Below are 115,343 nucleotides of genomic sequence, written 5' to 3'. Positions count from 1 at the left end.
TAATTCCTCCATTTGTGTTAACTACTTGAAAATACGATTTTAATGAATGAAAAGTTTCAAGATCATCTGGTTTTTACAATATTAAATCGATGGAAGAAATGAGGAAGGAATTATTTTACCTAATCACGAACTATTCCTTATAAAATAGGAGCTAACGGAGGAATTAAATGATTTCGATAACACAGAGGACATTTGATCCACTAACTATATATACGGAAAAAATTAAAAAGGAAATGTATGCATCCGGTACAGCCACAGTGATGATGAAGGATAATAAAATAATCTATGAATACTATTCTGGTACTCATCATTTTGAGCCTGGAGCCAGAATGATTGACGAGTCTTCACAATTTAATGTTTACTCCACCAGGGTTACCTACATTGGATTAGCAGTAGCTATAGCCATTAATGAAGGATATTTTAGCCTTGAGGATAAATTAAGTGCCTATTTGGATCAATTTGATAAAGATATTCTGGGGGAAGCAACGATTCGGCATCTTTTAACTAGATGTACAGGAATAAAATTTGGTAAGGATAAGGCAGACAGAGTGTTTGACTTAGGAATGAATATTGAAGGGAAAAGACCGGACTTGTTAGCATATATTCTTAAAAAGACAACTGGAAAAACGGTTGCCGAAATTCTTAATGAGAAAGTATTTACCCCGTTAAAACTGAAAGAAACGGGGTGGATGTCAGAAGGAAAGGATACTTTAGTATGTGATATACATTCTCCGGATAGTTATCCGACGTTAAGATTAGGGGCAAATACAGGGGAAGAGAGAAATTTATTTGTAAGTGCCAGGGAGTTAGCTTTATGGGGGAACCTGCATCTAAATAACGGTTTAATCGAAGGAAAGCAAATTTTACCGAAAGAGGTATTTCAGCTTGCCACGACCATTCAAAGCCCCACTGCTTTACCTAAGCGCTTTCCGAAATTTGGTTTTCTTTGGTGGATAAAAGATCAAAATGTTTCATATGATTATGACGAATTAGGCGAAAAACTGCCAGCAGGCACCTATCAAATTTTCGGTGCTTCAGGCTGTTCCTGTACCGTGATTCCAGCATTAAATGCCGTTGCAGTAAGGATGTACAATAGCTTATACACGGAAGATAGTAATGTTTTTGACTATTTAGGGGACATACGAAAGTTCGGAAGTTTAGTAGTTTCATGTATGGAAGAATATTCAAAGCTACGTAATGGAGTGTGAATAAGATGAGAGACAATGTAAGAAAAGAAATAAAAAGCTGGGGAAAATCACTGCTGATTGCATTAGTGATTGTGTTTGTAATAAGAAGCTTCCTTATTTCTCCATATATTGTAAAAGGAGCATCAATGGAGCCAACACTGCATAATAATGAAAAAGTAATCGTGAACAAATGGAATTTTACAGGAAGGTTTGATAGAGGAGAAATTGTCATTATTAGAGGAAAAGAGAAAAACTATGTTAAAAGAATCATCGGACTTCCTGGTGATAAGATTGTCATCAAAAATGACAGATTGTATATTAATGGGGTTTTTTGCAAGGAGCCTTATCTCTCTGAAAATCGCAAATTGGCCAGACAAATGGGAAGTCGTTTAACAGGCGATTATGGTCCTATTACGGTGCCAAAAAATAAATACTTTGTGATGGGAGATAATAGACTCAGAAGTACGGATAGCCGCAATGGATTAGGTCTTATTCAAAAAGAGAGAATTGTTGGAAAAGGGGAGATTGTTTTTTATCCGGTATCTGATTTTAGAAGTGTTCAATAGTTTTGTTACATGACCGGATGAAATACGGATATTTTGCATAAAGGATGCAGAGGATTGTGCTAATTGTCATGATGACTTAACACAATCCTTTTTTCTTTCGTTTAAATATTGATAAAGTTAGACCCAAAATAGATTATATGAACGACTCATTACAATTATTTTTCAAAAATTTTAAATTTTTTAAAATGAAACCCTTTACATTTTGATTATTCTGATAAATAATATAGTCAAACGTAACCGGTTTCGAAGGAGTAAAGTATATGCTAACAATCTATGATATTGCTAAAAAGGCAGGTGTTTCAGCGGCAACCGTTTCGAAAGTACTAAATGGAAGATCCGATGTGGGGAAAACTACCGCCGAGACTGTTAAACGAATAATTGACGAATTGGGGTACCAGCCTAATTCCATTGCAAGGGGGCTCGCAACAAAGATATCCAAAACAGTAGGTGTCTTTTTTCAAGACCATCTAAACACTGGGTTCCGGCACCATTTTTTGCAAGATATTTTAGCGAGCTTTAAGGATGTGATTGGAGAAAATGGCTATGATCTTGTTTTTTTCGCAAACAATCACCCGGATAACCAGGCTGAAACATTCGAAGCACGTGCAAAAAATCGGAATGTAGATGGATTATTATTGCTTGGCGTTCCGAGGACAGACCCTAATCTTAGCGGAATTGTTCAAAGTGGCATACCATGTATGTCTATTGATTTAGATTTAATAGGTCCCTGTGCAAATTATCTATGCTCAGATAATATTGGCGGAGCAATGATGGCAGTGGATCATTTAGTTGAAATGGGACACAAAAAGATTGCTTTTATATCAGATGTATTTGTCACAAAACCTGGTTCCGATCGGTTAATCGGTTTTAAAAAAGCGATGGAAAAGCATCAACTGCCGATACTGTCCAAATGGATTCTTCCAGGGGATTTCTCTGAGAATGGCGGCTACCTTTCTACTAAACAATTATTAGAAAGCGACCATTTACCTACAGCAATTTTTTGTGCAGGGGACATGATGGCAATTGGTGCAATGGAAGCCATTCGCGAAAAGGGATTCATAGTAGGGAAGGATATTTCATTAATAGGTTTTGATGATATTACTCTTCTAAAATATGTAACTCCAAAATTAACAACAGTAAGGCAAAAGAAAGAAATAATGGGACAATTAGCAGCAAAGGAATTGTTTAAGCTTATGAGTGATTCTAATTACTCGTCTAGTCCGATTACGATTGAAACGGAATTAGTTATTCGTGATACTGTTGCCAATGTAAAAGATGAAAATTAAATTTACAAAAAAATATTAAGGAGGTGGTTTCGTTTTAAAGGAAGGACCCATAAGCACATTCATTGTATCCACCCTTGCTTTTTTAATATCTTCTCCGAAACCGCTTTCGCTATAAAATTATAGGAGGAACGAAAATGAAGATGAAAAGACTGGCATCACTTTTACTTATGAGCTTTTTGGCTCTCACCTTAGTGTTGGCAGGATGTACAGATAAGACTTCTACAAACTCTGGGGGTACAAAAAATACAGGTAACGCTGCTAAGAATCCTAAACCATTGGTTATTGGTTTATCACCAGCCGGCCAGTGGCAAGAAAACTTTAACCCATTTTCAAACACTGCAATGGGTGGAACAAACGGTTTGATTTTCCAGCCTCTTTATTATTTTGACCCTGTCAGTGGGAAGGAAAATCCAATGCTTGCAACAAAATACGAATGGACTAATGACAATAAAACGCTCGTTGCTACCCTTCGTGACAATGTAAAATGGTCAGACGGGGAAGCATTTACCGCTGACGATGTTGTGTTTACGTTTGATTTATTGAAAAAAGATCCAGCTGCTGATTCATCTGGTATTTGGAAAGAAATAACTTCCGTTGAAAAACAAGGGGATAATCAGGTTGCATTTAATTTTGATCAAGCAAATGTTCCTTTTCAATCCTATGTCTTAGGTGTAGATATTGTTCCGCAACATATTTGGAAAGACCTTGGTGATCCTTCCAAAGCGAAAATCACGAAAAATCTCGCAATTGGAACAGGTCCATACTTATTAGATTCGTTTACACCGCAACTATATAAAATGAAGGTAAATCCTAAATTTTACGGAGGCGAATATGAAGTTAAGGAGCTTCATTTCCCAGTATACAGTGGCAACGACAGTGAGCAATTAGCCTTAACGAAAGGGGAACTTGATTGGGCAGGTATTTTTATTCCTGATGCAGATAAGGTTTATGTCTCAACAGATAAGGAGCATAACAAATACTGGTTCCCGCCGAGCAACAACGTTACACTTTATCCAAATTTGACGAATCCTCTATTGAAAGACATCAATGTACGTAAAGCCATCAGTTTAGCGATTGACCGTAAGAAGCTTTCAGAGCAAGCAGCATCCGGTTACGATCCATTATCCAGCACCACGGCACTAATTCTCCCTAGAGACCAGGCTTGGGTCGATCCAAGTATTCCGAAAGATAAATTAGAGTTTGTTTTTGATAAAGATGCAGCCGCGAAAACATTAGAAGACGCAGGTTATAAAAAAGGCAAGGACGGAATTTTTGTTTCACCGGACGGAAAGAAATTGACCTTCACCTTACAAACCGTATCTGGTTGGACGGACTGGACTACCATGGCACAGTTAATTTCCCAAGGATTAAAGGATGTTGGGATTGATGTGAAAGTACAACAGCCTGAGTATGCTTCGTATGCGAAAAATGTTACTGGCGGAAATTATGATTTAGCCATTTCATGGACCAACTCCGGACCAGATCCATATAAGCAATATCAAGATATGTTGAACAGCCATGGAGGCTGGAACCTTGAAAAATGGAATGATCCACAGACAGATGCGGCTTTGAAGAAATTCCAAGGAACTACGGACAAAGCAGTACAGAAAGAAGCGATTAATTATCTTCAAAATGTCATGGTTAATCAAATGCCAACCATTCCATTAGTTAATGGCCCGGTTTGGTATGAATACAGGACCGCAAATTATACAGGTTGGCCAACAGAAGATGATCCATATGCGAACCCTGCCCCATTCAACTGGCCAGCACCTGCTATTACATTATCGAAATTAAAACCGAATACTAAATAAACAATGGCTCTTTTCCGAAATGCTAAGCTACAACCTTTTTTAGGCTCATAATGAATCAACTTGGTAAGAAAAGATGCCCAGAAACAAAGCCTACTTAAACAACGACGAAAAGCAACAAGATAAAATCGGCTTTTGGATTTTAAACAATTATTGCGAAACCGGCTTTAAGGAAAAGGGTCTTTGCCCTTTTCCTCTATTTCACTAATATCAGGGGGGTAAAAATGCGTTACGTTATCAATCGCCTCGGTTTTTTTATCCTGTCATTATGGGCTGCCATTACCATCAATTTTATATTGCCGCGCATGATGCCTGGGAGTCCTGCTGATGCCATGTTTGCAAAGTTCCAGGGCCAACTGACACCCGCCGCATTAGATGCCATGAAAAAAGCATATGGGATTGGACAATCTACTTTATGGCAGCAATACATCGATTATTTGCACGGTCTATTTACATTTAATTGGGGCCTTTCTTTTATGCAATACCCCACACCCGTCAGTGATATGATTCGTGGAAGCTTACCTTGGACCATTGGTCTAGTTGGTATTTCCACCTTGCTGTCCGTCTTTATTGGTACAGCACTGGGAGTGTATATTTCCTGGAAAAGAAGAGGGTTTTTAGATAATACTCTGCCTGTTGTTTCCATGATTTTTCAGGCAATGCCATATTTTTGGGTGGCATTATTATTCGTCTTTATTTTTGGTTTTAAGCTTAACTGGTTTCCGATGGCACATGGGTACGACCCTGCCATCACACCGGGATTCAATGGAACTTTTTTTACCAGTATTTTAAATCATGCATTCTTACCCGCTCTCACGTTACTAATTGGCTCACTTAGCGGGTGGATTATTGGAATGCGCAACAATATGATGTATACGCTTGGAGAAGATTACGTCACTTTTGCAGAGGCAAAAGGAGTAAAGACGTCACGTCTAATGTTTTCTTATGCGGCAAGGAATGCGATTTTACCGCAGCTAACCAGTTTTGCGATTGCAATTGGAAATGTTGTTAGCGGCTCTATCTTAACGGAACAGGTTTTTTCCTATCCAGGGATTGGAAATCAATTAACATCAGCCGTACAATCACAGGATTTTCCAATGATTCAAGCATCATTTCTATTAATTGCCGTCGCTGTACTTGTTGCTAACTTGATCGTGGATTTGTTGTACAGTAGGTTAGATCCGCGGATTCGTACTGGAGGGGAGTAGCGAACATGAAGGCTGAAATCACACCAACTTCGCAAATCAACACAAAACAGCAGAACTATTTACTAATGGTGCTAAGACCGTTGAAGCCTTTTTTTAGTAATGGAAAATCGGCAACTGGATTTATCATCTTTTTAATCTTTCTCATCATAGCTATCTTCGCTCCACTGATAGCACCATATTCACCAAGTGCCGCCATTTATGATCCGAATTTGCCGCCAACCGCTGATCATTGGTTCGGAACGACAAATACCGGTCAAGACATCTATTCGCAATTTATTTTCAGTGCGAGAAATACAATGGTTGTCGGATTTGGAGCCGGTATTCTCTCCACCATTATAGGCCTTATATTTGGGGTAATAGCGGGCTACCGTGGTGGTTTGACAGATGCCATCCTTAGCTTTATTATGAATCTCTTTTTGGTAATGCCGGGTCTTGCTTTACTAATTGTTATCGAGGCATATTTGAAGGCTTCTACTCCTTTTGTAAATGGTTTAATCATTGCATTTACGGGATGGGCATGGGGTGCAAGGGTTTTTCGTTCTCAAACAATGACACTGGCAAGGAGAGATTTCATTTCGGCAGCCAAAATGTCTGGAAAATCATCGCTGAGAATCATGATTACCGAAATCTGCCCCAACATGATGTCCCTTATTGCTGGGAATATTATGTTCGCTACCTTAGGCGCCATTCTTGCTGAAGCTGGCCTAGCATTTTTAGGGCTTGAAGATATTAACTCCACCAGCTGGGGGATTATGCTTTACTGGGCAAGCTCGAATGCAGCATTACTACGAGGTGCATGGTGGTGGTTTGTTCCTCCGGGGGTTGGAATCGCATTGGTGGGACTAAGTTTGGTACTAATGAATTTTGCTATCGATCAAATTACCAACCCTCGTTTAAAGACACAAAAAAGGAGGAAGAATCGTGGAAGAAAAGCAGCCAGTGCTTGAATTGCAAAATGTTTCGGTTGGGTATGATTCTCCAGCAGGGATGGTTCAGGCCGTTAATGATATTAATCTCAAAATCTACGAAAATACGATCGTTGGTTTGATAGGGGAATCCGGATCAGGGAAATCCACATTGGGAAATGCCATTATGCGACTGTTAAAGAATAACGCTGTCTTAACCTCCGGGACGATAAAGGTAATGGGAAAAGATATTTATGGTATGAACAAAAATGAATTACGGAAATTCCGCTGGAGCCAAATGTCGATGGTGTTTCAAAGTGCCATGAATGCTTTGAATCCGGTCTTAACCATTGAGGAGCAAATACTAGATGTTTTTCTAAGTCATGATAAAAGCATGTCCAAAACAGAAGCCAAAAAGAAAGCAATCGAATTAATGGATATTGTCAGTATTGATCCAAGATATTTAAAAAGCTATCCCCATGAGCTTTCAGGAGGGATGAGGCAGAGGGTAGTCATCGCCATTGCCATTGCTCTTGATCCGAAGCTCGTTATTATGGATGAGCCCACTACTGCATTAGATGTCGTAGTGCAACGTTCCATTCTGGATAAGATTAAAGAAATTCAAAGAGTTAAAAAGTATGCCATTTTATTTATCAGTCATGACTTTAGCTTGGTTTCTGAGCTTGCTTCAAGGGTTGCAATTATGTATGCAGGGCGTTTTATTGAAGTGACAGATTCGAAATCGCTAGTTCATTCTGAAAGACATCATCCATATACACAAGGTTTGCTTCGAGCGATTCCTCATCTAACGGAGGATGACGTGACGATAGAGGGCATACCAGGGAATCCGCCGAATTTGGTGGATCTTCCAAGCGGATGTGCTTATCATCCACGTTGTCCGTTTGCTTTTGATTTATGTAAGAAAGAACGTCCGGGAATCCGACATGTGGATGGCAGGGAGATTGAATGCCATCTATATGATACCGTTCAGGGAGGTGTGTAATTCTTGAACGAGCAATCAATTGTTTTAGTGAAAGTCGAAGATCTTGTTATTAAATTCCCGGTTCGCGGGGATCGGAAAAAGAAATACATTACTCCCGTTGATAACGTGAATTTGGAGATAAAAAAAGGCGAAGTGCTTGCTTTAGTAGGTGAGTCAGGCAGTGGTAAAACAACAATCGGCCGTGCGTTAGTCCGATTAGTAAAGCCAACCGAAGGAACTATTACGGTTCATGGTAAAAAGGTGAATGAAATAAGAGGAAAGGATTTAAAAGACTACCGGCAAGTGGCACAAATCATTTTTCAAGATCCATTCGGGTCATTAAATCCTGTAAAAACGATTGAGGGTCATTTGCGGTTTCCGTTAAAAAAGCATCAGGGATATAGGGGGAAAGCATTAGATGAAAAAGTGGCAGATTTGCTCCTTCAAGTTGGTTTAACACCAGTTCAGGAAATACGGAAAAAGCATCCCCATGAATTATCAGGCGGGCAGCGGCAACGTCTTGCGATTGCCCGGGCATTGGCTGTTAATCCGCAATTTATTGTAGCGGATGAGCCTACTTCCATGCTGGATGTATCCATCCGAGCTGGTATTCTGCAGCTTATGAATGATTTAAAGAGAGATTTAGGTTTGTCTTATTTATATATAACGCACGACTTAGCATCTGCACGCTATTTTGGCGACCGCATTATGGTTTTATATGGCGGAAAGGTCATGGAAATTGCAGATTCAAAGGAATTAATTAAAAATCCGTTAAACCCTTATACCAGGTTGCTTTTAGCAGCGACACCCGGCAGTGAGTCTCAAATTGATCTTACAGATATGACAAATGATCCTCCAGATTTATCAGAAGATAGAAGAGGCTGTCCATTTGTTCATCGCTGTCCATTAGCAACCGATGTCTGCAGAGAGACGATGCCAGCATTGGAAGAAGCCGCAGAGAATCATTTTGTTGCCTGCCATCATTTAGATAAAAGGGAGCAATGGAATTAGTGGAACCTGAATTTAAAATTAGTCTACACCATAAGTGTGAATAGGAAGGTGGAGAAAATGGAAATATTTCCTGATACTTTTACATGGGGGACCGCTACGGCTTCCTATCAAATTGAGGGTGGCGCACATGAGGAAGGGCGGGGAGAATCGATTTGGGATCGTTTTGCCCGTCAACCAGGAAAGGTTTACAAGCAGCAAAATGGTGAAATAGCCTGTGATCATTTTCACCGCTATCCGGAAGATGTTGAGTTGATGGCCGATCTCGGAATCAGCTCCTATCGCTTTTCTTTTGCATGGCCGCGGCTTTTTCCAGAGGAAGGCAAGTTTAATTCGGAAGGGCTTGCATTTTATACCCGGTTGCTGGATGAGCTGGATGCTAAGGGAATAACACCTGCTGCCACTATTTATCATTGGGATTTGCCAACATGGCTTCAGGATAAAGGCGGCTGGACCAATCGAGAAACCGTTGACCAATTTGTGACTTATGCGAAGACGCTGTTTGATGCATTTGGAAGCCGAATTCCATCATGGATTACTCATAATGAACCTTGGTGTGCCGCTTTTCTGGGTTATGCATTTGGTGTTCATGCTCCCGGGCATACCGATTGGAATGAAGCCTTGATCGCTTCCCATCATTTACTGTTGTCACATGGGAAAGTGGTGGAGTTATACCGTTCCATGGGATTGGCTGGGGAGATTGGGATTACGCTTAATTTATCACCAACTATTCCAGCTTCGGAAGCTGCAGAAGATGTTGCTGCGGCCGAGCGTTCGGACGGTTTTGCCAACAGATGGTTTCTCGATCCTATTTTTAAAGGAAGATATCCGGAAGACATGGTGACCCTTTATAAAAATAGATTTGGACCACTATCCTTTATGAAAGAAGGTGATCTGGATACCATATCCGCTCCAATCGATTTCCTGGGAATTAACTATTATTCTCACAATATCGTAGAGAATGATGAGAAAAATGATATTTTGGGAGCGGGAGTAATCAGTGAAACAGAAAATGTCACGGATATGGGGTGGGGTATCCATCCGGAATCCTTATACGATTTGTTAACGCGAATTAAGTCAGATTATACGGATATTCCGCTTTATATAACGGAAAATGGGGCGGCGTTTCCTGACGTATGGAAGGATGGAAAAATCGAAGATCACGCCCGTATCAAGTATCTCCATGATCATTTTGCAGCAGCACATCGTTTCATAGAAGAAGGCGGAAATTTACAAGGATACTATGTATGGTCGCTTATGGATAATTATGAGTGGTCCTTTGGCTACTCCAAGCGGTTCGGCATTATTTATGTGGACTATGAAACACTGGAGCGCACACCGAAGGAAAGCTATAAATGGTATCAAAAAGTGATCAAAGAGAATGGGATTGAATAGGGAGAAAAACTTACCATAATTAGTTCTTCACGATGGGGATGTATGACATTGTATGGTTAGGAATTTTAATGAGTGTCCTTCATTAGGGAAATGAAAGCCATGCGAGAGCAAGAAATTACGAAAAGTGTCCTTCATCGAGGATATGAAGGCCATGTGATATCAAGAAATTACGATGAGTGTCCTTCATTGGGTAAATGAAAGCCAAGCGACAGCAAGAAATTATCAATAGTGTCCTTCATCAAGGAAATAAAGGCCAAGTGCCAGCAAGAAATCACGATGAGTGTCCTTCATCAAGGATATGAAGGCCAAGTGACAGCAAGAAATTACGAAAAGTGTCCTTCATAAGGTAAATGAAGGCCAAGTGACAGCAAGAAATTACGAAAAGTGTCCTTCATAAGGTAAATGAAAGCCAAGTGACAACAAGAAATTACGATGAGTGTCCTTCATTGGGTAAATGAAGGCCAAGTGACAGCAAAAAATTACGAAAAGTGTCCATCATCGAGGTTATGAAAGCCAAGTGACAGCATGGAATCACGGACAGTGTCCTTCATCAAGATAATGAAAACCATTATACCACTATAAAAAGTATCAATTGTTATCACTGAAATTTTAAAAAAGGAGAAATGAACATGACCAAAATACCAGTTGCACTTCAAATGTATTCTCTTCGAAATGAAGGGGAAAGGGACTTCGTCGGAACGCTTGAAAAGGTAGCAAAGTTAGGTTTTGCTGGAGTAGAATTTGCAGGCTATGGCGGGATGGAAGCAACACAATTAAAAGAGGTATTGGATGATTTAGGACTTAAAGCTGCATCAAGCCATGTTCCGCTTGATGTATTAGAAAATCAGCTTTCAGACGTGATTCGTTACCAGCAAACAATAGAAAATTCTCACATAGTATGCCCATTTTTAATGCCAGACCAGCGTAATCAAGACGCTTATGCTCGGCTGATTCAAACGCTAAACCAAGTTGGGGAAGAATGCTACAAGGAGGGTATCACTTTCTCGTACCATAATCATGATTTTGAATTAGTAACACTTGCAAACGGGTTAAAACCTCTTGAATGGATTCTTAATGAAACAAATCCGGAGTGGGTTAAAGCAGAATTTGATGTGTATTGGCTGACAAAAGCAGGGGAAGAACCTACTGAATGGCTGAAACGTTATAAAGGAAGAACACCGCTTGTTCATCTAAAAGATATGACCAAAGATGAAGAACAATTTTTTGCTGAACTTGGAACTGGAGGAGTTGATATTGAAGCAATTTTAGCTCTTGGGGACGATTGTGATGTGGAATGGTGGATTGTCGAACAAGACGCCAGTAAGCGCTCGCCTCTTGAAAGTATTGAAATGAGCAGTCGTTATCTTAAACAAAAAGGGATTCTATAATATACGGTATAGCGAGGGGAAATCAGTATGGAAAAAATAAAAGTTGGTGTAATTGGCTGCGGTTCTATTGCTAAATATCGTCATTTACCAGAATATGCAGCCAATCCAAACGTTGAAATTGTAGCAGTTTGTGATGTTTTAGAAGAACGGGCAAAGGTTACAGCAGAAAAATATGGTGCTCAAGCTTTTACAGATTATAATCAATTATTAAACACTGTTGATACAGATGTCATCAGTGTTTGCCTCCCAAATTATTTGCATGCACCTGTTTCTATAGCAGCTTTACATGCAGGTAACCACGTCCTTTGTGAAAAACCCATGGCCACGTCACATGAAGAAGCTTTAGCGATGATTAAGGCTGCCAAAGAAAATAGCAAAATATTAATGATTGGCCATAATCAACGATTTGTTGCTTCTCATCAGAAAGTGAAGAAAATGCTTGAAAACGGAGAATTTGGGAAAGTTTATAGCTTTAGAACGACCTTTGGGCATGGCGGGCCGGAAGGTTGGAGCATTGACGGAAGGGAAAGCTGGTTTTTTGATAAAGAGAGGGCCTTTATTGGGGCACTAGGTGATCTAGGTGTTCATAAAGCAGATCTTATACGCTATCTTCTTGGGGAAGTGAAGGAAGTAGGGGCATTTGTGGAAACCAGTGCGAAGAAGGATACGGATGTGGATGACAATGCTGTATGTATATTGAAATTGGAGAATGGGACAATTGGTACATTAACTGCCAGTTGGTCATACGTTGCAGGAGGGGACAATTCGACAGTTATTTATACGGAAAATGCAGTAGTGCGTCTAGAAGATGACCCAACTCATTCTCTCATTATCCATTATAAAAATGGTGAAATCGCCCGATATCAGCTGGATAAAATTCAAACTAATGAAGAGGGCGGCCAGACAACATCGCATGTAATAGACCATTTCATTGATGCGATTCAGAATAATAAGACACCGCTTATTACTGGTGAAGAAGGCATGAAATCATTAGACGTTATTTTAGCAGCTCTTGAGTCCAATGAAAAAGGGAAGTTTGTAAAAATTTAAAGATAACCAGGAAAGGAACGATGCTGAAAACTAGCATCTTCCTTTTTTTATTAATGATTAGAATATCCACAACTTATAAGGTAAAACTATTGGTAAGTATTAAAAGATTAAAAGGAGTTTTAGGGTATGCTAATGAGCAATTCACAATTATCGGCGGCAGAAATGGGAAAGCTCTGGGCTTCCTATATGGGGAATTCAATGGGGAAATGTGTTCTAAGCTATTATCTAAAGCATGTGGATGATCAGGACATTAAAGCCATTTTGGAATTTGCTTTAAACTTAAGTACCACTTTTGCACAAAGAATTGAAGATATTTTTAATCAAGCCGAATTCCCAGTACCAATCGGATATACGGAAGATGATGTAAACTTAGAAGCACCTAGATTATTTCACGATCAGTTTTACCTTCATTACCTGGACTATTTAGGAAAAGCCGGCATGAGTATTTATAGTATAGCCATTCCATTAGTTACAAGAAAAGATATAAGGGATTTTTTTATCGATTGTCTTAGAGAAACAGTTATATTAATGTCAGGTGTGAATGAATTATTGAAAGCAAAAGGTGTAATCATGAATCCACCGCCTATCCCGACACCTAAGAAAGTCGAATATATTCAGAAACAGAGTTTTTTGAATGGTTATTTCGGGGATCTTAGAGCTCTTCATGGACTAGAAATAGCCCACCTTTATGGAAACCTTAATAATGATGTCACAAGTAAAGCTCTAATCATTGGTTTTGCTCAAGGTGCTCAGCTTGAAAAGGTTAGAAAGTATTTAGAACGAGGGAAGAAATTGAATCAAAAACATATTGAAATAATGACAAAGAAGCTTACTGATAATAACCTGCCTGCCCCATCACTTTTGGACCATTTGGTAACTACATCTACCATTACTCCATTTTCGGACAAGCTAAAAGTCGCTCATAAAATTGATATGTTTGCCATGAAAATAAGAGAATATGCGAACGGAGCTTCTTTAAATGGTAGGAGGGATCTGGGTGTAATGTATGCTAAATGTCAAATGGATGTTTCCTTATATGTGGAGGACGGAGCCAATATAATGATTGAGCATGAATGGTTTGAGCGCCCTCCAGAATCAGTGAATCGAAATCATTTGCATGGCAGTTAAATACTATTAAAATTGTTGCAGAAATGGTATCAAAAGGGGAATGTTTTCCCCTTTTGATCAATAGATAACCTCTTCAAGTGAAAGCCAAACTCTTTTATTTTTCTCATCCACTTTTATAGGGACTTGGTAAAAGTCTGAAAGTGTTTCCGAAGTTAGAACTTCTTCTTTTCTCCCTTCTTTAAAAACCTCTCCCTTATTTAGTAACAATACCTTTTTAAAGCATGGAAGAATTTCTTCCACATGATGAGTGACATAAATGATGGTAGGTGCGTCAGGGTGCTCCGTTATTTTTTCAATCATTTGTAATAAATGTTCACGAGCTAATAAATCAAGTCCAGTACATGGTTCGTCTAAAATAAGCAGTTTTGGATCTGCCATTAGCGCTCGTGCTATCAGAATCCGTTGCTTCTCTCCTTGAGAGAGAGTTTGATAGCTTTTATTTTTTAAATGCTCACAGCCGAGCATTGTTAATAATTCTGTTGCTTTTTCATCATCTTCAACATGAATCCGGTCATAAAGACCGATGCTAGCAAATTTGCCGCTTACGACAATGTCTCTAATATTTTCATTTTCATGCAATTGCTGCTGCAAAGAAGAGCTGACCCAGCCGATGGATTTGCGAAGCTCTCGAAGATTAACATGACCAAACTTGTTTCCTAATACGTGAATTTCTCCTTTGGTTGGCCAAATATACCCATTTATCATATTGAGCAGAGTTGTTTTTCCAGAACCATTAAGCCCTAATATACAACAATGCTCTTTCTCTTTGACCTGCCAAGAAATATTTTTAAGAATCCACTCGTTTCCTCTTTGCCATGAAACATTTCTAATATCGATGACCATCTGCGATTTCTCCTTAGATTAACTGATATTTCTGAAATATAAATCAATAATACCACTTTTGATTTTGTTGACAAGCTTTATACTTTTAAAAGAGTATAACTGTCCATCCTAGAAATACAAATTTATGAAATGTCCATTGGTGGTGCCTGACACCACTACTTGAAAGAATATTTCGAAAAACATATAATGAAAGGAAGAGGGACTTTAGAATTAGTAGATTAAAATACGTTGTGGAAGTGTTGGCATGGTAGATTATGACGGTAATAATGCTACGTTGGAAATGATTTATGATTTGTTAAAAAAAATTGGTACTGAACATAAATATATTTCGAAAGAAGATTATTCGGTAATAAAAAGTAAATGCAATGTTAGCAGTCAAGACCAGCTTATGGATCGCATTTTCTTTCAATTGGAAGAAATTCAGAATCAAATGGAGCGTCTAAACTGGTTAAATAGTCACTATCGAATCCTGCATAACTTTGCACAGATATGCAGTAAAACCTTAAGTGAAGAAATTCTTTTTAAGGAAGCATATCAAATGGTGTCACAGGTAATGCCGACTGATTCATTTTATATAGCTACTTATAATGAAGGTGATTCCCATATTCAAGTTCCATTTATGATAGACAAGGGAAAGGAGTACTCTCCTGTTACGATTGAACTTGGAGAAAATCATACTTCTCAGGCAATAATGACAAGGGAAATCATCCATCATAAAGAATCGAGAATGGAAGAGGAATATGATGTTTATTTAGGCGATGAGGAGGCCGGGTTGACTAACTCCTGCCTCTTTGTTCCCGTTTTAATTGATAATCAAGTAAAAGGTGTTATATCTGCTCAATGCTATGCTGAATTTGCCTATCGTAAAGAGCATGAAGAATTGCTGCAAATCATTGGAACACAAGTTTTCAGTTCGATTGACTCCGTTAGGTTATACGAACGTATTTATAAAATGTCGCTGCTCGATGATTTAACAGGTCTAAAAAATTATCGTGCTTTCCACGAAGATTTATTATCTTTAATAAGTGAAAGCAATCACACTATTCAACTTATCATGCTTGATTCCGATTCCTTAAAAAAAGTGAATGATCATTTTGGACATGATGTAGGCGACAAATATTTAAAAGTACTAGCAGATGGTATTAAAAGTATTTGTAATAAAACTATAGAAGGTTACCGTTACGCTGGTGATGAATTCATGATAATTGTAAAATCATCACAGGAAATTATGCCGTTGTTTGAGAAATTAAAGGAATATTATCTACTCCATCCCATTACAATTCGTGGAGAGCAAATATTCATATCCATAAGTACAGGTGTATCCGTTTATCCCAAACATGGTGTAACTGTTGATTCCTTAAAAAAATCGGTAGATACTGCCTTGTATAGTGCGAAAAAACAAGGCGGAAACCAAATTGTGTTTTCTGAATAAATGGTAAGTAATCGGCCTTTCTCTGAATACGAGGGAAGGGCTTTTTTTATACTTATTTAAAATTGTGAAAGAAGATTTTCTTTTACCAGAGATATAAAGACATAGAGAGGTAGAAATATTCATAAGGACATCTTCGGGAAGAAGGTCGTCCGAGATGTTTTTACAAATGGTTTAAAAAAGTCAATTAGGGAAAATCATATCAATTTCTTTTTACATTATGTTTTATTTTTTATCGGAAAATCATCTATAGAAGTATATTAATAAGGAATCCCCATAATATGATAAAAAGGAGGGGATTGTAAATGGCGGTCCATGTAGTGAAAGCTGGAGAAAATTTGTGGGGCATTGCTGAATTGTATGGTGTTTCTATGCAAACACTTATAAATGTGAATGGATTAACAACAACTTCTTTAGTACCTGGACTCGCTCTATATATTCCGGACAATTTATTGCCAATCCGCACCTATCGTATTAAGAAAGGAGATCAATTAAGACTTCTAAGTAAAACATTTAATACAGAGCTTTCCTACATACTTTCATTAAACCCCAACATTAATCCTAATCAGCTTTCAATCGGACAAATCATCCATATTCCGTCCCCTAATAAATTGGAAATAACTACACTCGGTTTTATTTTTCCTTCATCTATAACAACTATTACACCTATCCTTCAATCCCTTGCCGGACAGTTAACATATTTAGCGATTGTTGCCTATTCCTTTACTGAAAAAGGTCTTGCTTTTAATCAAATGGATGATACAGCCATTATCGAGCTATGTCATCAATTAAAGATAAGTCCATTATTAATGATTAGAAATTTTTTAAATGACCAATTTAGTGCGGATCTTGCGGGAGATGTGCTAGGAAATCCAACGTATCGACAAAATCTTGTGACAAGTATTGTGAATCTTACTAGAAATAAAGGCTTTAGCGGAGTCAGTATTGATATTGAGTTTATTCCGCCAGCACGCCGGAATGATTTTATTACCTTTCTGTCATCCTTAAAAAACGCACTAGGAAATCTCTTATTGCATGTGAATGTACATGCTAAAATAGCTGATTTACCAACTAATCGAATAGTAGGTGCCTATGATTATGCAAAAATAGGAAAAATAGCAGATTTTATGGCTGTCATGACCATTGATTATGGCTACCCAGGGGGTCCCCCTGATCCTATTTCCCCGATAGGGTGGGTAGAACAGGTTATTAAGTACGCAATATCACAAATGCATCCAGCAAAACTACAAATAGGGATGTCTTTATATGGTTATGATAAAACAGTTTCAAATAATCAAACGAGAGCATTATCTGTGCAAGCCTCGCAAAATCAAGCAATAACAACAGGAACAACTATACAATTTGATAATACTGCATACTCTCCATGGTATAGATATTGGAGGAATACAGCGGAACATATCGTATGGTTCGAAGATATTAGAAGTTATATAGCAAAGTATAGATTAATGGATCTTTACCAAATAGCAGGAACAACCTATTGGCAAGTTAGTCTCCCAGCCCCTCAAAATTGGGAATTTGTAAAGCGAAATATAAAAGTGATAAAAAGATAAGCGTAATTAAATACCCTTATGTAGTTATTCAAAATAAACTGCATAAGGGTATTAATTTTTGTATATGCCTTATAAATATGTCACAGAATTTTATAAATAATGATGCGAATATTTTTTAATCTTTATATGTTTCTATCTCTCTATAGTTTGATTAAAAAATTCCCTCCTCCACCTCTATTAGACAATCCAAGAATAAGACTTTATATGAATGGCCATATGTTTTTGAATAATGTGTATAAAAGGAAAGCATTATATTTGAAACGGTAATATAAAAATGTTTCAATATTTTTAACAAAAATAGATTGGAATTTTTGCCTAATGGTTATAAATAAGGATGATTCATTCTAAGCATGTAGAAAGGAATGGCAGGATGAAAAAATATACAATTACAATCATCTCCATCATTTCTATTTTCTCTGCTCTGCTATTTCTTTTCGGCTTTGGCTGGGTGCTAAAGGATCAATTAGCAGTGGGGCAGGGAAAACAAACGGTTAAAAGGCAGATGACCCCATCAGAAATGACAACTAAGTCAAAAAATAGGCTGCAAATTGCTGCTCTTGGGGATTCTTTAACAAGAGGAACGGGGGATCCTGAGGGAAAGGGGTATATTGGTTACCTAACAGACAGCTTAAAAAAGAAAACAAAAAAATCGATCCTGCTAACAAATAGTGCGATAAAAGGCCAAACATCTTCACAATTAATCACTCAACTAAAAGGACCGGAAATTAAGCGTCAGCTGCAGGCGGCTGATATTATTCTTTTAACCATTGGCGGGAATGATCTCTTTCAAGGTGGAAATGTAATCAATCATCTTGACCCCGCTTATATGAAAAAAGAAGAGAAACCGTATCTTGCAAATTTAAAACAAATATATACTGCCATTCGTTCTATCAATCCGGATGCGACCGTCTTCCATGTAGGCTTATACAATCCTTTTATCGATTTAGAAAAGTCTAAGCTTACATCATCCATTGTCCGCAAGTGGAATTATGATTCCGCGGGTCTTGCTGCAAATTATAAAAAGATTATTTATGTTCCAACCTTTGATCTATTTGAATTACATGTTAACGATTATTTATTCAGTGATAAGTTTCATCCGAATGCTGCCGGTTATAAATTAATCGGGGAACGTGTTGCTTCACTGATAAAGTTTAGCGAGGGGGGAACAAAATGAAGGAAGTTCCGGCACTCGAAGTAAAGGATTTACGGAAAACGATTCGAAAAAAGGAAATCATAAAGGGCTTATCGTTTACCTTATACCGTGGAGAAGTTTTCGGTTTTCTTGGACCAAATGGAGCCGGGAAAACAACAACAATCCGAATGCTTGTCGGATTAATTAAACCAACTTCAGGAACGATTTTAATATCAGGCAAAAATGTTCAAACAGATTTTAAAGAAGCGATGAAAAACCTCGGGTGTATTGTAGAGAACCCGGAACTTTACCCATATTTATCAGGTTGGGAAAATCTTGAATATTTTGCTCGGATGGATCCCTCCATTACACCGAATCGGCTTCATGAAGTGGCGGATTTGGTAGGATTAACCGATCGTATTCATGATCGGGTTGGAACTTATTCGCTAGGGATGAGGCAAAGGCTTGGGATAGCCCAAGCATTATTGGGAAATCCTCACCTGCTTATTTTAGATGAACCAACAAATGGACTAGACCCCGCGGGAATTAGGGAAATGAGGGAATTTATTCGCTTTCTTGCCAAAAATGAGGGATTAAGTGTGCTTGTATCTTCCCATTTATTAAGTGAAATTCAGCTCCTATGTGACAGAGTAGCCATTGTGTTAGATGGTGAAATTATTCGTACCGATACCGTTGAGTCGTTGCTTGCGGAACAGGAACGGGTAATATGGAAAGTGGAGCCATTCCAAGCAGCTAAAAAGCTTTTACAAGAGGAAACAGATGTGAAAGAAGGAGAAGATCATACCTTAATTACTCCTTTTATAGAGGAGAAAGTTGCAGATTGGAACAAAAAACTTGTGAGTGCTGGCATTAAAGTGAAAGAGATGCAGGCGAAGCTTCCGGCTCTTGAAGATCTATTCCTCGAATTAACGGGGGGAAAGCATCATGATTAATCTTGTTTATAATGAACAGTTAAAGATTTTTCGCAAAAAACGTTTATTTGTCATTATTTTAATCATCGCCATTCTCGTTCCAATTATTACGTATGCCCAATATAAACAGGACAAAACAGCAGAAAAGAAACTGGGAACGAGGGATTGGCGTGTTCAGCTCCAACAAGAAATTGTGGATATACAAAATCGCTTGAGTTCGAGCCAACTCCCGGAGGATTTTGCCCAATATTTAAAAATTAAACTGACACAGGAACAATATTATCTGAATCATAATATTAATCCGAATTCCCCAGGAGCACCAACATTCATGAGAATTTTTGCAGAAAATGCAATTGATCTTCTGCTGCCTTTATTAGTCATGGTCGTGGCTGCGGACCTTGTTTCCTCTGAGGCAAGCGGAGGAACGATTAAATTATTGCTGACTCGGCCGGTAAAACGATGGAAAGTATTATTAAGCAAATATCTCGCTTTGTTGCTTGCTATATCCTTTATTGTTTTATGTGTAGCAATCCTTTCCTATGCCATTTCCGGAATTGTGTTTGGATATAAAGGGTGGAATATGCCGATGCTGACGGGGTTTGTAACAAAGGGAGAAGATTTAGTCACAACCCATGTTCATCTGATAGCACAATGGGAATACATATTAATGGAATTCGGTCTTGTTTGGTTTGTTTGTGTGGTCGTGGGCACCCTTACTTTTATGCTGTCCGTTCTAGTTCGTTCAACAGCTGCGGTCATGGGCATTATGCTCGCTGCCTTAATTGCCGGTGCGATTCTGGTCAACATGGTTTCTTCGTGGCAAAGTGCAAAATATTTATTCATGGTAAATTTGCAGTTAACGGATTACGTGAATGGAACGAAACCGCCGATTGAGGGAATGACAATGGGATTTTCCATTACCGTTCTTCTTGTCTGGATGGTAGCAGCTTTAATTGTGTCATTCGTCGTGTTTAATCGAAGGGATGTATATTAAAAGAGGAAGGAGTATGTACTCTTTCCTCTTTCTTTATTAAGCAGAAACAATATGTTCTTTTATTTCTATAATCGGTTCCTCAAGTTTTGCATTTCTGAAGACAGATCTTATTTTTATTGGGAGAACTTTTACAATTTGTTCTCCTTCCTCCATTGAAATTGCTTTTCCCATTACTAAATCTAATTCAAAAATACAGCTAGGATCCTCGTCCTCTTTTTGAGGGGGATTTAAAAAGACACCGCCATTAACTGACCACGCAGATGTGTGCAGCAGCATGGAATGTATCATATTTTGTTCTTTTTCCGTAAATACTTCATTCGTCTTAACGTTAATATAAATGGATGTTATTATGTGATTCTCCACCTTTTCGTTTTAAATTGTCTTCACCATGAAAGAATCGAATTTTGTAAACATAATAATCAACCTCCTTTTGTACATAAATGATTCGACAAATTTTGTATAATTCCTTCCATTTTAGGGAAAATTATTTAATTTTATGTACCGCTGTTTTACTTAATTTACTTATGAGTGGTGAAGGAGTAAGCTGAAAAGGTGAATAAGCGAAGAAAAAATACCATTTTCGTTATGAAAACATTCATTGCAAAAGATAGGAGTTACAATCATGGAGATTACCATAACAGATGAAGCGGTAGTAAAAATAAAGGAAAAGACAGAAGGAAAGAAAGGCTATTTAAAATTGAAGTATAATACGGATGGATGCGGATGCGCTGTAAACGGTGTAATCGAATTATGGTTCGTTTCGGAAATAGAGGATGGTGATATTGCGATTGAAACCAATGAATGGTCCGTGTATATAGAAAAGGCAAAAACAGTATATTTTGACGAGAAAATGAAAATTCACTTTTCTAAAGATGTCAATAGTTTTCAATTAATAAGCCCGCAGCAAATATTAAATGGGTTCATGAACTTTGTAATAAGGTAACGAATTTCACTTTTGGAAGTTAAAAAAACAGGGTGGGCAATAGTAGTACCATTTCCTAATAATCTTTTTTATGGATAAAAATGAATAAACAAAATAATTAATATTTATTCCGAAAATATGCTATAATACTTTCGCTCGTCAAATAAATACAGTTATTTTTTTACCTGTATAGCTAAAAGAGGAGATAACTATGATTACGACAGAAGTAAAAGCACTTCTTAAAGATAAAATGGCGATTCTTTCGCAAGCCGATAAAACAGATATTTGTCTAGTTGGTCCCATTAAGTTGCCTGTTCAACTAGATGACCAGGTTGTCCATTTTAACTGGTATACTTGGTTAGTATTAGATGGCATTTCCTCTGATAAGGAAGCCATTTTAAATGCTTTGCCATCTTTGAATCTAGCATCCTTACAGCAATCCTCCGTTTTAGTATACGGGGATTTCGAACATGATGAACATGCTTTAATTAGAATGCATAGCATTTGCCATACAGGTGATATTTTTGGAAGCAAACGCTGTGATTGTGGATATCAATTACGTCAATCGATGAGAATGATTGTAGAAAATAAATCCGGAGCAATTTTCTATCTTGCTAACCATGAAGGAAGAGGGATTGGCTTATTTTCAAAATCGTTCGCCTATCTGCTTCAACAGGAAGGCTTAGATACAGTGGAAGCAAATCAAGCGTTGGGATTTGCCGATGATATACGCAGTTACGAAGATCCTATCAGGGTTTTACAACATTTACGCTCGAAGCCTGTTACGTTGATAACCAATAATCCGAAGAAACTAACTGCACTTAAGCAACATGGATTATCGGCAGAAGATCACGTTCCGCTATGGGGAGATGTATCTGATTTTAATAAACGGTATCTTGAAACGAAGGTAAATAAATCAGGACATATTCCAGCAAAAAAATTAAGCGGCACAAGTATTTAAAGTTTAAAGTGTTCCATCCGTATACTTAGGATTGGAGCACTTTTTTATATTTTATCGGAATTAGGATAATGAACTGAGAGCAGGTAATTCCGTCTGTATGGGGTATTACTTTGAAAAATAGTAGAATGCCGTGAAATTGGATAGGAACGGCCCGAATATAGATAAGTGCACGAAATGTCCGCACAAAAATAATGATCACTTTATCCGTAAAAATATCCCCTTAGAAAAAAATATAAAAAAACACTTGAAAAACATATAGAAGGCATGTATAATAAAAAAGTCGACAAGAGGTTGTCGAAAAATAATTGAAACCTTTTGCGGGTGTAGTTTAGTGGTAAAACTACAGCCTTCCAAGCTGTTGTCGTGGGTTCGATTCCCATCACCCGCTCCATACATAACATTAGAACCAACGCAGTATTTCGTTTTCCAGAAGAACGGGATATTGCGTTTTTATATTTTAAACTTAAGTGTAAGAAAATGAAATCTAGAATCGAGGTGATGATAATGGACTTTACAAAGTTTAAAAAGGAACTTATTCAATATAGTAAATCGATTGGAATCGACAAAATTGGCTTTACAACTGCAGATCCTTTTACTGAAATGAAAAACAGGCTGATTAAACAACAGGAGCTGCAATACCAATCAGGATTTGAGGAGAAGGACATTGAAAAAAGAACGAATCCTTCCCTGATTTTCGATAAACCTCAATCCATCATTTCGATTGCGCTCGCTTACCCTTCAAAAATGAAGGATGCACCTAAAGGAAAAGCGGGAGAAAGACGGGGAATTTTTGCAAAAGCTTCCTGGGGAGAAGACTATCACCACATTTTAAGAAGGAAACTTACTGAACTAGAAGCTTTCATCATGGATTATTATCCTGAAGCAAGATGCAAATCCATGGTGGATACTGGGGAACTAGTAGACCGAGCCGTTGCCCAGCGAGCCGGTATTGGTTGGAGCGGGAAAAACTGTTCCATTATCACACCGGAATTTGGATCTTATGTATATTTAGGTGAAATGATTACCAATATTCCTTTTGAACCGGACGCACCAATGGAAGATCAGTGCGGAACCTGCACGAAATGCCTAGATGCATGTCCAACAGGAGCTTTAGTACAAGGCGGACAATTGAATGCTCAGCGCTGTATTGCTTTTTTAACACAGACAAAGGGTTTTCTTGCAGAAGAATTTCGCGTAAAACTAGGAAATCGTTTATATGGCTGTGATACATGTCAAAGTGTATGCCCGAAAAACAAGGGGATAGATTTTCATTTCCATGAAGAAATGGAGCCTGATCCGAATCTAGCAAAGCCGGAATTAACCCCACTTCTATCTATCAGTAACCGCGAATTCAATGAAAGCTTTGGAAAAATGTCCGGATCCTGGAGAGGTAAAAAGCCAATTCAGCGAAATGCATTAGTAGCACTTGCTCATTTTAAAGAAACGTCTGCTGTACCAGAAATTATTACAGTATTAAAAAATGACCCTAGACCGGTATTGCGCGGAACAGCTGCATGGGCTTTAGGAAAAATCGGCGGAGAAGAGGCGAAGAATGCACTTCTCACAGCGAAAGAAAAAGAATCAGATGAAGAGGTATTAAAAGAAGTAGAGAAAGGCCTATCGAAATTGGGATAGGCCTTTTTTTAATGATTAGATTTCAAATGGTCTTTAGAAAGCATCAAAAGACCAACAAGAGGAAGAATCCGAGCGCCAATGGCCTTTATAAGTGTTCCAAAGACCAACACGAGGAAAAATCCGAGCCCAAATAGCCTTTAGAAGGTTGGTCGCTTATAAAAGTTTGTTTTGTTTTCCCTTATACTTTCATATGTTTGTATTGAGGCTGTTTTCGAATAGATTGTTAAAATCCAAAAGCCGATATTAACCTGTTGCTTTACGTCATTTGTTTTATAAATCCTAAGTAAACTGGTTTTCGGGGCCTCTTTTCATAAACTAAGGTGGGCAACCAAGTTTAAGAAAAGAGGCCTAGAAGGAGGGAGTTTTCATGAAATCTCAGCTTCAAAAACAATTAGAATCACGTTTAGAGCAATTAGTGAATAAACTTGGCGACGATGAAAAAATAAATAGAAAAAAAGACCTGATGGCAAAGCGCAATGCAGAAATTGTAAAAGTGCAGGCAAGAGCAAAGGTTAAGAATAAAATAGAAGAAGATAATCAAACATTCCTTCATTACCAGATACACTTAAAATATTTAATCAAACAGAAAGAGAAAATGTATATTGAGGAAGAAATCGAAAATCGCAAAGCAACCTTTTATCAAGAACAATTATACAATGATCAAGAAATCGTCCCCGAATTTCATGTTCCAAATGACCAACCGCCATCTTTAATAAATGATGCAAATGACGATCGAAAAAGTTACAACTATGACCGTTTAAAAGCAGTTCAGTATGCGGAAAGATGGTGGAATAGCTACAATCCGAAATATCGAAAATTTACCGATGATTGCACTAATTTTATCTCTCAATGCTTGCATGAAGGCGGAGCACCGATGAGAGGCTACCCTAATAGGGGGCAGGGCTGGTGGATGCAAAATAATAATTACAGTTATAGCTGGGCAACTGCTCACTCTTTAATGCAGTATTTAAGTACTTCAAAAACTGGTTTACGTGCAAAACAGGTTAGCTCCCCGCAAGAATTAAATTTAGGCGACGTCATTTGCCTTGATTTTCAAGGAGATGGCCGTTTTGATCATAATACCATCGTAACGGGGAAGGATGCTTATGGAATGCCGCTTGTTAACGCCCACACGTATAACAGCCGTAATCGGTATTGGGCATATGAAGATTCTTCCGCTTATACCCCAAATATTAAATATAAATTTTTTACGATTGTGGATAACTAATGGTGAATAGAGAGCATGAAAAGTACAAAAGTAAATATGCTATAATGGGAAAGGGAAATAAAGCTGTTTTCGTATAGATTGTTAAAATCCAAAAGCCGATTTTAACTTGTTGCATTTCGTATATATTTAAAATCCTAAGTTTGACCCAGTTTCAGGGCATCTTTACTTTAAAAGATATTCATTTTTACCTTAAATTGGGTGGATTCTACGAAAGCAACAAAGTTTTAGAAAAGAGCCTTAAATAAAGATAGAGGTGACCATTCTTGGCAATTCATGTCGTATTATATCAACCAGAAATTCCAGCAAACACCGGCAATATTGCACGCACATGTGCTGCAACCGATACAAAGCTGCATTTAATCCGCCCGCTTGGATTTTCAACCGATGATAAAATGTTAAAAAGAGCAGGGCTAGATTATTGGCATGCGGTAAATATAACTTATTATGACTCTTTAGATGAATTTTTCTCCAAAAACCAAAATGGTGAATTTTATTATATCGAAACATACGGAGAAAAACCTCATTCATCCTTTGATTTTAGCGATGTGGATAAAGAGCATTACTTTATGTTTGGAAAAGAAACGACAGGACTTCCGAAAGATTTAATGGAAAAAAATAAAGATCATTTTTTAAGAATACCAATGAATGATAATGTCCGCTCCCTGAACCTTTCCAATACAGCAGCGATTCTAGTATACGAAGCATTAAGACAACAAGGCTATCCGAACTTAAAATAAAAAAAATCTTCCGACGGGAAGATTTTTTTTATTCGGGAAATTATTTATTCACACCTGGCTTATCTTCATATCCTGCAGTAAAGATGGCAGCTAGAAATGCAACGCAGCCAAGCAAAATGATTAGTGTTTTCATGAATATGTACGCCTCCTTTGCCCCATGTACATGTACTTTCTGTTATTATAGCCCAATTTAAATAAAATGTGAATGCTCTTTCATTTCAATTCTAACAATTGTTTGACAATCTTTCCTGTAACGTTATCACTATATTTCCATAATATATATATCATTATTCTTGTCTGATTCATTCATGTTCACTTCGCTAAAAGCATAAAGTATATAAATCGTCTCTTAACAAGTGACAAGGGGAGGTCTATATGGATATTTTAAAACGACTTTCACATTACCGTGAAGAGGAAGAGAAGTTATATTGGGAAGGGACATTTGCTGATTATTTGGAGTTGTTGAAGGAAAGACCATGGATTGCTCAGTCGGCTCATTCCCGTGTTTACAATATGATAAATGATGCTGGGGTTGGAGAAGTAAATGGAAAGAAAAAATATGAGTTTTTCAGCCGTCAATTATTCGGTTTAGAGGAAGCATTAGAAAAACTAGTTGAAGAATATTTTCATCCCGCAGCAAGACGTTTAGATGTGCGAAAGCGGGTTTTGCTATTAATGGGGCCGGTCAGCGGTGGTAAATCCACATTAGTAACGATGTTGAAAAGAGGTCTTGAAGCCTATTCGCGTACAGATAAAGGGGCAGTATATGCCATTAAAGGCTGCCCAATGCATGAGGATCCACTGCATTTAATTCCAAGTCATTTAAGACAGGACTTCTATGAAGAATACGGAATTAGGGTAGAAGGAAATCTATCTCCGCTTAATTTGATGAGGCTTGAACAGGAATATGGTGGACGAATCGAAGATGTTATGATTCAACGTATCTTCTTCTCCGAGGATCGCCGTGTTGGAATTGGAACATTCAGCCCATCAGATCCTAAATCTCAAGATATTGCGGATTTAACAGGAAGTATAGATTTTTCCACTATTGCAGAATATGGTTCCGAATCTGATCCGCGCGCCTACCGCTTTGATGGGGAATTAAATAAAGCAAACCGCGGTTTAATGGAATTTCAAGAGATGCTAAAATGTGATGAGAAGTTTTTATGGCATCTATTATCCTTAACACAAGAGGGCAATTTTAAAGCGGGAAGATTTGCTTTAATCAGTGCAGACGAATTAATCGTTGCCCACACAAATGAAACGGAATATCGCTCCTTTATCGCCAATAAGAAAAATGAAGCTTTACATTCTCGGATAATCGTTATGCCTGTTCCGTATAATTTAAAAGTTTCCCAAGAAGAAAAAATTTACGAAAAGATGATTAATGAAAGTGATGTGGCAGATGTTCATATTGCTCCACATACGTTAAAAGTGGCTGCGATGTTTACAATCCTAACTCGTTTAAAAGAGCCAAAGCGCGGCGACATTGATCTTTTAAAGAAAATGAGATTATATGATGGTGAAAATGTCGAAGGATTTAACTCAGCAGATGTAGAGGAGCTGAAAAAAGAATATCCGGAAGAAGGAATGAGCGGCATTGATCCGCGTTATGTCATTAACAGGATTTCCTCCACGATTATTCGCAAGGAAATACAATCCATCAATGCGCTTGATGTTCTCCGCTCTTTAAAAGAAGGTTTGGATCAGCATCCATCTATTACCTCTGAATTGAAGGAGAAATATTTAAACTATATCTCACTAGCGCGCAAGGAATATGATGAATTAGCGAAGAAGGAAGTGCAAAAAGCCTTTGTGTACTCTTATGAAGAATCGGCCAAAACACTTATGGATAATTATTTAGACAATGTCGAGGCATATTGCAATAAAGTAAAACTTCGTGATCCATTAACAGGAGAAGAAATTAATCCGGATGAAAAATTAATGAGATCCATTGAAGAGCAAATTGGCATCTCCGAAAATGCGAAAAAAGCATTCAGGGAAGAAATATTAATCAGAATTTCTGCCTATGCAAGAAAAGGAAAACGGTTTGACTATAATTCACATGACCGTCTTCGTGAAGCAATCCAGAAGAAGCTATTTGCTGACTTAAAAGACGTTGTAAAAATTACTACATCCACCAAAACACCGGATGAAACTCAGTTGAAGAAAATTAATGAAGTAGTAGCCCGTCTCATTGATGAACATGGCTATAATTCTACTTCTGCTAATGATCTGCTTCGTTATGTGGGAAGTTTGTTAAATAGATAATTAGAAAAGCGAAAAGCGCCTTGTTCATTCACTAGTCGATAGGGGCCGGAGCTAGACAGCATAAAAAAGGTAGGAGTTATTCCTACCTTTATCTTTTCTTTAAAAAATAAGCTTGTCCAACATTAGGCACGAGTACATTTCTCGCAATTATTTGTAAATAAATATAAATTTCTGCATAGGATAGAGTATCAATATTTATCTTTTTGGTGATTTTGGTAACCAGAATATTGTATGTCAAAAACGATTCGTTTGTGACACTTTTTTTGAAAAAATTTTATAGGAGGGGAGTATTTCAAATGTCTGAATCAGAACATCAACAATTTGTGATTTCAAGTGAAGATTGGTCCCTCCATCGAAAAGGGCATGATGATCAAAAACGTCATCAGGAAAAGGTCCAGGAAGCAATTCGCAATAATTTGCCTGATCTCATAACAGAAGAAAGCATCATCATGTCAGATGGCCGTGATGTGGTCAAGATTCCAATTCGTTCATTAGATGAATATAAAATACGTTATAACTATGACAAAAACAAACATGTCGGCCAGGGGGACGGCGACAGCAAAGTGGGAGATGTAGTAGCCCGTGATGGTAATCCGCAAAAAGGGCCAGGAAAAGGCCAAGGTGCCGGGGATCAGCCAGGAGAGGATTACTATGAGGCAGAAGTATCCCTAATGGAATTAGAGGAGGCTTTATTTAAACAGCTGGAGCTTCCGAATCTGCAAAGAAAAGAACAAGATTTTAACACCGTTGAAGATATCGAATTTAATGATATTCGAAAGACAGGTCTGATGGGAAATATTGACAAGAAAAGAACAATGATGTCCGCTTTTAAACGGAACGCCATCAACGGGAAACCGAGCTTTCACCCAATTGTTCCGGAGGACTTAAAGTTCCGGACGTGGAATGAAATTGAAAAGCCAGAATCCAAAGCTGTGGTTCTTGCCATGATGGATACAAGCGGAAGTATGGGAGTCTGGGAAAAATATATCGCAAGAAGCTTTTTCTTCTGGATGACACGTTTCTTAAGAACAAAATACCAATCCGTTGACATTGAATTTATTGCCCATCATACAGAAGCTAAAGTTGTATCAGAGGAAGACTTCTTCTCAAAAGGAGAAAGCGGCGGAACGATTTGTTCATCTGCCTACCGAAAAGCACTTGGATTAATTGAAGAAAAATATGATCCAGCCAGATTCAATATTTACCCATTCCACTTTTCAGACGGTGATAACCTAACTTCCGATAACGCACGATGTGTCAAGCTGGTGGAAGAATTAATGAAGGTTTCAAATATGTTTGGATATGGTGAGGTCAATCAATACAACCGGCATTCCACTCTCATGTCAGCCTATAAAAACGTGAAAGATGAAAAATTTCGTTATTATATTTTAAAGCAAAAATCCGATGTCTTTTTTGCGATGAGAAGCTTTTTTCAGAAGGAAGAGGAAAAAGCATATAGTTAGTTGGGCGGGTTAAATTAAATAGTGAATTAATGATAGGGAATAAATAAATCGTTTTGATTTTGGAATAAAATGTTAATGTAATATGAATAATAAAATAATAGCAATGTCCTATGATGAGGAGAAGTAATTAAATTTAGCTTGAGTTAGGGTGGTTGAGAACCTAGCAAGAAGAAATTTATTGAATGGACCTCGAAGGAATAAGGTGAAATCTATCTAAGTGGTGGGCTGCATCTTATAGCAGATAGAGTATGTCAGTACTTGATAATGAATGGTGTAATATATTTATTATTACACAATTTAGGTAGCAACACGGAAATGATCTCCGTCCTATTAATTAGGGCGGGGATTTATTTTTTCTAATAAAAATATTAAAGAGAAAACACGGTTGAATTACAACACCAATATAATAGGTTTATCATGATTGCAGATCAACAAGCCTTAACGGACAATGCAAGAAATCCCGAAAAAATTAGAGAGTGTTGAAGTATTGAAAAAGGGAAGGATAGTTGGGTCGGAGCAGAATGGAATGATTTACCTTTATAGGGGGACAAAAGACCAAGAGGAGGGAAAAACGAAGTCGAGATGTCCTTTATAAGGGTTCAAAAGACCAAGAGGAGGGAAAAACGAAGTCGAGTTGTCCTTTATAAGGGTTCAAAAGACCAAGAGGAAGGAAAAACGGAAGCGAGATGTCCTTTATAAAGGTTCAAAAGACCAAGAGGAAGGAAAAGCGGGAGCGAGATGTCCTTTATAAGGATTCAAAAGACCAAGAGGAAGGAAAAACGAAGCCGAAGTGTCCTTACAGGGGTACAATGACTTTCCTTTTTTCCGAATGATGATACTTAAAACGGTGAGAATATAGGTTTATAGTTTTTGGGCATATGCCGTTACACAACAATAAAAGTGTACATATTTTATAGATATTAACCCAAGAGGAGAGATGTCTTTCATGTATGCTTATGGAAACTACGATTTACCTCAATATCCGTCTATTTATTATCCATATGTGCAGCTAAATGAAAATGAACTCTACAGACAACAACAATTATCACAATTATTTCAGCTGCCGCAATGGACTCAACTTCAACGCAGAGTTAATCAGCTTGAAAGGCAAAATGATCAACAAGAAAGAGAAATTGACCAGCTTAGACGACGTTTACAGAGAGTAAACCAGCGACTTCGTACAGTCGAAAGAAGACTAAATATTCATATCACTCCTTTTGAAGGAGAATATTAAAAAAGTAGAAAACCGAGCGAATAGTAGCTCGGTTTTTAATAAAACTTCTCCAATCATTTATGTAAAAGGAAATGATCAGGGAAGTTTTTTTATTGCTTGCCTTAATTTATTTCCGCCTATTTTTTCTTAAATAAGCGCCATACTAATAGTATTCCTCCTCTTTAACCTCAACACTGAAGATTTAAATTCTAATATTATATAATTATTCCTATATTTGAATACTAATAAAATTTCACCATATTATAAAAAATACTTTTTAGAAAGTTATCTTTATTGTAAGATTAATTATGTTTTCTTATATTTAATTCTTAAATTAGAATACAAATTTTAGAAAGCGTTTACATCTATTACCTTTTATTAGAATAGCTTTACAATGCCACATAACGAACTTAGAAAGGACATGATAGGATGGCTGTACCGAAGGAAAAAGTAACTTATTCTACGCCAACAGAACAAGAAGCGCACAAATTAAAGCGAGGATTAAAATCCCGCCATTTAACAATGATCTCAATTGGTGGAGCTATTGGCACCGGTTTATTTCTTGGGAGCGGGGCTGCAATACATACTGCAGGTCCTGGGGGAGCACTCCTAGCTTATGCTCTAGTAGGTGCAATGGTGTTTTTTGTCATGACGAGCTTAGGAGAAATGGCAGCTTTTATGCCGACAAGTGGTGCATTCAGTACGTATGGAACAAAATTTATTGACCCAGCATTTGGATTTGCCTTAGGTTGGACCTACTGGTTTAACTGGGCTATGACTATTGCCGCTGAATTAACGGCATCCACTATGATTATGAAGTTTTGGTTTCCAAATAGTCCATCTCTATTATGGAGTTTATCGTTTTTACTGCTAATCTTTCTATTAAACTATTTATCTGTTAAAGGATATGGTGAAGGAGAATATTGGTTTTCGTTTATTAAAGTTTCAGCAGTTGTCATTTTTATCATTGTGGGTGTTTTGATGATATTTGGGATTATGGGCGGAGAAGTGATTGGTTTTAAAAATTTTACCGTTGATAAAGCCCCATTCCCAGGCGGATTCCTTGGTGTTTTTATTGTATTTATTGCCGCTGGTTTTTCCTTTCAAGGAACAGAAATTGTTGGAGTCGCGGCAGGCGAAAGTGAAGATCCAGCAAAAAATGTACCAAAAGCGATTAAGAGTGTTTTCTGGAGAATTCTCCTATTTTATATATTAGCTATTTTTGTAATCGGTCTCATTATTCCTTATACGAACTCTAACCTAGCAAGTGAAGATGTTATGGTGAGTCCGTTCACACTTGTATTCAAAAAAGCTGGCCTTGCTTTTGCAGCCTCTCTAATGAATGCCGTCATATTAACAGCCGTTTTATCAGCGGGGAATTCCAGTCTTTATGCTTCTACCAGAATGCTGTATTCCATGGCAAAAGAGGGACAGGCACCGCGTATTTTTGCAAAATTGAATAAACGGGGAGTCCCGGTGGCAGCCGTCATATTGACATGCATTGTTGGAATGCTTGCCTTTTTATCATCTATCTTCGGTGACGGAATTGTTTATTTATGGTTAATGAATTCAATCGGAATCACAGGCTTTATTTTCTGGCTCGGTATTTCCATTAGCCACTATCGATTCCGTAAAGCCTTTCTTGCTCAAGGGCATTCACTGGACAAGCTTCCTTACCGTGCAAAATGGTATCCATTCGGACCTATTTTTGCCATTATCATTGGACTAATTGTCATTTTAGCTCAAGACTACCAAGCTTTTCTTTCTGATAAAATTGACTGGGGCAGTGTAATAGCGGCCTATATGGGTATACCTCTATTTCTTTGCCTGTGGTTTGGCTTTAAATTTATAAAGAAAACGAAAGTCGTTCCTTTAGAAGAATGCGAGATTATTTTTGATTACGAAAAAAAATATGATTAGAGAAAAGATATAAAAACCATCAGTAAATAATGTTGAATAACAATTTACTTTTTTAATTAACTATCTGTTGAATTCCGCTTCAGGCAACCACCTTTCCGCGGGAGGCCCAGTGCTTAGGTTTATCTTTGAACACAGAGTCTTACGCTTCAATCAATATTAACAAAGAGCTTTAATCAAGGAAGCTATTCCCCCTGGAATAGCTTCCTTTTTTCTATTCATTAGATAAACTGCTAATGCATTTATAAATCAATTGTCATTGCAGATAAAATCGGCATTAAACATCCAAATAAACCGAAGAATGGCGAACCGTTTGTGATGACAACCATGGACGAACTATGCGAAGAGAAAAATAAGAAATTGGACCTGTGAATTTCATATTCCTATTATTATTTTGGAAAATTTGACCTATTCTCATAACTATTGTTATAAGGTATAGTATTAAACCATAAGTAATGAAATCTTACCAAAAGTTCGCCAGAAACCTAATAAAAGAATACTCCCCTATACTCATGAATCGGAGTGTGAGGTATGATAAGCCGGATTGAAAACTTTAGATTCAAAACAAGGACGATGCTGGAGTCTACTCATCATCTTTGGAAAGAATGGATCCGTAAACATCCGTGGATTTTGCGTATTTATGCTATTTTCTCTTGGGCTTGCTTGATTGTCTTCGTTCTCAGTTTAATTTTCATGAAAGACTCACGAAAAATATTCGTTCAGTTTTTTTGGTCGTTTTATGTGATTTTACAATTTTGGCTTTTATGTCGCAGTAAAACGTTGTCATGGAAACAGTATACATATTTCTTTCTTGCTGGAGCATGGCTGATCGTGCCGCTGAATTCCATTTTAGTAGGTTCGATTACCGCGCTTTTCGGCGGGAAGGCAACAGATGTATGGAGCCAAGCTATTTTAACACCCATTGCGGAGGAAGTGTTGAAATTGATCCCGCTTGGTGTCTATCTTTTTTTGTCACGCCGTGCTTCATCCTTAAGTTTATCAGACTATGCCCTTATTGGAGCTGCATCGGGAGCCGGTTTTCAATTTTTAGAGGAAACAACCCGACGTTTAATATCTGGAGATCATTATGGAGTTTCCTTTCTCTCTGGAAAAGTGCTTCATTGGGATTTGTTTACATTGTTTCCTGGGTATTTTGAGGAAAGTCTTTTGCCCGATAAAATGACCGCTGGGCATTCATTACTCACGGCAATGATTGCATTGGGAATCGGGTTTGCAGTGAGGTATCAAAATCGATTTAAGCGTTATACCTATATCTTTCCCATGTTCCTTATGGTTTGGTCTATTTTTGATCATGCCATTTGGAATGCTGACTATCACGTTCCGAAATGGCTAGATGGGATACATCATTTGTTCGGAGGCGGCTATGCCTCAAAACCACTATTTTTACTGATGCTCGTCGTTGCTTTACTTATCGATTATTGGCAATTAAACCAATTGAAGAATCATATTCCGAAACTTGAAGGCGAAAAAAACATTAATCCTGTAATGGAATTATGGAACTTGGCTAAATCTCTCATAAAGGATCGACAGCGGTTTGGTTCTTTGCTCTACTTCTACAGAGAACGAAGGGAACTTGGTTTTACATTCATACATGGGAGTGCTGAAGCGAAGAGTCGTTTGCCGGTGTTAATGGCCAATGTTCAAAAGTATCATCAAGCGTTAACACTAATTGCAGCAGCACTTTTGTTTGTCCTTGTCCTCGTCCAATGGGAAAATTCATATGGTGGTCCAGTAGCTTGTTTTGCCTGTCTGTTTGATAATCTACAAAATTGGTGGGATGGCTTGTCCGGATGGGAGAAGGGAATCATTATTGCCGGAGCATTTACCTTATCAGTGCCTTTTCTTGGAGTCTGGTCGGCTATCGGCGCTGTTTCAGCCGGGGTCGGATTTGCAGCCAGCGGGCATCAAACGGCAGATATGATACGGAATCCTAAAAAATTGCTTACGCCGGAATATGCAGCTGCAGCTGTCTTTACTATCGGGTTTAGTCGTTTACCATTTGGAAAAATTGCTGCAGCAAGAGTTTTGAAAACGACAAAAGGATTTACAAGACATGAATTTACGACTACTGGTGGTCTAACTTATCGTACCATTCATGGAAGTCAAGGTGAACTGCGGTCTGTTTTCGCAAAAATTGAAAAGCGTCATATTAAAAAAGGGACCGATACTAATAATGCGTCCAGAGAATATGTAAGAAATCTTGGGAAACAGACAGATGATGCCGGTCATGGAATAGGAAAAACCTTGGAGGTCTTGGAAGCATCAACTCAGGAAATATCTTCCCACAAAACCTGTCCATTAACAGAGGGAGGTTCAGACAATTTGAAACTATGATTGCAGATGAAGTGAAAGCAGGGAAAACTGTTTTTGTTCGTGTCGTACCCAAATACACTGTCGGTTCCACAAGACCATTTGAGGTTCTATATCAAATAAGGATCGATGGAGAAACGATCACGAGGATTTTTCCAAACCCTTAAATCAGAATGATTAGTTTTAGGAGACGATATAAGATAAACTAAATTTATACTGAAACGGGAGATGAAAGGAAATGGAGTCTAGTTATATATTAAAAATGGATCCGTCTGATCAGCAACAAAAAGAAAGTGACCAATCATTTATCGGTGGCCATCCTTGTATTCCTGCTTCTATGGAAATTCCAATTTGCCAACTATGCGGTGCAGAGCAAACCTTCTTTTTTCAAGTAGCATTTCCTGAAAGCCATAGATGGCATGATCTATCAATGGCAGTATTTTCATGCACTTCTTGTGCACATGAAGAATACCTTATCCCGGAAATGTTACAAGATTCCCTGCATGGTGTAGACATCCCAAAAGGCTTTTTGGAAACTTATCAGCGTAATTTTAAAATCATTATGTTTGAAACCAAAGACAGCATTTTGCGAAAGGATTACAAAGAAAAGGTCCAATTTAAACGCTGGAATCTTGCACCTGTTTCTGAAACTGCTATCAATGAAAATAGAATAGGCGGACAACCGAACTGGTTACTGGAAGATGAAACTCCAGCTTCTTACAATTCAACTGTCTCAATGTTTTTTTTAATGCAACTTATGGAGGAATTTAAATTCGATATCGTACCTGATGCTCCTCCGCAAACTGTAATTAGCTTAAGAGGGAAACCAGAGCCTTCGAAACATCGTTATTATGAACTTTTCCTTGCCAACCAGTTATATTTTTTTGGAACGAATAACCGTTCAGAACCGCTCGTTTATATTCTTACACAGGTATAAAGTCAAGTTCTATAAAATGGTAAAAATATATAAGCGTATATATGTAGATTACGAGCTGGTAAAAGCATCAATAACACTTCAAAATCCCAATATTACAGCCATCATCAATGAAATAGAAATTTTTAGACTGTATTGGAAAAAAGCAATCTGTTGCAAAAGCTGGTGATGGGAAAAGGGGTTAGGAAAGTGTAGGTGCTCGATTGTTCATTTAAACGTTATTAAATTATAATCGGGGTTATCAAATGTTAAAGTATGCAATAATTGAGGGCTGTTTTGCAATAGGGTTAATTTTATCCGGATGTGGACAGCATATTAGTCAATCCTCAGATAGTAAAAGCAAACTCTCGTAATAATAAATCCTCTTACTAGGCATATGAATATAAAAGTGATTTCATAATGATCACTTACGGGGCTCAGGTTTTTTTTAAGCTATTACTGGGGTCAATTTTGTTATGCTATTTTTTGGGTTTTTTACTTTATCTATTTTCATTGGAGTTTTAGTACATTTCTTCACAAGCAAAATTACTATCTTCTATTTTATTAGAATTAAATATTGGGAAAATCATTTTGCTTGAAAATATACAGATTAAAGATTGTTCCATAAATATGATATAATGTAATTAGATGGTAATCGCAAGGGGGGTGTCTATATGGATACAATATTAATTAATGTTGGAATGAGTATTCTGATTGGCATGATCTTTATCATTTGTGGATTAATCTTACTTTATAAGCCCCCAAAGGATATTAATGGACTATATGGCTATCGAACTAAACGGTCCATGAAAAACATGACTCTTTGGCAAGAAGGAAATAAATACAGTGCCAAGCTATTAATTAAATATGGTATTTCAATAATGTTTTTGGGGATTATTATAAGTTTTATTATTACAAAAGTTGAGTATGCTCTTCTTATAATCATTTGCCTGATGATATTAGCATCAATCATTTTGATACTAACTGTGGAAAAGAGACTAAAACAACTAGAGAACATATCTTAATTATAAACTCTCTCTTCATTATATTCACTTGAATTAAGAAATAAACTAACGGAAGAAATCAAAGAATATTTAGTATCAAAGAGTGACCGTGAATCTATAGAAGAACTCGCAGATATCTTGGAGATAATTCATTCCTTGGCAAAAATGCATAATAAATCTTTTGAAGATATTGAGAATGTAAGACGTAAGAAATTCATTGAACGTGGCGGTTTTGATAAGAGGTATTTTTTAGTAAGTACAACCACACCCTCATAAATTTAATCAAGTTGGTTCATGTAGTTTAAAAGAACTCTGTTTTCGTGAAAATTGTAGCTATTTAGATAAATGAGGTAAAATAGAATTACTGTTACTTTACTGAACTATCGGGAGTTTAATTGCCATTGTAGAAGTATTTTCAGAAATGGTGGAGTCTCTTCTCATTATCTATTATTTTTACATTTGGAGGCAAAAATAAATGGGTCATACATTAGGACTTCAGTTATTTGATAGCTTAAAGCCGGAGTTAACATCGTTCTGTTATAGAATGTTAGGATCGATCGATGACGCAGACGATGCCGTTCAAGAAACCTTTATTCGTGTCTGGGAAAATTGGAACTCATTCAGGCAGGAGTCCTCTTACAAAACGTGGGTTTATCGCATTGCATCAAACTTATGCCTGGACAAGCTAAGACAAGCGAAACGCCGCACTCGTCCCGTTGACTTTTCCGATGCCGCTACATCTATTATCGCACCCAGCGAAACGTTACCTGACTCATCCTGGGTCTGGCCAGCTCCCGCCGTTTCGGAAAATCCGGAAGATATCCTCATTCGCAAAGAAACGCTTCAACTATGTTTTATAACACTCTTGCAAACCTTGCCTCCACGTCAACGTGCTGTTCTCCTTTTGAAAGACGTATTCGAATGGTCCTCTAAGCAGATTGCAGAAACGTTAAGAATGTCGCCGGCAGCCGTTAACAGCGCCTTGCAAAGGGCTAGAGAGACGATGGATCGTTCGAAACATCGTTCTGAAGAATATAGCTTGATGGATCTCGAGCCTGATCAAGAATTGCTCTCACGGTATGTGGAAGCGTTTGAACAATTTGATATCCATGCACTGGTCGCCTTGTTTCATGAAGAAGGCCATATGTCTATGCCACCTTTCCCAATGTGGGTGTGCGGCAAGGACAATTTGTTCCAGTTTTTCACGCTTATGCGCTGGCATTGCGAAGGATCGCGTTTTTTGCCAACTACGGTGAATGGCGGTTATCCCGCTCTCGCTCAATATATTCCGAGCAACGACAAATCCTGCTTGGTCCCCTGGGGCATTCACGTCATTGTCATGAAAGACAAGAAGATCTTCCACATCCAAAATTTCATTAACGCAAAATTATTTTCCAGATTTGGGCTACCTGAACAATTAGACCGATGAATTTTGCAATCGAATTTCGTCTAAATAAATGAGAATAAAAAAACAATAATCGATTGAGATCATTGTAAAAGGAGGATTTTCATGGATAATAATCTGAATCAAACTTTCGAAATTGCAATTACGCGCGTATTCGATGCCCCTCGCGAACTCTTATTTAAAGTATGGACAGAGCCCGAGCATTTCGCGAAATGGTGGGGACCAAAGAGGTTCACCCTCGAAGTCGTTAAAATGGACGCTCGATCAGGTGGCGAGTTTTTAGGTATTCAAACGTCTCTTGACGGAAAAGAGGTTATGTGGGGAAAATTTGCATACCAAGAGGTTGTTGAACCTGATAAAGTGACTTATATCCGATCCTTTTCTGATGAGCAAGGCAATACGGTCCGAGCTCCTTTTAGCTTGAGCTGGCCTCTTGAAATTATGAATATCATAACGCTAGAAGATGACGAAGGTAAAACTGTTTTAAAATTGAAGGGTTTCCCTGTGAACGCTTCCGCTGAGGAACAAGAAAACTACAAACGTATGGCTCCAAAGCTTCAACAAGATCTTGAGGGTACTTTCGATCAACTTGCCAACTATCTTGTCTCCCTGAATTAGAATGCGATAAAAAACTTAATCACTTTGAATATTACGTTTCAGGTGAGAATTTTGTTCAATAAAATAGGAGCAGTCTAGGATTTTATTTTTATCGTCCATGGCTGCTGCTGTTTCGTTTTTCGCATTAGTCTAATACCTATTTTTTGGGTTTGACGGATTGTATATCGAAAAACTGCACGGATACACATGCAGTCTAATGGGTTTCCGCCATCACAATACCCGTCATGTCATTGAAACTCCATGATTCAAAAGCCTCCATATGAATACTTTTCCAAACCTTAGCGTATCCATTTATGAAGGTATTGCATAGCAGCTAATATTGGTATCGAAAATTTTTTTTAGAAAAATAGTTGACACCCTCGCTACTCGGTGTTACGATATACTTGTAATAAGCAATACTTAATAGCTTCAAGCTATTAAGTAAAAATTTACCTCGGTACTAAGTTATACTGAATATAAGTCATGCAAAATAGAGGTGGCTCTGAACATGGAAAAATAGCCGTAAATATAGGTATTAAACTATTTTTAAGAAAAATAGTTGACATCTCTCACTACTGAGTGATACAATGCACTTGTAATAAGTAATACTTAATAGCATGACTCCCCAAAAACTATCGAGTAAAAATTTTTACCTCGGTACTAAGTTATACTGAATATAAGTCAGACAGAATAGAGGTGATTCTGAACATGGAAAATTTAACTGAAATGCTGAAGGGTTCGCTGGAAGGCTGTGTACTGGAAATTATCAGCCGCCATGAAACATATGGCTACGAGATTACCCGCCGCCTGAACGAACTTGGGTTTACCGAAGTCGTGGAGGGGACGGTCTACACGATCCTCGTGCGATTAGAAAAGAAAAAACTGGTGAGCATACAAAAAAAACCGTCGGATATGGGGCCACCCCGCAAGTTTTACACACTTAATGAGGCTGGCCGCAAGGAGCTTGAATTGTTTTGGAAAAAATGGGATTTTGTATCGTCGAAAATCAATGTCTTAAAGTCAACCTAGCTTCATAAGATATTCTGTCCGATATTTTTGGAGTGTCTTATTCAGCTTTATAAAATAGGAGGAAAAATAACATGATGGAAATGTTCAAAAAAATGATTGGTGATAAAAAAGAATACAAGATGATGATGGCACGGGTAGAAGCTTTACCTGAGGACTACCAGTATGTATTTAAGAAAATTCAAAACTACATGTGGAAATTCACAGCGGGCAACGGAATGGATATGTTGCAAATACAGTATGAATTAATCGATTTATTCGAAGCCGGTGCAGCGGAAGGCAGAGAAGTGCTGGAAATCACTGGGGACGACGTAGCATCCTTTGCCGACGAATTAGTGGCAAACGCTAAAACCTATGTTGCCAAGTATCGTGAAGATTTGAATGAGAGTATCTTGAATCGCTTGGGAAAAAAATAAACTGATTAAATAATGCTGACTGAATAGCTGGTTACTAATATGAATTGCCACCTTTGTTATTCAGTTATATTTTTTACTCGGTAATAAGTGGTACAGATTACCAGTGATGCTAAGTAGAAGAGGATAGGCATTCTAGCTCCGAAAGGCGCTTATTATAAGGAGGAAAAAAGGATGAGCAATGCAGCGATTTCTGTAAAAGGATTAAAAAAATCTTTTAAAGACAAGGAAGTCTTAAAAGGGGTAAATTTTGAGGTGCAGCGTGGCGAAATTTTCGCTCTGCTGGGCTCAAATGGAGCGGGCAAGACGACAACGGTCAATATCCTCTCTACACTTATGAAGCCTGATGGCGGTGAAGTAGGTATTTGCGGGTTTGACGTCCAGCGTCAACCGGATCAGGTTCGCCAGAACATCAGCCTGACAGGGCAGTTCGCAGCTATAGACGGAATGCACACTGGGAGGGAAAACCTGATGATGATCGCCAAGTTGCGGGGAGTTTCTAATCCCGCACAAGTCGCCGACAATCTGCTTACAAGATTCAGTCTGACCGATGCGGCCAACCGCAGGGCGGACCAATATTCCGGCGGGATGAAGCGCCGGCTTGACATCGCCATGAGCCTGATCGGGACGCCAGCAATCATTTTTCTCGACGAACCGACGACAGGGCTTGACCCCGAAGCGCGGATTGAAGTCTGGGATACCGTTAAGGAGCTTGCCAACGGAGGCACGACCATCTTGTTGACAACCCAGTACCTGGAGGAAGCCGAACAACTGGCGGACCGCATCGCCATCCTGCATGGCGGAAAAATCATCACGACCGGTACCCTTACCGAACTCAAAGAGATGTTCCCGCCAGCGAAAGTGGAATACATTGAGAAGCAGCCGACTTTGGAGGAAATTTTCCTAGCGATCATCGGCAAAAAGGAGGAAATGTAAATGAAAAGCAAAACAGGTGTATTACTAGGTCGATTAATGCGCAACATCATGCGTAGCCCAGATACGATTATCACGGTGGCGATTACGCCGATTATGATGATGCTGCTGTTTGTCTTCGTGTTTGGCGGTGCCATAAAGACAGGGACAGATAACTATGTCAATTATTTATTGCCGGGAATCTTGCTGATGGCTATCGCATCCGGTGTTGCTTACACTTCCCTGCGGCTGTTTACGGATATAAAAAGCGGTTTGATGGCGCGTTTCATTACCATGCCCATTAAGCGCTCGTCGGTATTGTGGGCTCACGTCTTGACTTCACTTGTTTCCAATGCACTTACTATTGTGGTGGTTTTCCTGGTTGCACTCTTGATTGGCTTCCGTTCCAACGCTGATATTCTGCATTGGCTTGCAGTAGCTGGGATACTTGGGCTATTTACGCTGGCACTGACATGGCTGGCGGTCATTCCCGGATTGACAGCGAAGTCTATGGAAGGGGCGACAGCCTACTCGTACCCGCTGATTTTCCTGCCGTTTATCAGTTCGGCCTTTGTTCCCACCGAATCCATGCCTAAAATTGTCCGTGTGTTCGCTGAGAACCAGCCTGTAACTTCGATCGTGAATACGATTCGTGCTCTCTTGTATGATGGGTCTGTTGGCAACGGTATCTGGATCGCGCTTGCCTGGTGCGTCGGCATCATGATCATCGCTTACTTCTTTGCAAGTAAACAATTTAAACGCCAGTTAGGGTAAGTTCACCATTTAGGATTAGTCACATCAATAACGCCGCTGTGGTCATTTTATGTAGTATTTTAGATCTATATAAAAAAATTAGGGTGTTGATCAAACAGATCTGCACCCTAATTTATTATTTGGACTTATATAAGTAAAGGAGAAGTTTAGCTAAAGAAGGAATTTTTATGGTAATAAAGAATATAACAACAGTGGTTTGGTGCAAATTTTGTTTAAGTCCGCTAACTTTGATACTTCTTATTCAAACGGGTGCAGGCATTAAAGTTTCAGCTGCCAATACGGTGGCTTTTTCTTCTTCAGCTACCGGGAAGATTTGTTTAATAAATGATTAGAAAATTAGAAATAATAGAAAGGATGTTATTATTGGAAGTAAGACAAATGGCAACTGCATTCTTAATTCATCAAAACAATATGTTAATGATGAAGAAAGAAAAGAGTAAAATCTTCATTTTGAATTTTGGGGTGGTATTGGAGGTCATATGGAATCTACTGAACTTAATTCTCCAATGGAAGCAAGTTACAGAGAAATCGAAGAAGAGACAGGATTTAAAAAAGAAGAAATTAAGAACTTTAGGCTTAAATACATACTGCTTGAGAAAAATAGCGGAGAAATACGTCAACAATATGTCTACTTTGGAGAAACAGAGCATATTAACTTTACTCCTTCTGAAGAAGGAGAATTATTTTGGATTCCTAAGAATGAATTATTAGGCTTATATACCTCAAAAATTATCAAATTAACCCTTAAGCACTATTAGAGTAATAAAAGCATATGTAAGCAAAACCCCTTCCATTGGATTGAAGGGGTTATTATATTTTATTTTTTCTCGTTAATAACGAATAGAACATAAAATATAATAACCCCTTCCATTGGATTGAAGGGGTTATTATATTTTATTTTTTCTCGTTAATAACGAATAGAACACCTGTGAGAATTAAGATAGAGCCTATCCAAAACGTTACTCCTATGCTTTCTCCTAAAATAAGCCACCCAAGTAAGGCTCCAACTACGGGTTGAAAGAAGAAAAATAATCCTCCACTTGAGGCATTAAGCATTTGTAACCCACGATTCCAAAGTAAAAATCCACCTGCCGTTGAGACAATACCCAAATACAAGAGTCCACCCCAAATGGTTGGATGAGTCAGTTGTGAGATATTCATTTCATCGTGTAACCGCGGCAATACAAAAGGAGTCAGCACAATTAAAGCTACCAAGATAGAATAGGTGGTCACCACAATTTGTGAATAATTACTGGGCAAAAGCTTTACAAGTACAGACATGAGTGCCCATGTTAAAGCAGCAATAAGTAGGGAAATACCACCGAGTGAACTGGACATATTCACATCACTAATTCCAACAATCAGTATTACTCCAATTGTTGCTAAACCAACGGAGATTCCCTTTTTTAATGTCATCCGTTCTTTAAGGATGAAGCCGGCAAAAATCACCATAAATGCTGGTGTTGATGAAGTGATAATTGCTCCCATTTGTGCTGTGGAAAGCATAGTGCCAGTTTCCTGAGCAACAATTGAAATGGCATTGCCTATGATTCCAATTGCTATGATTATGATGACATAACGTTTTTCAATCCGCCATTTTTGTCTTGTTATCAAGCCGATCACGAGAAGTGTGACAATCGCCACTAAATAACGCAACCACACAAGTTCCAGCGGAGGTATGACAGCTACCACAACTTTAACAACAACGTACATACCGCCCCAAATGCTTGAAGCTAAAATTAAATATAATGAACCTAATAAGGTGTTTTTCATTTTTTGTACCCTCCGTTTTGAAATTAGGTCGACATTTGCCCCTAACGGAGAGATGTAGTCACGCCTTCACTCCACTAAGAGCAGAAGTGTGCTACTGGTACATCATTTTCAAATAACGGAGTCCAATACAATATTATCCCTCCTTGTACGTTTCATTTTTTAACTACAATTACATATATTTTATTATAGCAAATACGGTGTTATAAGGGTTTATTAATATATGATAGTAGATGGTAAAAAAGTAACGAGGAGTTTTAGTTAATAATCAAACTTTTATATAAAAGTATCATTCTTCTTTCAAAAAATAAAAGTTAATCTATACAACTGTATTTTAATCGCATGTCAGTCTATAAAAACGTCAAAGACGATAAATTTCGCTATTCTTTTATGCAATGAGAAGCTTTTCCTAGAAGGAAGAAGAGAAGGTGTAAAGCAAACTGCGTTTTGCATGTAATGTTATTGTTTCGCTTTTGTCCACGATTCACAAATAAATCTTGCGTCCGATGTTAACCATTGAATGGCTGCAGGCTTCTCAAAAAGTCTATTGTGTTCTAAAAATATTCGTTTCGCATATGGAAGACGCATTTCTCTTATGGACTGATTCACGAGATTTAATATATTTTTTTCCGCTTGTGTTAATTCGTTAGATCTGCCTGTCACTGCTTCTTCCTGCATGATTTTAAAAATTTGCTTTGCATTGTTGTTTAATAATTGATAATTCTTATATTCATTAAGATATTTCCATTCTTTTTGAATTAAGGAGCGAACCTTTGAATAATTGTTTTCATTCGAATAATGATTAATTAAATTTATGGTAGTTTCGATTCTCACTAACAGATCCCCTTTGTCCCGAATCATTTCATATAAGTAAATATACCTAAATTTTCAGGTGGTTGGAATAAGAAAAAAGAACTATAAAAAGGTGATAATCTGTAAAACTGAAAAAATCTAGCCGATGGCTAGATTTCCCAGGTAGAAAGTTTCCTATAAAAGGAGGGATTAATCTTTTATAAAGTTTATTCTAGCTGATAAATGTTAAGAACAGATAAAAATTATAAAACGAATTTATAAATAGTTGATGACATTTTTATTACTTGGACCATTCTTTTTCTTGTTTGAAGAAAGAATTCATCAGAAAGAGATTTTTAAGTAACAAATTTTCCCTTCTGCTAATTAGCCCCTTTTGTTTTAATAAGGAATACTGCATTATTCCTTTGCCTAATGCAATAAAGGAAAAGATGGTAAATGTTATAAAGATACAAGCGAATATTGGCACCCACGGACAGTTATTTATATCATTAAAGGTGTTGGATAAAAATGTCGGCCAGGCAATCGAAGTATTTTCAATCTTATAAAACGCTATATGTGTCCCAGGAATACCGCCAATTTGAGTTAATTTTTGGGCAACGAAAATATTGAAAAACCCTAATTGTCCAAGTAAAAATAACATGTTTCCCATATGCAGAATAAAATAGGAAAGCCATTGTGAAAAACAACCTGGTACATAATACCATCTCCACAGACCGAAAGTCCTTGTGCCAGATACAATGCCAGCATCGTAATATGCTGTTTGCTGTATTTCCTTTACTGATTTATGTACAAATTCAGCTGCTTTTCCAACCTCTAAAAGGATAATTACACTAATTGTCCAAATAGGTCGCTGCTGAGAAAAGATAAAAAATGGGATCGTTGTCAGTAATACAACGAAGAAAAATACGGGTATTCTAGAAAATAAATAATTCCATCCTTCTAGTATTCTTCTTAAAATTGGTATATGCGCTGATAATATTCCGAATGGAAGAGCCAACAGAATGGTAATAATAGATATTACCCCAATCTCAATGATGGTAGTCCTTGTTCCTAGAATTAATGCACTGTACATATCTCTTCCAGCTGCATCGGACCCCAGTAGATATCGTCCCGATGGTGGGTAAGGCGGGAGAATAAAGTCTAAATTTCCACCTTTGCCTAAAATATAAGATTTTGGGGCTAGTTGACTATCAATCTTTGGCAAATGCGGTCCAAAAATAAAAACAAAAGCAATAATGCTGCATCCTATAATACCAATCCATAATAGAGGAACTTTTCTCATGATTGCTCATCCTTTCGAATTGGAATAAGAAAATGTCTGATAATTTGATTAGCCCATTGAGCCAGCAACAGAATGACCATGAACCCCAAACTAAAGCCAATTACGGTTGGTGTTTCAATTGGAAGAATTGTATCGTTGGAGGCAATCATGTCTTTTACCTTAATCGCTTCCATAAGCCTTGTTCCCATTCCGCGATATAATGTCATATACTCCACTAAAACCATAGAAGATAGTAATGTTAAAATGATAGGCATAAAATGGATAAGAATTTTAGACCAGCAATTTCGTAAGACATGCTTCCAGAGAATGATCCATTCCGGTACTCCTTTTGCTTTAGCCGTAAGAATATAATCATGGCCATCTTCTTCTTTCAATGCTTGAGTAGTATAACTGGCTATTACGGCTGCCGGATACATGGATAAGAATATAATAGGTAAAAAGATATTATACCAATGGGCATACCCATATAGTTGAAGATGCGGAAAAATACGATTGATGGTCATGGAAAAAATTAATTCTATAATGATGATGACAAAGAAATCCGGAATAGATTGTCCTAACCAGGTTGTCCCTTCACCAAAGACTTTCCACAAACCGCCGTTACGACGATAATCAAATACCCCTTTTAAAATTCCAATTAGAAAACTGAAAATCAAAGCTGGAACTAAAATCGCAATACTTCTTATTCCGTAATGCATCAGTTCCCATTCAACCGGCTGTTGATCTATTGCCTTTCCTAAACTCTTATTTTCTTTTACTTCCGAAATAAAATGAGTGATATTATCCTTATAACCTGACCATGTAAAATGGTAGGACATCACATCTGTGACATCGACGCGTTTTACTTCAATTTCCCTTGGCAGTAAAATAATCAAAACTAGAACAACCATCATTACTATCCAAAGAAATAGACTGCTTGATAAACGAAGAAGTAATTTCATGAAGGACTCCTTTCTAAAACAAAGTGAGAGTTAAATTATATCACAAAATAGGGATAATTTTCATATTTTTTAGATAAAAGGTTCTATTCAATTATTTTTCGTAAGTATTTATTATGCAGATGCGACAATACAATTAGGCATAAAATTCCTCCTAAAAATGCTAAAGACATATCCCATTCGGAATCCCACACATCCCCTTGGGTGCCAAGAAAATCCTTAGCCGATCTTCCTAATATCTCAGCTCCCAGCCATTCCATGATTTCATATAAAGCTGAAAGTGCTAGTATAAAGGATAATGTGATAATAATGAGCCATTTTGATGGTCGAAGGCATGACTTTCGTATTAAAATTTCTCTAATGATAATTGCAAAAAAGCCTTTTGCAAAATGGCCAAATCGATCATATTCATTCCTTTGTGTATGAAATTTCTCTTTGAGCCAATTAAATAAAGGAACATCATCATACGTATAATGGCCACCAATAAACATTAGAATCATCAAAATTGTAACGATCAAATAAGAGAGAGTCGTAAAGCGAAATTTCCGATATGTTACAAGTAATAGTAATATGATAAGAACCGCTGGAGAAACCTCTAAAACCCAAGTTAAATAATCCGCTGCTTTTATGGAAGACCAAATAAAAACACAAATAATAATCAAAAGTAAAAGTAAATGAATCCATTTAGATTGTTTAGACATGAAGATATCCTCCTTTTTATGAAATAGTTTTTCCAATATAGTTGAAAAGATAAATAAGAAAAGCGCAAGCCGATAGACTGCTTACGCTAGACAAGATTAAACATGTTAAATTATTTAGATGTTGAAAAATTTTATACTTAACTATCCTTAAAAAAGTATGGATTTGAAAAATTTTAAAAATTATAATTGAATTCAAGATAATTGGAAATATTCTTTAATGGGAGTAAATCAATGAGAAAATTAATAATAGGTATGTGGCACAGTGTAAATGTGGAGGAATGGAATCAACTAAATATGGGGATGATCAACGGTTTGGAAGCATCTCAATATGAAAAAGAAGAGGATTGGAATAAATTAAGAGATTTTTGTAATGAAAATAATATAAGCTATGGCATTCATTCGCCTATTTATGGAAATAAAAAAATGAATTTACCGGAAATTACTTCTAGTGATGCAGAAAAAAGGAGAGAGGCGGAAAAGTGGATAGAAAGGGAAGTGGAATTAGCTTCGAAATTTGGTGCAGACTATATCCTGTTTCATTATCCTTTTCCATCCATTACACCAAGACAGGTTGATTATGAATATTGGCCAAGGAAAGTTGACTTTCCGACCCTTAAGTGGAATGAATTATCGAGAGAAGAGTTTCTGAATCTAAGTCATCATATATTTAAAAGATTAATGGATATCCAGGAAAAATATAAACAAAAAATTGTTCTGGAATACGATTTTTTTGGAGAATATGAAGAGGAATATCTTCAAATAATTGAAATGTATAAAGATATTCAAATCGTCATAGACACTCAAAGATTAGATGTACATAAACGTGCCTTTCCAGGGTTCGATCCCTATCCATTTTTGCGGAAAGCAGCACCATATGTCTATTTGGTTCATCATAGTACCACCCTTTACAGTGAACATTCTAAGCGACATGTTCCAGTAATACGAGAAAGTATAGATGATCCGCAATATGGGGATGCACATCAATACTTAGTTTATCTTTCGAAGTACAATCAAACATTTCATCTTCACTTCGAGCACAATCCGACTCTGGTAACAGAAGATCAATTGAAAGAATGCTATGAATTGGCTAGACAGGTGATGTTCCAAAGAAATAGTTAGGTTAAAGAAAAAAATCCCTCACTTCCGCATGTAAAAAGAGAGGGATTTTTATAATGTTGTATAAATAAGGATTATATTTGCGAATTTGATACAAGCGGATTCAATATTTTCGGATCATTTAGCAGTTCAGTAAGTGCTAATTGTAACGTTCCCTTCGTCATAGCTTTTTCTTTGAAGCTTAGATCATATTTCAACATATTTTTTACAATTTCAGATCGCAATCCTGTAAGAACTGTTTGACATCCCATCATAGAAATGCCATCAATAATCTGAATTAGCTTTTGAATAATTACCGATTCCATTTGTGCAACACCGGAAAGATCAATGATTAAGAATTGAATATGGGTGTCTCCGATGTGATCAATGACTTTATTCCCAATCGTTTCAATCCTTTTTGAATCGATAGCACCAATTAATGGAAGAATGCAAATCGCTTCTGTTATCGGGATAATAGGTACAGATAAATTTTCCACTATTTTCATTTGGGACGAAAGGAGTTCATCTTTGTATTTTGAATAGCTAATGAAGAAGTGGTTTAAAAATTGATCAACCATCGCATTAATATTTTTCTCCATCGAAAAAAAGTCCTCATGGTTAGTCTTATCAATCGTCATGTTTGTATAGTTAAATAGAAATTCCCAAAGTGTTCGGCGAATAGCTTGCACCCACTCTAATTTAAACGCTAAAGTTAAAGAATGCTTGGCCCACGCAATTCCTTCATTTTTGGCAAACTGAATTAATTCATGCTCTCGATTATCCACTATGAATAAGGTAAGCTTGTGAGCATTTTCTATTAGATTAATATTTCCGACTGCCTGTATTTCGGCTATTTTATCTTTAACATTGATGGCCTCACATAATAATTGCTCTTCGAAACTTTGTCTGTTTGTGATGAAAAAATCTCTAATCGAAGTATCTTTTGCACATTCAAGTTTCAATCTGGAAACGCTCCGCTTCGTTATTATATTTTGTATGGGTAAAGTAACTTTAAAGCTAGTCCCGATATTTTCCTCACTATCTACACTGATTTTTCCGCCATGTTGATATACAACAGAAAAAACTTGTGTCAGCCCCATTCCAGTTCCATTTTCCTTTGTAGAATAGAAAGGAGTGCCCAATAATGACAGTTTTTCTTTTGGTATTCCGATTCCAGTGTCACTTATAATAACTGTCGCTTCGTCTTGTGAAGCGAAGTGGGTTATTTTTATGGTGCCAGTTTCAGTAATCGATTCAATGGCATTTTTTATAAGATTGAAGAATACTTTTTTTAATTGATTCTTTCTCCCTGAAATAGGAATATCTGCATTTTGAAAATCGGTAATGATATTAATTTTATATACTTTATCCTGAAATAAGTTTAAGATCGTTTCCAGTTCAACGGCTAAATGAATAGGCTGAAATTCCTCATCTTCAAGATCCGGCTTGGAAACTTGTAATAAATTATTCAAAGTAATTAAGGCATTGTCTAATTCTGACTGTGCGATTTCTATGTATTCTTGTTTTGAATCTTGCTCTAAGAGCTGCAAAAAGCCCTTCACTGCAGTCAAGGGGTTCCGAACTTCATGTGCAATGCCTGCGGCAATTTGGCCAACAGATGCTAATTGACTTAAATGAGCTTCTTCATTTAAGCCATTTTGCCTAGGATGACTTTCCTTCATGCCATACCACTCCTAAAAAAGTATTACAATAGTTTTGAATTATGTAAAAGGTCTTTATTCGAGTAATTTTACTAAATTAAACCAATTTGGTAAATGGATTAGTGTAAAAATTATGAATAACATGACTTTGTTCCTGCAAGTAAAAAAGGAGACAAAATTTATAAATTGTCCCCATTTTATTGAAACATTTGAATAAAATACTTTGCATTTTTGGATAAATATCTATCTTTTTGCCAAATAATAGCTGCCTCAGTTGTGATTGTGGAATCACAGATTTCGAGCACTTTTATATGATCAGACGGAAAGGAAAGAAGAGCATCCCTTGGAATAATCGTTGCTCCGATTCCAGCGGAAACAAGGGATAAAATCATTGAAACATCCGGACATTCACAGACAATTTTCGGTTCAAATCCGTGCCGTCTGCATTCATTTACTACTAGTTCAAATTGCCCAGAACCTTGAATGCGATGGAGCAGCAGCAGCGGCAGATCTTTTAGATCCAACATACTGATTTCGTTTTTAGAAGGCTGTATGTTCATAAATTCGTTTGGAAGAACCGCTACATATGGATCCTTGGATAAGCGAATAAAAGAGAAATCGTTAAGGTCCATTGGAAGCCGAGTAATACCAACTTCTATTTCTCTATTTTTTAAAAGCTCACCAATGACAAAGGTGTCCCCTTCCCTAAGTTGTAGGGTGACTAATGGATATTTTTGGAGATATTCTTTCATTTTTTGGGGCAAGTGGGCAAAGCATGACTTTACGGATCCTATCGATAAGACTCCCCGAAGTCCCTCATTTGATTCACGTACCTCATCTATTGTTTCTTCTAATTGTTTTAGTAAATTTTGTGCGTGCTTATACAGTACCTCGCCAGGTTGTGTGAGCTCTAACTTTCTGCCATTTCTTGCGAATAGTGTAACCCCTAATTCTTCTTCCAAAAGCTTTAGCTGATGACTGAGCGGAGGTTGTGCCATGTGTAGTTTTTTTGCCGCACGGGTTATTTGTCCCTCTTGGACAATAGTGGAAAAATAGCGCAATTGCTTAATATCCATCTTATCTCCTCCCCAAATTATTTTTTGCATACTTTTTTTATATATAAAACAAATATTTTAAATATTTTAAATATAATTTAACATATGATACATTTCGGTTGTAAGGGTTTTCAAAAATGATTTTTTCAATTTAACCAACTTTTGAGGAGTGGAGGAATATGAATCGTTACGAAGAAGCAAAACAAAAATTGCGAGGATCGATAGCCCCAATAATAACCCCATTCAACGAAGATTTTTCGATTGATTATCCGACCTTTGAAAAACTGATTCACTGGCATATAGAAAGTGGAACACATGGGATTTCCGTTACTGGAACAACGGGGGAACCAAGCTCATTAACGGTAGAAGAGCGTGTAAAAGTCATGGAGACTGCGGCAAAAGCAATAAATGGCAGGGTTCCTTTCGTTCCCGGAACAGGCTCCACCAATCATCAAGAAACCTTATACCTCACGAAAAAGGCTCAGGAACTCGGGGCAGACGCGGCACTTGTCATCGTGCCATATTACAATAAACCTTCACAACATGCCTTATACAAACATTTCAAAGCAGTAGCTGACTCAGTGGATATCCCAATTATTGTGTATAACATTCCAGGAAGAACGGCAACCAATTTACATGTCGATACATTGGCAAGACTAGCGAAGGATTGTCCTAATATCATTGGTGTGAAGGAATCCAATAAAGACTTTGAACATGTGAATCGTGTATTGCTTAAATGCGGAAGAGATTTTCTGCTTTATTCCGGTATTGAATTGTTATGCTTTCCAATGCTTGCGATTGGTGGAGCTGGCCATATTAGTGCAACAGCTAACATTACACCAGACAAAGTAGCGGAAATTTATAACGCTTGGGCAGAAGGGGATGTGAAACGAGCTCAGGAACTCCATTATGAACTAATGGAATTAAATGACGTGCTTTTTAAAGATACGAATCCTGCTCCATTAAAGGCTGCATTAGGAATGATGGGGAAAATCAAACCGGTTTTGCGCTTGCCAATGGATTTACCATCAGATGACTTACAAAAAGAAATTCGTTCGGTTTTATCACACTATGTCGAATTACATGATGAGATCGCTTCAAAATAGCAGGAGGGTTTGGAATGGAGAAAATACAAGACGTAAAGCTCTATATCAATGGACAATTTGTGGACGCCCATTCAGGAAAGACATTTGAAAATCTTAATCCGTTTACGAATGAAGTGATAAACAGAGTTGCAGAAGGAGACAAGGAGGATATCGAAGCGGCGGTGGAAGCCGCATACACTGCGTTCAAAGGCGAATGGGGCAATATGAAAGTCAGCGAAAGGCTTAAATATATTCATAGAATTGCAGATTTAATTGATGAACATATCGAAGAAATCGCTCCACTGGAATCACTAGATACAGGGCTTCCCATTAGCCAAACGAAAAACATGGTAGCACGTTCCGCACAAAACTTTCGTTTTTATGCGGAGATGGTTGCGAGTCGTATGGTTGGTGAAGCATACCAAGTGGATGGGGAGTTTTTAAATTATACAATCCGAAAGCCTATTGGTGTTGCTGGATTAATTACTCCTTGGAATGCACCGTTTATGCTTGAAACATGGAAGATTGCCCCCGCTTTGGCAACGGGAAATACAGTTATATTAAAGCCAGGAGAATGGTCGCCGCTGACAGCGAACCGATTAGCGGAAATCATTGATAAGGCAGAGCTTCCAAAAGGTGTGTTCAATGTAGTACACGGATTTGGAGAAACAGCGGGAGCATCATTAGTTGCACATCCGGACGTCAAACTGATCTCTTTTACAGGAGAAACCACAACAGGGTCGGAAATTATTAAAAATGGCGCTGATTCCTTGAAACGTGTTTCGGCTGAATTAGGCGGAAAATCACCGATTATTGTTTTCGAGGACGCAGATTTTGAAAGAGCGCTTGATGCTAGTACATGGGGAATCTTCTCCTTTAATGGGGAAAGATGTACAGCAAACTCAAGACTATTTTTACATGAATCCATCTACGATAAATTCGTTTCTGCCTTAAAGGAACGCATTTCCAATATCGTCATTGGGGATCCGCTACATAAAGATACAGAGGTCGGCCCATTAATTCATGTCGAGCATTTTAACAATGTGAAACGATATTTGGAAATTGCAGTGCAAGAGGGTGCTGAAGTGTATTCCGGTGTAATACCGGAAGAATTTCATAAAGGAAATTTTGTTCCGCCGACATTGCTTTTAAATGTTGAAAATCATATGAGAGTGGCCCAAGAGGAAATCTTCGGACCGGTAATGACTGTTATGAAATTTAAAACAGAAGAGGAAGTCATCGAGCTTGCCAATGATGTAAAATACGGGCTTGCAGGCTATGTATGGACGAAGGATATCATGCGCGGACACAGGGTGGCTCAAGGAATCGACTCTGGAATGATATGGATTAATTCGCAAAATGTTCGGGACCTCCGCATTCCATTTGGCGGAACAAAAGCAAGCGGAATAGGGCGCGAAGGCGGACATTACGCTTTCGATTTTTATACTGAAGTACAGGTTATTCATGTCGCATTAACAGAACATCATATTCCGCAATTTGGGAAACCAAAGGCGTAAATTAGGGTGAACTACATCGTAGCGGTCTTAATAATAAAGGGGGATAAAATATGCCAGCTAAAACAGGAAAAGAATATATCGAACGGTTAAAGAAAGCAAATAACAATGTGTATATACATGGAGAGCGAGTAAGCGATGTAACAGAGCATCCGGCCTTCAAAAATGTAATTCAATCGATGGCTAAATTATATGATCTTCAATATGAAAAGCCAGAGAAAATGCTATATTCGTCTCCAACCACTGGCAATAAGGTTGGGATGACTTTCCTGCAGCCAAAAACGATTGATGATTTAATTGCACGAAGAGAAGCCATCACAGAATGGGCACGAACATCCGGCGGTTTAATGGGTCGTTCCCCGGATTATCTCAATGCCGAAGTAATGGCGATGGGTGTGTCCAATGAATTATTTGCTGAAGCAGACCCAATGTTCGCAGAAAATGCAAAAAAATATTATGAGTATGCCAGAGAGAATGATATTAGCTTAACTCATACATTAATCCATCCTCAGGTGAATCGAGCTAAAGCCCAGCATGAACAGAAGGATGCCAATGTGGCATTGCATCTTGTAGAGAAAAAGAAAGAGGGAATCATTGTCGACGGAATCCGTCTTCTTGCTACACAAGGAGGTATTACGGATGAAATTCTTGTCTTTCCATCCACGGTGAAAAAATCCGGTGAGTTAGATGATCCTTATTCCATCGCATTTGCGATTCCAAACAATACTCCAGGTTTAAAATTCATCAGCCGTGAATCGTTTGATTATGGCAAAAGTGAGTGGGATCATCCACTTTCCTCCAGATTTGAAGAGGGAGATGCAATTGTTTCGTTTGAAAATGTTTTTGTTCCGTGGGAAAGGGTATTTGTTTGCGGTAATTCATCCATCTGTAATCGCACGTTCAGGGAAACAAATGCCGTTGTTCATATGGCTCATCAAGTCCTGGCGAAAAATATTGTCAAAACGGAATTCCTGCTTGGTTTAGCATTAAGTGTAATGGATGCTATTGGAATTGATCAATTCCAGCATGTTCAGGATAAAGGTGCCGAAATAATGATGACCCTTGAAACGATGCGCAGCCACTTATACAGGGCAGAGCATAATGCCAAGCTGGACAAATGGGGGACGATGACACCGGATTATGTTGCTTTAGACACGGCAAGAAACTGGTATCCTCGTGTGTATCCTCGCCTTGTGGAAATTTTACGTGTTTTAGGTGCATCCGGATTAATGGGAATCCCAACCGAAGCAGACTTCCGAAATGAGGACATTGGTGCGATCATTCATCGTGGACTTCAGGGGAAAAATCTCGAAGGCTATGAACGCGTCCAACTGTTCCGATTAGCATGGGATATGACGATGAGCGCCTTTGGAAGCCGTCAAATGCATTATGAATATTATTTCTTCGGTGATCCAATTCGCATGGGGATGGCTTACTTTGATTCTTATGAGAAAGATTCCTATAAAGAGATCATTCGCGAGTTTTTAGGGAAGGTAAACACTAGTAAGCCTAGCTTTGTATGAGGAGGATTGGAGAAATGAATTTTAATATTATTCGTGCCGCCAGAGCCGTTTTCAATGTAACCAATTTAGAGGAGTCCCGAAGGTTTTATATAAATGCACTTGGTTTTGTCGAAACTGCCAGTGATGAAAATCATATTTATTTAAGAGGACTCGAGGAGCATTGCCACCATAGTCTTGTACTGCAAAAGGCGGAAGAACCGAGCGTAGAGGTTATAAGCTATAAGGTTCAATCGGAGGCAGATCTTGATGCATTATCCGCGTTTTTTTCCGAAAAGGGCTCTCAAACGAAATGGATGGAAATAGGTACGCAAAAAGCAATGGGGCGAACTCTGCGTGTTCAAGATATTTCTGGTTTGCCGCTTGAGTTTTTCGCAGAGATGGAGACGGTAGACAGATTGCTGCAGCGCTATGATTTATATAAGGGAGCTCGTGTCCAACGAATTGATCATTTTAACTGTGCTGTGGAAGATGTTGAGAAGGCATATCACTTCTATATCAATGAATTAGGATTTGCCTGCTCTGAATATACTACCTCCAATGATGAACAAATATGGGCTGCATGGCTTCACCGTAAACCAACCGTCCATGATGTTGCCTTTATGAACGGCGTTGGCCCGCGGTTGCATCATGTTGGTTTCTGGCTAAGCGATCCAATGAGTGTCATTAACACATGCGATGTTTTAGCTTCCCTCGGTTACGGTGCAAGCATTGAGCGAGGGCCTGGCCGCCATGGATTATCCAATGCCTTTTTCTTGTATTTACGTGACCCGGACGGTCATCGCATCGAACTGTATAACGGTGATTATTTAACAAGTGATCCAGATTTCAAGCCAATTCGCTGGGATTTGGATGATCCGATGCGCCAAACATTTTGGGGCCATGCCGCACCAGACTGTTGGTTCAATGAAGCTTCCGTTGTGTTGGATGTTCATACAGGAAAAAAAGTCGAAACGAAAGAGCCGAAATTAGAAAAGAAAAAGCCGACGATTATTATTTAATAAGGAGTGACTCTATGCCAAAGGTTACATTTAAATTTCAAGGCTCTCAGCTTTTCCATGATGGGGAAGTAAGGGAAAATACTCTCCATTATAATAGTGAAACCTATGAAATTGGCAAACTTCTATGGGATGCTCCAGTATCAGGAACCATTTATGGCACTTTACTAAATTATAAAGGAGCATTGGAGCAAATGGGGGATTCGGTTCACGATGCCCCCTATAACAAACCGCCGGAAGCTCCCATCCTTTATATAAAGCCTATCAATACCATTACAGGGTATGGGATGCCCATTCCGTTACCGCTAGATTCTAAGGAACTTGAAATAGGAGCTGCTTTGGGAATCGTCATTGGGCGTTCAGCGACACACGTCAGTGAATCAAAAGCATTAGAATATGTGGAAGGCTATACCATTGTGAACGACGTTACTATTCCGCATGAAAGTTTTTATCGTCCCGCAGTCAAACATAAAGCAAGAGACGGATTTTGTCCGGTTGGCCCATGGATTGTCGTTAAGGAAGGAATAAATCCCGATTCTCTTCGTATTAAAGTTTTTATCAACGATGAACTTAAACAAGAGAATACAACTGCAAATTTAATAAGATCTGTCTCAAAATTGATTGCAGAAGTGACGGAATTTATGACTCTGTCAAAAGGGGATGTCTTGCTGGTTGGTGTACCAGAGAATCCGCCGAAAGCCAAGGCTGGAGATCGCGTTCGCATTGAAATTGAAGGAATTGGAAGTTTGGAAAATGTAGTTGTGGATGAAAAGGAATTGGTCGCGGGGGTGAGATTATGAAAAGGGCTCGAGTCGTATACAGCGGGTCCATTCACCACGCTGTTGATCAAGACGGGCGCCTCCTACTCGACAATGGGAAAACCGTCCGGGAAGAGGAGGTTATGTGGCTACCGCCTGTTGAACCTAAAACCGTATTTGCTCTCGGTCTGAATTATGCCGATCATGCTTCTGAACTTTCTTTTCAGACACCGTCGGAACCGCTTGTTTTTCTGAAAGGACCAAACACCTTCATCGGGCATAATGGGCAAACAATAAGACCTGCAGATGCAACCTATATGCATTATGAATGTGAGCTTGCTGTAGTTATAGGAAAAATGGCGAAAAAGGTCAAGGCTGACAATGCCTATGAATACGTCAGCGGCTATACCATTGCAAATGACTATGCCATTCGGGATTATTTAGAGAACTATTACCGACCTAATTTAAGGGTGAAAAATCGCGATACCTGCACACCGATTGGTCCCTGGCTAGTAGATGCAGAAGATGTTGAGGACCCGATGAATTTAACGTTGAAAACGTATGTAAATGGAGAGCTGACACAAGAAGGCAATACAAAGGATATGATTTTTAGCATCCCAGTTTTAATCGAATATTTAAGCAGCTTCATGACATTAAACGCAGACGACATCATTTTAACGGGAACACCAAAAGGATCATTCGATACAGCTGTAGGGGCTGAAGTAATTACCGAAATCGAAGGAATTGGCCGCTTAGTGAACACTATTGTAGATTGAGTGTGGGGAGTGGGATAGGTCCCTCGTCCCTGCTTGTAGGTAGTTCAATAACCTGTCCATAATATGGGGTCAAAAGGCCAAAGTGGTAGGAAAAAGGAAGCGCCAAGTCCTTTATAATCCATAAATAGCCACTTTGCCCGGAATTTCGGAAAGGGAATTAAGAAATAGATAACCGCTAACAAAAAAATGATAGAAAAACCGGATAACTCTAGCGGATCTTGTAGCTAATTCCGCCAAAACGAGCGATAATTCCGCCAAAACAGGAAATAATTCCGCCAAACCAAAAAAGACAAACCTTGTCCCAGAAAGGAAGGGAATCATGCCGCATTTCATTCTTGAATATACCGACAATCTAAAACCAGATGCCAATATTCCGCTGCTGCTTGAAAAAATCAATAATGTTTTAATTTCCTATCAACCTATTTTTCCTATTGGAGGCATCCGGTCAAGAGCAATTGAATTGCAGGATTATAGAGTGGCGGATGGTAAGGAAAATGATGCATTTGTTCATGGAACGTTAAAAATTGGTGCCGGTAGATCCGAAGAGATCAAAAAACAAGTTTGTGATGCATTATTTGCTGTAATAAAAGATCATTTTCAAGATTTGTTTGAAAAGCGTTATCTTGCTCTATCTATGGAACTAATTGAATTCAGTGAAGCGGGAACCTATAAACATAATAATATTCATAATCGATTTAGGAGGTAACGGAACATGAGTGCATTAAAGGAGGCCCACATAATGGATGATCGTACATTTCGCAATGCGATGGGGAAATTTGCAACGGGGGTTACGATTATTACTACTTCAGTGAATAATCAAGTACATGGCATGACTGCAAATGCCTTTATGTCTGTTTCTCTTAACCCAAAGCTTGTTTTAATCTCGATTGGAGAAAAGGCAAATATGAATCAGCGAATTAAGGAATCTGGAAAATTTGGTATTAGTATACTCACAAAAGACCAGCAGGATATGTCCATGTACTTTGCAGGACAATTGAAGGAGCAGCGAATGATTGATTTTGATTGGATGCAGGATATCCCAGTAGTTCCAGGTTCAATCGCGAATATTACTTGCAATGTCCATGCAACACACCAAGCAGGCGATCACACTTTATATATTGGCGAGGTTTTAGACATTGTTGTTAAAGATGGCGATCCACTTACGTTTTTTGAAGGGAAATATAGAAATCTAGTTAATTTGTAAAGGCGTTTTGAAATCAAAAGTCTAAAGACTCTTTATAACATTGTAAATGGATGTATCGAAACTTATTACGAAAGAAGTGATTCGGACTATGAGGGATGAAGAGAAATATGAAAAAATAGCTCAAATGCCGGGCTTTCAACAACTTTTATCGAAAAAAAAGAAATTCATTCTTACATCTACTCTCACCATTTTTATTCTATTTATGGCCCTGCCCGTTTTGACTTCCTATTCAACTATTCTTAATCACTCTATTGTCGGTCCTATTACATGGGCTTGGTTTTGGGCCTTTATGCTATTCGTCATGACCTGGCTCTTCTGTGTCCTCTATACAAAAAAAGCGAATTCATTTGATCGATTAAGTGAAACAATTAAAGAGGGGGCAAATAAAGAATTGGCTGTCAAGGAGGCAAAGGTATGAACTATACAGTCATTAGTCTATTTCTGGTAATCGTTGTTGCTACCCTTGTTATTACCTATTTCGCAGCCAAATTAACCAAAAATACAAATCAATTTTATACAGCCGGAGGGGAATTGAAGGGCTGGCAAAATGGGGTTGCTATTTCCGGTGACTTTATGTCTGCCTCTTCTTTCCTTGGAATTGTAGGTGGAATTGCATTAACTGGATTTGACGGATTATATCTATTGCTAGGTGCATTACTTTCTTACCTGGTTGTTATGTATTTAGTGGCGGAACCTCTTAGAAACTTAGGAAAATACACGTTGGCAGATATGATTACGGCCCGTTTTAAAGCCAATAAAGTACGTGGATTTGCGGCACTTAATACTGTAACCATTTCTGTCTTTTACATGGTCGCTCAATTAGTCGGAGCAGGGGTTCTGATTAAAATGCTCATTGGGATACCTTATGTACCATCCCTAATTATCGTTGGAGTACTCATGACGGTCTACGTTCTGTTTGGAGGGATGACCGCAACAAGCTGGGTACAAATCACAAAAGCATTTTTATTATTAGGCGGTACATTCGTTCTTTTTATTCTTGTTTTAAGCAAATTTCATTTTAATATCATCGATATCTTTGAAAAAGTAAAAAGCGCTACTCCATTTGGAGAAAAATATTTAGAGCCGGGAATTAAAAATAAAAATGGTCTCGACGCCATATCTCTGAACTTTGGATTATTGCTTGGTACAGCAGGTTTGCCACATGTGTTGATACGCTTTTTCACGGTTAAAGATGCGAAGACAGCCCGAAAATCTGTGACTGTTGCTACATGGGTGATTAGCATATTTTATGTTATGGCTATTTTTCTGGGGTTTGGTGCGGCGGCACTAATTGGAACGGATAAAATCATTGCTGAAAATCCCGCCGGTAATATGGCTGCACCAGCATTGGCCCGAATTCTTGGAGGGGATTTCTTATTCGCCTTTATTGCTGCAGTTGCATTTGCGACCATCTTGGCAGTCGTTGCCGGAATTGTATTATCGGGTGCCTCCGCATTTGCACATGACTTTTATAATGGGATCTTGAAGCAAGGCAAAGCAAGTGAGAAGCAGCAATTGAAAGCTGCGCGGATTGCTTCCATTCTCGTACCTGTTATTGCGATTATTATCTCTTTATTTGTACAAAATTTAAATGTTGCCTTTCTTGGATCATTAGCGTTAACCCTTGCTGCCAGTGCTAATCTTCCTGTTATTCTACTAACTATTTACTGGAGAAGATTTAATACCGCAGGGGCGATAACAAGTATGATTGTGGGATTATTTTCAACGATTATTTTCGTTCTCTTAAGTCCAAATGTTTGGGATCCAAGCGGACATGCTATTTTCGTAGGAAAACCAATATTCCCACTTGCCTCACCAGGAATTGTTTCGATTCCTCTTGGATTTATAGGAGGATTCATAGGTACATTACTATCGAAAGAAAAGGATAGAAACTATGAAAAAATCCTTGTCCAATCGAATTTAGGTCAGGATGTTTAGTAAGAAGATTCTTTAGCAATCTTCTTTTTTTTTGGAAATAATTGAATCTTTCCGTTTTTTAAAAGGGATTTTTATTTCGAACGGCGAAGTATAGAGAAAGATAGTCATAAAAGGTTCAGGGGGAATGAGGATGTTAACCATTAAAAAAAGTGATATTGTGGAGGATTTTCATGGCACGAAGGTTCCCGATCCATATCGGTGGCTGGAAGATCCAACCTCACAAGATACGATAGATTGGGGAAAATGGATGTCGGAGCAAGCTGATGCCTATTTTGAACAAATCGGTACACGTGAAAAGGATAGAGAAAGATTAACAGAGCTATTTAATTATCCAAAATATTTCGTTCCGAAAAAAGTAAAGAACCGCCTTTTTTATCAAAAAAATGACGGTCTGCAAAATCAAGCTGTTTTATATATGAAGGAAGGCGAAAAGGAGTCTGTTCTTATTGATCCGAATACGCTAAGTGAAGATGGAACCGTTGCAATGACCAATTACTCCTTCAGCAAGGATGGACATTATATTGCATATGCAACTTCCACTCATGGAAGTGATTGGCAGGAGCTTCATGTAATTGATATTAATAGCGGTGAAAAACTGACTGATCATATCCAACATGTTAAATTTACTGGGATTTCTTGGGCACCTGACACTTCAGGTTTTTATTACAGTCGTTTCCCGGCGCCTGGTTCGGTAAGCAAGGAAGACGAGAGCAACTATAATAAAGTATATTTCCATAAACTAGGGACTGGTCAAAGTGAAGATCAATTAATCCACGAGCAGCCGGAAGAGAAGGAATTAATGTTCAGTGCATTTATAAGTGATGATGAACAATACTTATGCCTCCATGTGAATCTTGGAACAGCAACGGAAAATCGTTTTTACTTGAAAAAGTTAGATTCAAATGATGGTTTTACACGTTTATTAGATAAACAAGATGCGGAGTATTCGTACATCACGAATATCGGCACAACCTTTTATTTTAAAACAAATTTAAAAGCGCCAAATGGCAGAATTATCGCGGTTGATGTGGATAATCCCGATCCGGAAAATTGGACGGAAGTTTTACCGGAACAACAGGATGTAATCGATGTTGTCAAATATGTAAAAGATCGATTTGTGGTTGCAACCCTTCATGATGCCCATCATCAACTTCATGTTTATAAAATGGATGGGACGTATGAAAATGAAATAGCTAATCCAATGATTGGTTCATTAACAAACATAACAGGAAGCAGCGAAGATGATCAAATTTATTTTGGAATGACATCATTTTTAAGTCCAACAACCGTTTATCATTACAATGTTTCTGAAAATCAGCTGGAAACCTTTGCGGAATCCCAATTAGAAATGGACATATCCGCTTATGAAACAAAGCAAATTTTTTATACATCAAAAGACGGCACAAAAGTCCCTATGTTCCTGACTCACCATAAGGAAATCGAACTTAATAGGCAAAACCCTGTGATTTTATACGGTTACGGCGGATTCAATATTAGTATGACTCCATCTTTCAACCCAGCTGTTTTACGTTGGTTGGAAAAAGGCGGTGTCTATGCTGTTGCAAACCTCCGCGGAGGAACCGAGTATGGAGAAGAGTGGCATAAAGCAGGGATGTTGGAAAATAAACAAAATGTCTTTGATGATTTTATTGCGGCTGGTGAGTGGCTAATTAAGAGTGGTTATACAAGCAAGGAAAAACTTTCCATCATGGGTGGTTCAAATGGCGGACTCTTAGTAGCAGCATGTATGGTGCAAAGACCGGATCTGTTTGGCGCAGTGCTTTGCCGTGTACCAGTAATTGATATGCTTCGTTATCATAAGTTCACGATTGGCCGATACTGGATACCGGAGTATGGAAATGCTGAAAATCCGGAACATTTCCCATTTATGTATGCTTATTCTCCACTTCATAATGTGAAAGAAGGGCAAAAATATCCGCCTATATTAATTGCAACAGCGGAAAGTGATGACAGGGTAGTACCTGCCCATGCGAAAAAGTTTGCCGCTACATTGCTGGAGAAAGCAGATAAAGGATCTACCATTCTCCTACGTATCGAATCGAAGGCTGGTCATGGTTTAGGAAAGCCAACATCCAAACTAATTGATGAATGGGTAGACTTTTATGCGTTTTTAGATAAGGAATTACAATAATGGAAGAAAGCCTTGAGTACCGAATAAAGTACTCAAGGCTTTTTTATCGTATAAGAAGTTGTGCTTCACTTTGATTTAGTTGGTCATTGTCTAGTGCAAGCAGCATATCTGCTAGTGGATTCACCTTCTCCATGATTTACCTTGCTGTGTTTCCTTCATCTCGCAAGTGCTACGAAATCCGTATACCAATGGGCAAGGTCAATAAATAAAATATTCCCATTTGGAGAACCTTTACATAGAGAGCAATTATGATGCTGAAAAGAAATAAGGAGAGCTCAGGTGGGGAAAAGATGGGTACTATTTTGCGCATTTATGCAAGAGATATGAAGAATATTATAACAAACTGGGTTGCATTAGTGATTATGTTAGCCCTAATTGTCTTGCCATCCCTGTATGCATGGTTCAACATTAAAGCTTCTTGGAATCCTTATGGAAATACGAGAGGAATTGCCGTTGCAGTTTCCAATCTGGATCAAGGAACCGTTATGAAAGGGAAGCGCATTAATGTAGGCAATGAAGTCGTCCAATCCCTTCACCAAAACAAAAAATTAGGGTGGCAGTTTGTAAGCGAGGATGACGCGCTTGATGGGGTGAAACATGGGAAATACTATGCCAGCATTACAATACCAAAAGATTTTTCCGAGAAAATAACTTCTATTTTAAACGCAAATCCAAAGAAACCTGTCATTGTGTATACAGTAAATGAAAAAATCAATGCTGTTGCTCCGAAAATCACCTCTTCTGGTGCAAGTGGAGTCGTGGATCAAATTAGTAAAAACTTTGTAAAAACTGCCAGTGAAACCATCTTTTCCATATTCCGTGAAATTGGGATTGAATTGGAAAGAGATTTACCTGCAATTGAAAGAGTTAAAGAACTCATTTTTAAAATAGAAGCAGATATTCCGAAAATCAACAGATATGTCAATATAGCTTTAAATGATGCAACAAAAGCTCGCGATATCGTAAGGAATGCTCAGGGAAGTCTTCCGAAAGTGCAAGAAATAACGAAAAATGGAATGGAACTTACTAGCCAACTCTCCAATTTTTTATCTAAGGGTGAAGCTGTTTTAAACAAAATAGAACCTGCTACTAAGGAAAATTTGATTTTGCTTAGTGAAATAGCCAGTACATCTCAAGGAATAGTCTCACATATTCAGAATAATACAGCGTCAAAAGCTGAAATTGAAAAGGCCATCATGAGTTTACAATCCGGTGTGAACATAACCGATACTTTAAATAATACATTAAAACAATTGGATGGTATCAGCGGAAGACAGGAAATGATGCCAATTAGTCAGCAAATCGCAGCTGTAATGAATCAATTTCAACAAGAGATAAATCTTTTAAAGGTAGTCTCAAATGATATTGACAGAGGGCAACAAATCTCTAAAGATGTCATCGATCGTATAAACGGATTATCAAGTACTGCTTCTAATACATTGAATCGATTAGTAACAAATTATGATTCCATTATCGTCCCAAAAGTACAGCATTCCATAGACATTGCTAAGACAAGTGTAAATAATGCAGGTCAAATATTGAATCAAGCAAATAAAGATCTTCCAACTATAAAAAAGCTTTTAAATGATGCTTCCAAAGGAGCTGTAATGGGTATAAACGAAGTTACAAGGCTAAAAAGGGAACTCCCTGGAGCAGAAACACAAATTAAAAAAATTGCAAATCGAATACGTGATTTCGAAAAAAAGGAAAATATTCACGACATTATTCAATTATTGAAGCATGATGTTCAAAAGGAGAGTAATTTTTTTAAGGAACCAGTTTTATTAAAAGAAAGACAGCTGTATCATATTCCTAATTATGGATCTGCCATGTCCCCATTTTTTACGACATTATCTTTATGGGTTGGGGCAATGCTATTAATATCGCTCCTAACTGTAGATGTTGAAGACCTGCATATAAAAAGCTATCAAATATTTTTTGGGCGCTATTTGACATTTTTAACCTTAGGATTATTACAGTCTTTGCTAGTAACGATTGGAGATATTTACTTTCTGCATGCATTTGTTTTGGAAAAACTTTGGTTTATCCTTTTTGGGTTATGGAATAGTGCTGTTTTTATCACAATGGTATATACATTGGTTTCCGTATTTGGTAATATTGGAAAGTCAATTGGAATTGTATTATTAGTTTTACAAATTTCTGGGTCTGGTGGAACTTTTCCTATTCAAGTTACTCCAACCTTTTTTCAAAAATTAAATCCCTTTTTACCCTTTACCTATTCAATTAGCCTGATGAGAGAAGCGGTAGGAGGAATTTTATGGGATATTGTTCAGAAGGATATGTTGATTTTATGCCTTTTTGCGCTATTGTTCTTCCTCATAGGAATTTTTCTAAAACGGCCAATCAACCGAGTTAGCGATAATTTTGTAAAAAAAGCAAAAGAAAGTAAATTAATACACTGAGAAATTATCCTACAAAAATTTAATTTGAATTCGAGGAATAATATACCATGTTAAAAAATTCAAATGTAAATAATGATAAGGCTTCGAAAGATTAATTTTAACTAATCCCTTAATTAAAAAGATTTCCAATTTTTCTTTTTCTAACAAATTTATTGACGATTTAATTGTTAATAAATTATGCTAATTCTATATTAAAATAATTTTTACTATTGAGGGGAGCGAAATTATGGAGGCAACAGTGAATAATCAGCAGGATTCCAATAAATCGCGTAAAAAACACCCACCGGGTCTTTATTTGTTATTCTTAACTGAGATGTGGGAGCGCTTTAGTTATTATGGAATGCGGGCTATCCTAGTCCTTTATTTAACGAAATCGCTTGTTAACGGCGGTTTAGGAATGAATGAAAGTTTTGCCTTAGCACTTTATGGTTTCTTCACAGGAGCTGTATATTTAACACCTTTAATTGGTGGATGGTTATCAGACCGTTTCCTAGGTCAACGCTTGGCAATAACGCTTGGCGGTATTACAATGGCAATTGGAAACCTTGTTTTATTCGGCATCCATAGTGAAGCCGGTGTTTATTTAGGTCTAATTATTCTGATTATTGGGAACGGGTTTTTCAAGCCGAATATCTCTACCATTGTTGGGGAGTTATATGAAAAAGATGATCCAAGACGTGATCCTGCGTTTACAATCTTTTACATGGGGATTAATGTCGGTGCATTCTTTTCACCGCTTATTATTGGTATGATTACAGACAAGCTATTTGCAGTTCATAATAATGGTGTTATTGCCTACGGTTATAAGTATGGTTTCTTGGCGTCTGCAATCGGAATGGTCATCGGTCAAGTTTTATTTAATCTTTTAGGAAATCGTTACCTTGGTGACATTGGTAAAAAACCGGTTGGAAAACCGAAGGAAGCTGCTGGCGGAGAAAAAATAAAAGCGCCATTAACTAAAAAAGAAAAACAAAGAACAGCAGTGGTTGTTATTCTAACTGTATTTGTTATTTTCTTCTGGGCTGGATTTGAACAAGCTGGTGGGGCATTAACTGTTTACACAGATAAATTCGTAAACAGAAATGTATTCGGATTTGGAATTCCAACATCATGGTTCCAATCAGTGAATCCATTATTTATCGTTCTTTTGGCACCTGTTGTTTCTGCATTTTGGATTAAGCTTTCTCATTCAAAACGCGGGGATATGCCTGTACCAACAAAAATGGGACTTGGAATGATCTTGCTAGGTATTGGTTATCTTGTCCTATTATTAGCAATTATGCGTACCGGAAGCAATGAACATGATATTACAGTGAAAGCTAATTTATTGTTCATTGTTGTCACGTATCTATTCCATACAGTAGGGGAACTGTTCCTTTCACCAGTTGGTTTATCCACTGTAAGTAAGATCGCTCCTCTAAAATATGCATCATTATTGATGGGTGTTTGGTTAGCAAGCTCTGGTATTGCAAATATATTAGCAGGTCAATTAGGTAGCTTCACTGAATCATTAGGTTACTTTGAAGTATTTGGCTTAATTGGATGTGTTACGATCGTATTTGGTATTATTTTATTAGGATTTTCCAGAAAACTTGTGAAAATGATGGATTAAGCCGGAGATATATTCTCCGGTTTTTTTTTTAAGTAAAATGGGAAGTTGAATTTTCAGAATCAAATTGACAATTGTGGTTTTAGGTCGTATTCTATAATTAAATATGACGGTAAAATGTATAGACGGAAAAAATACGTCATATTAATGAGTGGGTAAGGAGGAAATATATGATTTTGCATGATATTGAATCTGCCGAAAGAAAATCCATCGAAGATCAGCAGCTTCATGATTTGCAAAAAACGATTGAAAGAGTGTATGAACGTGTTCCATTTTACCGAAATAAGCTTCAAGAAAGTAATGTAAATCCTGATAGCATTCAAACTTTGGATGATATTAAGAAATTGCCTTTCACGACGAAACGTGACCTAAGAGATCATTACCCATTCGGATTATTTGCTTCGGAACAAAAAGATCTTGTCCGTTTGCATGCCTCATCAGGAACTAGTGGAAAACCAACAGTAGTTGGATATACAAAGAAGGATATTAAGGACTGGGCAATCATTGTTGCAAGAGCGATCTCCATTGTCGGTGGCGGACCGGAAGATATTCTGCAAAATGCTTATGGATATGGTTTATTCACGGGCGGGCTGGGGCTTCATTTTGGCGGTGAAGAATTAGGGGTAACGGTTATACCAATATCTGGAGGAAATACAGAACGACAAATTTCCATCCTTGAGGATTTTAAACCTACTATACTTTGTTCTACACCATCCTATGCCTTAAATATAGGAGAAAAGATGCTGGAAATGGGAAAAGACCCGAGGTCAACCACTTTAAAGTACGGTATCTTCGGTGCAGAGCCATGGTCTGAAGAAATGAGAAAGAAATTAGAGGAACTTTTTGATATAAAAGCTTGTGATATATATGGTTTAAGCGAAGTGGTTGGACCCGGAGTCGCAATGGAATGCAGTGTCGGGCAGGACGGTTTACATATAGCAGAAGATCATTTTCTAGTTGAAGTCATAGACCCTATAACATTGGAACCCGTTCAGGAGGGAACAATTGGAGAGCTTGTTTTTACCAGCCTCAAAAAGGAAGCGCTTCCAATTATTCGATATCGAACAGGAGATATAGCATCCATCACCAAAGCCAAATGTATATGTGGAAGAACTACAACACGTATGTCGAGGGTGAAAGGGCGTATTGACGACATGATCATCGTGCGAGGCGTCAATGTTTTTCCATCCGAAATAGAGCACCATCTGATTCAAATGAAAGAATTAGCACCTCATTATCAATTACATCTTCATAGAACATCCTCCTTAGATGAAGTAGAGCTGCATGTTGAAATAACTGGAGAGCTTTATCAAAAAACATCACAGAATCTAAAACACCCAATACTGCAAGCATTAAAAGCCGAAATTCAAGAGAAAATGAAAACCTATTGTTATGTGACCATGAATGTTGTATTGCTGCCACCAAAATGCATTGCACGCTCAGAAGGAAAAGCAGTAAGAATTATCGATCATCGTAAAGAAATAGTAAAAAAATAACACCTTCATAGAGAAAACGGAGAATAGAAAGGGGATCAGATATGAGCACAGTCGATTTTTCTAAATTGACGGAGGAAGAGAAGCTGCAGCAATTTATGGAACGAATTGAAAATGGCGAAAAGATAGAAGCCGACGATTGGATGCCGGATGAATATCGAAAAGTATTAATTAAGCTTATATCTATGCATGGCATCAGTGAAATCATGGGGGCGCTCCCTGAAAAGGAATGGGTTCCAAAGGCACCATCATTACGAAAGAAATTAGGAATTATGGCGAAGGTACAAGATGAAATGGGGCATGGACAGCTCCTTCTCAGGGTTGTGGAGGACCTTCTTGAACCATTGGGAAAAAACAGGGAAGACATCATGGAGGATCTCTTAACTGGAGATTTAAAATTTCATAATGTGTTTCATATGGAAGCTCCAACCTGGGCAGATGCAGGTATTATCGCATGGCTTGTTGACGGAGCCGCAATTATGACACAAACCAATATGCTACAAGCATCATACGGTCCATATTCCCGTGCACTGCATCGTATTTGTGCAGAGGAAGTATTTCATGCCCAACATGGTGAATCCATTATCATGGCATTAGCGGAAGGGTCAGAACAGCAAAGAGCGATGCTGCAAGAGGCGATCAATCGCTGGTGGCAATCCTTACTGATGTTTTTTGGACCAGCAAGTGCTGAGACTACCGGTTCCTCTAAGCAGGATATCACGATCAAATATAAAATACGGACGAAAACAAATGAGCAGCTGCGCCAAGATTTCTTTACAAAATACGTACCACGAGTATTAGCGCTGGGATTTAAGATCCCGGACGATACGATGCATTTTGATGAAGAAAAGGGGAAATGGGTCTATCAGGAGCCGGATTGGTCTGAATTCAAAAAAATAATTGCAGGTCATGGCCCAAAATCACAATCAAGATTACAGCTAAGAAGAATGGCTTTTGAAAATAGCCGCTGGGTCCGTGAAGCCTTAGGAGCGAAGAGTGACGCAATGTAGGGAAAGGAAACTAGCGGACAGAGGAACCGTTATTGTATTGAAAATCAGTGTTTTTAACATGAATTTAAGCAAATAACGGAATGTATGTCCTCTAACTCCATAAAAGTGAAGTTTTTTAGCAAAATAGCGGAACCAGAGTCCGCATAAATGTACACAAGTTAGGCAATCGGACAGGAGAACCGTTATCTGTGACAAAATGGCTAAAATCACAAGTTAAGCGGACAGAGGATCCGTTATTGTATTGGAAATCAGTGTTTTTAACATGAATTTAAGCAAATAACGGAATGTATGTCCTCCAACTCCATAAAAGTGAGGTTTTTCAGCAAAATAGCGGAACCAGAGTCCGCATAAATGTACAAATCCCGATGGAAGGATGAGGTTTTTGCAGAACGAACAATTTTACCATGTGTTTGAAGTATTCAGTAAACGAAATCATAAATCAGATTTCCAGCATCAATTCAGTTTACTTGCTCCGAATCATGAAATGGCATTAGTAATGGCTCAGGAAAATTTCATGAGGCGGGAGCCTGTGGTAGATATATGGGTTGTGAAACGTTCTGATATTACAAAGCTACAACCTGAAGAAAAAAAGGCATTAGAACGGCTCGATAATAAAGAATACCGCCTTACAAAAGGATATGGATATTTGAAAAAGAAATGGCGGAAATACGAGCAGCAAGTGCTGGATGAGAAGGAAATTATGTCATGGGGAGGGCGTCAGAATGGACCAGGCGATTCAAAATAACGAATATAAAACTGCTTTGGTGGAACTTTTATACCAGCTGGCAGACGATGATTTTATCCTTGCTTTTCGTGGTTCAGAATGGCTTGGTTTGGCCCCTCATATTGAGGAGGATATCGCATATGCATCGATAAACCAAGCAACGATGGGGCATGCAGTGATGTACTATGAACTTCTTGAATCGTTGGGGGAAGGTGCAGCAGATGTGCTTGCCCACGAACGAAAAGCATCAGAACGAAAAAATGCTATATTACTAGAGTTAATGAACGGAACAGGCACCTACTTAGAAAATCCAAACTACGATTGGGCTTTCACAGTAGTCAGACATTATTTCTATGATATTTATAAAAAACTAAAACTGGAATCTCTAAAACAATCCTCCTATCTTCCGTTAGCTCAAGCAGCCACCAAAATAAAAATGGAACAATATTACCATGTTATGCATTGGAAGGTTTGGTTCAACCAGCTAATCTTGAGCGGAGGAGAAGCGAAAACACGAATGCAAGCTGCCATTCAAAAAGTTTGGGATGAATTTGCAGATGTCTTATCGTACGGGACTCATAGCCAAGATTTTTCAAAATATAAATTAATAGAGGAAGAAAGCCTCTTTAAGCAAAAATGGGAAGCTGAAATGAAACAAGTTTTTGAAAAGGTAGGCATTGATTATCCAGGATTTCCAACTGCCAAAAAAGGAGATGGACGCTCAGGAATGCATACCGAGGATTTGAATCAAGCATTATCCACCTTAAGTGAAGTATACAATCTCGATCCACAGGCAGCATGGTAGGAAAGGTGAGGGGAGAAGTGGAATCGTTTGAAGCATTACAATTCAACGTTCTGAAAAAATTGGAAGATGTAAAGGATCCTGAAATTCCCTTGGTAAGCGTAATCGATCTTGGGATGATTTCGGATGTGCAATTGGGAAGGGATGGAAGTGTGAAAATTAAAGCGCTTCCTACCTTTGTTGGTTGTCCCGCATTAGAAATTATTAAGAAAAATATTAAAGAAGCTATTCAAATGGTGGAGGGAGTAAAAGATGTTGAGGTGGAATTCGTGTATGACCCTCCTTGGACATCCGACAGAATTTCGGAAAAAGGAAAAGAAAACCTAAAACAATTTGGAATTGCTCCACCGCCAAAATTTATAGAAGAAAAGGAACTATGGGATGTAGAATGTCCGTATTGCGGTTCCCACTATACAACAATGGAGAATCTGTTCGGACCAACAGCATGCAGAAGCATTTTATACTGTAAAAGCTGCAAAAACCCATTTGAGGCTATGAAGCCGATTTCTAATTTAATGTAAATAAGAAGTCGGCGCTAGAGCTAGACAATTGAAACTAAAAAAAAAGAGAGGATGTATGCCCATGTATAAAATGATCGCTTTATTTAAAAAACCGGAGGACACTGAAAAATTTGACCGATATTATTTCGAAACTCATATCCCAATAACAGAAAAAATACCAGGACTTAGGAAAGTAGAAATTACAAAAATGTCGGGGTCAAGCCCATATTATTTAATGTGCGAAATGTATTACGACAGCAAAGAAGCTTTTAAAGAGGCATCAAAAACAGAGGAGTCAAAGGCATCAGGAAAGGATGTTATGGACTTTGCGGGCGATCTTGTGACATTCATGTTTGGTGAAGAAGTCAATGGCTGATTATAAGTACATACAAGTTGAGACGAAAGATCAGCTTGGCTTGGTCATGCTTAATCGTCCTAAGGTACTGAATGCGTTAAATCGCCAAATGGTTTCAGAGATTGTTCAAGCATTAGAAAGCTTCGAACAAAATGACCGTATTCGTGTAATGGTTGTTTACGGTAACGGCAGAGCGTTTGCGGCGGGAGCGGATATTGACGAAATGGCAGTCGATAATCCAGTTAGCCTTGAACTTCTAAACCAATTTACCGAATGGGATCGGCTTTCTTTATTGAAAAAGCCAGTTATTTGTGCAGTGCACGGATTTGCCTTAGGAGGCGGCTTTGAATTAGCATTAGCTTGCGATTTATTGTTTGCAGCGGAGGATACTAAATTTGGCTTTCCTGAGGTCAATTTAGCGGTTATGCCTGGAGCGGGTGGGACGCAAAGGCTCACAAAGTTAATTGGAAAAACGCTAGCCTTAGAATGGCTTTGGTCAGGAGAAATGAGAGAGGCAGGAGAAGCCAGCCGGTTAGGAATTGTAAACAAACTATTTCCTAAAGAAGTGCTAATAGAGGAAACAATTAAATATGCGCAGATGCTTTCTAAGAAGCCACCGCTTTCTCTGCGTCTCATAAAGGAATCGGTTTCAAAGGCAGTGGATTATTCCTTATATGAAGGAATGCAATTTGAAAGGAAAAATTTCTACTTACTATTTGCATCTGAGGATCAAAAAGAAGGTATGAATGCGTTTATCGAGAAGAGAAAGGCAAATTTTAAGGGCAGGTAAAGGTGGGGTATGGATGTTTGATACGATTCTTTATGAAGTAAAAGATCATGTGGCATGGATCACGATGAACCGTCCACAAAACTTAAACGCATTTAACAGCAAGATGAAAGAGGAAATAACGAAGTCTATTAAACTGGCAGCAAATGATAAAGAAGTAAGGGCTATCGTTATTACTGGTGCTGGGAGAGCATTTAGTTCCGGTCAGGACCTGCAGGATGTAGAAGTGGATACCGATTATGGTGAACTAATAAGAAAATACTATAATCCGATGATAAGGCAAATCGCTTCAACAGAAAAGCCGATTATTGCAGCTGTAAATGGAACAGCTGCCGGTGCGGGTATGAGCCTTGCTTTAGCTTGTGACTTTAGATTAGCTTCATCAAAAGCGAGTTTCATAGAAGCCTTTATCCATGTTGGCTTGGTTCCTGATTCCGGCAATTTTTATTACTTGCCAAGGATGGTGGGGCATGCAAAAGCAATGGAATTAGCCATCTTAGGGGAAAAAGTTTCAGCAGAAACGGCAAAAGAATATGGATTGGTTACCAAAGTAATTTCGATTGAAAATTGGGATGAAGAAGTAGAAGCATTTGCCCTAAAGCTAGCAAACATGCCAACGAAAACAATCGGGTTGATAAAGAGATATATGCATCAAAGTTGGGAATCCAATCTTTATGAAATGCTGGAAAAGGAAGCCTATGCCCAAAAAATCGCCGGGCAAACGCTTGATCATAAAGAAGGGATCGCAGCCTTCCTGGAAAAAAGAAAGCCTCATTTTCTAGGAGAATAAGGAGGTAAATCGGTTGATACAAAATATTTCCGTAATCGGCTCTGGTGTAATGGGAAGGGGAATAGCTTATACCGCTGCTATTAGTGGATTTTTCGTGCAGCTATTTGATGTAAATGAAGATGCACTTTCCCATGCCCAGGCAGAAATAGAAGGGATTTTTTCGAAAGGAATCGAGCGGAAGAAAATTACTCCTGACCAAATGACCATGGCAAAAAATAATCTATTATATGTGACAGACTTTAAAAAAGCTCTCGGGTCCGCCGATTTAATCATAGAAGCAGTTCCGGAAAAAATCGAAATTAAGAGACAGGTATTTGAAGAGATGGATGCAAATGCCCCGGAGACTTGTATTTTTGCATCCAATACTTCAACAATGAGTCCAACAGAATTAGGTTCTTTTACAAAGAGACCAAATAAAGTGATTGCCATGCATTTCTTTAATCCCGTTCATAAAATGCCTCTTGTGGAAATTATTAAAGGATTGGAAACAGATGAAGAGACGGCGAATCAAATCAAATCTACTGCTGAGCAAATGGGGAAGGAGACCGTGATCGTAAATGAATTCCCGGGTTTTGTGACAAGCAGAATAAGCGCCTTAGTTGGAAATGAGGCATTTTATATGCTACAGGAAGGAATTGGTTCACCACAGGATATTGATAAAGCGATTAAGCTTGGATTGAATTATCCAATGGGCCCATTTGAATTAGCTGATCTAGTCGGTCTCGATACAAGACTGAACAATCTTCAATATTTACACAAAACACTCGGTGAAAAGTATCGTCCAGCCCCGCTGCTTATTCAGTATGTGAAAGCAGGACGTCTTGGCAGAAAAACTGGCAAAGGGGTATACGATTACACCAATAGGAGTGATGGTTAATGGAAACGATCGTCATTGTAGATGCAGTACGTACTCCGATTGGAAGATACAAGGGCGCTTTAAAAAGCATCCGTCCAGATGATCTGGGTGCCATTGTCATTAAAGCATTGGTTGATAGAAATCCAGGACTTCCTATTCAAGAAATAGAAGAGGTCGTGTTTGGGAATGCGAATCAAGCTGGGGAAGATAATCGCAATGTGGCGAGAATGTCCGCATTACTAGCAGGCTTGCCGGTTGAAACTGCAGCAACCACGATTAATCGTCTTTGCGGATCCGGACTTGATGCGGTTAATTATGCAGCAAGAGCCATTGCCTTAGGAGACGGGGGAATTTTTATTGCAGGCGGTACGGAAAGTATGACAAGGGCACCTTTTGTCATGGGGAAGTCAGAATCCGAGTTCCCGCGAGGTAATACCGAGCTTTTTGATACAACGATTGGCTGGCGTTTTGTGAACCCGCGTATGAAGGAGATGTATGGGACAGATTCGATGCCGGAAACTGCGGAAAATGTCGCCAAAAGGTTTAATATTTCCCGGGAAGAACAAGATTTGTTTGCTTTTGAAAGTCAAATGAAGGCGAAAAAAGCTGTATCCGCAGGGGTGTTATCCCGAGAAATCGTCCCTGTAACTGTATCCGATAAAAGAGGGAATCAGATGGAAGTTTCTTTAGATGAACATCCTCGGCCGACAACAACACTGGAAGCATTAGCAAAACTAAAGCCGTTATTCGCAGGGGGAACCGTAACAGCAGGGAATTCTTCTGGTGTGAATGATGGAGCTTCTGCCCTTTTAATGATGAGTGAAAGAAAGGCAAAAGCTCTTGGCTTTAAACCGTTAGTAAAATTCCGGAATGGTGCAGTGGCAGGACTTGAGCCGGCTGTAATGGGGTTAGGGCCAATTTATGCAACAAGAAAATTGTTAAAAAGAGCAGGTGCTTCTATAAAGGACATTTCATTGGTGGAACTGAATGAGGCATTTGCTTCTCAGTCACTGGAATGTATAAAGCAAATGGAAGTAAATCCGGAGATTGTGAATGTAAATGGCGGTGCCATTGCTTTTGGGCATCCACTAGGTGCCAGTGGAGCAAGAATTTTAACAACATTAATTTATGAAATGAAACGAAGAAATGCAGAATTGGGACTTGCGACGATGTGTATCGGTGTTGGTCAAGGCATCGCAACGCTTGTTGAAAATATATAGCTAGACTCTGTCAAGCTACAAGTGAAATTGGCACTTTAAATTTCACCAGCACCTATCGGCTAGCGGATTTCTCCGTCTTCTCCCAACGATAAGTCAACATCAGTTGAAAATGGAAGTGCTATTTTCACTTGTTCGTGAACTACCTCACTGTGTTTCCTTTATCTCAGTCGAAAACTACGAAATCCGTACGCCGATAGGCAAGGCGCTTCTGCTTTTCTAATTTGCTGTTCATTGTCGAAAAGTTGTGAATTTGATAGAATACAAACACTAACAATTTTGAGACGAAAGCAAATATACAATAAAAAGGTAGTGAAAATATACATGAACAGCAGTTTAAACACAAGATCAATGATATTTACCCTGTATGGTGATTATATTCGGCATTATGGAAATGAAATTTGGATTGGCAGCTTGATCAGGTTATTAAAGGAATTTGGACATAATGAGCAATCTGTCAGGGCTGCCATTTCTAGAATGTACAAACAAGGCTGGGTAGATTCAAGAAAGGAAGGGAATAAAAGCTATTATTTTTTAACTTCACGCGGGATTGATCGGATGGATGAGGCGGCAAAACGTATTTTTAAGCTCAATCCGGAAAAATGGGATGGAAAATGGAGAATGCTGATTTATTCCATTCCCGAGGAAAAAAGAAATATACGTGATGAGCTCCGTAAGGAATTGCTGTGGAGCGGATTTGGTTCCATTGCAAACAGCAGCTTTATTTCCCCTAATGATTTAACGAAGCAAGTTTATATGTTAATAGATAAATATGATATTAAAGAGTATGTCCATTATTTTATAGCAGAATATAGCGGTCCACGGGAAAATCAGACACTTGTTAAAGAGTGCTGGGACTTAAACGACATTAATGAACACTATAAAACATTTATCGATTTTTATTGTAAAAAATTCTCCCAAGATAAAAAGAAAATCGCTAAGAATCAAATGACACAGGCGGAGTGTTTTGTGGAAAGAACAAAGCTTGTCCATGAATACAGAAAGTTTTTATTTATTGATCCGGGATTACCGGAGGAATTGCTTCCTAAAAAGTGGTTAGGAAACAAAGCTGCGGATCTATTTACTGAATATTATCGGGAACTTACAGAACCGGCATGTTACTTTTTTGAAGCTGTTTTTAAAGATGGTAATGAAATAAAAATGAATGAAGAATATGATATGTTTCATCATCCTCTTATTATAGAAGAATAGTAAAGGCGGTTTTCCGTCACTTGGTACAAATTTAATGCAAATTAGGCTACGGGGCATCTTTTCTTATAAAGTTCAAAGCAACAAGGTTAAGAAAAGAGCCATTGTAAAATGAACTTTCGGGGGCAGTCTCATGAATCAAGTAACAACAATTCTCGGTATTGAGAGACCAATTATACAAGGCGGAATGGGGAATATTAGCAATGCTAAACTTACTGCTGCAGTTTCTGAGGCAGGGGGCTTAGGAACCATTGGAACTGGCACAATGAATATAGCAGAAATTGAAAACATTATGGTAGAAACAAAGCATTTAACCAAAAAGCCCTTTGCCGTAAATATTCCCGTTTCCGTTCATCCGGAAGCAGCTAAAATAGTAGAACTTATTATAAAACATGATATTCCAGTAGTATCCTTATCGGCTGGCAACCCAGCACCATTTATTCCACTCTTTCATGATAAGCATGTTAAAGTGATGGTTGTCACAGCTAGTGTGAAACACGCCAAAAAGGCGGAAGAAGCCGGAGCGGATATCATTGTAGCGGAAGGCGTGGAGGCAGCTGGAATAAACTCTCCCTATGAAACAACAACGATGACCTTGATTCCGCAGATTGTTGATTCTGTAGATGTTCCTGTTGTTGCAGCAGGAGGAATTGCAGATGGCAGAGGGATGTTAGCTGCATTTGCGTTAGGAGCACAGGGGGTGCAAATGGGAACAAGATTTGTAGCTACGAAGGAAGCTCCTTTTTCAAAAGAATATAAAAAGAGAATAATAGATGCAACAGACCACAGTACCGTGGTAATAGGGAGATCTTTAGGAAGAGTAAGAAGGGTATTAGATGGGGAGTATGCTAAATCAATTTTATGGAAGGAAAAAAATGGTTTAACGATTGGGGAATATGAAGAACTAACAACGGAAGAATTTCATTGTAACGGAGCTTTAGATGGAAATGAACAAAAGGGATTTATGAATAGCGGTCAGATCGCTGGCTTAATTAGAACAATTCCAACCGTTAAAGATGTAATCGATTCGATGTTGAAGGAATACGAACAGCAGTTGAAGTATTTAACTAACCTAAATGTTCATAAGTAAAAAATATGATAATGGAATTTTTTAAATATTTTAAATTGAATTGACCGAATATAGCATAAAATGTTAATATAACGTTAATTAAACGTTAGCTTTTATTTCGTAATAGGAAAAGCGGAGGCGCCTTGTTCATCGGCGTACGGATTTAGTAGTCGCTCACCTCGAGATAAAGGAAACACAGTGAGGTTGTTTACGAACTGATGTTGACTTATCGTAGGAGGGAGACGGAGAAATCCGCTAGCCGATGGGCGCTGCAGCTAGACAGAGTCTGTACATGATAATAAAAGCTTTTTTAATGCAAACAATCATGAAGAAATGAAACCGTTTTCAGTGGGGGAGGAATGTAAAAAAACTAAGCTTTTATTACAGCTAGGTGTAGTCATTCTTTGTTTATAGGATGAAGGTACAAAAATTTCTAGTCAAATAGGTTTTACATGCAATTCTCATTCAAAAAAATATTTTTAAAGGGGTATTGGAATGATGAAATGGAAAAAAACCGCTGTTGTATTATTAAGTACCATTCTACTAGCTGCTTGTGGTTCCAAAACATCGACGCCTTCATCATCGGGGGGACAAGCAAATAAGGGAGAATCAAAGGAAAAAACATATACCATCGGGGTTACCCAGATTGTCGAACATCCATCACTAGACGCTGCATTTAAAGGTTTTAAAAAGGCAATAGAAGATGGTGGAATAAAAGCCGAATATAAAATACAAAACGCACAAGGCGATAATAGTGCGAATACCTCAATCGCAACAAATTTAGTTAACTCAAAAGTTGATCTCATCTTCGCAAACTCTACACCAAGTGCTCAAGCAGTAGCAAGTCAAACAAAAGATATTCCGATTGTCTTTACTTCTGTCACGGATCCAATAGGGGCAAAGCTTGTTTCTTCTATGGAGAAACCGGGCGGAAATATTACAGGAACAATCGATACCCACCCAGAAGCAATTCCAAATACCTTGAAATTTATGAAAGAAAAGCTAAATATTACGAAAGTTGGTATGGTTTATAATTCCGGTGAACAAAATTCACGTGCACAAGTAGATAACGTAAAGAAATTAGCCGGCGATATCGGCCTGACAATTAAGGAAGCTTCCGTCGCAACTTCTGCTGATGTTAAACAGGCTACCGAATCATTAGTAGGAAAAGTGGATGGATTATATATCATTTCTGATAATACCGTCGTGTCCGCTTTAGAATCGGTTATTTCTGTCGCCAATAAAAATAAGCTTCCAATGATGGCTGCCGAGTTTGATTCCGTTAGAAAAGGGGCTTTTGGGGCATACGGCTTTGAATATTATGATATTGGTTATGAAGCTGGACAAATGGCAGTCAAAATATTAAAGGGTGAAAGCAAGCCTTCAGATATTCCTGTTCAGGTTCCGCAAAACCTTAAGCTAGTCATAAATAAAAAGACAGCAAGCACCATCGGTATTGACATTAAAGATGATTGGAAAGCAGAAACTACTGAATAAATAGGAGATGGTTCAATGTTTGGAACGATCTTTGGATCACTTGAGCAAGGAATCATCTATGCGATTCTAGCACTTGGAGTTTATCTTTCCTTCCGGGTGCTGGATTTTCCTGATTTAACGGTTGATGGAAGCTTTGTAACCGGTGCAGCAGTTGCGGCAACGATGATTACCTTTGGGTATAATCCTATTTTAGCTACTGTTTTGGCCTTAGTTGCCGGTTTTGCTGCAGGATGTATTACCGGACTTCTGCACACAAAAGGAAAAATAAATCCACTCCTTTCAGGAATTTTAATGATGATTGCCCTTTATTCTATCAATTTACGTATTATGGGACTCACTACTGAAACCTCTGTAGGAAGACCCAATATTCCTTTATTAAATTCAGATTCCGTTTTTACAATATTCGGGAAAATATGGGCGCCGCTAGGCATTGATAATTGGCTAAATAATCTTCTTGGAAAAATAGGAGTGCACTATGTTCCATCCACATGGGGGACTCTCGTCCTAATGCTGATTGTAACCTATATAGTAAAAAAGTTTGCCGATTGGTTTTTGCAAACAGAGGTTGGCCTTGCAATAAGGGCTACAGGTGATAATCAGAGAATGATCAGGAGCTTTTCAGCTAATACAGATTGGTATATTGTACTTGGTCTTGGAATCTCCAATGCACTCGTAGCATTTTCGGGTGCTTTGATTGCCCAATATTCGATGTTTTCCGATGTCGGAATGGGAATCGGGATGATCATTGTTGGTCTTGCTTCTGTTATTATCGGCGAAGCAATTTTAGGTACGAAATCAATTATAAGAACGACATTGGCCGTTATTTCTGGTGCCATTATATATCGTATCATACTTGGCGTTGCGCTTAGATGGAATGTTTTGGATACAGGAGATATGAAGCTTATTACTGCAATCATCGTAATTCTGGCATTAATACTGCCGAAGGTTATCGAAGCACAGCGTGAAAAGAGAAGAAAATCGAGGCGTCATGTCCAAAGGTTGGCAGCTTCACAAGCAGATGTAAGGGAAGAGGGGGAGACAAGTGCTACAGCTCAATCAGATTAGCAAGCTATTCAATGAATCTACCCCAGATGAAAAGATTGCCTTAGACCAAATTAATTTAAGTTTAGAAAAAGGGGATTTTGTGACAGTAATCGGAAGTAACGGGGCGGGGAAATCTACTTTGATGAATATGATTTCAGGGGTCCTTACTCCCGATATTGGTACTGTCCATATTGATTCTGAGGATGTTACGAAATTACCGGAATATAGAAGAGCGAGATTAATCGGAAGAGTATTTCAAGATCCAATGGCAGGAACAGCCCCATCTATGACAATTGAAGAGAATTTGGCAATGGCATACTCAAGAAATCAAAAACGAAGACTGCGAAGAGGTGTGGACAAAAAGAGAAGAGATTTCTTTAAAGAATCCCTGGCAATTTTACATTTAAATCTTGAAAATCGGTTAAACGCTAAAGTAGGTTTATTATCCGGAGGTGAAAGGCAGGCTCTTTCATTATTAATGGCCACTTTTACACACCCATCTATTCTTTTATTAGATGAACATACTGCAGCGCTTGATCCTTCAAGAGCGAAGCTAATTACGGAGCTGACTAAAGAGCTTGTTGAAAAAGATAAACTGACGACTATAATGGTGACGCATAATATGCAGCAAGCATTAGATCTTGGCAATCGCTTAATTATGATGGATAAAGGTCAAATAATTCTAGAAGTGAATGAAGAAGAGAAAAGAAACCTTACGATAGATCAATTAATGGCAGAATTCCAGCGGATTCGAGGTGCGAAAATGACCAGTGACAGAGCTCTTTTGTCAGTAGATTAATAGACATAAGGTTTTAGCTGTTAATAAAGAGGTGATGTAATGAAGAAAGGAATGGAAATTGGTCAGACTGCTTCCGTTTCATTTGAAGTAACACCGGATATGTTTGCTCAATTCGAGGGGAATGTAGTCCATAAGGCATATTCAACTGTTTCCATGGTATATCATATGGAATGGGTGTCACGGCAAATCATTCTCCCTTATCTTGAAAACCATGAAGAAGGAATCGGAGGCGCAGTACAAGTAAAACACATTGCCCCGACAACAGAAGGAACGGTTGTGAACGTAAAGGCAACATTAACTGAAGTAATCGATAATGTAATCATTACTAAGACGGAAGCGTGGACAGAAAAAGGGTTAATTGGGAAAGGGGAGGTAAAACAAGTTATCCTGCCTAAAACTCAAATTCAGGAGAGACTAGAAGCTTCAATAATTTGAAATAGCGGTGGCAGAACATGAAATTGGCTATCTGGCCAATTTCTCCCCATCTAACTTCGGACATCTAACTCTCAATCTATAACCTCCAGAAAGGGGAGAATATGAATGGATTTATTTAATGAGATTAAAAGCCATGAACAAGTTGTATTTTGTAATGATGCAAGAACTGGATTAAAGGCAATTATCGCAATACATAACACAACACTTGGACCAGCAACTGGCGGATGCAGAATGTATCCTTATAAATCCTTTGAAGACGCACTAAATGATGCATTGCGGCTTTCAAAAGGAATGACCTATAAATGTGCAGCAGCGGATTTAGATTTTGGAGGAGGGAAAACCGTTATTATCGGTGACCCTGCAAAAGATAAAACACCAGAATTGTTCCGATCCCTTGGCCAATACATTGACTCCTTAAATGGGCGTTATTATACGGGAACGGATATGGGAACAACACCTGAAGATTTTGTTCATGCCATGAAGGAAACAAATTGTATTGTCGGGTTACCGGAAGAATACGGTGGCAGCGGTGATTCCTCCATTCCTACTGCACATGGTGTTATCTATGGTATTAAGGCTACAAATGAGGTGTTAGATGGTTCCCAATCCATTGGAAATAAAACATATGCAATCCAAGGTCTTGGAAAGGTTGGCTTTAAAGTGGCGGAACAATTATTAGCAGAAGGTGCCAACCTGTACGTTTCGGAAATTAATCAGCAGTCGATTGAGGCATTAATTAGACGAGGCAAAGAAATCGGGAATGAATCAATTAGGGTCGTTTCTGGAAGTGATATATATGGAGTAGAAGCAGATATCTTTGTTCCATGTGCGCTAGGCGGAATTATTCATGATGAAACGATTGAACGATTAAAAGTAAAAGCCATTGTCGGATCAGCCAATAACCAATTATTAGACGATCATCATGGTGATGTTTTATTAAAAAAAGGCATCCTTTATGCTCCTGACTATATTGTCAATGCTGGAGGGCTAATTCAAGTATCAGATGAATTATATGGACCAAATAAACAAAGAGTGATGAAAAAAACAAAAGCAATTTATACTTCATTGCTTGAAATATATCGTACTGCTGAAAATGAGCATATTTCTACTGTTCAATCTGCAAACCAATTTTGTGAGCAGCGTTTAGAAGCAAGAAAACACCGCAATAGTTTCTTTTCACATCATAAACGTCCGAAATGGGAAGTAAAGCACTAAGTCTTGTATGGTTAATCCTGCAAAAGAGAGGATGTGTGGGAAGTGAAGGAATTTCAAACAAAGCAATATTTAGATGAAAACGGAAGGATTTTAAATGGGGAATTAAAAGAGTTGATTACAGATGAACTAGCTCGCATCTTATATGAAAAAATGCTATTAGTAAGAACCTTTGACCGCAAAGCAATTAGCCTGCAAAGACAGGGAAGACTCGGAACATATGCCCCTTTCGAAGGGCAGGAAGCAGCTCAAGTTGGAAGTGCATTTGCCTTGCACGAGCAGGATTGGCTTTTCCCTACTTACCGAGACCATGCGGCAAGCATAACCTTTGGTCATTCTTTAACAACTATTTTTCTTTATTGGAATGGAAGGGTGGAGGGATGTGTGCCGCCTGATGGAAGAAGGATTTTTCCTCCTGCAGTGCCAATCGCAACACAGCTTTTACACGCCACCGGTGCGGCACTAGCAGAAAAGTGGAAACACACCGAAAATGCTGCAATTGTTTATTTTGGCGATGGGGCAACATCTGAAGGTGATTTCCATGAAGGCTTAAACTTTGCCAGTGTGTTTAAAGCACCAGTTGTGTTTTTTAATCAAAACAATCAATATGCTATATCTGTTCCTATTCACAAACAAATGAATTCGGAAACCATTGCCCAAAAGGCAGTAGCATACGGTATACCAGGTGTCCGAATTGATGGAAATGATGTTTTTTCCGTCTATTTTGAAACGAAAAAAGCATTGGATCGTGCAAGAAATGGGGAAGGACCAACCTTAATCGAGGCTGTCACCTGGAGATATGGTGCCCATACAACCGCAGATGATCCGACCAAATATCGTAACCAAGAGGAAAGCAAAGTAAAACGGGAAACGACAGACCCTATCCTTCGTTTAGAACGTTATCTAAAAAATGAAGGATTATGGGATGAAATCTGGTTAAATCAATTACAGAAAAGAATAGATGATAAAATTGAATCAGCAATCAAAGAAATGGAAGCGTTCCCAAAACCGGATGTAAAGGATTTATTCGATCACGTTTTTGCTGAGCCAACCTGGACCATTCAAAAGCAGAAGGATGAATATTACGAATACTTAAGAGGGGTGAGAAGGTGAGTATAGATGTCATGAAGACCCAAAAGCTCTCTTTAGTGCAGGCGGTTACAGATGGATTACAAACGATGATGCGTGAACGTAAGGAAATAATTGTTATGGGGGAGGATGTTGGCCGTAATGGCGGCGTTTTCCGTGCAACAGATGGACTGGTCGATGAGTTTGGAGAAGAACGAGTTATTGATACACCATTAAGTGAAGCAGGTATTATTGGTACAGCCATTGGACTTGCGATTAATGGTTTTTTGCCTGTCGCGGAAATTCAGTTTCTTGGTTTTATCTATCCGGCATTCGAACAAATCATGACACATGCAACGAGGATACGAATGAGGACGATGAGCAAATTTCATGTGCCACTGGTCATTCGTGCGCCATATGGAGCTGGGGTAAAGGCACCCGAAATACATTCAGACAGTATGGAAGCTCTGTTTACTCATATGCCAGGTATTAAAGTTGTTTGTCCTTCCAATCCATATGATGCTAAAGGTCTCCTTATTTCTAGTATCGAGGATCCGGATCCGGTGCTTTTCTTGGAATCTCTCCGTTCCTATCGAGCTTTTAAAGAAGAGGTGCCAACCGGCAAATATACGGTAGAAATAGGAAAGGCGAATCTTCTAATGGAAGGGGAAGACATTACGATTATTGCTTGGGGTGCAATGGTACCCGTTGCCATGAAGGCTGCTGAAAAAGCAAAGGATGAGGGAATTGGTTGTGATGTCATTGATTTACGTACCTTATATCCGTTAGATCATGAACAGATTAGCGAATCGGTGCAAAAAACAGGCAGAGTGGTAATTGTTCATGAAGCACATGTAACAAGCGGTTTAGGTGCAGAAATTATTTCCGTTATTCAGGAAACTTCGTTTTTATATTTAAGAGCTCCGATTGAAAGGGTTGCCGGCTTCGATGTACCCGTACCTTTTTATTCGTTAGAAAACCACTTTTTACCTAATGAAGGAAGGATTACAAGGGCAATTGAAAAGGTAATGCATTTCTAACTGGAAAGAAGGTGATGATGTTGGTAGAAGTAAAGCTGCATGACATAGGAGAAGGAATGACAGAGGGGGAAGTATTAACCTACTTCGTAAAAAAAGGGGATCGGGTAAAAAGTGATCAACCTCTTGTAGAAGTACAGACGGATAAAATGACGGCTGAGCTTCCTTCTCCTATATCAGGTATCGTTCGAGATATTTTAATAGAAGAAGGAACAAATGTAACAGTTGGGACAACATTATTAATCATTGATACGGAAGAAATACATTCAGATTCTTCACATAGACCGGAAAAACCGTTGCCAAAAAAAAGAATTATCGCGGCACCGCATACAAGAAGAATTGCCAGAGAGCTTGGCGTAGATATAGAACAAGTTGTAGGAAGCGGCCCTATCGGAAGGGTGACGGATGAGGATATTTATAAATTTGTCAGTAAAGCTGAAAATCCTGCACCTCCGCTAGTTGAAGAAATAGAGGAAGCACCGAAACAAATGAAAATATCACCTATAAATCCGGTGGAAATTCCGTTTAAAGGAAGAAGAAAGCAAATTGCTGCCAAAATGACGAAATCACTGTATACGATTCCACACGTTACACATTTCGAGGAAGTCGATGTGACCAACTTACTTTCTTTAAAAAATGAATTAAAGGATGATGGCACAAATATCTCAGTAGCTGCATTTTTTATCAAAGCAATATATTTGGCATTAAAGGATTATCCAATCTTTAATTCAATTTTGGATGAGGAAAAGGAAATTATCCAATTGAAACAGGAATATAACATTGGAGTTGCGGTAGATACAAAAGAAGGGCTAATTGTTCCGGTTATTCATCATGTTGAACAAAAATCGCTTAAAACCATCCACCAAGAAATGAAGGAATATATTCAAAAAGCGCAAGATAATAAACTTACAAGAGAAGACATTACTGGCGGAACGTTCACAATAAGTAATGTTGGCCCGCTTGGGGGAATTGGAGCAACACCAATCATCAATTATCCAGAATCCGCGTTAGTTGCATTTCATAAAACGAAAAAGCGACCAGCAGTAATAAACGATGAAATCGTTATCCGTTCCATTATGAATATATCTATGTCCTTTGATCATCGTGTGGCGGATGGAGCAACAGCTGTTGCGTTTACCAATCGGCTTGTGAGTTTATTAGAGAACCCTTCAAAAATGCTTTTAGAATTGAAGTAAAATAAAACGTTTAAGTTTTTTGTTAATTACTTTCAATTTAAAGGTAGAATCAGGTGAATCAAGAATATAAACGCATTGAAATTTACTGATGAAGTCACAAGAACACTTGCAAAACCTTGATGAAAGACATTATCCATGAAACACAACCAAATTTTGTTCTTCATCGCCCTGATGAAGGACATTCTTTTTGTTAAAGAACTGAGTAATGTCCTTCATAACCATGATGAAAGACATTATCCATGATACACAACCAAATTTTGTCCTTCATTGCCCGGATGAAGGACATTCTTTTTGTTAAAGAACTGAGTAGTGTCCTTCATAACCATGATGAAGGACATCATTTTTGTAAAAAAACAGAGTTTTGTCCTTCATAACATGGTATTTGTATATTAGAACATTAGCTAATTTCAGTACTAATATTAAATTAAAGCTTTACTGGATTTTTATGTTAATACCAAGGAGATACGTTATTAAATAACGAATCAGTTGGGTGGAAGGAGAGGATTGGATGATTAGCGAAATAATAGCGGAGGTAATGTACAAAAAGGGGGATAAAAAGTGGATTTATTGCTTTGGATTACTGTTGGCTTTGTCGCAATCGGATTTGTTGACCTAGCTTTTATAACTAGAAATATGAAAAATAAGTTCCATCAAAGTTTAGCTACCCGATCCATAGTTTGGAGGATAGTGGGGACTACAATTTGGGGGATAGTGAGTATCATTCTTATTGTGTGGTGGTTTCTTGACCACTTTGGATAACGGTTGGTTTCATCTTTATGAGGAAATGTAAACAATTGGTGCTTTACTATAAACAAATGGATTCCTGGATTGTCCCAATGACAGCTCGTAAACCTTCTGGTGACGGAAGTAATGAGGAAGAAAAGAGACGAAAATCAGACTTGAGAGGTTTAGTTCAAGGAACGATGTTGAAATGGTGAAATTTCAAAAAAAATGCTTAGGGCAAAATAGCCCCAACCATTTTTTCTTTTGAATATAAAACTACACTTCAAATTTCACTCACTCGTACACCAGCGGAGTCGCCTACGCTTTTTTATTGAGGAACAAACGCTAGCTGAAGGATAAATAAAACAGCAAATAAATATACAAGCACATGAACATCGCGCCATTTTCCTTTTACAATTTTTAAAATAGGATAAGAAATAAATCCAAGTGCAATACCCGTCGCAATGCTAGATGTTAATGGCATGGTTAATATAATTAAAAACGCAGGAAATGCTTCATCAATTTCTTTCCATTTAATATTGGCAACACTGCCTATCATTAAGCTTCCTACTATAATTAATGCAGGTGCAGTAATGGCTGATAATCCGGATACCGCACTTACTAGTGGACTAAAGAAGGAAGAAATAATAAAAAGTACCGCAACAATGGTTGTAGTTAATCCTGTACGGCCACCGGCAGCAACACCAGATGTCGATTCAATAAATGCGGTTGTTGGACTCGTTCCGAAAACAGCACCAATCGTTGTGCCGATAGAATCTGAAAGTAATGCCCGACGCGCACGCGGCAATTTTTTCCCTTTCATTAGACCAGCTTGTTCGGCAACCCCTACCATCGTTCCAGTTGTATCAAAAATCGTTACAAGCAAAAATGAAAAGACAACGGCATATAAGCTGTGGTGGATAACATCACCGAATGCAGATATTGGGTTATCAATCATAAAATGTGGAAGAGAAGGCTTTCCGACAACGCCTTTATCAAACTTTAATTTCCCAGTGAAAAATGCAATAATTCCAGTAATGATCATGCCAATAAATAAAGCACCAGGAATCTTTCTTGCAAATAAGATTAAAGTAATAGCAAGTCCTACTAATGAAAGGATCGTTAACGGATCATGCAAATCTCCAAGTTTAACTAAATTTTCTTTGTCCCCGATAATAATGCCTGTTTGCTTTAATCCAATAAATGCGATAAAAAGTCCAATACCAGCAGTTATTCCGTGTTTTAAGTTATCCGGAATAGCTTCAATAAGCTTTTGGCGGAAAGGAGTTAACGATAAGATAATAAAAATGATCCCAGCAACAAATACTGCAGAAAAAGCAGTGGTATAAGTTATATGTCCATGATTGCCGACAACGGAATAGGCGAAATACGCATTCATCCCCATCCCAGGAGCAATGGCAATCGGATAATTAGCACATAGCGCCATCCATAATGTCCCTATTACAGTGGCAATAATAGTCGCCATAAATACATCATTAAATGGCACACCCGCATCATGAAGAATAACAGGATTCACTACCACAATATATACCATTGTTAAAAATGTAGTAAAGCCTGCGAGAACTTCCGTTTTCACATTGGTGCCATTTTCTTGTAATTTAAACATAAAATACCTCCAAAACACGAACGATTAAAAAACACAATTTATATATTATTCGTTTTTAATTGAATAGGCAATAGTTTTTATAGTAGTTTTTCCTATTTTCATGAAAAAATGTTCCTTAAAGATGTTGCCATATTTTTAATTTCTAAAGTTAAGATGCGTGCAATTTGGATCATTCATGTTGCTGATTATAAAAGGTATTCCAAAACAAAAAAAAGGCCCGCATGTGCCTTTTTACATAAAAATATTAAGAATATAATATACAATCGCTGAAAATATGGCGGTAATTGGTAAAGTAATAATCCATGTAAAAACAATTCTTTGAGCAGTATCCCATTTAACCCCTCTTACGCGGTGTGCAGTACCTACTCCAAGAATCGAGGAGGAAATAACATGAGTGCTACTTACAGGAAGGTGAATAAATGTTGCACCAAAAATAATTAAGGCGGAACTTAAATCTGCAGCTACACCATTGATAGGTTTAATCTTCATTATTTTTCCGCCAACTGTTTTAATAATTTTATATCCGCCAATAGATGTTCCTAATCCCATTGCTGTCGCGCAGGCAATTTGGACCCACAAAGGGATACCGGTCCCTTTAATCATATGACTGGAAATTAATGCCAATGTGATAATACCCATTGATTTCTGCGCATCATTTGTCCCGTGGCTATATGATTGAATGGCAGCAGTTAAAATTTGAATTAAGCGGAATTTTTTATTAGTCTTTGCTAAATTTAAGTTTTTAAATGCTACTTTGAAAATACTATAAATGATAAATCCTATAACAAATGCAAGAATAGGTGAAATAATTAAGGCTTCAAGTATTTTAAGAAATCCTTTGTATTTAATAGCAGAAAAGCCTGCAGCTGCAATGGCTGCACCTGCTAAAGCACCTATAATGGCATGGGAGGAACTGCTGGGAATTCCAAAATACCATGTAATTAAGTTCCAAGCTATCGCAGCTATTAATGCAGCCAGTATGACGATGGCTCCATTATGGATGGTATATGGGTCCACAATATCCTTTGAAATGGTTTGAGCTACCCCTGTGAAAGTCAATGCTCCAAGAAAGTTCATACATGCCGCAAGTATAATAGCATGCCTTGGTTTTAAAGCCTTCGTTGAAACTGAAGTTGCGATCGCATTTGCAGTATCGTGAAAACCATTAATAAAATCGAAGCCAAGAGCAAAGATGACTGTTAACAAGGTTATAATAAAGACACTGTCCATTGCGTACGCTCCTTATGCGTTTTTCATAATGATGCTTTCAAGTATGTTTGCGACACTTTGGCAATCATCTGCAATCTCTTCCAAATTTTCATATACCTCTTTGTATTTAATTAAACGGATAGGATCCTTCTCTTTTTGAAAAAGCTCCTTAATAGATTCGCGTAAAATATCATCACATAAGGATTCATATTCCTTGATTTTGATGGCATGCGGACGCATATTAGGCAGTTTTTTGTTGAAAAGAAATTCAATCGCTTTTTCAATTTCTTTCGTACAATTCCGAATTGCTTCTACAAATTTATACATATATTCATCCGCATGAAGGATTACATATACTTCAAATATGTAGGCACAATGTTCAAGTCCGTCCAGGACATCATCCAGAACATTTGTAAGAATAAGCAAATCTTCTCTCTCTATTGGTGTAATGAATGCATCGTTCAGTTCCATAATCATTTCATGAACGTATGAATCCCCTTTTGTTTCATACTCTTTCATTTTTTGCGCAAATTCTTTCAAATCGCTCTCATCATTTAATTTGTAATCAGCGAAATAATTAGCACTTTCATGTAAATTTGCTGCAATGTTTTCCAAAAGAACGGCAAACTTATCCTTTTTATTTTTAAATACCATTACCTAACCTCCTGAAAGCTTGGTTTACCAAACGTATCTATTTTAGCTGATTTTTTAACAAGTTAAAAGAAAAAAGTGCGAGGATTAACTTTTAATATTTATTAGTTTTACTCAGGTAGGGGAAAAATACACTTATTAATTTAAGAGAAGCATAAGAGTTGACGTTATATTTTTTGAAGGTTAAAATTATCTCGAATTCAAGATAATTGGATTATCATGTGAATTTAATAAGCGAAACTTTTTCTTAAATTAAATTTACATCAGCAGGCATAATTAATATCCATTAATAAAATATTAATAATGTTGTATGTCTGCTAATAATTTTTTTTATAAAGGAGCTTTCAAATGACAAACGTAAAACTAGCCATTATTTACTATAGTTCTACAGGAACGAACTATCAACTTGCCAAATGGGCAGAGGAAGCAGCAAAAGAAGCTGGCGCTGAAGTAAAAGTATTAAAAGTAGAAGAACTTGCACCAGCTGCTGCAATTGAATCCAATCCTGCTTGGAAAAAACATTATGATGAAACACAAAATGTACCAGTTGCAACAGCAGCAGATATTGAATGGGCAGATGCTATTATTTTCAGCGCTCCAACTCGTTTCGGTAATATTCCTTCCCAAATGAAACAATTTTTAGATACATTAGGCGGATTTTGGGCACAAGGAAAAACAGTAAACAAAGTAGTTAGCGCTATGGCTTCAGCTGGAAATTCTAATGGTGGACAAGAGCAAACGATTCATGCCATTTACACTTCTATGATGCATTGGGGTACGATCATTGTTCCTCCTGGATACACTGATCAATCTATTTATGCAGCCGGTGGAAACCCTTATGGTACAACTGTAACACAAGGTCAAGACGGCAAAATGGTAGAAGACGTTCAAGGCGCTGTTAAACACCAGGCAAAGCGCACTGTTCAAGTGGCTGAATGGGTAAAGGCAGGACTACAATAATATAAGCTTTTCGTATGAAAAACTCGCATCTATTTTAGATGCGGGTTTTTTTTATTAGCTCTTTTTGATCTTAAAAGCTTAGGCATAAATTTATAAATGTTCTCGTAAACATAATATTGCAGGAAACTGTTTTTTCAGGATTTTAAAATAGGTCAAGCTAAGCCTTACTAGAATTTCTTAAAGGAGTGATGCTATTTGGCCGGAGCATTAGCTGGAATAAAAGTTTTGGATTTAACAAGGGTACTGGCAGGGCCGCTTTGTACGATGATATTGGGAGATTTAGGAGCAGAAGTAATAAAAATAGAGGCTCCAGGGGGCAGTGATGACACAAGAGATTGGGGACCTCCCTTTCAAAATGGAGTAAGTGCTTATTATTTATGTGCCAATCGGAATAAAAAAAGCCTTACTGTCAACTTAAAAACTGAAAAAGGGCTGGAAATAATTAAAAGGCTAGTTTTGCAAAGTGATGTAGTGATTCACAATTTTAAAACAGGGACAATGGAACGGCTAGGATTAGGGTATGAGACACTGTCGCAGCTAAACCCTAAACTAGTATTTTGTTCTATTACTGGATTTGGGGAAACAGGTCCTTATAAAAATTTAGCGGGATATGATTATATCATTCAAGCAATGTGTGGATTGATGAGTATTACTGGGTCCAGTGATTCCGGACCGCAAAAAGTAGGAATTGCCATCACAGATATTTTAACGGGCCTTTATGCATTAAGTGGTATTCAAGCCGCACTGCTCGAAAGGCAGAAATCAGGATCAGGCCAAAAGTTGGATATTTCCCTATTTGATTCTGGGATTAGTGCACTTGTGAATATTGCCAGTAATTATTTGATGACGGAAAAACTTCCTAGATTGCTAGGAAATTTGCATGCCAATATCGTACCCTATCAAACCTTTGATACAAAAGACGGAAAAATGGTAATAGCTGTCGGTAATGACAGGCAATTCGATAAGCTTTGCCATATTCTCGGCTTAGATCATCTGTGCAATGATTCTAAATTTATGACAAATGCTAGTAGAGTAGAAAATCAGGAAGCATTAATTCCTATTTTACAAAATAGATTGGTTGAACAACCGACTGATTATTGGTTGCAAAAATGCAATGAAAACAGCATACCATGTGGTCCTATCAATAATTTGAAAATGGTTTTTCAAGACCCTCAAGCTATAGCTAGAGACATGTTAATAAAGTTGAATCATCCGACTGCGGGTGAAGTGAAATTAGTAGGAAGCCCTATAAAATTGTCTAAAACACCGGTTCAGGTTACAGGGCATCCGCCATTACCTGGTGAACATACGAGGGAAATCTTACTATCTCTTGGTTATTCAGAACAAGAAATCACGCATTTGATAGAGGACAAAATTGTTTAGGAGAGTGATAGAAATGAATTTTGATTATACAGAGGAACAGGAATTGCTAAGAAAAACAGTAAGAAGTTTTGTTGATAAAGAAATCCAACCTTTTATCGGGGAATGGGATTCTAAAGGACATTTTGAACCTAGAATTATGGAAAGGTTAGCGGATCTTGGTTTAATGGGAGTTTGTATCCCAGAAAAGTACGGTGGAGCCGGAATGGATTATAATTCGTTAGCCATTGTTTGTGAAGAACTGGAAAGAGGAGACACTGCTTATCGGACTGCAGTTTCTGTACATACTGGTTTGAACAGTATGACACTGCTTCAATGGGGAACAGAGGAGCAAAAGCTGAAATACTTAGTTCCGCAGGCAAGGGGAGAAAAGGTTGGTGCGTTCGGTTTAACAGAGCCGGGTGCCGGGTCAGATGTAGCAGCTATTAATACGACAGCTGTAAAAGATGGTGAATTTTATATTTTAAATGGGCAAAAAACATGGATATCCTTATGTGATGTGGCAGATCATTTTATTGTTTTCGCTTATACGGATAAAAGCAAAAAACATCATGGAATATCCGCTTTTATTGTGGAAAGAACGATGGACGGATTTTCATCAAAAGCTATTAAAGGAAAGCATGGAATACGAGCGGGAAATACGGGTGAAATCTTTTTTGACCATATTAGGGTACCTAAGGAAAATCTATTAGGTCAAGAGGGAGAAGGCTTTAAAATTGCAATGGCAGCCCTTGACAATGGCAGATTTACCGTTGCTGCAGGAGCCTGCGGGCTCATCATGGCATCTTTGGAGGCATCTCTTAAATACTGCCATGAAAGAATGACATTTGGTCGTGAGATAGGGAGACATCAACTTGTTCAGCAGATGATTGCCAATATGGAGGCAGGTTTACAAATTAGCAGGCTTCTCGTATACAGAGCCGGTGAATTGAAGAACCAAGGAAAACGAAATACAAGGGAAACCTCTCTGGCAAAATGGCAATCCTGTGATTTTGCCAATAAGGCAGCAGACGATGCGGTGCAAATTCATGGTGCATACGGATATTCGGATGAATACCCTGTAGCGCGATTCTTAAGGAACTCTAAAGCACCGGTCATTTATGAAGGAACGCGTGAAATTCATACTATCATGCAAGCGGAATATGCACTTGGTTATAGAGTGGATAAACCCCTCAATAAAACACTTCCTTCATGGCCATTTGAGGAGTAATGATTTTGATCAGCATCCATTTTGGGGATTTATAAATAAAGGTGGTAGGTAGAAATGCAATTAGATGGCCAATATGAAAAAAGCATGTATATTAATGGTCTTTGGTGTAATGCAGAAAGCGGAAATCAGGAGCATGTTGTAAATCCTGCAAGCTTGAACAAAATTAAAGCTTTTTCTTACGGAGATGGAGCAGATGCCAAGAAAGCAGTAGAAGCAGCAAAAAAAGCATTTACGGATTGGGCAAATCTCTCTGCCAGAGAGCGCTCCAAATATTTGTATTCTGCTTATACATTAATGATGGAAAAGCAAGAAGAGCTTGCAAGAATTTTAACGACGGAACAGGGGAAGCCGCTTGCTGAGGCAAGAGGAGAAATTGCATCTGCTGCAAGCTACCTGCAATGGTACGCGGAAGAAGGAAATCGTGTGTATGGGGAAATTATTCCTTCATCGAATAAAGGAAAGAGGCTTTTTGTCGTTCCACAGCCAATAGGAGTTGTTGCTGCCATCACACCATGGAATTTTCCATCCTCGATGATTACCAGAAAGCTTGGGCCAGCACTTGCGGCAGGATGTACAGTTGTCTTGAAACCTGCGGAACAAACGCCTCTGTCAGCCATCGAGATTGTGAAGATCTTCGAAGAGGTCGGATTGCCAAAAGGTGTCTTGAATCTAGTAACAGGAGATCCAACCTCGATCGGTCAGGAATTCATGAGCAATCCTGATGTCCGTCTAATTACATTTACCGGATCCACAGAAGTAGGAAAATTGCTCATGAGGGGTAGCGCAGATACTGTGAAAAAACTGTCATTAGAATTGGGCGGTCATGCACCTATCCTTGTGTTTGATGATTCAGATCTTGAACAGGCGGTCAAGATGACCATCATGAGTAAATTTCGAAATTGCGGACAGACATGTATATGTGCCAATCGCATCTATGTGCAGCATTCCATTCAAGAGGAATTTACTGCAAAATTAATGGAACAACTTGAATCAATGAAAATCGGAGAAGGTTTGGATGAACAAGTAAATATTGGTCCATTAATTGATGAAAATGCTTTACTAAAGGTTAAACACCAATATGAAGACGCAATTTCAAAAGGGGCTAGTACAGCATTAGGTGGAAAGGTGTACAAGGAAAAGCTAAATGGGTACTTTTTCGAACCTACCGTTTTAACGAATGTCTCTAATCAAATGAAAGTGATGAATGAAGAAACGTTCGGACCGTTATTACCTATTCAAACCTTTGAAACAGAGGAAGAGGTAATTGAACTAGCGAATCATGACAGATATGGTCTTGCCGCATATTTATTTACAGAAAATCTAAACCGTGCCATTAGAGTAATGGAAAAACTTGAATATGGAATTGTAGGGATAAACGACGTATTCCCTGCAGTAGCAGAAGCCCCATTTGGGGGAATTAAACAGTCCGGTCAGGGTAAAGAAGGCGGTCGCGAGGGAATCATGGAATATTTGGAAATGAAATATGTTTCGATGGGATTGAAGCGGTAAAAATAGAATGGATGTATGGATCTGAAAAAATCGGCGAATTGGCCGATTTTTTTATGAAATTATTAACCCGGGATCTTATGTAAATTTATTATTTTATACATAGGTAAAAAATGCTGAAAGTGGGAGTGTCCTTTATAAAGCATCAAAAGACCAACTGGAGAAAGAATCCGGTTCTGAGTGGTCTTTATAAGGGATCAAAAGACCAATTGGAGGAAGAATCCGTTCCCGAATGGTCTTAATAAGGGATCATAAGACCAATTGGAGGAAGAATCCGTTCCCGAATGGTCTTTATAAGGAATCAAAAGACCAACTGGAGAAAGAATCCGGTTCCGAATGGTCTTTATAAGGAATCAAAAGACCAACTGGAGAAAGAATCCGTTCCCGAATGGTCTTTATAAGGGATCAAAAGACCAATTGGAGGAAGAATCCGGTTCCGAATGGTCTTTATAAAGCATCAAAAGGCCAATTGGAGGAAGAATCCGGTTCCAAATGGTCTTTATAATTCACCAAAAGACCACCTGAAGGAAGAATCAAAGACCAGCTTTTGCTAATAAATAACCTGCCCGAAACGCTCATTATTAGGTAATTTAAAGAAAAATACGTTAAATATTATCGTCATCAATCAATCACTTTTACAAGAATATCGGTGGCTCATCTAGAAACGGTGCAATACATTCCAGTTTTTTCCCGGTAAATGGATGGGTGAAAGTTAATTTCCGAGCATGGAGTGCCTGCCTTTTAAAAATTGGCTTCCCCCCATATAAAACATCGCCTGCGAGTGGATGCCCTATCGAACTTAGATGAACCCTTATTTGGTGGGTTCTTCCGGTATCGAGAGTACACTCAATCATCGATAGATTTTTAGCTGGAAAGGTTTTTACTAATTTATAATGAGTAACCGCGTTTTGGCCGGTTTTGGAGACTCGTCTTCTTGTTGGATGGTGACGGTCACGACCAATAGGTTGATCAATGACCCCGGAACGATTTTTGAGTATGCCTTGTACAAGTGCTAGGTAAGTACGCTTAATGTCTCTTTCATTTAACATCCGATCAAGTATTGCATGGGAAAATGCATGTTTTGCAAATAAAACTGCTCCTGTTGTATCCTTATCAAGCCGGTGAATATGGCGGACACGGCGCTGTTCGCCTTTTTGTTTTAAATGATAAGCTACTGCATTTGCTAATGTATGTGACTGACCGGGTTCATTCGGATGTGTCTCCATTCCAGCGGGTTTATTGACAACAAGAAGATGCTCATCCTCATACAATACGTCTATTTCAATTGCATCTGGAAGAACTCCGTAATCTTCTTCCTGAAACAAGGCAATTTGTAAAAAATCACCTGTTTGAAGAGGCCGTTCCCATCTAGCATTTTCTCCATTCACCCTAACACTTTTTTCCATTCGGAATTGATGAATCATTTTTTTAGGGGCTGCCCAAACCTGCCGAAAAAGTTGATCAACCGTAATCTTATCCCATTTTTCTGGTATTTTTAAATCAAACCAACTATCGCTTTTATCCATTTTCATTTTGAAAGTCCTTTCACATGGTCATAATTACCACGGTATTACTGATTTTTTCTATGGTATTCTTAACATAAATACACGAAAGAGAAGTATTTAAAAGGGTGGGTTACAATTGAAAGTTGTTTTTGCATCAACAAAAGAACAGGAAGATAAAATACAAGAACTAGCTGACTATATGTTTACATTTATTTTTCCTAATTATTATGATGATGATGAAATTGCTAATTTTAAAAAAATTAAAGTGTTGCATACATCTAAGCGTCACTTTGAATATTTTAGTACGTTAAAAGAAGCATATCAAGTTATAACATGCCTTCAAACCATCATCTCAATCTTGGAATATAAATTAAAACATCCGAAAGACACTGAATATGAAGAAATTTTTAATCACAATGTTTCTATTTTAGAAGATTATGATGTATTTTTTCCGTTTTATTATTGTCAATTTAATTCTACTGTTAAATCAAAGCTTTCCATGAGTATATATAGAAAAGCAGCAAATGAACTCTTGATTTAAAATCCGCCACACTAGGAGCGGGTTTTTTTATTTTAAAAACTTTACGATCAATCTCGACATTTTCTTTCATTGAATTAAAAAAATATTTTCATTAGTATAGAAAGTGTCTAGTAAAAACCCTAGAGGGGGATATAAATATGTGGGAAAAATCGTACTTAAAGTGGAAGCAATTTGAAAACTTGGATTCTGAATTGAGTATTCAGTTGCAAGAATTGGAAAAGAATGAAGTTCAATTAGAAGACGCCTTTTATAAAAATTTAGAATTTGGCACCGGAGGAATGCGTGGTGAATTAGGGCCGGGCACCAATCGGATGAATATTTATACGATTCGCAAGGCATCTGAAGGACTTGCACGATTCATAGAAGGCTTTGGAGAGGCAGCAAAGGGACGTGGAGTTGTCATTGCCTATGATTCCCGTCATAAATCTCCGGAGTTCGCCATGGAAGCAGCAAAAACCCTTGCTACACACGGAATTAATACATATGTTTTTGAAGAGCTTCGTCCGACTCCTGAACTGTCTTTTGCTGTCCGATATCTACATGCATTTTCAGGAATAGTGATTACGGCAAGCCATAATCCACCTGAATATAATGGCTATAAGGTGTATGGAGAGGATGGTGCTCAATTGCCGCCAGTAGCAGCGGATGAGGTCATTGCCAAAGTAAATGAGGTCGAAAATGAACTGGAAATAAAGGTTGAAACGGAAGCGGATTTAATATCCAGAGGTTTAATTACCATGATTGGAGATAAATTGGATCAAGCTTATTTAAGGCAATTATTCACTATTAGTGAAAATCCGGAGTTGGCAAAGGAATCAAACATTCGAATTGTGTTTACTCCATTACATGGTACGGCAGAAAAACCGGTGAAAAATGCCCTTCAAGCATTTGGTTATCAAAATGTATTTGTCGTCGCTGAACAAGAGAAGCCAGATCCTGAATTTTCAACGGTTGCCTCACCGAATCCTGAAGAAAAAGCAGCGTTTGAGCTTGCGATTGAATATGGAATAAAACAAGATGCGGATATTTTAATCGCCACTGATCCGGACGCAGATCGTTTAGGTGTTGCTGTGAAGGATAAAAATGGTGAATATGTACTGTTGACCGGAAATCAAACCGGTGCGATTTTATTGCATTATCTTTTATCTCAAAAAGCTGAAAAAGGAACTATCCCCGCAAATGGAAAGGTATTTAAAACCATTGTAACATCTGAAATTGGCAGAAAAATCGCAGAGTCTTATAATATCCCTACAGAAGACGTGTTAACTGGCTTTAAATTTATTGGGGAAAAAATTAAACAATATGAGGCAACTGGTGAGTATAAATTTTTATTTGGATATGAAGAATCCTATGGCTATTTAATTGGTGATTTCGCGCGTGATAAAGATGCTGTTCAAGCGGCAATTTTAGCATGTGAGGCTTGTGCCTATTATCAAAAACAAGGAAAAACTTTGTACGATGCACTGCTTGATATATATGAGCAGTTTGGCTATTACAAAGAGGACCTTCAATCATTGACGTTAAAAGGGAAAGAAGGAGCGGAGAAAATCAAACAGTTATTAGAGCATTTCCGCACAGAGCCTCCTGCCCACATAAATAATATGAAATTAACCATCATCGAGGATTATAAAATAAGTAAAAGAATTAATGATAAGCAAATTATTGAGGAAAATATTAATTTGCCTAAATCGGATGTTTTAAAATTCTATTTGGAGGATGGTTCTTGGATTTGTTTACGTCCTTCAGGAACCGAACCGAAAGTAAAATTCTATTTTAGTGTGTATACTGAAAGTTTAGAGGAAAGTAATGAAAAACTGCAAAGTCTTACAGAAGATTTTATGAAACACATCCATTCTCTCATCTAAATGTAAAAATTTCAAAAAAACGGCTCTCCAATTTGGAAAGCCGTTTTAAACTGTTACCTCATATATAAAAAAGACTCTTCGATAACAGGTTCAGCCTGTTTTCCCACTTCATTGGCATGATCAATGTACCTTAGAAGGGAATATAGATTTCGTTCTATTACGGAATAATCATGAGAAAAATGATAAGCGTGTAATAATCGTTCTATCCGCTTCGAAAGCATATCATCTTTCGTTCTCACCATTAATATGAGCAAATTATCCCATTGCGACCGGTGGGTATAATAAAGCGCACGATCATAATCAACACTGTTCATTTTATCCCCTCCTATTTAGTCCTTTCTAAAAAAGAACCTGCTATCCAACTTACATTAAATGGGGTTACCAACCCATCAAATGAAAGTACCATTTTAGGAGTTGTTTTTAGTGTATGCAAAAAGTTGAATTAGTGACGCAGTAAAAGTTGGGGATATTGGTTTAGAAAAAGGCATAATATAAAAAAGTGTTGAGAATTATGTATTTGAGTCATGAAAAAACCTAAGAGTAACAATGATTCGTGTGTAGGTCACATAAAAAGGAATTTTGGGAACATAAAAATAGACAAGGGTCCTAATCTGAATGAATTAAGTCACGAAAAAACAAAAGTGTAACAATCCTTCGAGTATAGATCACATAAAAAAGTATCTAAGTCTTTTGGTCCAACAAATTCGGGAACAGGTTATTTTAAACTAAATCGAAGAAGAAAAAATATCCTTCATCAAATACCGAATATGTTAAAATAATGAAAAAAGAAGTGAAAGGTGATTAATCCAATGTGATGTTTTTCCTCTAAAAAAGACAAAAGAACAGACTTAAGGAGGAATGGCATTGCGTTCAAAAGCCTTTCGATATTTATGGGTAGGACAGTCCTTTGCAAATGCAGGTGATGTTTTATATATAGTTGCATTAATTGCCGCTATTTATCAAGCAACCGGTTCAGCATTTCAAATGACGTTAGTCCCTTTTGTGATAACCTTTTCAAAATTTATCAGCAGCGTTGTCGCTCCAATACTTTTGGACCGATATACGTTAAAGCATTTATTGGCTACTTCACAAGCATTAAAAACTGTTTTAATGTTTGTTCTGTTCCTAGTCGTTTTAAAAAGTATTTCTTTTATTTGGATCATCTTTTTATTAGCAGCATTGATTGCATTTTTAGATGGATGGGCACTTCCTGCCTCTAATGCACTTGTTCCATCCATCGTAAAAAGAGAAGAATTAATGAAAACAAATGGATTTTTATCGACATTGGAACAATCGATACAATTTACTGGTTGGGCTGCTGGAGGAATAGTAACTGCAGTGATTCAGCCAACGGGAACTTTATTGATGACCGGAATATTTTATTTGGTAAGTACTATTTTCATGTATAGTATCCCTTTTTATCATGAAAAACATGTACAGAAGACAAGTGAGCGTAAGTTTTCAACCTATGCTGCACAACTTTCAGAAGGCTGGAAGGAAATATGGAAAAATAAAACACTCAGGCAAATTCAATGGATTAGCTGGATAGAAACGATTGCAGGTGTTGTATGGATAGCAGCCATTATGTACCTATTTGTTGACAAACAGCTGCATGCCAGTGAGGAATGGTGGGGATTTATTAACAGTGCTTTTATCGCAGGGCTTTTTATAGCGAGCGTAGTTTTGTTAAAGTTTCATGCCTTTTACCGCACACATCAAAGCAAAATTTTAGTCATATGTGGTTTCGGTACTGCCTGTGCTACCCTTGCATTTGGCATAAACGAAATTCCTATTTTAGCGCTTGTTCTATCCTTGCTATTTGGTGTGTTTGACCAGCAGAAAGCAGTGATATTACAGACCTTGGTTCAAACAAAAACTAATACGGATCGGTTGCCGAAAGTATATGCCACCCAGGGTGCTATTGCTGCTTTTTCATTTGGAATAGCATCATTGCTTTCAGGTACTGTCGTAGAGCTTGTTGGTGTGCGAAATATTTATATTATCGCTTCGATTCTTCTTTTTATAAGCATCGTACCGATTTATTTGTTAAGAAAGAATTTATAAAAAATAGCGAACTGATTGGCCGGAAACCAATCAGTTCGCTATTTTTTGTTTAGTTTTAGATTTTTACCTTACATCAACACTAAGGTTTAACAGAGCCTTTTATATAAGCCGAAAAATAAATAATCCCCGATGCGAAAAATAATGCCATATTAATCACCATCCAACTAAGCGAGACATCAATGGAAAGATTCATGCGCTTCGCACCAAAAAAATAAACAACTTCTGAAATAACGGCAATCAAAAAAGCAATTCCGAATGGAAGAAATTTTTTCGAACTGTTCTCATTAAATAATTTTATGGAATATCGGCAGCCGATGATAGTTCCAATGATAAGTATGATAAAAACAGCGATTAACAACCACATTTAAATCAACCTCCTTCTTAATAGTAGCATAAAAAATGTACAGATACTGTTAATAAAAAAGTAAATTGCATTACATTTGAAAAGGATTAAAAACAAAATGTACTACATGATTTTCCGCTTTTTCTCATACATTGTTGTATGAGTATGAAATATAACATGTGGAAAAGGGGGAGACGCGGTTGAATATTGAAGAGAAAAAGGACTTGGAGAAAGCGATATCGGAAATAACAGAGATTGCAAGTGGATTTGGTCTTGATTTCTATCCAATGCGCTATGAAATTTGTCCAGCAGATATTATCTACACATTTGGTGCTTATGGTATGCCGACACGCTTTTCCCATTGGAGTTTTGGTAAGCAGTTTTTCAAAATGAAGCTGCATTATGATCTGGGCCTCAGCAAAATTTACGAACTTGTCATTAATTCGGATCCATGCTATGCCTTTTTGCTTGATTCCAACTCATTAATTCAAAATAAACTGATTGTTGCCCATGTTCTCGCGCATTGTGATTTCTTTAAAAATAATGTTCGTTTTCAAAATACAAAACGAGATATGGTCGAAAGCATGGCTGCTACGGCTGAAAGAATTCGTGCTTATGAAATTAAATACGGAAAGAGGGAAGTAGAAAAGTTTATCGACGCGGTTTTATCGATTGAAGAACATATTGACCCTTCTTTAATGAGACCAAAACTTGCTTGGAGTATGGATGATGAGGATGAATGGGAGGAAGAGGAGCATAAAACTGTTACCCCATATGATGATTTATGGTCGATAGATGATCGCAATAAAAAACCAGTGGAGAAAAAGCAAAAAAAGAAATTTCCACCCCAACCAGAAAAGGATATTATGCTATTCATAGAACAGTATAGCCGTGAATTAACCGATTGGCAGCGGGATATTATGACGATGATCAGGGAGGAAATGCTGTATTTTTGGCCACAGCTGGAAACGAAAATCATGAACGAAGGCTGGGCATCCTACTGGCATCAACGGATTCTCCGTGAGATGGACTTGACAAGTGATGAATCAATAGAATTTGCAAAATTAAACGCAGGAGTGGTGGTTCCTTCAAAAACAGGAATCAATCCATATTACCTCGGAGTAAAAATATTTGAGGATATTGAAGAACGCTGGAATAATCCGACGGAGGAAATGATAAAACGGGGTGAAAAACCAAATTCCGGGCGGGAAAAGATGTTTGAAGTACGGGAGATAGAGTCCGATATATCTTTTTTAAGGAATTATTTAACAAAAGATCTAGTAATGAGAGAAGATATGTATTTATTCCAAAAGCAGGGTCGTGATTACAAGATTGTCGATAAAGAATGGAAACAGGTGCGGGATCAGCTTGTCGGCATGAGAGTAAATGGCGGATTTCCTTATATTACTGTTAATGACGGAGATTATATGAAAAACGGAGAACTTTACTTAAAGCATTGGTATGAGGGAATTGAATTGGATTTGAAGTACCTGGAAAAAGTATTGCCGTATTTACATCAGCTCTGGGGAAGACCTGTCCATTTAGAGTCAATGGTGGAGGGCAAGGAAATGTTGTTTACTTATGATGGGGGAAGTGTACAAAGAAAATATTTATAAATAATCTGGATTGCTGGATTTATTCAGCGATCTTTTTTTGCTTCGAGAATGAATATCGCTAAACCCTCACTATATTTCCTTTACCTCGCAAGGGAGAATGGATGACCATCTCCTTTCTCGGAGAATTATCCTTCCCTAGAAGAGAAAATAACCTAATCCATCTTGGATTAGGTCATTTCAATGGATAGAAATAATACGTTAACACTCCTACTAATATCCCTGTTACGGCTCCAAAAAACACTTCAATTGGTTTATGTCCTAACAGTTCTTTTAATTTCTCTCTGTACTCTGCTTTTTTTAAATTAGGATTTTTTAAAGTATCAATTAGTCTATTAAAATCAACTAATAATTTATTCAGAACTTCAGCATGAAAACCAGCATGTCTTCGAACCCCAGTAGCATCGTGCATTACGATTAGGGATACGACAAGAGCGATTGCAAATTCATTTGAATAAATACCAGAAGTTAATCCAATTGCAGTAGTCAAGGCGATAATGGTAGATGTATGAGAACTGGGCATTCCACCAGTACTGAACATTAATTTCCACTTCAATTCCTTTGTTGTTAATAAGTGAATGGGGATTTTTACAAATTGTGCAATTAGCATACCCAGAAGAGCAGCTAAGATGGGATAAGATAAAAACATTTTTCCTCCTAGTGTTTAAGAAAATATCGTATTCAAGGACTTATTGGTGATGGTTTTCCTTATGAAAAAAGATTCATAAACCTGATAAATCCTATATTTATAAAGTAGCAGTGTAGTACTAAGAATCCCTTATCGTTTCATTAAAGTTTCATTAAAAAGAGTTATTTCAAAATAATTAGTGCTAATATTTATGAAGCGAATTTCAGAATTAAACCGATAATTGGAAGTATAGGGAAATTAATTTATTTCTTCGGAATGTTATTCCGCTTATAAAATTTCCATCCACTAAAGTTTATTATGATACCAAAGAGAGGATTACTAGAATATCGAAATATCCTTTGAAAAAAATGCTTCTCTTTGCTTTTGATGGAATCACATCTTTTAGCGTTGCCCCGATGAGAACTGTCATTTAAATGATTATTTATTATAAAAGTGTGGCCTGATGGCATAAATAAGTTTTTTTAACAATTTCAGTGTCAAAGAAGTGAATTATGGTATCTCAGCGGAACACGCAATTTTTTGGATTACATTCAGTAATAATGAAAAACAAGGGAGACGCTACTAACGGGTTCCGTTTTGGGAGAGAAAATTGCTAATAGCAATATAAATTATATGCTTATTAGCATAGAGTTTGACGAGAAATTAGCAATATAAATAGCAAACAAAAAAGGCTCAGAATTTACTCTGGGCGTTTTTGGATGTAGAATTAACTATCTTCATTCAAATAAAGTCAAAGAGGGGCTTGTTACTTCTATCTACTTTATTTTGATGATGTCTAACCATTTGGTAGAAGAAAGCAAATCAATTGTGTGATTTTCTTTTGTGTATGAAACAGAAGTCCCTTCTCTTTCACCTTTTTTCCAACCATTTGCTTTAAGAGCAATTTCATAATCAAATGGTATTCCATTTTCTTCAGAAGCCCTCGACCAATCATAACTTTTTGATTTGTTACTTTCTTGAACTAATTCTGCTTTTTTAGGAATTGGGAAACCGTATAAATCTTCTGACGGCTCATAAAGTGACAATGCAGTGAAATAGTAACCAATACCAACTCCTATTAAAAGTACCATTATTGCAATTGTCCATCCAACTTTTTTCTTTATTACACTCACACCCTTTAATTTTTTTGTACTTCTTAGTAAGTTTAAAAAGTGCAATTTTTCTTAATTCTATAATAATTTTAACATAAATTTTCCATTTGCCTTTAAATAAAATTAGTTCGCTAATATCCAGAGAACTATCTTAGGTAAAGAATATCTTTTAAAGTAAATTGTTTTTCTACTAATCCTAATCGCTGAGCAGGAGTACGCTCTTCTCCGTCAAGGTCTTTAGTCGCTTCACAGAAGTTATAAAAGGTGCGAAGGATGGTCAGAGCATATTGTGCATACTTAGGATTGAAGTTGGCATAGATGTAGTTCTTCCCATCGCCTCTTGCCGTCACAAGCGGTCTTTCTAAAATGGACAGTCTTCTGCGGATTTGTTGCATAAAATTATTAGTCGCATAGTCGCTAACATTTAAAACGAGGTTTGCGATTTCCTCTGGTTCCAATGTTAATTTAACTTAAACGCTGATATAACAATAAAAAAGCAGACCAAATCGCAATGCGAATTAGTCTGCTAATTGATACTCTAATTATAATGTTTCTCTCCTTTATCGGAACCCGTTAAGACGCTACTCCCTGTTTTTTATTTATCGAGCAATTTTTCCTGCATTTGGGTCTACTTTAAATGAAGGCTTAAACCCATCGTATTTCACCTCCATCATCATCCCTGCTGACACATGATGTGGCAATGAAGCATCTAGTTTACAGGATTGTTTGTTTTAAATGTAACGATGTATTCATCGTCTGGTTTTAAATTAATAATATCCTTTATTACTGGTGGACCGGATAGAGGGACACCAATTTTGCTTTGTACCTGAAAGGAGTGACCGTGAAAGTGCATTGTGTGGTCAGATGCTTTGGATACTATTCTTAATTTTAACTATCACCAAGTCTCCCTTTTTCAGTAGGAATGGGATCTGTTTTAGGGAAAGACTTACCGTTAATCGTAAATGCCATACCGTTTTTATTCATACTATCCACAAGGTTCATTGTGTACTGATATTATATTTTTGAGTTAAAGGATGTAAAACAACCGATTCTGTATGTGTTGATTTGTTTAATTCAAAAGGAAAAAGGAAAATATGGGATTATTAAATGCACATTTTCTGCAAATTTGTCTGTTATTTTAATAATTCGGTAGGAGTTTTATTAAAACAAAGGAATTTAAGGAGGAATAATCATGCTAAAAAAAATCGTAATAGGAATTGCTTCGTTAATGCTAATCTTTGCGTTAGCAGCCTGTGGAAAAAGCAATGGCTCCGCAGACCATAAAAATATGGACATGGATTCTAAGTCGGTAAGTAGTATGAACATGGATCATATGGAGCACTCAAGTTCCGGTGAAGTTCCAAAAGGTTTAAAAATTGCTGAAAACCCCACATATAAAGTAGGAGATAAAGTGATTCTTAAAACAGATCATATGAAGGGAATGATGGATGCTGAAGCAACCATCTCAGGGGCTTTCGATACAACCGCTTATGTTGTGAACTACACGCCGACAACAGGTGGCCCGGAAGTAAAAAATCATAAATGGGTTATCCAGGAAGAAATAAAGGATGCAGGAGATCAAACATTAAAACCTGGTACAAAAGTTACATTGGAGGCAGATCACATGAAAGGAATGAAAGGGGCGAAAGGTGAAATCGTCTCTTCCAAAAAAACAACCGTATATATGGTTGATTATACGCCAACAACTGGTGGTCCTGTAGTGAAGAATCATAAATGGGTGACAGAAGAAGAAGCAATGGCTAAATAAAATAGTGAAACAGCTAATGCCTAATGCATTAGCTGTTTCTTTGTATATTTCACTTTCTTACCTCCAAAATTTCTTATTCCACTGTAGGACTCCATTTATAACCAACTCCCCAAACCGTTTTTAAGTGTTGATTTATGGGAAATCCAACTTTCCGTAGCTTATCTCGGAGATTACGAATATGGGAATCTATCGTTCTGTCTTCTGTCTCAGCATCAAATCCCCAAATGGTTGAAAGTAAATGATCTCTGGAAAAGACTTTATTTGGGTATTGTAAAAATAGGGATAGAAGCGAGATTTCCTTAGGTGTCATCAATAGTTTTTGGCCTTTATAAAAGACTTCAAAAGCATTCTTATCTACGGTCAATCCTTTAAAATGCAGAAGCTCTTCCGTATTATCTTTTGTCCTTCTCGTGACCGCCTCGATTCTTGCCAGTAATTCTGCTTCATTAAATGGCTTAGAAACATAATCGTCAGCACCCATCTTTAAGCCTTTGACGATTTCCTCCTTAGCGTTTCGTGCAGTTAACATAATAATAGGTACATCAGATAGTTCACGGATTTTTTGGCAGGTTGTCCAACCATCCATTTCAGGCATCATGATATCTAAAAGAACAACATCTGCTTTTTCCTTTTCCAAATAGGCTAATGCTTCCATTCCAGAATTCTTCTTAATACAGTAATAGCCATTTGGAGTTAGGTATAGGGACAAGAGATCGAGCATCCTTTGTTCATCATCAACCAATAATACGTTTTTCATCTGAATTCTCCTTTAACAAAATGGTAAAGCAAGTACCTTTTCCAACTTCACTTTCAACGGTTATTTGTCCTCCATGAGCTTCCACTAACTCTTTCACGATAGCCAGTCCAATACCAAACCCTCCAGTAGCCCTCGACCGAGATTTTTCTACCCTGTACAATCGGTCAAAGATATAAGGTAGGTCTTTTTTAAGAATTCCAATGCCTTCGTCACAAATAGATATATGGACTACTTTATTTTTTACAAAGGCATTGGTATAAGTAGTCGCAGGTTTATTCGAATATTTTAGAGCATTGTCTAGTAAATTCATTAATACCTGTTCAAAACGGGTAGGGTCAATTTCGATATAAATGGTCTCATCGCATTTCAGCGATAATTGAATTCCCTTGTTTTGATAGGCAGGTAAAATTTTCTCATATATAGATTCCAAAAAAGAGGATAGATGAACCTTTTCTTTTATGATCGTAAATGTGTTTTGATCAAGCTTCGCCAAATCAAATAATTCTTCTAAAAGATTGTTTATTCTCTCTGCTTCCTCATGAATAATCTCAAGATAATGAATTCGTTCTGCTTCGTCTAATCCCTTTCTTTTTGCAAGGTCGGCATAACCTTTGACATACGTAAGGGGGGTACGGAGTTCATGAGAAATACTAGCTAGAAATTCGTTCCGTTCTTTCTTTAAATAATTTAAGTCATCCGCCAAAGTTTGAATCGATCTTGAAAGTTCACCTAACTCATCTTTTGATGGCTCTGGCAATGTAACGGAAAAATCCCCTTTACTAATTTTCTTTGTGGCTTCTTTCATGGATAACAGTGGTTTTGTCAATGCTCTTGATAAAAAGAAGACCGTAAAAAGCATAAAAAATAAGATTAAAACGGAAGCAAATATAAAATGTTGGTTTAGTTGAGAAATTAATTTCTGAACGTCATCTGTATTTTTAAACATATAAACATACCCTTGATTTTCGTTTCCTGTATTAAATGCAGTGACAGTAGAAATATATTGTTCATTTTGCCAATCAGGCTGAATAATTTTTCCGTTCCGAGAAAGGTGTCCTATTGGTTGATGTAAGATATTACGGATACCTTTGTTTATTTTGCTTGAGGAAAGAATAATTTTTCCCTTTGTATTTGTAATGACTACTTCTGTATCTGTATGGGATTCCATCAGCCTGATATGATGGAGAGTGCCAGTATCATAGGAAATTTCCAAAACATCACGATGGCTATTTCCTCGCGCTTGAAGTGACTGTAATTCTTGGCTTACTCGTGAATGAATGACATGGTCGTGCAAATATAACATTGAAATAAATTCTATTAAAACTATGCAAACAAAAAACCATATTCCTAATTTTAATGAAATTTTCATGATATCACCCTTGTATCAAATACCTCTATTTTAAACTTTAAATATCGAGAAAGTATGCAGATTTATTTTCATATTTTATCTTGAAATTTAAAAAAGTAAAAAAATCACTACTATTTATTATCAAGGAACTTTTTGTAAAGAATGCTACTCATAAACAAAAAAGTGTCTGTAGTTCCATTAATGATATAAGTTATATTAGTGCATAGAATTTCTAGGTATAGGGGTATGGATTGGTTTAATTCTTTTAGGTGTAATTATGAAAAGGCGAAACCAGCATTCGCTCTTATTGTGTATCAGATGCTAAACGTTTGATGAAATCTATCCATCTAAATAGATCTAAAAGTGAAATTGGGTAAATTTTGTAGTAAAGCCCGATAATAAATGTAATGGGATAAAAAAAGAAAGCAACCAGGTTGCTTTTCACTTTTAAACATGTTGTTCTGTTGTTGATCTTAATTTCGCTAACTTTTTCTCTGCTTTTCGCTTTGTTAGATAACGTTGAAGGAAATAGGATCCTAGAACATAAATAACAGCAACAGCTTGTAAGGATAATCCTTCTACATTCGGGAAGACGCAGAACCAAACTCCCATCCAATCTGGGAACTCTACACCAATTGATGTCGTACTCATCCAACCAGCAAGTTGCATTTCCTGAACGGTTTCTCCGACCATTACGGCAAGAACCATCACTAAAAGGACACCGGTAAACACCAACATTTTCTTGTGTGGAAGTTTCTTTTGAAATAAAAATGTAAGGACACCCACAATCATTGTGAGGGATAAACCAATTAATGTCCCTTGAAGGATAATATCTGAACCCACTTTTAATCGAAGATTTTGAAGGAATAAAACAACTTCAAATCCTTCTCGATAAACGGAAGTTAATCCAACAATAAATAAAGACCAAAAAGCGCTTTTCGTTACAACATTGTCCTTACCAATGTATTGTTGTTTCTTACGGTTATGGAGACTAATCCATCCAGTCCAGTATATTTTATGGAAGAACCAATTAAGAATGACTAATAAAACTACCACTGCTAAAATTCCTGTAAATGCTTGAATATCTAATTGAGGTGCATTAACGGAGGAAAGGATAGCAACTACTATAAACCATGTGATAAGAGTAGCTACAAAAGAAACACCAGCTCCTAGTGAAATTGGCTTCCAATAGTTATCCTGTTTCTTGCGAATTAACCCTGAAATAATGGCAGCTAATACTAAAATTGCTTCTAATCCCTCTCGAAAAACTAAAATGGCAGTATTAATAACTGCTGCACCTGGTGTAATATGACTGGCTGTAGGATCGGGATTCCCTTTAAAATAAACTCCTTGCCAGACCAAAACACCTATTAAAACAACGATGGAAAGAGCGATTAGAATCGTTTTCATATTAAACACTCTTTTAAGCATGTTGGATTCCTCCTATGTATGTTCATGATAATGATAATCGTTATCAATTAATAACTTAATAATAGGGTCTTGTATGGTTATCGTCAATACTAAAAATGCGTTAAAAGTATGGTAAATAAATCAAAATGAGAAATAATAAAAAAGTAAATGCCTATTTTTTATTTTATCGCTTGACATAGGGTAGGGGGGTATTGTATGATGATGACATACCGCATACGATAGGGGGGTATAGTAAATAAAGAAAGGAGTTTTATGTATGGAACAAATAACTGAAGTTATTGATGGCAGGCTCGAACATTGCGACAGAAAAAGCCATCATTCTGATACCGTAAAAAAGAATTTAACCACTCGGTTAAACCGAATCGAAGGACAAATTAGAGGCATTAAAGGGTTAATTGAAAAAGACACTTATTGTGATGATGTCATTACCCAAATTGCCGCAACCCAATCGGCACTAAATAGTGTAGCAAAAATCCTTCTGGAAGGTCATTTAAAAGGTTGTGTAGTCGATCGACTTCAAGAAGGGGATATAGATGTTTTAGATGAGTTGTTATTAACAGTCCAAAAATTAATGAAAAAATAAAAAGGAGTGTTTTAAAATGAAAAAACTAACTTTAGAGGTATTGGGAATGTCATGTGGGCATTGTGTTAATTCAATCGAAGGAAGCGTTGGAGCTTTAAATGGAGTAGAGAAGGTAAAAGTACATTTATCAGAAGGACTAGTGGATATCGAATTCAATCCTGAGGCAGTAACTCTTGAACAAATTAAAGAAACCATTGATGATCAAGGGTATGAAGTAAAAGGAGAACGTGCTCATGTCTGATGAGCGCTTTCTTTTTCAAGTAAATATACCCCTGTTAGGTATGTAAAGGAGTGCTTTGTAATGAGTGAAAATAAAAAAGAAATCCATCTTCAAATTGCTGGTATGACTTGTGCTGCATGTGCCAATCGAATCGAAAAGGGTTTAGGTAAAGTAGAGGGCGTAGAATCCGCCAATGTTAATTTTACTTTAGAAAATGCGACAGTTAAATATAATCCTGAGATCACCAATATAGGAGAGTTTCAAGCTAAGGTTAAAAACCTAGGTTATGATGTTGTAACGGAAAAAAACGAGTTTGCCATTACAGGCATGACCTGTGCTGCATGTGCCACTCGTATCGAAAAAGGATTAAACAAATTAAATGGAATATCGAATGCAACGGTAAATCTTGCGCTTGAAAGTGCAACGGTAGAATTAAATCCTCTTGAAATTTCTACTCAAGATGTGATTAAAACCGTTGAGAAACTGGGCTACGGAGCCTTACTAAAAGATGAAAATAACAGCGAAAAGGCTGCTAATTATAAAGAAAAAGAAATAGCACGTCAAAAAGGAAAGCTTATCTTTTCTGCTATTTTATCTATTCCATTACTGTGGGCAATGGTGGGGCACTTTAGTTTTACATCTTTTATTTATGTTCCGATAGTCTTTATGAATCCCTGGGTTCAACTCGCATTATCAGCACCTGTTCAATTTATCATTGGTAAGCAGTTCTATGTAGGTGCTTATAAAGCTTTGAGGAATAAAAGTGCCAATATGGATGTACTAGTAGCTTTAGGAACATCAGCTGCCTTCTTTTACAGTTTATATCTAACTATTATGTCCATTGGGTCACATGGAACGGTTGAACTTTACTACGAAACTAGTTCGATTTTAATCACGTTAATTCTTCTTGGAAAATTGTTTGAGGCAAAAGCAAAAGGAAGATCCTCTGAAGCTATCAAAAAACTAATGGGTTTACAAGCAAAAACGGCTATCGTTGAGCGGAATGGAGTGGAACAAGAGGTTCCTCTAGAACAAGTAATGATAAACGATATCGTTTTTGTAAAACCAGGAGAAAAAGTACCCGTGGATGGTATTATCTTGGAAGGGAATTCAGCTATCGATGAATCGATGATTACAGGAGAAAGTGTACCCGTCGATAAAACAGTTGGTGACGCTGTTATTGGTTCGACCATTAATAAAAATGGGTTTTTAAAGATCAAAGCAACAAAAGTGGGGAAAGAAACGGCTCTTGCCCAAATCATTAAGATAGTAGAAGCGGCGCAAGGATCTAAAGCCCCTATTCAACGTCTTGCCGATCAAATTTCAGGTATATTTGTACCCATTGTCGTTGGGATTGCAGTCGTTACATTTTTAATCTGGTTTATTTGGGTTAATCCTGGTGATTTTCCATCCGCACTTGAAAAATTTATTGCGGTATTAGTTATTGCATGTCCTTGTGCATTGGGGCTAGCTACCCCAACTTCCATTATGGCAGGTTCAGGTAGAGCTGCAGAGATAGGTGTTTTATTTAAAGGTGGAGAACATCTGGAAAAAACACATCTAATCGACACTGTCATTTTAGATAAAACAGGTACTGTAACGAATGGAGAACCTGTATTAACAGATGTGGTTGTAAATGATGGATTTAATGAAACCTTCTTATTAGAGCTTGTGGGTTCTGCTGAAAAACAATCGGAACATCCCGTGGCTCAAGCTATTGTAAATGGTGTAAAAGATAAACAAATACCATTAACGGATGCAAGTGAATTTAACGCAATTCCAGGATACGGAATTCAAGCAACGGTTAAGGGTAATTCTATGTTGGTTGGGACGCAAAAATTGATGAAACAGCACAACATTGAGGTAGAATCAGCCCTTGAAACGATGAACCAATTAGAGTCAGATGGGAAAACCGTAATGCTGGTTGGTGTGAATGGGGCATATGCAGGAATGATTGCCGTTGCTGATACAGTGAAAGAAACATCAAAAGCTGCTATTCAGCGCTTAAAGAATATTGGTATCGAAGTTATTATGATGACAGGAGATAATCAAAGAACAGCAGCATCCATTGGCAGACAAGTGGGAATTGACCGAGTAATTGCAGAAGTTTTACCAAGCGGAAAAGCTGAAGAAGTGAAGAAATTACAGGAACAAGGAAGAAAAGTAGCGATGGTTGGGGATGGAATTAATGATGCACCAGCTTTAGTAACCGCAGATATTGGGATGGCAATTGGTACCGGTACAGATGTTGCAATGGAAGCAGCGGATATTACCTTGATCCGCGGAGATTTAAACAGCATTGCAGATGCCATTTTTATGAGCAAGAAAACGATTCGGAACATTAAGCAAAATTTATTCTGGGCTCTTGCTTACAATACAATTGGTATCCCTATTGCTGCAGCAGGTTTTCTGGCTCCTTGGCTTGCAGGTGCAGCAATGGCTTTTAGTTCCGTTTCTGTTGTATTGAATGCTTTACGATTGCAAAAGGTGAAGCTATAAGATATGGGCAACTGAGTGGCAAACCTTTACGCTAACTACCCTTTATGGTTTGTCATTTTTGTTGCTGTATAGAGTTCAATTATTTTCTTATAAAATGCATGGAAAGGGAGAGGCAATAAATGGGGAATGAACCAAATATGGTGACCATTGCTGTTAACGGTGGAATAGGGTTTGGAGCTAAATTAAATAGTAAACAATTAATCGCTCTTTCAAAATATATAGAAGAAGACCAGGAAATTGAATTAACAACATTCCAACAGCTATACCTACAAGTCCCTGAAGAAAAAGTGGAAATAGTTAAAGAGGAGTTTTATAATGTAGGACTTTCATGTTATCCCGTTGGTAAATTTGTGAAAAGTCTAAGGACTTGTAATTTCTGCAAAGGGGCAGAAATCGAAGGGATGCCTGTAGCAGAAGAATTAAACAGAAGAATTGCAGGAATCGAAGTGCCATTTACATTAAAAACAGCATATACCGGATGTCCTGTAGGATGTGGAGAGCCATTAGTGAATGATATTGGGATCATGAAACGTGGAGATTATTATGACCTTTATATTGGTGGGAAAGCCAAAGGATTAAAGGCTAAAACTGGAACATTATTTCGGTCACGTCTTAATCCTGAAGAGTTGTATAGATCAGTAGAAAGTTTAATAGAGATTTATCAAAAGAATGGAAAGAAGCGAGAAGATTTCACTAGATTTATTGACCGATTTGGTATTGAAACATTAGATAAATTAATAGGATGATTGGACCAAATATTTTTTTACAAAATAAGCCTTTTGAGGTGGAGGATGAATTTTGTTAATATTGGAGACTCAAAAGTGGTCTCTTTTTTTATTATTTTTTGACGATATGAACATATGCTCATATATTA

At 37.7% G+C, this 115,343-nt stretch carries 107 protein-coding genes, 1 tRNA gene and 2 pseudogenes; 88 read left to right on the top strand and 22 right to left on the bottom strand.

Translation table 11 applies throughout. The features are described from left to right. Positions 1 to 167 precede the first annotated feature (167 nt). From NSQ59_RS20070 to NSQ59_RS20015, 12 genes are all read left to right on the top strand, one after another. Entirely contained in the window at positions 168 to 1,208 is a 1,041-nt protein-coding gene (locus NSQ59_RS20070) for a serine hydrolase domain-containing protein (protein WP_055741034.1), read from the top strand. A 5-nt stretch (positions 1,209 to 1,213) separates the two neighbouring features. Next, complete coding sequence (lepB, locus tag NSQ59_RS20065) at positions 1,214 to 1,753, top strand: signal peptidase I (protein ID WP_055741033.1); 540 nt, start codon at positions 1,214 to 1,216, stop codon at positions 1,751 to 1,753. Between the two features lie 260 nt (positions 1,754 to 2,013). Then, the gene (locus tag NSQ59_RS20060; RefSeq protein WP_055741032.1) at positions 2,014 to 3,039 is read left to right on the top strand and encodes a LacI family DNA-binding transcriptional regulator; all 1,026 of its coding nucleotides are present in this window, start codon (positions 2,014 to 2,016) and stop codon (positions 3,037 to 3,039) included. 134 nt (positions 3,040 to 3,173) lie between these two features. Next, a complete protein-coding gene (locus NSQ59_RS20055; RefSeq protein ID WP_340832479.1) occupies positions 3,174 to 4,850 on the top strand; it encodes an ABC transporter substrate-binding protein in 1,677 nt (558 codons plus the stop codon). A 221-nt stretch (positions 4,851 to 5,071) separates the two neighbouring features. Next, positions 5,072 to 6,055, top strand: coding sequence for an ABC transporter permease (locus NSQ59_RS20050; RefSeq protein WP_055741030.1), 984 nt, complete (start codon positions 5,072 to 5,074; stop codon positions 6,053 to 6,055). Between the two features lie 5 nt (positions 6,056 to 6,060). Next, positions 6,061 to 7,002, top strand: coding sequence for an ABC transporter permease subunit (locus NSQ59_RS20045; protein WP_183102047.1), 942 nt, complete (start codon positions 6,061 to 6,063; stop codon positions 7,000 to 7,002). Next, a complete protein-coding gene (locus NSQ59_RS20040; RefSeq protein ID WP_200915601.1) occupies positions 6,977 to 7,963 on the top strand; it encodes an ABC transporter ATP-binding protein in 987 nt (328 codons plus the stop codon). The genes NSQ59_RS20045 and NSQ59_RS20040 overlap by 26 nt, the downstream gene beginning before the upstream one ends. 3 nt (positions 7,964 to 7,966) lie before the next feature. After that, positions 7,967 to 8,953, top strand: a complete 987-nt coding sequence (locus NSQ59_RS20035; protein WP_055741028.1) for an ABC transporter ATP-binding protein — start codon at positions 7,967 to 7,969, stop codon at positions 8,951 to 8,953. A gap of 57 nt (positions 8,954 to 9,010) precedes the next feature. Next, on the top strand, positions 9,011 to 10,345 hold the full coding sequence (locus tag NSQ59_RS20030) for a GH1 family beta-glucosidase (protein WP_055741027.1): 1,335 nt from the start codon (positions 9,011 to 9,013) through the stop codon (positions 10,343 to 10,345). A gap of 629 nt (positions 10,346 to 10,974) precedes the next feature. Beyond that, on the top strand, positions 10,975 to 11,733 hold the full coding sequence (locus NSQ59_RS20025) for a sugar phosphate isomerase/epimerase family protein (RefSeq protein WP_055741026.1): 759 nt from the start codon (positions 10,975 to 10,977) through the stop codon (positions 11,731 to 11,733). Between the two features lie 27 nt (positions 11,734 to 11,760). Beyond that, positions 11,761 to 12,783, top strand: a complete 1,023-nt coding sequence (locus NSQ59_RS20020; RefSeq protein WP_340832478.1) for a Gfo/Idh/MocA family protein — start codon at positions 11,761 to 11,763, stop codon at positions 12,781 to 12,783. A gap of 126 nt (positions 12,784 to 12,909) precedes the next feature. Further along, on the top strand, positions 12,910 to 13,911 hold the full coding sequence (locus NSQ59_RS20015) for a DUF3231 family protein (RefSeq protein WP_055741024.1): 1,002 nt from the start codon (positions 12,910 to 12,912) through the stop codon (positions 13,909 to 13,911). A 57-nt stretch (positions 13,912 to 13,968) separates the two neighbouring features. Here NSQ59_RS20015 and NSQ59_RS20010 read toward each other — a convergent pair whose 3' ends face one another. Continuing rightward, entirely contained in the window at positions 13,969 to 14,754 is a 786-nt protein-coding gene (locus NSQ59_RS20010) for an ABC transporter ATP-binding protein (protein ID WP_055741023.1), read from the bottom strand. A gap of 244 nt (positions 14,755 to 14,998) precedes the next feature. Here NSQ59_RS20010 and NSQ59_RS20005 point away from each other — a divergent pair, with 244 nt between their 5' ends. The 5 genes from NSQ59_RS20005 to NSQ59_RS19985 all read left to right on the top strand — a co-directional run bounded on the left by NSQ59_RS20005 (position 14,999) and on the right by NSQ59_RS19985 (position 20,812). After that, positions 14,999 to 16,186 (top strand): sensor domain-containing diguanylate cyclase, encoded by a 1,188-nt coding sequence (locus tag NSQ59_RS20005; RefSeq protein WP_055741022.1) that lies wholly within the window; start codon positions 14,999 to 15,001, stop codon positions 16,184 to 16,186. A 302-nt stretch (positions 16,187 to 16,488) separates the two neighbouring features. Then, positions 16,489 to 17,754 (top strand): glycosyl hydrolase family 18 protein, encoded by a 1,266-nt coding sequence (locus NSQ59_RS20000; RefSeq protein ID WP_340832477.1) that lies wholly within the window; start codon positions 16,489 to 16,491, stop codon positions 17,752 to 17,754. 370 nt (positions 17,755 to 18,124) lie between these two features. After that, a complete protein-coding gene (locus NSQ59_RS19995; RefSeq protein WP_055741020.1) occupies positions 18,125 to 18,928 on the top strand; it encodes an SGNH/GDSL hydrolase family protein in 804 nt (267 codons plus the stop codon). Then, positions 18,925 to 19,839: an ABC transporter ATP-binding protein gene (locus tag NSQ59_RS19990; RefSeq protein ID WP_055741019.1), complete on the top strand. Its 915-nt coding sequence runs from the start codon at positions 18,925 to 18,927 to the stop codon at positions 19,837 to 19,839. Before NSQ59_RS19995 ends, NSQ59_RS19990 begins: the two co-directional genes overlap by 4 nt. Then, the gene (locus NSQ59_RS19985; protein WP_055741018.1) at positions 19,832 to 20,812 is read left to right on the top strand and encodes an ABC transporter permease; all 981 of its coding nucleotides are present in this window, start codon (positions 19,832 to 19,834) and stop codon (positions 20,810 to 20,812) included. The genes NSQ59_RS19990 and NSQ59_RS19985 overlap by 8 nt, the downstream gene beginning before the upstream one ends. 36 nt (positions 20,813 to 20,848) lie before the next feature. Here NSQ59_RS19985 and NSQ59_RS19980 read toward each other — a convergent pair whose 3' ends face one another. Further along, the gene (locus NSQ59_RS19980) at positions 20,849 to 21,175 is read right to left on the bottom strand and encodes a hypothetical protein (RefSeq protein WP_055741017.1); all 327 of its coding nucleotides are present in this window, start codon (positions 21,173 to 21,175) and stop codon (positions 20,849 to 20,851) included. A 259-nt stretch (positions 21,176 to 21,434) separates the two neighbouring features. Between NSQ59_RS19980 and NSQ59_RS19975 the strand changes: the two genes are divergently transcribed. The 22 genes from NSQ59_RS19975 to NSQ59_RS19875 all read left to right on the top strand — a co-directional run bounded on the left by NSQ59_RS19975 (position 21,435) and on the right by NSQ59_RS19875 (position 43,292). Next, positions 21,435 to 21,755, top strand: a complete 321-nt coding sequence (locus NSQ59_RS19975; protein ID WP_055741016.1) for an iron-sulfur cluster biosynthesis family protein — start codon at positions 21,435 to 21,437, stop codon at positions 21,753 to 21,755. A 190-nt stretch (positions 21,756 to 21,945) separates the two neighbouring features. Further along, complete coding sequence (locus NSQ59_RS19970; protein ID WP_055741015.1) at positions 21,946 to 22,695, top strand: GTP cyclohydrolase II; 750 nt, start codon at positions 21,946 to 21,948, stop codon at positions 22,693 to 22,695. Positions 22,696 to 23,012: 317 nt separating this feature from the next. After that, positions 23,013 to 23,086, top strand: a tRNA-Gly gene (locus NSQ59_RS19965). Between the two features lie 113 nt (positions 23,087 to 23,199). Then, the gene (queG, locus tag NSQ59_RS19960) at positions 23,200 to 24,330 is read left to right on the top strand and encodes a tRNA epoxyqueuosine(34) reductase QueG (RefSeq protein ID WP_340832475.1); all 1,131 of its coding nucleotides are present in this window, start codon (positions 23,200 to 23,202) and stop codon (positions 24,328 to 24,330) included. A gap of 367 nt (positions 24,331 to 24,697) precedes the next feature. Beyond that, complete coding sequence (locus NSQ59_RS19955) at positions 24,698 to 25,558, top strand: amidase domain-containing protein (RefSeq protein ID WP_340832474.1); 861 nt, start codon at positions 24,698 to 24,700, stop codon at positions 25,556 to 25,558. Positions 25,559 to 25,821: 263 nt separating this feature from the next. Next, positions 25,822 to 26,295, top strand: coding sequence for a tRNA (uridine(34)/cytosine(34)/5-carboxymethylaminomethyluridine(34)-2'-O)-methyltransferase TrmL (gene trmL / locus NSQ59_RS19950; RefSeq protein WP_055741013.1), 474 nt, complete (start codon positions 25,822 to 25,824; stop codon positions 26,293 to 26,295). A 375-nt stretch (positions 26,296 to 26,670) separates the two neighbouring features. Further along, on the top strand, positions 26,671 to 28,566 hold the full coding sequence (locus NSQ59_RS19945; protein WP_055741012.1) for a PrkA family serine protein kinase: 1,896 nt from the start codon (positions 26,671 to 26,673) through the stop codon (positions 28,564 to 28,566). Between the two features lie 296 nt (positions 28,567 to 28,862). Then, the gene (yhbH, locus tag NSQ59_RS19940) at positions 28,863 to 30,029 is read left to right on the top strand and encodes a sporulation protein YhbH (protein WP_055741011.1); all 1,167 of its coding nucleotides are present in this window, start codon (positions 28,863 to 28,865) and stop codon (positions 30,027 to 30,029) included. A gap of 946 nt (positions 30,030 to 30,975) precedes the next feature. Further along, on the top strand, positions 30,976 to 31,263 hold the full coding sequence (locus NSQ59_RS19935) for a hypothetical protein (RefSeq protein WP_055741010.1): 288 nt from the start codon (positions 30,976 to 30,978) through the stop codon (positions 31,261 to 31,263). Positions 31,264 to 31,671: 408 nt separating this feature from the next. Further along, positions 31,672 to 33,162 (top strand): amino acid permease, encoded by a 1,491-nt coding sequence (locus NSQ59_RS19930; RefSeq protein ID WP_340832473.1) that lies wholly within the window; start codon positions 31,672 to 31,674, stop codon positions 33,160 to 33,162. A 528-nt stretch (positions 33,163 to 33,690) separates the two neighbouring features. Then, positions 33,691 to 35,514, top strand: a complete 1,824-nt coding sequence (locus tag NSQ59_RS19925) for a PrsW family glutamic-type intramembrane protease (RefSeq protein WP_340832472.1) — start codon at positions 33,691 to 33,693, stop codon at positions 35,512 to 35,514. Further along, a complete protein-coding gene (locus NSQ59_RS28000) occupies positions 35,442 to 35,657 on the top strand; it encodes a DNA/RNA non-specific endonuclease (RefSeq protein WP_445669245.1) in 216 nt (71 codons plus the stop codon). Before NSQ59_RS19925 ends, NSQ59_RS28000 begins: the two co-directional genes overlap by 73 nt. A gap of 71 nt (positions 35,658 to 35,728) precedes the next feature. Beyond that, the gene (locus tag NSQ59_RS19920) at positions 35,729 to 36,427 is read left to right on the top strand and encodes a hypothetical protein (protein ID WP_340832471.1); all 699 of its coding nucleotides are present in this window, start codon (positions 35,729 to 35,731) and stop codon (positions 36,425 to 36,427) included. Positions 36,428 to 37,077: 650 nt separating this feature from the next. After that, on the top strand, positions 37,078 to 37,428 hold the full coding sequence (locus NSQ59_RS19915; RefSeq protein WP_055741006.1) for an SdpI family protein: 351 nt from the start codon (positions 37,078 to 37,080) through the stop codon (positions 37,426 to 37,428). Positions 37,429 to 37,882: 454 nt separating this feature from the next. Next, positions 37,883 to 38,836: a sigma-70 family RNA polymerase sigma factor gene (locus NSQ59_RS19910; RefSeq protein ID WP_340832470.1), complete on the top strand. Its 954-nt coding sequence runs from the start codon at positions 37,883 to 37,885 to the stop codon at positions 38,834 to 38,836. Between the two features lie 81 nt (positions 38,837 to 38,917). Further along, on the top strand, positions 38,918 to 39,430 hold the full coding sequence (locus NSQ59_RS19905; protein WP_055741003.1) for an SRPBCC family protein: 513 nt from the start codon (positions 38,918 to 38,920) through the stop codon (positions 39,428 to 39,430). A gap of 687 nt (positions 39,431 to 40,117) precedes the next feature. Next, positions 40,118 to 40,438 carry a PadR family transcriptional regulator gene (locus NSQ59_RS19900; RefSeq protein ID WP_055741002.1) on the top strand — a complete coding sequence of 107 codons (321 nt, stop codon included), beginning with the start codon at positions 40,118 to 40,120 and terminating at the stop codon, positions 40,436 to 40,438. A 71-nt stretch (positions 40,439 to 40,509) separates the two neighbouring features. Next, positions 40,510 to 40,851: a DUF1048 domain-containing protein gene (locus NSQ59_RS19895; RefSeq protein WP_055741001.1), complete on the top strand. Its 342-nt coding sequence runs from the start codon at positions 40,510 to 40,512 to the stop codon at positions 40,849 to 40,851. Between the two features lie 171 nt (positions 40,852 to 41,022). After that, positions 41,023 to 41,784: an ABC transporter ATP-binding protein gene (locus NSQ59_RS19890; protein WP_055741000.1), complete on the top strand. Its 762-nt coding sequence runs from the start codon at positions 41,023 to 41,025 to the stop codon at positions 41,782 to 41,784. Beyond that, positions 41,785 to 42,534, top strand: coding sequence for an ABC transporter permease (locus NSQ59_RS19885; protein WP_055740999.1), 750 nt, complete (start codon positions 41,785 to 41,787; stop codon positions 42,532 to 42,534). 167 nt (positions 42,535 to 42,701) lie between these two features. Next, positions 42,702 to 42,866: a hypothetical protein gene (locus tag NSQ59_RS19880; protein ID WP_340832469.1), complete on the top strand. Its 165-nt coding sequence runs from the start codon at positions 42,702 to 42,704 to the stop codon at positions 42,864 to 42,866. A gap of 147 nt (positions 42,867 to 43,013) precedes the next feature. Continuing rightward, on the top strand, positions 43,014 to 43,292 hold the full coding sequence (locus NSQ59_RS19875; RefSeq protein ID WP_340832468.1) for an NUDIX hydrolase: 279 nt from the start codon (positions 43,014 to 43,016) through the stop codon (positions 43,290 to 43,292). A gap of 136 nt (positions 43,293 to 43,428) precedes the next feature. Here NSQ59_RS19875 and NSQ59_RS19870 read toward each other — a convergent pair whose 3' ends face one another. The 5 genes from NSQ59_RS19870 to NSQ59_RS19850 all read right to left on the bottom strand — a co-directional run bounded on the left by NSQ59_RS19870 (position 43,429) and on the right by NSQ59_RS19850 (position 48,038). Continuing rightward, on the bottom strand, positions 43,429 to 44,307 hold the full coding sequence (locus tag NSQ59_RS19870) for a DMT family transporter (protein WP_055740997.1): 879 nt from the start codon (positions 44,305 to 44,307) through the stop codon (positions 43,429 to 43,431). Between the two features lie 456 nt (positions 44,308 to 44,763). After that, positions 44,764 to 45,138, bottom strand: coding sequence for a hypothetical protein (locus NSQ59_RS19865; RefSeq protein WP_340832467.1), 375 nt, complete (start codon positions 45,136 to 45,138; stop codon positions 44,764 to 44,766). A gap of 259 nt (positions 45,139 to 45,397) precedes the next feature. Continuing rightward, positions 45,398 to 46,399, bottom strand: coding sequence for a hypothetical protein (locus tag NSQ59_RS19860; RefSeq protein WP_055740995.1), 1,002 nt, complete (start codon positions 46,397 to 46,399; stop codon positions 45,398 to 45,400). Beyond that, entirely contained in the window at positions 46,396 to 47,340 is a 945-nt protein-coding gene (locus tag NSQ59_RS19855) for an ABC transporter permease subunit (protein ID WP_055740994.1), read from the bottom strand. Before NSQ59_RS19855 ends, NSQ59_RS19860 begins: the two co-directional genes overlap by 4 nt. Before the next feature lie 83 nt (positions 47,341 to 47,423). Further along, positions 47,424 to 48,038 (bottom strand): DUF2238 domain-containing protein, encoded by a 615-nt coding sequence (locus NSQ59_RS19850; protein WP_340832466.1) that lies wholly within the window; start codon positions 48,036 to 48,038, stop codon positions 47,424 to 47,426. A 231-nt stretch (positions 48,039 to 48,269) separates the two neighbouring features. Between NSQ59_RS19850 and NSQ59_RS19845 the strand changes: the two genes are divergently transcribed. Next, complete coding sequence (locus NSQ59_RS19845) at positions 48,270 to 49,157, top strand: sugar phosphate isomerase/epimerase family protein (RefSeq protein ID WP_055740992.1); 888 nt, start codon at positions 48,270 to 48,272, stop codon at positions 49,155 to 49,157. Positions 49,158 to 49,228: 71 nt separating this feature from the next. Here the strand turns inward: NSQ59_RS19845 and NSQ59_RS19840 are convergent, their stop codons facing one another. Continuing rightward, positions 49,229 to 50,815, bottom strand: a complete 1,587-nt coding sequence (locus NSQ59_RS19840; protein ID WP_083489401.1) for an ATP-binding protein — start codon at positions 50,813 to 50,815, stop codon at positions 49,229 to 49,231. Between the two features lie 176 nt (positions 50,816 to 50,991). Next, positions 50,992 to 51,870 (bottom strand): LysR family transcriptional regulator, encoded by an 879-nt coding sequence (locus tag NSQ59_RS19835; RefSeq protein ID WP_055740991.1) that lies wholly within the window; start codon positions 51,868 to 51,870, stop codon positions 50,992 to 50,994. A gap of 158 nt (positions 51,871 to 52,028) precedes the next feature. Between NSQ59_RS19835 and hpaI the strand changes: the two genes are divergently transcribed. From hpaI to NSQ59_RS19665, 34 genes are all read left to right on the top strand, one after another. Beyond that, positions 52,029 to 52,955, top strand: a complete 927-nt coding sequence (hpaI, locus tag NSQ59_RS19830; RefSeq protein ID WP_055740990.1) for a 2,4-dihydroxyhept-2-ene-1,7-dioic acid aldolase — start codon at positions 52,029 to 52,031, stop codon at positions 52,953 to 52,955. A 14-nt stretch (positions 52,956 to 52,969) separates the two neighbouring features. Continuing rightward, on the top strand, positions 52,970 to 54,451 hold the full coding sequence (gene hpaE / locus NSQ59_RS19825; protein ID WP_055740989.1) for a 5-carboxymethyl-2-hydroxymuconate semialdehyde dehydrogenase: 1,482 nt from the start codon (positions 52,970 to 52,972) through the stop codon (positions 54,449 to 54,451). A gap of 50 nt (positions 54,452 to 54,501) precedes the next feature. Continuing rightward, positions 54,502 to 55,971: a 4-hydroxyphenylacetate 3-monooxygenase, oxygenase component gene (hpaB, locus tag NSQ59_RS19820; protein WP_055740988.1), complete on the top strand. Its 1,470-nt coding sequence runs from the start codon at positions 54,502 to 54,504 to the stop codon at positions 55,969 to 55,971. A gap of 14 nt (positions 55,972 to 55,985) precedes the next feature. Then, positions 55,986 to 56,969 (top strand): 3,4-dihydroxyphenylacetate 2,3-dioxygenase, encoded by a 984-nt coding sequence (gene hpaD / locus NSQ59_RS19815; protein WP_055740987.1) that lies wholly within the window; start codon positions 55,986 to 55,988, stop codon positions 56,967 to 56,969. Positions 56,970 to 56,983: 14 nt separating this feature from the next. Continuing rightward, positions 56,984 to 57,766 (top strand): fumarylacetoacetate hydrolase family protein, encoded by a 783-nt coding sequence (locus NSQ59_RS19810; RefSeq protein ID WP_055740986.1) that lies wholly within the window; start codon positions 56,984 to 56,986, stop codon positions 57,764 to 57,766. Next, positions 57,763 to 58,500, top strand: coding sequence for a fumarylacetoacetate hydrolase family protein (locus tag NSQ59_RS19805; protein WP_055740985.1), 738 nt, complete (start codon positions 57,763 to 57,765; stop codon positions 58,498 to 58,500). The genes NSQ59_RS19810 and NSQ59_RS19805 overlap by 4 nt, the downstream gene beginning before the upstream one ends. A gap of 319 nt (positions 58,501 to 58,819) precedes the next feature. Beyond that, a complete protein-coding gene (locus NSQ59_RS19800; protein ID WP_055740983.1) occupies positions 58,820 to 59,206 on the top strand; it encodes a 5-carboxymethyl-2-hydroxymuconate Delta-isomerase in 387 nt (128 codons plus the stop codon). Positions 59,207 to 59,239: 33 nt separating this feature from the next. Further along, a complete protein-coding gene (locus NSQ59_RS19795; protein ID WP_055741285.1) occupies positions 59,240 to 59,704 on the top strand; it encodes a flavin reductase family protein in 465 nt (154 codons plus the stop codon). Between the two features lie 88 nt (positions 59,705 to 59,792). Next, positions 59,793 to 60,122, top strand: coding sequence for a DUF485 domain-containing protein (locus NSQ59_RS19790; protein ID WP_055740982.1), 330 nt, complete (start codon positions 59,793 to 59,795; stop codon positions 60,120 to 60,122). Then, on the top strand, positions 60,119 to 61,642 hold the full coding sequence (locus NSQ59_RS19785; protein ID WP_055740981.1) for a solute symporter family protein: 1,524 nt from the start codon (positions 60,119 to 60,121) through the stop codon (positions 61,640 to 61,642). Before NSQ59_RS19790 ends, NSQ59_RS19785 begins: the two co-directional genes overlap by 4 nt. A 130-nt stretch (positions 61,643 to 61,772) precedes the next feature. Further along, positions 61,773 to 63,794: a prolyl oligopeptidase family serine peptidase gene (locus tag NSQ59_RS19780; protein ID WP_083489399.1), complete on the top strand. Its 2,022-nt coding sequence runs from the start codon at positions 61,773 to 61,775 to the stop codon at positions 63,792 to 63,794. 290 nt (positions 63,795 to 64,084) lie between these two features. Further along, positions 64,085 to 66,217, top strand: a complete 2,133-nt coding sequence (locus NSQ59_RS19775) for a YhgE/Pip domain-containing protein (protein WP_055740979.1) — start codon at positions 64,085 to 64,087, stop codon at positions 66,215 to 66,217. A gap of 226 nt (positions 66,218 to 66,443) precedes the next feature. Beyond that, on the top strand, positions 66,444 to 67,829 hold the full coding sequence (locus tag NSQ59_RS19770) for a peptide MFS transporter (protein WP_055740978.1): 1,386 nt from the start codon (positions 66,444 to 66,446) through the stop codon (positions 67,827 to 67,829). Between the two features lie 167 nt (positions 67,830 to 67,996). Further along, positions 67,997 to 69,322, top strand: coding sequence for a phenylacetate--CoA ligase family protein (locus tag NSQ59_RS19765; protein WP_055740977.1), 1,326 nt, complete (start codon positions 67,997 to 67,999; stop codon positions 69,320 to 69,322). Between the two features lie 41 nt (positions 69,323 to 69,363). Further along, positions 69,364 to 70,329 (top strand): 1,2-phenylacetyl-CoA epoxidase subunit PaaA, encoded by a 966-nt coding sequence (gene paaA, locus NSQ59_RS19760; RefSeq protein ID WP_055740976.1) that lies wholly within the window; start codon positions 69,364 to 69,366, stop codon positions 70,327 to 70,329. Positions 70,330 to 70,711: 382 nt separating this feature from the next. Continuing rightward, a complete protein-coding gene (paaB, locus tag NSQ59_RS19755) occupies positions 70,712 to 71,074 on the top strand; it encodes a 1,2-phenylacetyl-CoA epoxidase subunit PaaB (protein ID WP_235950495.1) in 363 nt (120 codons plus the stop codon). Further along, entirely contained in the window at positions 71,052 to 71,858 is an 807-nt protein-coding gene (paaC, locus tag NSQ59_RS19750) for a 1,2-phenylacetyl-CoA epoxidase subunit PaaC (RefSeq protein ID WP_055740974.1), read from the top strand. Before paaB ends, paaC begins: the two co-directional genes overlap by 23 nt. Positions 71,859 to 71,875: 17 nt before the next feature. Beyond that, entirely contained in the window at positions 71,876 to 72,376 is a 501-nt protein-coding gene (gene paaD, locus NSQ59_RS19745) for a 1,2-phenylacetyl-CoA epoxidase subunit PaaD (protein ID WP_055740973.1), read from the top strand. A 61-nt stretch (positions 72,377 to 72,437) separates the two neighbouring features. Then, a complete protein-coding gene (locus tag NSQ59_RS19740; RefSeq protein WP_055740972.1) occupies positions 72,438 to 72,731 on the top strand; it encodes an EthD family reductase in 294 nt (97 codons plus the stop codon). Further along, positions 72,724 to 73,500, top strand: a complete 777-nt coding sequence (locus NSQ59_RS19735; protein WP_055740971.1) for an enoyl-CoA hydratase-related protein — start codon at positions 72,724 to 72,726, stop codon at positions 73,498 to 73,500. Before NSQ59_RS19740 ends, NSQ59_RS19735 begins: the two co-directional genes overlap by 8 nt. Positions 73,501 to 73,513: 13 nt before the next feature. Continuing rightward, a complete protein-coding gene (locus NSQ59_RS19730) occupies positions 73,514 to 74,287 on the top strand; it encodes an enoyl-CoA hydratase-related protein (protein WP_055740970.1) in 774 nt (257 codons plus the stop codon). 13 nt (positions 74,288 to 74,300) lie between these two features. Further along, entirely contained in the window at positions 74,301 to 75,164 is an 864-nt protein-coding gene (locus NSQ59_RS19725) for a 3-hydroxyacyl-CoA dehydrogenase (RefSeq protein ID WP_055740969.1), read from the top strand. Beyond that, positions 75,164 to 76,363 (top strand): acetyl-CoA C-acyltransferase, encoded by a 1,200-nt coding sequence (locus NSQ59_RS19720; RefSeq protein WP_055740968.1) that lies wholly within the window; start codon positions 75,164 to 75,166, stop codon positions 76,361 to 76,363. Before NSQ59_RS19725 ends, NSQ59_RS19720 begins: the two co-directional genes overlap by 1 nt. Positions 76,364 to 76,684: 321 nt before the next feature. Beyond that, positions 76,685 to 77,572: a phenylacetic acid degradation operon negative regulatory protein PaaX gene (gene paaX / locus NSQ59_RS19715; RefSeq protein ID WP_055740967.1), complete on the top strand. Its 888-nt coding sequence runs from the start codon at positions 76,685 to 76,687 to the stop codon at positions 77,570 to 77,572. 130 nt (positions 77,573 to 77,702) lie between these two features. Continuing rightward, positions 77,703 to 78,659, top strand: a complete 957-nt coding sequence (locus tag NSQ59_RS19710) for an NAD(P)H-dependent flavin oxidoreductase (protein WP_055740966.1) — start codon at positions 77,703 to 77,705, stop codon at positions 78,657 to 78,659. Between the two features lie 474 nt (positions 78,660 to 79,133). Beyond that, on the top strand, positions 79,134 to 80,135 hold the full coding sequence (locus tag NSQ59_RS19705; RefSeq protein WP_055740965.1) for an ABC transporter substrate-binding protein: 1,002 nt from the start codon (positions 79,134 to 79,136) through the stop codon (positions 80,133 to 80,135). A gap of 15 nt (positions 80,136 to 80,150) precedes the next feature. Further along, positions 80,151 to 81,200, top strand: a complete 1,050-nt coding sequence (locus NSQ59_RS19700; RefSeq protein WP_055740964.1) for an ABC transporter permease — start codon at positions 80,151 to 80,153, stop codon at positions 81,198 to 81,200. Next, positions 81,178 to 81,978, top strand: coding sequence for an ABC transporter ATP-binding protein (locus tag NSQ59_RS19695; RefSeq protein ID WP_055740963.1), 801 nt, complete (start codon positions 81,178 to 81,180; stop codon positions 81,976 to 81,978). The genes NSQ59_RS19700 and NSQ59_RS19695 overlap by 23 nt, the downstream gene beginning before the upstream one ends. Positions 81,979 to 82,017: 39 nt before the next feature. After that, positions 82,018 to 82,413, top strand: a complete 396-nt coding sequence (locus NSQ59_RS19690; RefSeq protein WP_055740962.1) for a thioesterase family protein — start codon at positions 82,018 to 82,020, stop codon at positions 82,411 to 82,413. 105 nt (positions 82,414 to 82,518) lie between these two features. Then, positions 82,519 to 83,628: a Leu/Phe/Val dehydrogenase gene (locus NSQ59_RS19685; RefSeq protein WP_055740961.1), complete on the top strand. Its 1,110-nt coding sequence runs from the start codon at positions 82,519 to 82,521 to the stop codon at positions 83,626 to 83,628. 42 nt (positions 83,629 to 83,670) lie between these two features. Then, the gene (pdhA, locus tag NSQ59_RS19680) at positions 83,671 to 84,738 is read left to right on the top strand and encodes a pyruvate dehydrogenase (acetyl-transferring) E1 component subunit alpha (RefSeq protein WP_055740960.1); all 1,068 of its coding nucleotides are present in this window, start codon (positions 83,671 to 83,673) and stop codon (positions 84,736 to 84,738) included. 11 nt (positions 84,739 to 84,749) lie between these two features. After that, a complete protein-coding gene (locus NSQ59_RS19675; protein ID WP_055741284.1) occupies positions 84,750 to 85,733 on the top strand; it encodes an alpha-ketoacid dehydrogenase subunit beta in 984 nt (327 codons plus the stop codon). A gap of 14 nt (positions 85,734 to 85,747) precedes the next feature. Beyond that, entirely contained in the window at positions 85,748 to 86,926 is a 1,179-nt protein-coding gene (locus NSQ59_RS19670; protein WP_055740959.1) for a dihydrolipoamide acetyltransferase family protein, read from the top strand. 776 nt (positions 86,927 to 87,702) lie between these two features. Beyond that, entirely contained in the window at positions 87,703 to 87,864 is a 162-nt protein-coding gene (locus NSQ59_RS19665; RefSeq protein WP_163258579.1) for a hypothetical protein, read from the top strand. A 113-nt stretch (positions 87,865 to 87,977) separates the two neighbouring features. Here NSQ59_RS19665 and NSQ59_RS19660 read toward each other — a convergent pair whose 3' ends face one another. From NSQ59_RS19660 to NSQ59_RS19650, 3 genes are all read right to left on the bottom strand, one after another. Continuing rightward, positions 87,978 to 89,276, bottom strand: a complete 1,299-nt coding sequence (locus NSQ59_RS19660; protein ID WP_126649170.1) for an NCS2 family permease — start codon at positions 89,274 to 89,276, stop codon at positions 87,978 to 87,980. A 231-nt stretch (positions 89,277 to 89,507) separates the two neighbouring features. After that, positions 89,508 to 90,506: an inorganic phosphate transporter gene (locus tag NSQ59_RS19655; protein ID WP_340832465.1), complete on the bottom strand. Its 999-nt coding sequence runs from the start codon at positions 90,504 to 90,506 to the stop codon at positions 89,508 to 89,510. 12 nt (positions 90,507 to 90,518) lie between these two features. Continuing rightward, entirely contained in the window at positions 90,519 to 91,139 is a 621-nt protein-coding gene (locus NSQ59_RS19650) for a DUF47 domain-containing protein (RefSeq protein WP_055740955.1), read from the bottom strand. Positions 91,140 to 91,484: 345 nt separating this feature from the next. Here NSQ59_RS19650 and wrbA point away from each other — a divergent pair, with 345 nt between their 5' ends. The 4 genes from wrbA (at position 91,485) to NSQ59_RS19630 (ending at position 96,195) form a co-directional block, all read left to right on the top strand. Beyond that, positions 91,485 to 92,096, top strand: a complete 612-nt coding sequence (gene wrbA / locus NSQ59_RS19645; protein WP_055740954.1) for an NAD(P)H:quinone oxidoreductase — start codon at positions 91,485 to 91,487, stop codon at positions 92,094 to 92,096. 195 nt (positions 92,097 to 92,291) lie between these two features. Beyond that, positions 92,292 to 93,479: a CaiB/BaiF CoA transferase family protein gene (locus tag NSQ59_RS19640; RefSeq protein WP_340832464.1), complete on the top strand. Its 1,188-nt coding sequence runs from the start codon at positions 92,292 to 92,294 to the stop codon at positions 93,477 to 93,479. A 13-nt stretch (positions 93,480 to 93,492) separates the two neighbouring features. After that, positions 93,493 to 94,686 carry an acyl-CoA dehydrogenase family protein gene (locus tag NSQ59_RS19635; RefSeq protein WP_055740952.1) on the top strand — a complete coding sequence of 398 codons (1,194 nt, stop codon included), beginning with the start codon at positions 93,493 to 93,495 and terminating at the stop codon, positions 94,684 to 94,686. Positions 94,687 to 94,740: 54 nt separating this feature from the next. Then, the gene (locus NSQ59_RS19630; protein ID WP_340832463.1) at positions 94,741 to 96,195 is read left to right on the top strand and encodes an NAD-dependent succinate-semialdehyde dehydrogenase; all 1,455 of its coding nucleotides are present in this window, start codon (positions 94,741 to 94,743) and stop codon (positions 96,193 to 96,195) included. 632 nt (positions 96,196 to 96,827) lie between these two features. Here the strand turns inward: NSQ59_RS19630 and NSQ59_RS19625 are convergent. After that, the gene (locus NSQ59_RS19625) at positions 96,828 to 97,724 is read right to left on the bottom strand and encodes an RluA family pseudouridine synthase (protein WP_340832462.1); all 897 of its coding nucleotides are present in this window, start codon (positions 97,722 to 97,724) and stop codon (positions 96,828 to 96,830) included. Positions 97,725 to 97,833: 109 nt separating this feature from the next. Between NSQ59_RS19625 and NSQ59_RS19620 the strand changes: the two genes are divergently transcribed. Together NSQ59_RS19620 and NSQ59_RS19615 are read left to right on the top strand one after the other, a co-directional pair. After that, positions 97,834 to 98,238, top strand: coding sequence for a DUF5365 family protein (locus NSQ59_RS19620; RefSeq protein ID WP_340832461.1), 405 nt, complete (start codon positions 97,834 to 97,836; stop codon positions 98,236 to 98,238). Between the two features lie 137 nt (positions 98,239 to 98,375). Further along, positions 98,376 to 100,103, top strand: a complete 1,728-nt coding sequence (locus NSQ59_RS19615) for a phospho-sugar mutase (RefSeq protein ID WP_340832460.1) — start codon at positions 98,376 to 98,378, stop codon at positions 100,101 to 100,103. A 53-nt stretch (positions 100,104 to 100,156) separates the two neighbouring features. Here NSQ59_RS19615 and NSQ59_RS19610 read toward each other — a convergent pair whose 3' ends face one another. Next, the gene (locus tag NSQ59_RS19610; protein ID WP_055740947.1) at positions 100,157 to 100,417 is read right to left on the bottom strand and encodes a YhdB family protein; all 261 of its coding nucleotides are present in this window, start codon (positions 100,415 to 100,417) and stop codon (positions 100,157 to 100,159) included. Between the two features lie 550 nt (positions 100,418 to 100,967). Between NSQ59_RS19610 and NSQ59_RS19605 the strand changes: the two genes are divergently transcribed. Beyond that, positions 100,968 to 102,167 (top strand): MFS transporter, encoded by a 1,200-nt coding sequence (locus NSQ59_RS19605; RefSeq protein ID WP_340832459.1) that lies wholly within the window; start codon positions 100,968 to 100,970, stop codon positions 102,165 to 102,167. A 79-nt stretch (positions 102,168 to 102,246) separates the two neighbouring features. On the opposite strand, the gene NSQ59_RS19600 is transcribed toward NSQ59_RS19605, so the two are convergent. Continuing rightward, positions 102,247 to 102,531 carry a hypothetical protein gene (locus NSQ59_RS19600; protein WP_055740945.1) on the bottom strand — a complete coding sequence of 95 codons (285 nt, stop codon included), beginning with the start codon at positions 102,529 to 102,531 and terminating at the stop codon, positions 102,247 to 102,249. 179 nt (positions 102,532 to 102,710) lie between these two features. Between NSQ59_RS19600 and NSQ59_RS19595 the strand changes: the two genes are divergently transcribed. Continuing rightward, complete coding sequence (locus NSQ59_RS19595; protein ID WP_340832458.1) at positions 102,711 to 104,126, top strand: SpoVR family protein; 1,416 nt, start codon at positions 102,711 to 102,713, stop codon at positions 104,124 to 104,126. Between the two features lie 172 nt (positions 104,127 to 104,298). On the opposite strand, the gene NSQ59_RS19590 is transcribed toward NSQ59_RS19595, so the two are convergent. Further along, on the bottom strand, positions 104,299 to 104,772 hold the full coding sequence (locus NSQ59_RS19590; RefSeq protein WP_340832457.1) for a divergent PAP2 family protein: 474 nt from the start codon (positions 104,770 to 104,772) through the stop codon (positions 104,299 to 104,301). 224 nt (positions 104,773 to 104,996) lie between these two features. Between NSQ59_RS19590 and NSQ59_RS19585 the strand changes: the two are divergent. Next, a pseudogene (locus NSQ59_RS19585) lies at positions 104,997 to 105,179 on the top strand (glycosyltransferase); the annotation flags it as partial. Between the two features lie 348 nt (positions 105,180 to 105,527). On the opposite strand, the gene NSQ59_RS19580 reads toward NSQ59_RS19585, so the two are convergent. From NSQ59_RS19580 to NSQ59_RS27995, 3 genes and pseudogenes are all read right to left on the bottom strand, one after another. Continuing rightward, positions 105,528 to 105,884 carry a hypothetical protein gene (locus NSQ59_RS19580; RefSeq protein ID WP_340832456.1) on the bottom strand — a complete coding sequence of 119 codons (357 nt, stop codon included), beginning with the start codon at positions 105,882 to 105,884 and terminating at the stop codon, positions 105,528 to 105,530. A gap of 125 nt (positions 105,885 to 106,009) precedes the next feature. Next, positions 106,010 to 106,321: pseudogene (locus tag NSQ59_RS19575) on the bottom strand (insertion element protein); the annotation flags it as partial. A 251-nt stretch (positions 106,322 to 106,572) separates the two neighbouring features. Beyond that, complete coding sequence (locus NSQ59_RS27995; RefSeq protein ID WP_445669215.1) at positions 106,573 to 106,716, bottom strand: multicopper oxidase domain-containing protein; 144 nt, start codon at positions 106,714 to 106,716, stop codon at positions 106,573 to 106,575. Between the two features lie 339 nt (positions 106,717 to 107,055). Between NSQ59_RS27995 and NSQ59_RS19570 the strand changes: the two genes are divergently transcribed. Next, on the top strand, positions 107,056 to 107,631 hold the full coding sequence (locus tag NSQ59_RS19570) for a YdhK family protein (protein WP_340832455.1): 576 nt from the start codon (positions 107,056 to 107,058) through the stop codon (positions 107,629 to 107,631). 73 nt (positions 107,632 to 107,704) lie between these two features. Here NSQ59_RS19570 and NSQ59_RS19565 read toward each other — a convergent pair whose 3' ends face one another. The 3 genes from NSQ59_RS19565 to NSQ59_RS19555 all read right to left on the bottom strand — a co-directional run bounded on the left by NSQ59_RS19565 (position 107,705) and on the right by NSQ59_RS19555 (position 111,167). Beyond that, complete coding sequence (locus NSQ59_RS19565; protein ID WP_340832454.1) at positions 107,705 to 108,388, bottom strand: response regulator transcription factor; 684 nt, start codon at positions 108,386 to 108,388, stop codon at positions 107,705 to 107,707. Continuing rightward, a complete protein-coding gene (locus NSQ59_RS19560) occupies positions 108,366 to 109,757 on the bottom strand; it encodes a sensor histidine kinase (protein ID WP_340832453.1) in 1,392 nt (463 codons plus the stop codon). The genes NSQ59_RS19565 and NSQ59_RS19560 overlap by 23 nt, the downstream gene beginning before the upstream one ends. 426 nt (positions 109,758 to 110,183) lie before the next feature. After that, complete coding sequence (locus NSQ59_RS19555; protein WP_055740930.1) at positions 110,184 to 111,167, bottom strand: FTR1 family iron permease; 984 nt, start codon at positions 111,165 to 111,167, stop codon at positions 110,184 to 110,186. Between the two features lie 256 nt (positions 111,168 to 111,423). Between NSQ59_RS19555 and NSQ59_RS19550 the strand changes: the two genes are divergently transcribed. From NSQ59_RS19550 to NSQ59_RS19535, 4 genes are all read left to right on the top strand, one after another. Next, a complete protein-coding gene (locus NSQ59_RS19550; RefSeq protein WP_340832452.1) occupies positions 111,424 to 111,750 on the top strand; it encodes a metal-sensitive transcriptional regulator in 327 nt (108 codons plus the stop codon). A gap of 16 nt (positions 111,751 to 111,766) precedes the next feature. Beyond that, entirely contained in the window at positions 111,767 to 111,991 is a 225-nt protein-coding gene (gene copZ / locus NSQ59_RS19545) for a copper chaperone CopZ (protein WP_055740928.1), read from the top strand. 60 nt (positions 111,992 to 112,051) lie between these two features. After that, a complete protein-coding gene (locus NSQ59_RS19540; RefSeq protein ID WP_340832451.1) occupies positions 112,052 to 114,469 on the top strand; it encodes a heavy metal translocating P-type ATPase in 2,418 nt (805 codons plus the stop codon). A 119-nt stretch (positions 114,470 to 114,588) separates the two neighbouring features. Further along, positions 114,589 to 115,215, top strand: a complete 627-nt coding sequence (locus tag NSQ59_RS19535) for a nitrite reductase (RefSeq protein WP_340832450.1) — start codon at positions 114,589 to 114,591, stop codon at positions 115,213 to 115,215. Positions 115,216 to 115,343: the final 128 nt, after the last annotated feature.

Source organism: Margalitia sp. FSL K6-0131 (genome assembly GCF_038008735.1).
GTDB classification, from domain to species: Bacteria; Bacillota; Bacilli; order Bacillales; family Bacillaceae_C; genus Margalitia; species Margalitia shackletonii.
This window is presented reverse-complemented; position numbering and strand designations above follow the sequence as displayed.

Coding starts and splice junctions, on each gene's coding strand:
- NSQ59_RS20070 (WP_055741034.1), top strand. CDS start 168: ATGATTTCGATAACACAGAGGACATTTGATCCACTAACTATATATACG.
- lepB (WP_055741033.1), top strand. CDS start 1,214: ATGAGAGACAATGTAAGAAAAGAAATAAAAAGCTGGGGAAAATCACTG.
- NSQ59_RS20060 (WP_055741032.1), top strand. CDS start 2,014: ATGCTAACAATCTATGATATTGCTAAAAAGGCAGGTGTTTCAGCGGCA.
- NSQ59_RS20055 (WP_340832479.1), top strand. CDS start 3,174: ATGAAGATGAAAAGACTGGCATCACTTTTACTTATGAGCTTTTTGGCT.
- NSQ59_RS20050 (WP_055741030.1), top strand. CDS start 5,072: ATGCGTTACGTTATCAATCGCCTCGGTTTTTTTATCCTGTCATTATGG.
- NSQ59_RS20045 (WP_183102047.1), top strand. CDS start 6,061: ATGAAGGCTGAAATCACACCAACTTCGCAAATCAACACAAAACAGCAG.
- NSQ59_RS20030 (WP_055741027.1), top strand. CDS start 9,011: ATGGAAATATTTCCTGATACTTTTACATGGGGGACCGCTACGGCTTCC.
- NSQ59_RS20025 (WP_055741026.1), top strand. CDS start 10,975: ATGACCAAAATACCAGTTGCACTTCAAATGTATTCTCTTCGAAATGAA.
- NSQ59_RS20020 (WP_340832478.1), top strand. CDS start 11,761: ATGGAAAAAATAAAAGTTGGTGTAATTGGCTGCGGTTCTATTGCTAAA.
- NSQ59_RS20015 (WP_055741024.1), top strand. CDS start 12,910: ATGCTAATGAGCAATTCACAATTATCGGCGGCAGAAATGGGAAAGCTC.
- NSQ59_RS20010 (WP_055741023.1), bottom strand. CDS start 14,754: ATGGTCATCGATATTAGAAATGTTTCATGGCAAAGAGGAAACGAGTGG.
- NSQ59_RS20005 (WP_055741022.1), top strand. CDS start 14,999: ATGGTAGATTATGACGGTAATAATGCTACGTTGGAAATGATTTATGAT.
- NSQ59_RS20000 (WP_340832477.1), top strand. CDS start 16,489: ATGGCGGTCCATGTAGTGAAAGCTGGAGAAAATTTGTGGGGCATTGCT.
- NSQ59_RS19995 (WP_055741020.1), top strand. CDS start 18,125: ATGAAAAAATATACAATTACAATCATCTCCATCATTTCTATTTTCTCT.
- NSQ59_RS19990 (WP_055741019.1), top strand. CDS start 18,925: ATGAAGGAAGTTCCGGCACTCGAAGTAAAGGATTTACGGAAAACGATT.
- NSQ59_RS19985 (WP_055741018.1), top strand. CDS start 19,832: ATGATTAATCTTGTTTATAATGAACAGTTAAAGATTTTTCGCAAAAAA.
- NSQ59_RS19975 (WP_055741016.1), top strand. CDS start 21,435: ATGGAGATTACCATAACAGATGAAGCGGTAGTAAAAATAAAGGAAAAG.
- NSQ59_RS19970 (WP_055741015.1), top strand. CDS start 21,946: ATGATTACGACAGAAGTAAAAGCACTTCTTAAAGATAAAATGGCGATT.
- queG (WP_340832475.1), top strand. CDS start 23,200: ATGGACTTTACAAAGTTTAAAAAGGAACTTATTCAATATAGTAAATCG.
- NSQ59_RS19955 (WP_340832474.1), top strand. CDS start 24,698: ATGAAATCTCAGCTTCAAAAACAATTAGAATCACGTTTAGAGCAATTA.
- NSQ59_RS19945 (WP_055741012.1), top strand. CDS start 26,671: ATGGATATTTTAAAACGACTTTCACATTACCGTGAAGAGGAAGAGAAG.
- yhbH (WP_055741011.1), top strand. CDS start 28,863: ATGTCTGAATCAGAACATCAACAATTTGTGATTTCAAGTGAAGATTGG.
- NSQ59_RS19935 (WP_055741010.1), top strand. CDS start 30,976: ATGTATGCTTATGGAAACTACGATTTACCTCAATATCCGTCTATTTAT.
- NSQ59_RS19930 (WP_340832473.1), top strand. CDS start 31,672: ATGGCTGTACCGAAGGAAAAAGTAACTTATTCTACGCCAACAGAACAA.
- NSQ59_RS19925 (WP_340832472.1), top strand. CDS start 33,691: ATGATAAGCCGGATTGAAAACTTTAGATTCAAAACAAGGACGATGCTG.
- NSQ59_RS19920 (WP_340832471.1), top strand. CDS start 35,729: ATGGAGTCTAGTTATATATTAAAAATGGATCCGTCTGATCAGCAACAA.
- NSQ59_RS19915 (WP_055741006.1), top strand. CDS start 37,078: ATGGATACAATATTAATTAATGTTGGAATGAGTATTCTGATTGGCATG.
- NSQ59_RS19910 (WP_340832470.1), top strand. CDS start 37,883: ATGGGTCATACATTAGGACTTCAGTTATTTGATAGCTTAAAGCCGGAG.
- NSQ59_RS19905 (WP_055741003.1), top strand. CDS start 38,918: ATGGATAATAATCTGAATCAAACTTTCGAAATTGCAATTACGCGCGTA.
- NSQ59_RS19900 (WP_055741002.1), top strand. CDS start 40,118: ATGGAAAATTTAACTGAAATGCTGAAGGGTTCGCTGGAAGGCTGTGTA.
- NSQ59_RS19895 (WP_055741001.1), top strand. CDS start 40,510: ATGATGGAAATGTTCAAAAAAATGATTGGTGATAAAAAAGAATACAAG.
- NSQ59_RS19890 (WP_055741000.1), top strand. CDS start 41,023: ATGAGCAATGCAGCGATTTCTGTAAAAGGATTAAAAAAATCTTTTAAA.
- NSQ59_RS19885 (WP_055740999.1), top strand. CDS start 41,785: ATGAAAAGCAAAACAGGTGTATTACTAGGTCGATTAATGCGCAACATC.
- NSQ59_RS19880 (WP_340832469.1), top strand. CDS start 42,702: ATGGTAATAAAGAATATAACAACAGTGGTTTGGTGCAAATTTTGTTTA.
- NSQ59_RS19875 (WP_340832468.1), top strand. CDS start 43,014: ATGGAATCTACTGAACTTAATTCTCCAATGGAAGCAAGTTACAGAGAA.
- NSQ59_RS19870 (WP_055740997.1), bottom strand. CDS start 44,307: ATGAAAAACACCTTATTAGGTTCATTATATTTAATTTTAGCTTCAAGC.
- NSQ59_RS19860 (WP_055740995.1), bottom strand. CDS start 46,399: ATGAGAAAAGTTCCTCTATTATGGATTGGTATTATAGGATGCAGCATT.
- NSQ59_RS19855 (WP_055740994.1), bottom strand. CDS start 47,340: ATGAAATTACTTCTTCGTTTATCAAGCAGTCTATTTCTTTGGATAGTA.
- NSQ59_RS19850 (WP_340832466.1), bottom strand. CDS start 48,038: ATGTCTAAACAATCTAAATGGATTCATTTACTTTTACTTTTGATTATT.
- NSQ59_RS19845 (WP_055740992.1), top strand. CDS start 48,270: ATGAGAAAATTAATAATAGGTATGTGGCACAGTGTAAATGTGGAGGAA.
- NSQ59_RS19840 (WP_083489401.1), bottom strand. CDS start 50,815: ATGAAGGAAAGTCATCCTAGGCAAAATGGCTTAAATGAAGAAGCTCAT.
- NSQ59_RS19835 (WP_055740991.1), bottom strand. CDS start 51,870: ATGGATATTAAGCAATTGCGCTATTTTTCCACTATTGTCCAAGAGGGA.
- hpaI (WP_055740990.1), top strand. CDS start 52,029: ATGAATCGTTACGAAGAAGCAAAACAAAAATTGCGAGGATCGATAGCC.
- hpaE (WP_055740989.1), top strand. CDS start 52,970: ATGGAGAAAATACAAGACGTAAAGCTCTATATCAATGGACAATTTGTG.
- hpaB (WP_055740988.1), top strand. CDS start 54,502: ATGCCAGCTAAAACAGGAAAAGAATATATCGAACGGTTAAAGAAAGCA.
- hpaD (WP_055740987.1), top strand. CDS start 55,986: ATGAATTTTAATATTATTCGTGCCGCCAGAGCCGTTTTCAATGTAACC.
- NSQ59_RS19810 (WP_055740986.1), top strand. CDS start 56,984: ATGCCAAAGGTTACATTTAAATTTCAAGGCTCTCAGCTTTTCCATGAT.
- NSQ59_RS19805 (WP_055740985.1), top strand. CDS start 57,763: ATGAAAAGGGCTCGAGTCGTATACAGCGGGTCCATTCACCACGCTGTT.
- NSQ59_RS19800 (WP_055740983.1), top strand. CDS start 58,820: ATGCCGCATTTCATTCTTGAATATACCGACAATCTAAAACCAGATGCC.
- NSQ59_RS19795 (WP_055741285.1), top strand. CDS start 59,240: ATGGATGATCGTACATTTCGCAATGCGATGGGGAAATTTGCAACGGGG.
- NSQ59_RS19790 (WP_055740982.1), top strand. CDS start 59,793: ATGAGGGATGAAGAGAAATATGAAAAAATAGCTCAAATGCCGGGCTTT.
- NSQ59_RS19785 (WP_055740981.1), top strand. CDS start 60,119: ATGAACTATACAGTCATTAGTCTATTTCTGGTAATCGTTGTTGCTACC.
- NSQ59_RS19780 (WP_083489399.1), top strand. CDS start 61,773: ATGTTAACCATTAAAAAAAGTGATATTGTGGAGGATTTTCATGGCACG.
- NSQ59_RS19775 (WP_055740979.1), top strand. CDS start 64,085: ATGGGTACTATTTTGCGCATTTATGCAAGAGATATGAAGAATATTATA.
- NSQ59_RS19770 (WP_055740978.1), top strand. CDS start 66,444: ATGGAGGCAACAGTGAATAATCAGCAGGATTCCAATAAATCGCGTAAA.
- NSQ59_RS19765 (WP_055740977.1), top strand. CDS start 67,997: ATGATTTTGCATGATATTGAATCTGCCGAAAGAAAATCCATCGAAGAT.
- paaA (WP_055740976.1), top strand. CDS start 69,364: ATGAGCACAGTCGATTTTTCTAAATTGACGGAGGAAGAGAAGCTGCAG.
- paaC (WP_055740974.1), top strand. CDS start 71,052: ATGGACCAGGCGATTCAAAATAACGAATATAAAACTGCTTTGGTGGAA.
- NSQ59_RS19740 (WP_055740972.1), top strand. CDS start 72,438: ATGTATAAAATGATCGCTTTATTTAAAAAACCGGAGGACACTGAAAAA.
- NSQ59_RS19735 (WP_055740971.1), top strand. CDS start 72,724: ATGGCTGATTATAAGTACATACAAGTTGAGACGAAAGATCAGCTTGGC.
- NSQ59_RS19730 (WP_055740970.1), top strand. CDS start 73,514: ATGTTTGATACGATTCTTTATGAAGTAAAAGATCATGTGGCATGGATC.
- NSQ59_RS19720 (WP_055740968.1), top strand. CDS start 75,164: ATGGAAACGATCGTCATTGTAGATGCAGTACGTACTCCGATTGGAAGA.
- paaX (WP_055740967.1), top strand. CDS start 76,685: ATGAACAGCAGTTTAAACACAAGATCAATGATATTTACCCTGTATGGT.
- NSQ59_RS19710 (WP_055740966.1), top strand. CDS start 77,703: ATGAATCAAGTAACAACAATTCTCGGTATTGAGAGACCAATTATACAA.
- NSQ59_RS19705 (WP_055740965.1), top strand. CDS start 79,134: ATGATGAAATGGAAAAAAACCGCTGTTGTATTATTAAGTACCATTCTA.
- NSQ59_RS19700 (WP_055740964.1), top strand. CDS start 80,151: ATGTTTGGAACGATCTTTGGATCACTTGAGCAAGGAATCATCTATGCG.
- NSQ59_RS19690 (WP_055740962.1), top strand. CDS start 82,018: ATGAAGAAAGGAATGGAAATTGGTCAGACTGCTTCCGTTTCATTTGAA.
- NSQ59_RS19685 (WP_055740961.1), top strand. CDS start 82,519: ATGGATTTATTTAATGAGATTAAAAGCCATGAACAAGTTGTATTTTGT.
- NSQ59_RS19675 (WP_055741284.1), top strand. CDS start 84,750: ATGAAGACCCAAAAGCTCTCTTTAGTGCAGGCGGTTACAGATGGATTA.
- NSQ59_RS19670 (WP_055740959.1), top strand. CDS start 85,748: ATGATGTTGGTAGAAGTAAAGCTGCATGACATAGGAGAAGGAATGACA.
- NSQ59_RS19665 (WP_163258579.1), top strand. CDS start 87,703: ATGAGGAAATGTAAACAATTGGTGCTTTACTATAAACAAATGGATTCC.
- NSQ59_RS19660 (WP_126649170.1), bottom strand. CDS start 89,276: ATGTTTAAATTACAAGAAAATGGCACCAATGTGAAAACGGAAGTTCTC.
- NSQ59_RS19655 (WP_340832465.1), bottom strand. CDS start 90,506: ATGGACAGTGTCTTTATTATAACCTTGTTAACAGTCATCTTTGCTCTT.
- NSQ59_RS19650 (WP_055740955.1), bottom strand. CDS start 91,139: ATGGTATTTAAAAATAAAAAGGATAAGTTTGCCGTTCTTTTGGAAAAC.
- wrbA (WP_055740954.1), top strand. CDS start 91,485: ATGACAAACGTAAAACTAGCCATTATTTACTATAGTTCTACAGGAACG.
- NSQ59_RS19635 (WP_055740952.1), top strand. CDS start 93,493: ATGAATTTTGATTATACAGAGGAACAGGAATTGCTAAGAAAAACAGTA.
- NSQ59_RS19630 (WP_340832463.1), top strand. CDS start 94,741: ATGCAATTAGATGGCCAATATGAAAAAAGCATGTATATTAATGGTCTT.
- NSQ59_RS19625 (WP_340832462.1), bottom strand. CDS start 97,724: ATGAAAATGGATAAAAGCGATAGTTGGTTTGATTTAAAAATACCAGAA.
- NSQ59_RS19615 (WP_340832460.1), top strand. CDS start 98,376: ATGTGGGAAAAATCGTACTTAAAGTGGAAGCAATTTGAAAACTTGGAT.
- NSQ59_RS19610 (WP_055740947.1), bottom strand. CDS start 100,417: ATGAACAGTGTTGATTATGATCGTGCGCTTTATTATACCCACCGGTCG.
- NSQ59_RS19600 (WP_055740945.1), bottom strand. CDS start 102,531: ATGTGGTTGTTAATCGCTGTTTTTATCATACTTATCATTGGAACTATC.
- NSQ59_RS19590 (WP_340832457.1), bottom strand. CDS start 104,772: ATGTTTTTATCTTATCCCATCTTAGCTGCTCTTCTGGGTATGCTAATT.
- NSQ59_RS27995 (WP_445669215.1), bottom strand. CDS start 106,716: ATGCACTTTCACGGTCACTCCTTTCAGGTACAAAGCAAAATTGGTGTC.
- NSQ59_RS19570 (WP_340832455.1), top strand. CDS start 107,056: ATGCTAAAAAAAATCGTAATAGGAATTGCTTCGTTAATGCTAATCTTT.
- NSQ59_RS19565 (WP_340832454.1), bottom strand. CDS start 108,388: ATGAAAAACGTATTATTGGTTGATGATGAACAAAGGATGCTCGATCTC.
- NSQ59_RS19560 (WP_340832453.1), bottom strand. CDS start 109,757: ATGAAAATTTCATTAAAATTAGGAATATGGTTTTTTGTTTGCATAGTT.
- NSQ59_RS19555 (WP_055740930.1), bottom strand. CDS start 111,167: ATGCTTAAAAGAGTGTTTAATATGAAAACGATTCTAATCGCTCTTTCC.
- NSQ59_RS19550 (WP_340832452.1), top strand. CDS start 111,424: ATGGAACAAATAACTGAAGTTATTGATGGCAGGCTCGAACATTGCGAC.
- copZ (WP_055740928.1), top strand. CDS start 111,767: ATGAAAAAACTAACTTTAGAGGTATTGGGAATGTCATGTGGGCATTGT.
- NSQ59_RS19540 (WP_340832451.1), top strand. CDS start 112,052: ATGAGTGAAAATAAAAAAGAAATCCATCTTCAAATTGCTGGTATGACT.
- NSQ59_RS19535 (WP_340832450.1), top strand. CDS start 114,589: ATGGGGAATGAACCAAATATGGTGACCATTGCTGTTAACGGTGGAATA.